This window comes from Neorhizobium alkalisoli (assembly GCF_007829835.1).
In the GTDB taxonomy this organism is placed as follows: domain Bacteria; phylum Pseudomonadota; class Alphaproteobacteria; order Rhizobiales; family Rhizobiaceae; genus Neorhizobium.
Genome location: NZ_VIWP01000002.1, coordinates 788,578 through 903,191 on the forward strand (window position 1 = coordinate 788,578; position 114,614 = coordinate 903,191).

Consider the following 114,614-nt stretch of genomic DNA (forward strand, 5'->3'; position numbering starts at 1 on the left):
CCCAGGTAATCTGCTGATCCGCCAAGGTTGAGATGGGCATACTTATGCCGCTCGTGCCTGAATATCCCTGCTCTCGGCTGTCATCTGTAAAATTGATACCCCACTGGTAGAGGCCGTGCTGAATGTCGAGTACCGTGACACCAATTTCACGCATCAAGGCAGTCAGCAGCAACAAATTGCCGTGCGCAACATGTGGCAGGCACCCGAATGTCAGAACGACATCCAATTGTGCAGCATTCAGGATGAAGAAAGAAATATCGGTAGTAAAGCGAGCTTCGAGACGATCAAATGCAGCTCGCGCTTTTCCATCTATGTTGGGCAGATAGATCAGGAAATCGAACTCCTTTACCATCTCTACAGTCGCGGCGAATATTTCAACTGCGTTGGTACCTGGAAGCATCACGCCGATCATAGGGCGGCGCTGTTCGCGCGGTGCCGAAACGTTTAAATACCCCTTCATTTCGCGGCCGCCTCCATACCAACCGTCGTTCCTCGGTCTGACAGTCGCTCCCCAAGGATTCGGGTCGCTTGCTCAAGTGTTTGTTTTAGCTGCGATAGGTGCGAATCCAACCTGTAATCCGACGATATAAGCTCTCGCGACGCCGTCAAAAGACTATTGCGCAAGTCCCGATCGTCTATGATGGCCGTGAGACTCTCAAAGAATGTCTCCGAGCTTGCCATAGCGATCGCGCCACGGTCCGCCGCCCGCCCATAAACGGCTTGCGAATTTGCAATCGTTGGAATGTCAGCCAACGTGTATTCAACCCACTTTGTGCAAGCCTTCGTCCTGTTGAATGGTGTGTCCGCAAGGGGCGCCAACCCGACCATCCAGCGAAGACGTTTAAGGCGCCGCATGAAATCTGCATATGAGTTGGCCTTGCCCCGCGTGACAACACGATTCCCAAACACACCCAGTGCCTCAGGCGGCCGGATCGTTCCAAAGAATTCCATCCGCAGCTCAGGGCGCGTGGCGAGGAGTTTCACAAGGGCGGGAACATAACTCTCAAGGTCCGCGGCATGGCTTTCCGACGCCATGTAGCCGATTACCGGCCGCGGCTCGGGAAGATCCCCCTGCCGAAATTCGGCTGGATCAGCACTTCTGTAGATGCCCCAATCAGCAACCTCTCCAGTACGGTAGACAGAAAGATCTTCGGAAAGAGCAGGCGTCGATGGCACGAAAAGGTCCACGTCCCTAATTGTCTGCTCCAAGACCTGCCGTCGCCGCTTATCTTGGAAAAAAGCGTAAACATTTGTGCCCGTTTCCGGTGGAACAGAAAGCAAATTGTCGTCGAGGAATGTCAGTGTCGCTGCGCTGACACTTTTCGCCAAATCAACGATAGCGGAAAAATTTCCTCCCCAGTAACGACAGAATACAACATGGGTCGGTGCCATTGCACCGAATAATGCCTCAAGCCCCCTCGACCCTAGAGAGCGCATACGCGCATCATCTATCACTGCGAGACAAATACCTTCGGGAGCCGATCTGGCGGGAGCCAGAAAACTGATTTCCACCGTTGCATCAACGTTGCTGCTAAATACCAGTACCCGCGTTTCAGCAGCGGTCCGGCCAGAAAGCTCGGGCACCATTGCTCTTAGCAGTATATCGTTCAGTTCGCCGGAACTGTTTGTCCGGATGGGATTTCCTCCAACAAAATCCGGCTTCCATGTATTCAAGACCGTGCTACTCCGCCACTCGTAGCCTTCTGTTGCAAGATCAGCGCCAACAGCCCACCTACATTGTCAAGCGCCTGGGTATCATGCCCTTCCAAGCTAACGCCGAAAGTCCGCTCGATCTCGATGATTAACATAGTGTGGCCGATCGAATCCCACCCATCAATATCGTTCGCTGTGCTTTCAGCCGTGATATCTTCAGCTTCCACGCCAAAAAAATCTGCGATAAGCCGGCGTAAATCATTAAATACTACCATATCCACACACCCCTTCGCCACGGTCGCTCAACGGCGCCACTGCGGATCAAATCTTCCCTGCAATATACAAGGGCACAAACTGCTCAAAAGTGAGAGGCACCGAGCGCGACATACGGAATGTATCGAACGCCCCTCTATATCCTAGCCTTAAATAATCAACCAGACGCGGATGGATCGGATGTTCGGTGGAGCTCGTTTCCGGATACTCCTCAGAAGAAAGCTGATCCAAGGCAATAGGCACCTGAAGTCGCTCAGCGACCTGAACCGCCTGAACGTTCATCACCCTCCTACTTGGATGGTTGGGAGTGTGAAACATGGGAAATCGTCGAAAATTCTCCTCAATATAACCCCTAATTTTTATATCGGAATTCGCTTCTTTGGCGAACTCCTTGCGGCTTTCCGCCTCGATTACGCGCTCAAGCTGCACTTCGCTCGGCAAATCGAGATCCTGATAAGCTTCAAGAATTGCCTCCGGCTTCCAACCGTCTCGAACTCGCGAGTCGATGAACCGATCCCCATAAGCGTATCGGTATATGGCTCGCCCACTTTCGTCTCGTTTTGACGGCGCCTGAACGTAATAAGGCCAGAGGCTAAGCATCGTTGCCGCCGGAAAGCGAATGACCTCTACGCCAGGCCGTAAGCTTTCCTCAAACTGCTTGCGCGTCGCATCATTCCATGATGTCTGCTGCAGTATCATTACGTCGGCGAGAGCAAGGATTTCCTTTGGAATAGCATTTATAGCGACGTTATAGTAGCCGATAAACAGGAAGCGCTCAGCGAATTGTGCCATGGGATGGAAGCTGGCATACAGCACCTTACCGTGACAATTGGACACGATCAGCACAACTTTACGGTCTATAGCCTTCTTAAACGCTTCAGGGCCTCCGGCGGCCGATACAGCACGCTGCATGGCCGCAGCCGATTGGTCGTGCTGGTATGCCCGAGTCAGAAGCTGCGAATACGCTAGGTATCCGTTCACATCGTTCGGCATCGCTGCGACATACGTCTTTACCGCGGCGATAGCCGCGCCCAATTCGCCCCGCTGCGCACTGTCGAGAATTGCCCTGATATCTGAGTCGGGCTCACCGGCGAAAACCGCGCTCACGCCCAAGAAACCGCAAAATTGCGTGTCGCAGGACAAGCCACAAGTAACACCGGAAGATCTAAGAAGCAGGAATTTTCGTTCCGTTTCATATGCTTTCCTATCATCTTTGGGTGCACAGTCGCCCTTTGGGGGCCCGGCAATCCGTGATCTTCGCCAGTAGAGCCCTTACTTAATCGTGCTCATCGCTGTTTTCGTCGGACTATACGAAGGCCTTGGCCAATTCAATAGGCGCCTACCTCACGATACCGGGAAAACATACCATTCAGGTATCCGCAGGACTGGCACCATCGGCGGGAAATTGATATACGCCGCGACATCGTCGATATTTCTGACTTGCCCTTCGCGCTTGCTCCGGCAAACGGCACACATTTACCGATAATACTTAAGAGAGCTTTTGTTGTGGAATCACCAGACAAAAACAAAGAAGATGAAATTGCATTTCTGAAAGCTCAAGTTACGAACTTTGGGTCGCAAGGGTTGGAACTGTTCGACGAAGAATACTACCTGGACGCGAATCCCGATGTTAAAGCTGCCGGGCTCGATGCTTTTTCACATTTCGTGGAAATCGGATGGCGAGAAGGCCGCGCTCCATCCAAGCATTTCGATGTTGCTTTCTATCTCAGTGAATACCCGGATGTGCTTGAAGCCAACATCAACCCGCTGTTTCACTACGCTGAATACGGAATAAATGAGGGGCGCAAACCCCTACCACGAACTGACCGGGCGGGGGCGCGTGATGCATACGAGGACAGCGCTTCACTGACCGAGCGTCAACTTTTCGACAGCACTTACTATCTCTTGAAAAATCCCGACGTGAAGGCATCGAACATGGATCCGTTCGAGCACTTCATGCAATTCGGATGGCGCGAGGGACGATCCCCGTCAGAGCAATTCAGTCTTGCGTTTTATCTGAACCAGTATCCGGATATTCGTGCCGCCGGCATCAACCCTCTGACGCATTATGTAGAATACGGCCATGCCGAAGGCAGATTACCGCTGCCCGAAAAAGATGCGCCGATTAGCGCAGTCCATTTCGACTTCCCGATCGCTGGCGCAGGCATGGCGCTGTCGCTGGTTCGGAACGGTTTCGTGACAGGCGCTGCCCTTGATCCATCTGCAAAAGTCACTGAAGTAGAAATCCTTGTCGGAAAAAAGCCAGTAGTTTCTGGCTTATGCGTCAAGCAGAAACCTGATCGTGAAAACAGTGATCGACTGCCAAGTGGAAGCGGTTTCGCTCTAAGCATCCCGCTATCGGTCCGGTATGACAGCATTAATGATTTCGCCATTCGATTCCGCGGCAAGCCTTCAACGCGCCGGCCACTCCACTGGACAGGAACGGCTCATCCCCGGGCGCTTTTCATCCCCAATGCAAGGTTGGCATCAGACGGATCTCGCATCTACCGCGCGGAACTGCCCGCTCAGCAGCTAAGAGCGAGCGGCGTCGAAGTGACTATCATGGAGGAGGAAGATGCCATCAGCCAAGTTGCAGAAAACAGCTTGGATCTAGGGCAGTATGATCTCATCCTCCTTCAGCGTGTCCCGTACAGTGATGCGATGGTCAATCTTGTCAAGCAGGCGCGTCGATACAACCGGCTGGTGTTGTACGACGTCGATGACTTGATGTTCAAGCCGTGGCTGCGAGCTGAAATGGGGGTAATTCGCTCAGGGACTTACAGCTTCAATGATGAAAACTATCGTGACAGCCTCCAACGCCGACTGGATATGCTGCTGCTCTGCCAGGGCGTGATCTGTTCGACACCATTCCTCCAGCGGGAGCTCGCCTCCCTGGGCATGCCCGCTATCCTTTCACGGAACGCCCTTGACGATCGATCGTTTATCGACGGCGCTCTGCGGCTCGCTCAGGATGGAGTGCAGGAAGGCTTCAAGATGCTTTTCATGTCGGGCACTCCGACACATGAGATGGATTTCAGGTTGATCAAAGATGTGGTGGCTGAGACCTTGCTCAGCAACCCCAATATCACCTTAACGATCCTCGGCGAGCTCCGGGACACCGGTCTTGACCATCTGCCCAACGTCAACAGATTGCCAGCTGTGACACGGGAGGAAATGTTAAAGATCGTGGCACAGCACGATGTCCTGCTCGTGCCATTGGAGCGCACTCGTTTCAACCTTGCAAAGTCGTCGCTTAAGTTTATGGAGGCTGGTGCAGCTGGCGTACCGGTCATTGCATCGAATCTTTTCGAGTTCGAGCGCGACATCCGAAAATCGGGTGCGGGCGTCATCGCCCGGACCGCGGCAGACTGGCGGCAAGCTATCCAGTTCTATATTGACCACCGGGGGCTTGCTCGCGAGCATGGAGCGAAAGCCTTCCGTTATTGCCTCGACAACCACAGCAATCAGTCTCGAAATGGCTATCTCTGGCGCGAAATCTGCCGATTTGACGAGCATCTTACCGCCGAAAGAGAGTTCGTCGATGGCGTGGATAACCGGCTATACGAGCGGATGATCACCGCCATTAGAGGGAGTGTTTAAATATGCGTGTTCTCGTTACCGGAGGCGCTGGCTTCATCGGCTCGCGCTTTGTGCGCCAACTTGAAGCACGTGGTGCAGATAAGATCCTCATATACGACAACTTGCACCCGCAAGTTCACGGGAAAGATGCGATTCCCCCGACGTTCGGCCCAAAAGTCGAGTTCGTGAATGCCGATATCCGTGACGCCACGCAATTAAAGGCGATAGTTGCCAATTTCGCGCCGACGGCTGTGGCCCATCTGGTTTCGGAAACCGGAACTGGCCAGTCTTATGATGAAATCTCGCGTTATGTAGAGGTCAATGTTTCGGGAACGGCATATTTGCTCGAGGCGATCCGGGCATTGCCGAGACAACTCGACTGGTTCTTGCTCACTTCGTCTCGGGCAGTTTATGGCGAAGGGGCATATGTCGACTCGACTGGGCAGCACGTTTCTCAAGCAAGGCGGTTCGGGACAGACATGTCAGCCGGGCGCTTCCAGGTTTATGGTCGAGACGGAAGCGCATTGACCGAAGTACCGTCGGCATCGGTCACCACTCAACCGGACCCTCTGTCGATTTATGCCAGTACCAAGCTGATGCAGGAGAATCTGGTTGATAATGCACTGTCGTTAACCTCAACGCGGTTGCTTGTTTATCGCTTCCAGAATGTCTATGGCGCCGGCCAATCGCTGATCAACCCCTATACAGGCGTGTTATCGATCTTCATTGCGCGACTATTAAATGGCTTGCCTATCGCGATTTTCGAAGACGGAGAAATCTCGCGTGACTTCGTCTATGTCGATGATGTGGTTGAGGCGATGATGCTCGGTGCAATGTCGGCGGTCGTGCCGAGGCGTCCGATGGATGTCGGTGCGGCAGTATCCACCAGGATTTACGATGCAGCAGTGACGCTTGCGAAATTGGCCGGAAAGCATGACTTTGCGCCGAGCATATCCGGAGAGTTCCGCCCTGGCGATATACGCCACGCGATGGCAGACATCAGCTACACACATTCGCTTCTGGACTGGTCACCCAAGATCTCCTTCGAAGAAGGCGCACGGCGACTGTTCACTTGGGCTGCAGAGAGCATAAAGAAATGAACTGCGAACGCATTCTGAGCGCGCTCGATACGCATGCGAGAGATCGAAGCAACGAACCGTTCCTGACACTGATCAAGGGTGAAAGTCGTGTAGATTACAGCTTCTCAGACTTTCGCGTTCAATCGCTCCGGTTTGCCAATTCCTATCACAAAGCGGGCATCAGGCCGGGCCGAGTGGTATTCATAGTCTTGCGGCACTGCGCAGAACTTTACTTCTCGTTCGTTGGTGCAATGTATCACGGTGCGATCCCATCCTTCTTGCCCTTCCCTACGCCAAAGCAGGACGCGGATCTCTACTGGGCGGCGCATGAAGAGCTATTCAAGCTCGTCCAACCCGACGCGATCATTACCTATTCGGAAAACATCGGCGCGATACGTGCGGCGTGCGGCGATCTCAATGTCAGTATCATAGACATAGCGGATCTCGATATATCAACGGCGGCTGAACCGTCTGGCCGTGAAGGTTATGACGATATTGCCTTCCTCCAGCATAGCTCCGGCACGACCGGGCTTAAAAAAGGGGTGATGCTAAGCTATGGCAAGATTGCCACCCAGATCCAAAGCTACTCGGCAGCCATAGGATTGGGACCACGAGACACGATCGTCAGTTGGCTGCCGCTCTATCACGACATGGGGCTAATCGCCTGCATGATAACTCCGATAACCGTTGGTGCACGTCTCGTGTCGATAGATGCATTCGAATGGGTCTCGCGGCCTGCAAGTCTTCTTGAGGCGATAGAGACATACGGCGGCAACTTCACCTGGATGCCGAACTTTGCCTTTAACCTCATTGCCCAGACTTGGCGGCCCAAGAACGAAAAGCTTCCCGATTTATCCTCGTTGAAAGGCCTCATCAGCTGCTCCGAGCCGTGCAAAGCCGAAACCTTCGAACGCTTTTACTCTACTTTCGCGAACTGCGGCCTTCGGAATGAGGCGCTCAGGACATGTTATGCCATGGCCGAGACGGTGTTCGCGGTGACCCAGTCCTCGACGGAAACGACTCCGCGGATTCTGCATATCGACCGGCACTTGCTGGAGACGGAGGAGAAAATTGCGCTCCTAGACTCCAACTCGGAGCATGCCGCAACCTTCCTATCCAATGGTCCAGCCATAAACGGATTGAAGCTGCGGCTGAAAACGCAGGCAGGATACGAGTACGATCAGGCTAACTCCCATAGAAGCGGCGAGATTCAAATCGCCGGAACCTTTTTGTTCGACGGCTACTATCTGAATGCAGCGGCGACAGACTCGGCCATGGACGGAGAGTTTTACAGTACCGGTGATATTGGCTTCTTCCATGAGGGCGAACTCTATATCTGCGGCCGTGCCAAGGAAATGCTGATCGTCAACGGCAGGAACTACTATGCGAATGACATCGAGGAAGCCGTCAACAGCGTAGAAAACCTAAAACGCGGCCGCAACGTCGCCTTTGCCGTATTCGAGCCCCGCACCCAAAGCGAAGTTGCGATCGTCGTCGCCGAAACAGAGATCACCGACAAACAGGCGCGCCTGAACTTGCAGTCTTCAATCAAGAGCACGGTGTTCAGCCGCCTCGAACTGACATTGCAAAAGGTTGTTCTTGTTGAACCGGGTTGGCTGGTGAAAACCACGAGTGGTAAGATCAGTCGTAAGGAAAATCTCAATCGATATCTGGCCACTCAGAACATCGCTTGATCCCGCGCAAGCCGGTTCACGAGGAACCGACATTGAGCCTTTCATGGTGTTTCAGCGCAATGCAAGGCGACTTCGCTCTCACTCATCCATTCTAGGCAGTTCCGGGCGCGGAACTGCCATGCATTTTTGCTTGAATTGCTTTGCTTCATCAGGATCGCATGCCGACCATCGGCTCGACCGCGGTCAGTGCACTTGCTCGAGGCCCGCAATGCAACAAGGCGCGCCGTAAAATCAGTGAACGCGACCTTATCGTTGACAGCGGCTTCGTCCAGAAACAAATTGACATCGATGTGGTCCTTCAAGACCTGCGAACCGGCAATCAATTCCAGAACAGACGTCTTGTTCTCTCGAAAAAAATAACGTTTGGCCAGCGGAACCCTTGTTTTTGCTCTCGCCACTGCGTTGGCAAAGGCGCGAACGCGTCATAGAGCTTTCGCAGCGCGTATTTGTTCCAGGGGCCATTAAACTTCTCCGAATAGTGCTGCCAAAGCATATGATACCGACATAATTAGCAATTTCGCAAGTGACAGAAATGCTGGGCAAACATCCCTGCGAAAGCCAATCGCAAGCAGTGTTTCAGCTTCTGCCGCTAGGTCTATCGTCAACGTAATCTCGCGGAGCGGTTCTTCAATTGCTTCAAGCAGATGTATAGTTCCGCCAAACAATATAATCGTCGCGCAGATAACCAACTCGCAGCTGTTAAGCTGGCCGATACGGGGATATGAATCGCATCAGCTAATGAGTCCGAAACCTAGCTTCTCGTCGGGATTCTTTGGCCATGATGTAGTGGATGTGGCCTAGCATTTTGCAACTCGACGTGCCATCAGTGCCGGGCATTTTTTAGGAGGCGAACCGACCTTGGCGCATATCTTGCTTTGCGGCATGAGCAATGCTGGCTCTGATATTCTATTCGACCTTTTAAAGGAATTCGCGACAAACGCGACCTTTGTGGATAAAGGTATGGCCGCCTCCGAACTTTACAAAAGTTCTAAGGCACATGTCGTGTCAGAACGACCTCTTGATATTCTTCCCCTTCGGCGCTTCCGCGAATCCGTGAAGGAGACAATATCCGTTCGTCCCATTGTCATGATGAAAGATATTCGCGCTGTCATGACCGAAACTTCTGATCGCTATCCGAATGTCTATCAGACGGGATACGATCATTCACTGATGGATTATGGCCAAGGTCGAGTTGCCTATTCCAATCCAGGAATCCTCTTCACAGAGAAAGTAATCAGCAACTTTCATAAAAATGACCAAGATGTTTTGGTGCTTCGTTTCGAAGACCTCCTGATCGAGCCGAGCGAAACTCGAAAAAAGATCGAAAAATTTACTGGTCTGAACATTGGGAGTGAGTTCATCCAAGCGGTGGATATCATCAGGGCGCAAACACTGAGCGCCGGATCCGCATGGTTTTCTGATAGACATGCGGACCGTGTGGTGCGCCAATTTAGGCTAGCTCCAGAACTATTCGAAATTCTTGACCGATGGGGATATGGCACCGACCGTCTATGGTTTGATGCCTTGGCATCGCGAGCTCCAAATGCATTGAATGATTTGCCGGGTACGATTGTCGGCTTCTATACCGCAGGTACGCGGTACGAACGGGAGGCCCAGCGACTTGCGGCCTCTGTTCAAAAGTTGGGCCTTCCTCTGGATCTCGAGGCGATTGAACCAGGGCAGGGTTGGCTTGATAACGTCCGCGCCAAGCCTCATGTACTGAAACGCATCCGTCAGCGTTTGCGGGGACCGCTCTTCTACGTCGATGTTGACGCTATCCTGCACTCCGATCCGTGGCCATATCTGAGAGGCTACGGTGGCGATGCTGTGATCGGAACTCATGTGGCAGGAGAAGTCTTGAGTGGGTCTCTCCTTCTCCATGACACTGCGGGAGCTCATGAGTTGCTTGATCAATGGATTGTTGAGCAGCAGCGGCAGCCGGAAGCCTGGGATCAGCATGCCTTAAAGGCGGTTGTGCATCGCAGCTATCGCGAAAAAAGCGTTAACAAGCTCGATATCCAATATTTACCCGCGAGCATGATTGCTATCTTCGACCAGACCTACAATCCACCAATCACACCTGTCGTAGAGCATCTTCAAGCAAGCAGAGAAGAGAAGCAAGAAGGGGAACAAGGTCGCCAGAACGCAGAGCGACGGAGAGCACGTGTGGAGGCGATTGAGAATGAGTTAGGCCTCGCCCCAATTTCGTCTCCTGTCGTGGCAGAAATGCCCTCTTATGCCCAGCAAGCGGCTTCAATACGAAATGCTGCCACGACAGCCCTGATGGAAAAGCGAGCGTCCGACCATACCCGTTGGGCGAATGAGCAAAACCTTCATAGCGACTGGTCAGAACGAGCAGCTGTGGCGGCTACCATGATCGGTGGCTCCTCACCAGTTATCGATTTGGGCTGTGGAAAGATGAATCTCGAGGCGTTTCTTCCAGAAGGAGCGCTCTATCTCCCTGCGGATCTAGTGCCGAGAGACGAACGCACTCTGAAATGCGATCTCAATGAGGGCATATTACCTGACCGGTTTGCGGCCGTCGTGGTCATGCTCGGCGTACTAGAATATGTACACGAACCGCCGATCCTATTTGAGCGTTTGGCGAAACGCTGGAGCCGGCTCGTCATGAGCTACAATCCGGCCGATCTCGATCACGCGCGCGATCGTCGTGCGCAAGGTTGGTTTAACGATCTGACTTCGGCGCAGTTGGTAACGATGGCTGCGGCCGCGGGTTTTGAACTTTATGTTGAATGCCCGGTTGGAGAGCGCCAGAGAATCTACGATTTCCGGTTAAATCAAGCATGAGTGAAGATTTGCAAAATCAGATCGAGCACCTGTTCAGGGCAGATAGCACCAACGTTGGCGACTGGTACTGTTATCCCTCGCGTTACTTTCCGTTCGAACGTAGTGATTTCATGGATATCTATGATTTCGACGAAACTCGGCTTGGCATAGATATTATCGTTGGCGGCGGTGGGTTAATTGCAAATACTTTCAATCCCTTTCTCGACAAACTGGCCAGCTTGAAGAAAGCCGGCGGTAGCCTGATCGCCTGGGGTATCGGCGAATCGTTGAACGTACGGGTCGATGGTGGTGTTGTTCTGCCTTACGCGAGCACTTTGCCGGACTATCTGAAGAGCTTTGATCTCGTCGGTATCCGTGATTATGGCACTGAATATCGCTGGGTTCCTTGCGCCAGTTGCATGCTTCCTCACTTCGATCACGACTATGCAATTACGCAAGATGTCGTCATTTATGAGCATAAACGTATCCCGCTGCCTATCGATGGGCTGCCACGCCGCTCGAATGGTGGAAATGATATAGACGAGACAATCAAATTTCTTGCTAGCGCAGAAACTGTTGTTACCAACTCATATCATGGCGCCTATTGGGCAACCTTGCTGCAGCGCAAAGTTGTTTGCATCCCCAATATGTCAAAGCTCTATCGATTTCGTCACTTGCCAGTTATCTGCAGAGCCTCCGAATGGCGGAATGCCATGCGTCTTACGGTGACCTATCCCGACGCATTAGAGCAGTGCCGAACAGCGAACAGAAAGTTTTACGATGACGTAATCGATCTGAGAGTAGCTAAGGTCAAAGAAAGGGCGTCTTCTTGAATTTTGACACCCAGTGTGACTACGTGTTCCATTGTTTGACTAGGCCGCATCCAAATACATCAGGTTCATCTTTGTAATCGCTTTTGATTCAATCTCTTGGAAAGAAGATTGTCACTCGCTGTCATGCAATAGAACAGTTTCCGGAATAGCGGGGTTTGAAATATCACGCGTCATCGGAGAGTTGATCGGTAGTTTTCAAGGCTATTTTCCAGATCAAGAGTCCGGTCGTCCCGTTCTGCCGGCATAACAGTCTTTGGCGAAGGCAATGGCTTCAGCTGCATCGTCCCACGACTTGTCTGTCTTTCCAAGAATCTCGATCGCGAGCCAACCGTTATAAGCTGTGCGATACAATTCCTCTGCAGCAACCGCGTGGCTTTCGGATGGAGATGTGAAATTGCCGAGGTTTGGTTCGGCGATGTGAAAATGCCTGAGATTCCCACGGGTCGCAGCAATTGCTTGTCCGATATCTCCCCCACCCAGCGCTACGCAGCCCGTGTCGAGATGAACGGCGAGATGATCGCTCGCGACAGCCTCGACCATTGCCTGCACATCCTGCCAGGTCGGCAGAAAGTCACCACCATAGACTGCAGGAACCGGCTCCAGTCCGATTGTAACGGCATGCTCGGAGCATGCCTTCGCCAGGGCCGTAAAACGCTCGACCCCGAGCTGAAAGGCCGCGTCCTCGGCAAGGTCGCCCCTTATCCTTTGTTTTGGCGCCCCAAACACAAGTACCTGCGCACCCAAAATCGAAGCAATGTCGGATACCCGATGAATATGGTCGACCATCGCCTGAAATTGCCCTTCTTCCTTCAAAAGGTGGGCATCCGCAACATTAAACAGAATGGCTTGCAGTGAGGGAATGCAAAGGCCTTGGTCAGCCAGCATGGAGCGGAAATCCCCAAGCCGAAATTCGGTCAGTGACGACCAGTCTCCGAGCCTGGTTGGCGCAACTTCGACACCACGGACCCCTGAATCAAACAGCGTCCTGCATTTGACCGCATCGAGCTCATCGGGAAAAGCGAGGTTGGATATGGCGAGCTTCACGAAGGCATCCCCGTAAACAGACCAAGTTCGCGAAACACCTCATGTCGATCGACATGGTAATCGCCTTTGCCGCCGAGCAATTCCGGGAACCGGGTTTTCATGTCGTAACCAACCGGAGCCGAATCTTTGGAGCCAATGGCGACATCCGGGAAAAATTTCGACGCGATATCGGCTGTGGCGACAGGCTCGACCGCCACATTGACAACATTTTGCCCAGACGCATCAAGCAAAGCCAGATCCGATGCGAAGCGACGCATCGGATACCACTGGAACACCCCGTTTGGATTGATATTCTCTGTCTGGTTGAGGTTCATCAGATCAAAAATGACATTTTTCTTCAGGCCAGCACCGAAAAGTGCTGGCAATCGGACGATCAGGACATTTTCAAACTTTTCCAGCACCCATTCTTCCAACTGCCGCCGATGCCGCCCGTAAGGTTGTGCCTTAGTTGTGTCGGGGACATCGCTCTCCGTCACATCATTGGGGTCAGGATAGACATCGACAGTAGAGATAAGAATGAATCGATCCGCCGTCACATCCTTGAGGGGATTGACGAGATTTTCGATAGCCGCCCGGTCTTGCTCCGGCTCCTTATTGGCCATCCACTTGACAGCCGATACACCTGCGCAAGTGACCGAGCTAAAATGTTGCCCGCGAATGCTTTCGATGTTGCGGGAGTTAAAGAGCATCTCGTAAGGATTGGCGGCTAGGAGGGTCGACCCCACGAAGCCAGTATACCCGATAAGGGCTCGATTTACTTGACCTGCCATTCCGCAACCCTCCCTGCCGTAACGATATCGCCACGAATGGTATTCTCAACCGGAATAGCGCCTTGCGAGTTTTGCGCCTCCAGCATGGAAAGAATGCGCTCCGTCGCAAAGAAAACCGTGTCGATCTTGCCTGACATTACGCTAATTATGCGGTTGTCCTGATAGACATAGCAGCTTCGGTCGTCAGAACGCCCGACCGGTTTTGTCTTCATGGAAAGCTGCACGCCGGCAAACGAAAAGACATCGCGAAATTGAGGCACATTCTTCGCAATCTGCTCTTCCATCAGCCGCCTTTTCTGGCCGATCAGGTCGTTTGTAACGCTGGTCAAAGCGCCTCGCGCCTCACGGGCGTCGCTGAAGGAGCCGAGCGGCGTATGCGGAACGCTTGAAAGGGTGAAGATCGAGGGATCCTCGGTTGGGTAGACGGAGCAAAGAGGCCCATCGACAAAGGTAATGGCTGGGAACTTTTCCTTCGCCTCGTAGTAGAGCAGCATCGTCGGCTCGTAGAATATGTCGAGCGGCATGGTGCGCACCTGCCCCCAGCTCGCATCGATCAGATAATCGAACTTGATGCCTTCTACCTCGACGTGATCCTGATGCTGGACGATCGAAGTGACCGGAGTGTCCAGAATAAGCGCGCTTCCAAGGCGCTCCATGAAATAATTGCGTGCACGGCTGATCAGCAGAACACGTTCAGATGTCGAAAGAGCCCCTTCGACATCGTGAATATGCGGCGAGCTCTTGAGCTCTACGAAATCGATTCCCGATGACGCCATGATCAACTTGTAGGTCTGAAAATCGATCAGGCTGTCGCCATGTGGGACGGCATAGATGTTTTCCTCGATGGGCGCCGAGAGCGTGGGATATCGCTCGATAAAGCGTAGAAAACCATCGCGAGACTGCTGACGTGTTCCCTGGTGCCTTGCGTAATGGAAACCAAGATGCAGGCGAAACTGATTGTTGCCCGACGCTTCGTGCAGAGGCCGTTGCGCACGATCAAATACCATAACCTTGAAGCCAAGGCTGGCCAGCGAAGAACTGATATGGCAGCCGTACCAACCTGCGCCGATGACTGCGATTTTAAACGGCATACTAAGGAACCCTATTCACTGCCATGCACATCTATCAGAAGCAAACGCATCTACCATAAGCGTTTTTGGTGCAACCCTTAGCGCCACCAAGTGCACCATATTTAGTGAACTCACCAGCTCACCTTCCATCGCCCTCAATGAGAAGGTGAACTATCCTTCCACCCCGCCATGCTATCCCAAAGCTTGCTCAGGAAATCCTCCAGCAATTCGGGGCGATCCCTGAAATTATAATACGACGCAGACGACTGATCTGCCACGCTTATCAGCAATTTCGCCTGAGCATCATCTTCGATCGTGCCGCGGGGCGGCATCAATACAGGAGATGGATCCTCCATGTATTTTTCATTGAAATAGATATTGAAATCCGGGCGGCCACCAAGGTTATGGGCACTGCTAACAATTGCACCGGGTATGTTCGATATCCAGCGGTACTTGGTTAGCCCCGCCCCCCAAATCCCGATAAAGCAGTCGGCGTTATTGCCCCAGGCGGCGCTTCGGTACATGCTGGCGCCAATCGTGCTGACCACGTCGACGCCGGTCCCCTTCAGGCCCGCGCCGACCGCATCGACGATTTCACGCTCGACATCCACGGGAGGGCGGAGAGACAGATGCTCTCCATGGCTGCGCACCTTACCTGTCGTGGCAAACTCCTCGTTACCGTTGTGGCCGTCGATGACGATCGTTCCCTTTCCGAAACGGCGTTCAAAAGACTTGGCGACGCGCACAAAGAAATCCACGGGATCGACATGCGTCCTGTTCTCAGTCCTGAGACCAAAAACGACTATCGGACCCCGACGGTTTTCGGAAACATAACGATTGACCTCCTGGCCGATCGCGGTCGCGTCCACGACGGACTTGATCCGAGCACGCAGCCCCGACGATACATATTCATCGGTAATTCGCAGCAATGCGAAATTATTCTTGTAGGCAAACCTTGTCGCCTCGTCCAAGCTGGAAAGCCCCCTTCTCACGCGGGTGGCAATCTCTGGATAAAGCCTCTCAAGCGGACCATAAATTTCCACCGACTCGTCAGCCTCAACGATCCACCATTCAGGTAAATCACCGGGCCGGCGATTGCGCAAAACCATATCCACACCCGACAACTCGTTCCACAGCTGGTGACCGAGATGGGTTTGCGGCGCCAAGCGCGGCAGACTGGCGATCTTTTTCTTCCCCGAAGCGAAATAGGTTTTCAGTTCGGAACTATATTTCTTCAAATGCCTGCCGAGCATATCCTCAAAATTGCTGTAGAGGGACCTGAACAGCCCGATTCTTTCCCCATTCAAGCAAAAAACAGACGAGCACGACGGTGAAAAAATCCCGATGACCTGAGAACAATGATGGGAAACCAGCAGGAAAAATTCTCTCCTGTCTTCGGCATCCGAAAACTTCAAAGCAAATCTGAAGTCGTCAAGAGGCATGCTCCCCCGGAACTCGAATTCCCCATCGTCATAGATGCTCTTCCACGACATCGCCCCGCCGAGCCATTTCAGGCTGGTCTCCCTGAAATCCATTTCAAGAGATGCCTTGACCCTGTCGCGATCAAAAACCTCGACTTCGCCATGATCCGTAGCAATGAGGATCACGCCATCCTCTTGCGTGATATCGCGTATTCCTATCGGGGGAATTGACTGGCGGAGGAAGCTGTCAATGATTTCCTGCCTTGTATTCGGGTTGAGGGAGTAAAATCCATTGACGCTATCCGGCACAGGCTCATGCGTCGCTGAAAATGAAGCGTCCACGATATGTCGCATAACGTGGGCACTGTTACGCAGGAGAAGCTCGCGAATCGGCTTGCCGAGATGCCTAACGCTATCGCCAACCCCATTCATGGTTCCATCAAGCCACCAGGTGGCCTGCCTGCCGTCCCGATGTTGCAGTTCGAGCGCCATAATTGGATAAAAGCCGACATAAACAAATCTCGGAAACCAGCCGGGATCAAAAGTCTGAACCAGATCACCGTGATTCCTCAACGGAACAGCAAGGCCATTGCCGAACTGTATACGGTAGCCTCCATCAATGAAGACAACCGGTAGCGTCGAGGTTACGGCTCTTGTCATTTCAAATTTCCATATCAACAGGCCGCAATCCAAGGTTCATCGACTGACAGATCCGGCCAAAATTATATCAACACAGGCGCAGAAGCATTAAACGTTAATGCCGCCCCGGCGCCCTGAGCGCATCCGCCATTTCGCGCGCGCCCATCATTCTGCCCCGGATCAGCGCAGCATGCTGAAGCGCACGTCGCATGACGAGCTGAGGAGTAGCGGCATCTAGCTGTTCTAACATCTTTTCATCGTTTCTCGCCGCGTTAAGCGCCATGTCCCAGGCAACCCTGTCGCGATCGCCCTCATCGACATCCGGAACGATATGCATGCCAAAATGCTTGAGGAACATCCGTCCTTCTTGCAGGCCAACCTCTGTCAACTTGCGCGGATCATAATCGTGCGAATGGTAGACGACAGCATCATCGACATAAACCTTCTCGAAGCCGAGTCGGATTATTTCCGACGCCCAGATCATGTCCTCGCCCCAGGGAACGTCCGGATAAGGTAGTTCACGCCAGACGGACTTTCGCATGCACGAATTGTTGTCCGAATAAAACTGCAAATGATATTGCCAGGTCGGGGAGCCGCGCTCGACAAAACCGGGCATTTCCCTTTCCCAAGAAAACACCGGACCGACACGCCTGAACCTGTCGAACATGTCGTTCAGCCCCTTGCCCTCGAACAGTTCGTGCAGCGGATAGGCCACGTGACGTCCGAACACACCGGCGACCCTGTCGCTCGCCTGGAACCCGCCAACAAGGCGATCGAGCCAAGCCGAAGACGCTGGGCAGGCATCCTGCGTAATGATCGCGACGACATCGCCGAGTGCCATGTCGATTCCCATATTACGCGTCTTGCCGTGTCCAAACTCGCTGCTTGAAATGGAATGCAGCTTGATTGGATGTTTGCGCGATTTTTCTTCCAAGATGCTCAGCGTCTCATCCGTCGAGCCCGAGTCGATCACGACGATTTCGAAACGCTCATCCATCTTCTGCGCCACAACCGCGTCCATTACCGTATCGAATTCGGGACCGGCATTGTAAGTCGGGATGAATATCGACACTTTGGGCCGCTCGTATAATGCCGGCGCTGCGAGACGCTGCTGAGCATCAGCGACGAGCGACGAGACGAGTGGCGCAACATCGAGCGCACCACTTCCCGTAACTTTCTCGCGAATGGCGTTAGCAACGATTTCGCCCGAACGTTCCCAGCTTGCGGTCTCAAGAAAGGACTTTGCGTTCTCGACAAGAGCCTTGCGCTCATCAGGATTGCTCAAAAGCAGCTCAAGCGAGTCCGCAACAGCATGCACGGACGGTGCAGAGAACCAAACCGATCCTTCCTGATATGCGGCCCGGGTACTCTCCGTATCGATCTCCAGGACCGGGAGATCGCATGCCATCATCTCAAGCGGCACGAGCGAATAATTGGTGCATGAGAAGACCATACCGAGATCGGTCTCTTGGTAAAGAACCGCCAGATCCTGCGGCTTTAGCACTCCATGCGCGGTATAGCTGAAGGGCTTTTCGGCGAAATCCAGCTCCTCACCGAAGAAATCGACATGGAACCTCCAGCCGCGCCGCGCCAGCAGGTCAAGCGCTTCAAGGCCAAGCCTTACGGCCCGCCGCGGTGTATAGGCGCGAGCATAGAACGCTATTCTAGGAAGAGGCGACGTCTCTGATACCTCGCCAGCGATTTCACGCGAAGGCACAAACTGCTCGAGGCTGTTGGCTGGCACCACGCGGCCAAGGAGATTGTACATCTCCGACTTGCCTCCTGAAGAGCGGTAAGAGACATATTCGCGCGGCTCAGTCGCGGGCTGGTAGACATCCAGATCCGCACCAAGGTACCAGCAGACTGTGTCCATGCCCGCTCCCTTGGCTTTGGACTCCAGCCATTTTCCGGCCGTAAGGGCCGTGAACCCGAAATCATAGGTAGCAGACGCCATAAACCGCAATTCACCGGCGGGATGGAATTCCGATTCCCAATCCTGGATAAAGTAGAACCGGTGAATGAAGCGCGTCATGCGCGCAACGGGATAAGCTGTCCAGCAATCCGTGGCGATCACGACATCGCCGGAGATGGCCTCAACGTCGTCGGGAAGGAAGCGCACCACAACACGCGGCGAAACCTGAGTGTACCAAGCACAGATGCGTGCCTTCGCAACCGCCGGATAGCCGTGGTTGAAGGCGTTTTGTATCCATATCGTCTGATTGAACCCCTGATCGTCCAGCATCTTCACGAAGCGGAAAATCGTGGTATGCCCGCCCGCGCCCGGGCCGAAGTCCGGAATGACCCAATGAACCTGCAGGCCCGAACTATTGAACGGGGGCAAATGCTCTTGAAGCGGGAGTGGTGCAGATGCGGAAATTGCCGGCGTATCCCTGATCCAACGCCGCCCAACTGCATCCTTGTCTTCTATCGCGCAGCGTGCAGGATTGATCAACGCTTCCGGCCGGGCGGCTGGTGCATAATAAGAAAGCACCTCATACCCTGTTTTTTGCGGAACGAGGCAAAGCGCACGCTCCAGAGAGTGTGCCAAGGTGCCGTCGATCTGGGCGGCCTCTTCACCGAATTCCTCGATGGTCAAGCCGGCTCTGACGATGGGCAACATCGCCTTTGTCCTGAACCAGCACATGGAGCCGGCGGCAAAATGTGAAAGCTGCTCCGGGAGGTGATCGTCCACCCCAAGTCGGGAAAAGAGTTCCGCTAGAGCGTCCCGGTTTATGCCGTGATCGACGTGTTTCTTTATCTCGAAATAATTGTCGGGATAGACAAGGCCAAGCTTATCGTCCTGCTCGAATTTCGCCAGGATACCATTGACCCGCTCATCAGAGCCAACCAGCTGATCCAGCAGATAAGCCCGCCATTTCGAGCCGAAATGCACATGCGGGCTGAATTTCGTATGAACATGGCACCATATGTCATGTTCTTCGAGCACATCCTCGAGGCCGACAAACAGAGGAGCAAGGTCACGCCCCTGGTTCGGCACCAGACGGACCTCGACTTGAACGTGAGCGGGAAGGACGTCACGCGCGAATTCTTCAGCGGCAGCAACATCGACCTTCCGGACAACCGTTATGTATAGCTTGTAGTGAAGTTTCAGATCAGAAAGATACGAAAACAGCTCAGGCAAAAGCGACAGATAGAAGGCGTGGCAATGAATTGCGACTGAACCAACGGAGGCCTTTTGTGTCGTTTCTACCAGAGAGAACGAATGCTGTGGCCGGGTTAAATTCCCAGCCGCCCTTCCGGTTTTCTCGAAGTGCAATAGCGGACTGACCGTTGCATCTTCGCCTCCAAGGTAGGTTTCCTTGTAAAAATAGGTATCGAAATCAACAGATGCGTTTCGGTTTTCTTTCCAGCCCCACGTGTTGAAATGTTCCAACGCCGAGGCGCCCCAATGGGCCAAGTCAGGATACATCCGTACATAATAATTCTCGTCGAAATGCATACCAGTACTCGCGTCTTCGTTTAATTTTGCAGCCATGCCGCACCAAATTCCCATCCGAATAATCGGATTATCTCTATGCGATTAGTCCGCTGCCAGCGCGCGCGCCTCATCTTCGAGAAGCCGTGCTTGCGGAGCGTCTCCGGCTTTTTCCAGGGCTGCAGAACGCGCAAGGAAATCGCGCTCGAATTTGCCGGCGAGCTGATGAGGCAGACTGCGGCTGACACGATCGCGCTTTACATCGATCGCAGTACGGGCCGAAGCCAATTCCGGACGCACATTCGCGGCGAACAAGGCTGCTCCAGCTTCGAATGCCAAGGCAAATTGGCTCACAGAAACCAGCTCACTTACCAGGCTGGCCTGCAGCTCGAATGGTGCGCCCTCTGATATATTGGTCTCCAGATCGTTACGAAGCGACTGGAGTGCCTTGTCGTGTGCCCCGGTTTCGATGTGAAGTGACCGCAAAGCTCTGGAAGCAGAGCCTCCGAAACCTTCGGCTACCAATTCTGTATATAGAACCAGTGCATCATCATATCGCTGGATGACTTGATAGACCTGCGCCTTGACAAACTTGAGCGGCAAAGATGCCGCTTCAGAGGCTTCAATTATGGTCAGCGCCTTTGTCAATCGGCCGTTTCGCAGGGCAGCTGCAAGATCGGCTTGAGCACGCTCGCCGATCTCGACCCCGCTGACATCGACCATAGGTCCGGCCGGCACATTGATCCCCAATGCAGACAGTTCCCTCCGCGCATCTTTGCCAATGGCCCCAAAGGAACCAAGGCGCGCGGCATGGCGGTATGCAGAGATGGCCTTCCCCTTGGCACCCTGCATTTTTAGCGCATGCCCCAGATGCAGATAGGCATCTGCATCCAGCGGATCATCGAGCGTAGCTTGGCCATATGCCCGTTCGGCTTGCGCCAGCAGACCCTGCTCCTTTAGGGAATGCCCGAACTGTATCCGGATAGCGATATCCGCAGGCCGCAACCGGAGTGCATTTTCGTAATGCGCAGATGCCTCTACCCATCGTCTTTCGGCATTGGCGGCATTTCCCAGACGCACCGAGGCTTCGAATTCTCCTTCGGTCTGACCGGGTTTCTTTTTGCGCTTAAAGAATATCATCTCTTACAGAGCCGCCGTACTGGTTCAAATGCAATATGTATTGCTGCAAGCGATATCGTCGAATTGCTTGCAGCAGATTTTCACGTATTTTCGCGTAGGATAGCCAGAAGGTACTTTCCGTATTCGCTCTTCCCGTGCTTCTTCCCCAGAGCTTCGAGCTGGGATCCGTCAATAAACCCCTGACGATATGCAACTTCCTCGGGGCTGTTGATCTTGATGCCCTGTCGTTTCTGCAATGTAGCAACGAAATCACCGGCTTCCAGCAGACTATCGGGCGTCCCCGTATCAAGCCACGCATAACCGCGCCCCATCTGCTCGACGCTCAGCTGACCACGTTCGAGATAAACCCGGTTGACATCAGTAATCTCAAGCTCTCCACGCGGAGACGGCTTGAGATTGGCGGCAATATCAACCACCTGGTTATCGTAGAAATAAAGGCCGGTAACCGCCCAGTTTGAACGCGGCTTTACCGGCTTTTCTTCAATCGACACAGCCTTCATCGCCTTGTCGAACTCCACGACGCCGTAACGTTCAGGATCATGGACGTGATAGGCGAACACGGTTGCACCATCTTCGCGAGCGGCCGCGTTCTTGAAAAGGTCGGTGATGCCGTGGCCGTAAAAGATATTGTCACCCAGAATGAGGCAGGACGGGTCGGAGCCCACGAAATCGGCGCCAATGATATAGGCCTGCGCCAGTCCGTCCGGCGACGGCTGCTCGGCGTAAGAGAGTGAGATACCCCAAGCGGAACCATCGCCAAGCAGGCGCTGGAAATTCGGCAGATCATGAGGAGTCGATATGATAAGAATATCGCGAATTCCCGCCAACATGAGTGTCGACAGCGGATAGTAGATCATCGGCTTGTCGTAAACCGGCATGAGCTGCTTCGAAGTGACAAGCGTCATCGGGTGCAGACGCGTCCCACTTCCGCCAGCCAGAATGATACCCTTCATGTGATCAAGTCCCAATTTTTTGTTGTAGCTTTACGCTGAAAGAAAACGACGGACGATGTCGGAGGTAGAGCTTTGCCAGGTCGGCATAATGACGCCATGTGCGACAGCAAGTTTACCGCAATCGAGGCGCGAATTCTTCGGCCGCCTGGCCGGCGTCGGATATTCTGCCGTCGTGATCGGATGGACCTGTGCAACCGGGCCGTCATTTTCCCGGGATGCCGAGAAAATCTCCGCAGCAAAGTCTGCCCAGGAAGCGTCTCCGGTTCCGGTCATGTGGAAGATACCGCGCATGCTTGCGGCATCCGAAGCAAGGAGATTATCCGCCACCTTGATGACAGCATCCGCGATGTCCAGAGCCGAGGTCGGATTACCGATCTGATCGGCGACAACATTGAGATCGTCACGGGTCTCGGCAAGACGAAGCATCGTTTTCAGGAAGTTTTTGCCGTAAGCGCTATAGACCCAGGCGGTTCTCAAGATGGCATGGTCTGCACCAGAAGACGCCAAAAGACGCTCACCTTCGAGCTTCGTGCGGCCATAAGCTCCCAAGGGGTTGACCGGATCATCCTCCAGATAGGCCGATGTTTTTTCCCCGTCGAACACATAGTCGGTGGACAAGTGTACCACCGGAATGCCAAGCGCCTTTGCGACACGGCCGACTTCACCGACAGCAGCGGCGTTGATCGCAAAGGCATTAGCCTCATCAGTCTCAGCCTGGTCAACGGCAGTATAGGCAGCACATGAGATAATGGCATCCGGATTGGCCGAAATCAGTGCCGCCTCGACGGTCTCGATCCTGCCAAGGTCCAAGGTCGGCCGCCCTACCGGAATTATCTGCAACTCGGGATGTTGGGCGCTACGCTCAATCAGCGAGCGCACCACCTGGCCCTCCAGGCCTGTCACCGCATAACGCTTGGCCATCACTTCACTCCGGGCGTAGCAAGCAGTCCAAGCCTGCTGCCGTCATAGCCCTTGCGCAACGGCGCCCACCACCATTCGTTTTCAAGGTACCATTTTACGGTCTTTTCGATGCCGGTATCAAAATTCTCCTGGGCTTTCCAACCGAGTTCATTCTCCAGCTTCGTGGCGTCAATGGCGTATCGAGCGTCGTGGCCGGGCCGATCTGTCACGTAGGAAATCAGACTTTCATGCTTGGTCGACTTGGCACGAAAGCCATCCATGAGAGCGCAGACTCGCGTCACGACATCGATGTTTCGGCGTTCGTTACGTCCGCCAACATTATAGGTCTCGCCTATACGACCGCGCTCGGCAATCAAGTCGAGAGCACGCGCGTGATCTTCGACATAAAGCCAGTCACGAATATTCGCACCATTGCCATAAACGGGAAGCGGCTTGCCCTCCAATGCGTTCAGGATGATGAGAGGGATAAGCTTTTCCGGGAAGTGATAAGGACCGTAATTGTTCGAGCAGTTCGAAACGACGACAGGCATTCCATATGTCCGTGCCCAGGCTTTGGCGAGATGGTCCGAAGCGGCCTTGGACGCAGAATAGGGTGAGGACGGATCGTAAGGCGTTTCCTCGGTGAAAAGACCTTCATCGCCGAGCGAACCATAGACCTCGTCCGTCGAGACATGCAGGAAGCGGAAAGCGTCCTTGCGATCCGCGGCCAAACCACTCCAGTAGTGCCGAGCCGCTTCGAGAAGCGTAAAGGAGCCGATCACATTCGTCTCGACGAAATCACGTGCACCGGTGATCGACCGATCGACGTGGCTTTCAGCTGCAAGATGCATCACCCTGTCTGGCTGGAAGCTGTCGAACGCCTCCTGCATAGCCGACCGATCGCAGATATCGGCCTTCAGGAACCGGTGCAGCGGATTATTGTCCACAGTCGACAGGGAGGCCATATTGCCGGCATAGGTCAGCTTGTCGACGGTCAGAACCTCATAGCCCTTAACGCTGACGAGATGCCTTACGACCGCGGACCCGATGAATCCGGCTCCGCCGGTAACGATTACACGCATGCTTGTTCTCCGGCCCAATCAGACGTCATAAACAAAGGCAGTGCCGAGATCGACAAGCCGCGGCTGGACCTTGTCCTTGGCCGAAAGGATCGCCGTCTGCGCATCGACGGGCCACTCGATGCCAAGCTCCGGATCATTCCACAAAAGGCCGCGATCGTGATCGGGGCTGTAGTAGTCGGTAACCTTGTAGGAAATGATGCTGTTGGGCTCGAGCGTGCAGAAGCCATGGGCAAAACCTGGCGGCACCCAGAGCTGGTGGCCATTATCAGCAGTCAATTCAGCCTTTACATGCTGCCCGTAGGTAGGGGAGCCTTCGCGAATATCGACAGCGACGTCGAGGATCGCACCAGCAATACACCGGACAAGCTTGCCTTGAGCGCGCGGGTTAAGCTGGAAATGAAGCCCTCGGACAGTACCTACCTCGGCAGAAAGCGACTGATTATCCTGGATAAGCTGCCACCCGCCCACGTTCTCGGCGAACATGTCCTGACGAAACGTTTCGGAAAAATACCCGCGGTTGTCGCCTATCCTTTTCGGAGCAATGAGGACTACTTCGGAAATCGCCGTTTTTTGAAACTGCATTCTGCGGGCCTTGAACTTTAATACGGACAGGGCTTTGCTCATACCAAGGTGGTGGGATGCACGCAATGTCTCCAAACAAGTCGAATCTGACTTATGGCATGGGATACCTGAATGAAAAATCCTCATGCTCAAGCGTCAGGTTCGGATTATAAAATCGGTCCTGCAGAATTTTTGAGCCCCACTCCTTGACCATGAAATCTGCCTCTTGTTCGAACCGAGCAGCCCTTTCGCCGGAGAGATCAAGTCCCCGTGACAAGCTTTCATGATGATACAGCGTAGCCCACGGAGTGAACACAGACCGCCAACCGCGGTCGCCGAGCTTCAGGCATAGATCCACATCGTTAAACGCGACGGTCAAATGCTCCTCGTTCAGCCCCCCGACGGCCTTGTACTTGCTTGCCTCTACCACAAGGCACGCTCCCGTCACGGCAACCACCGTCTGCTGAACGAGTAACCGGTTCATATAACCAGTCGATTCCGCCAACTCATACTTGTGCCCATGCCCGGCAACCGTACCCACGCCTCCCACGATACCTGCATGCTGCAAATGCCCGCTGCCATACAGGAGCTTGGCACCGACCGCGCCGATATTCGGATCAATGGCAATAGATACCATTTCCCTGAGCCAACTGCCGTCCATGACTTCCACGTCATTGTTCACAAGCGCAAGAACAGCTCCCTTCGCGATATCGGCCGCTCGGTTGTTGAGACGAGAGAAGTTGAAGGGCCCATCATCCCGGAGTACAGAAATGCGCTCATCCCGGCTGATTGTCTTGAAATAATCCAGGCTCTGCTGCTCGACGCTGCCGTTGTCGACCAAAATTATATCAAAAGATGGATATTCAGTGCGTGACAGTATGGAGTCGATTGCTGTCCTGACCAGTTCAAGACGATCCCTGGTCGGAATAATGATCGTGACATGCGGCGGATTGGCCGGCATTGGCCATCTAAGTTTCACCGTGCCGGGAACCATTCCGAGGTCAGCACTCATGGCAGGCTTCCGCCGAACCAATCGCTCGTTGACGAGAGCAACAATAGGCGTACTCTCGCCGGTCAGGCCACAATGCCAGACTGGCTTTGCGAAATGGCCTATTCTACCCGATCCAACATTCTCTGAAATACGAAGCAGGAGATCGAAGGTTTCCAATTCCGGAAAATCGTCTCTCCAACCACCCGCGGCATCGATAGCAGCTCGCGAAAAAAGAACCGATGGGCCGACATAGTCGTAACAAAGTATATAGTCCGCATTCCAGTCCGGCTTGAAGCGTGGTGAATGGCGCCGCCCACTTTCGTCAATTTCATCATGATCGCAGTAGATGACAACTGCAGCCGGATTAGCCTTGGAGTACTCAAGAAAATTTGCCACAGCGCCATTCGCGAGGATATCGCCGGGAGGCAATTGCCCGATCAGATCGGTATCGAGGAGCACCATACCCGAAGACATGCGGGTCGCTCTAGAGGTGGAAGGCTTTACAACGGCAACCTTAACCCGCTCGTCCCTGGATGCTTCCCGCTCGATGGCCGCACGAAGCGAAGATTCCAAGCTTTCATCCAATACAACTGCCAATCTCCACCGACTGGATGACTGTGTACGCAATGAAGCAAGTATCGCCGCGAATTGCTCCCCTTCTCCGCCACTGATCATGGTCACAAAACCAACCGTTCCCTCATCGACAGAAGGCATAGGGACGGCAAGAGCAGGGCCTTCATTGAAGGCAATCCAACGCCCATATTCATCAGCCATCTTGGTTGCAAAGTGCCTGTCCAGCGCCGACGCCAAACTGCCGCGCAAGCCCGCCTTTAAAACATTGGCGATAGACGGACCGCTTGCCTTCGCAAACACTCGCATAAGAACCGAAAACCAAGACAGACGCAAAACATTCAGGTCCGACACGATCAGTTTGCCAGGTGTATGCACCGGATCGAGTCGCAACGAGACAACTGAGGGCGGCATGCGAATAATCACGCCATATGTATTGCCCGATTGTTTCACCAAGCGAACGGCCCTAAAACGCCCCCAACCCGGCGTCTCTTCTATGTAAAGAATAGGATCGACGACACATTCAGTCTCGCTGATCTTCAATGTAATTTCTATCCATTGCCCACAAAGCTCTTGTATGCCCGTTCGGCTAATTGGCTGTAGGCGCATCCTCGATCTATTTGTCGTGGCACGATAAATGCCTCTTTCCACAACCAGATCGGCAGCCGGTTCAAGAGTTGACGGGATCCGTTTCGTTCTCCACGTGAACGCGGCCTTTGCAGACTTTGAAACACGTTCTGCATCTTTCAGCCGCGCGTCGTTTTGCGCCGCAAGCCAAGCATGCAGCACTTCGTCCCGATGCCGAACGCTCTCCGACATGGGCCGCAAATTATCTCCCGTCTCACTCCTGACTACATGGGACGCGTTCAGTCGAGCCACATTGAGACCAGAAATTTCCGGCTCGACATGAGGGCCATAAGGTATCCGCCGAGCAGCCTTGAATGTTTCGATCGCTTCGTCAGGTCGGCTCAGTCGTTTCAGCAAGTGGCCAAGATGAACATATCCGTCGGTCGCCGTACCATCCCAAAGCAGCGCGGCTCGGTAGGCTCCGACCGCTGCCTCAAGATAGCCCGCCTCCTTGAGCATATGGCCATATTGAACAATGAGAGCGGCCGAAGGATCAAACGTGATCGCTTGCGCAAAGAAGCCTGCAGCAACTTCCCAGTCTCGCTGATCAGCAGCATGTTTCGCGGCTTGCAGAATTTCGTGGTGCCCAAGCTGCCGAGTATCTGACATTTCCAACATTAAAATTTGAGAAGGGGATTGATTTTACAGACCAGCGGCCCTGCCACCTTCGCGGATCACTCTGATTCCGCACATTATTTATCGGGGTTCAGATATACGATCATAGAGTGAAAGGCCATGGTCAAAACCACAGCCCCCTCAGTGAACTAAAGCAGGAACATGTGTTCAGCAAGGGTAAGGTTGCCTTTGAAATGAACACCAAAGTCGGCCTTCTTGTCGCCGTTCAGGTCGGCATAGACATAGGTATCCCCACCCTTATTCCCAAACCGAAGCTCACCGGCTTCACCAGAAAACTTATTCGCGCCAATCCATTCGAAGGACTGATCGCCTTTCTCCTTGAGGTTGGCGTCGATAGCCGAGAGATCAACGGTCTCCGCACCTTTGAAGTCCACAATCAAATCAGGCTTCGACACCTTAGAGGTGTAGTGGCTCTCAAAAACGAACGTGTCGCGGCCGCTGCCACCACGCATAACGTCATAGCCCATGCCCCCACTGATGATATCGTCGTCCTCATCACCATAGAGATGGTCATCGCCATTGCCACCTTTGACGATGTCATTGCCATAGCCGCCGCGCACAAGATCGTTCCCGCTACCACCAAGCAAGTTGTCGGTGCCTAAATTGCCTCGGATCACATCGTTGCCGCCTTTGCCGTCAATAATGGAACCAAATATGTCAACGATAGCGGAGATTGTGTCCTTGCCATTGGTGCCATAGATCGTCTCGTTGATATTATTGATGACCGGTGCAAACGAGGCATAGGAGACTTCGCCATTGGCATCTGTCGCCTTGATCTGGAACGAGTAGGTCGTGATTTGGCCGGACTGCGGCTCTTCCTCGTAGTCGTAGCCTACATAGTAAAAGCTGCTCTCCTCATAGTCGATGTCTCCAACGACGACCACCTTGTTACCGTCGATGGCGAACTGGGTATGACCCGTCGTTCCTGCGTAAGCCTCTTCCCAGGTGTAGCCGGTGGCATTTTCCGTGTTGTAGCCGGCCTTGTTGGAATAGTAGTTCGTCGTAATCAGCTCGTAGGAAACTGCGGTCCCATCGGGATCGGTGGACGAGAGAGTGCCCAGGATCGTGCCGTTGGCGGAATGCTCGTTAATGGTCAGATTGGAAATTTTTGGAGTTGATGGTACGGTCATGTCTGCCTCAAATTACTATGTTGAATGACCTCACTCTACACAGCGAGCTATTTGTTGAAAATGAAGATTAGATAACAGCGCTGCTAATATTTCGGGTGCCGTCGTATGGTGAGAGATCAAACACTCGGCCTTGCAGTAGAGAGCTTCCATGCCGCCTAGGATCAGGGTGTCTTCATTCAAGCTCGCCAGTGCGGATCTTCTGCAGGCCATCCCTGCGGATTGCAGGCAGGACTTCACAGGCGATCCAGTTTTGTAATTTAACGGTCTCTGATTTTTCAACCCTGAGACGACCTTGTAAAGGCCACTCTCGGAGGTCAAGACGTTAGGCCTAGTGAGACGACAACGAGTTCATGAAACAGGCGCAGGAGGCCTATGAGTGCGGATGGGTATCGAGGCCTACCGTTCCGCTGATGCCCTTCATTAGGCGGCAGTCCCTACCCGTCCCAGAACGGGCCCTCTGGCTACAACATCATATTGGCTATCCGAAGGACGTAAACATCGTTTATCTCATCACATCAAGTTGCCGCACAGCGACGCCTACAGGCGCGAGGAGATAGTGCCCGCGAACCGCCGCAGGGTACATTTGTGCAAGATGGCCGCACAGTTGGCTTTGAGGGAAGAAGGCGTGGCGGGCGTGCTCGCTTACCCGATCAACCTGATCCGAAAGGTACTTTCCTGAATAACCGAGTCGGACTAGAAGTGCGCAATCCCTCATAACGATCTGATATATAAAATAGTGTGGCTGGGGCGCCAGGATTCGAACCTGGGAATGCCGGTACCAAAAACCGGTGCCTTACCGCTTGGCGACGCCCCACCATGGCGGGCGGCAAATCAGGAAATGCCGCCCTTGCGCGGGCTTTGCTCTAGCAAAGCTTTTCAGGCCTCTCAACGGATAACTTGCCGCCGCACACGAATTTTCCCGGTTTGCGGTGCACAAGGGTCCATGCAATGCTAGGGCTTTGCGCAAATCCGTTCATTCCGCCCCTCGCGGCAAAGGCAAACCGATCCCCGCCCATGGCAGACGACATTTCCTTCGATCTCGCATTTTCGCCGTCCTACGGGGAGCCCGTCACGATTGCGCAGGGTGTGCAGCGGCTCACCGTCAACAATCCCTCGCCTTTCACCTTTCACGGCACCAATAGCTATATCGTCGGCACCTCATCCGTTGCGGTGATCGATCCCGGTCCGGAAGACGAGGCGCATTTCAGGGCTCTGATGGCGGCACTCGAAGGTCGGGAGCTGACCCATATTTTCGTCAGCCATACGCATCGCGATCATTCTCCGCTGGCGGCACGGCTGAAAGCTGAGACCGGCGCAATCACGGTGGCGGAAGGGCCGCACCGGCCGTCCCGGCCGCTGCATCAAGGCGAGACCAATCCGTTTGCCGAAAGTGCGGATAGCGGTTTTGAACCGGATATCGCGCTTGCCGACGGCGAGACGATCGAAGGCGACGGCTGGGCGCTGACGGCTGTGCATACGCCCGGCCATACCGCCAATCATTCGGCCTTTGCGCTGGAAGGCGCGCTGAAGGACAGCGGCATCCTGTTTTCCGCCGATCACGTCATGGCCTGGGCAACGACCATCGTCGCGCCGCCGGACGGGTCGATGGCGGATTTCATGGCCTCGATCGAAAAGCTGCTCGCGCGCGAAGACCGCATCTTTTTTCCCGGCCATGGCGGGCCGGTCACTGAGCCGCGCTCGTTTTTGCGCGGGCTTCGCACCCATCGGCGGATGCGCGAGCGCGCCGTGCTGGAGCGCATTCGGGGCGGCGACCGGCTGATCACCGATATGGTGAAGGCGATCTATGCCAGAACCGATCCCCGGCTGCACGGCGCAGCAGGCCTTTCAGTCCTCGCCCATCTCGAGGACCTGATCGAGAAGGGCATTGTCACGACGGATGGCGCGCCATCGATCAGCGGCGAATACCGGATAGTATAGCCTATCAGCCGCCGGCTATGCCGAGCAGTTCGGTATCGAGCCGTCCGAGAAAATCGGCAGCGATCCGTTCCCCCATGCCGAGATCATGCGGCCCGTAGCGCGAGGCGACCCGGATATCGACGGATGTGGTCTCGGCATCTTCCCGCAGACGAATGACGATATCGAAGCGCAGGCCGAGGACGAGGCTGCGCGTTTCGCCCTGCAGAAGTACATCGCCGGGATTGCCGACCGTGGGCAGAAGCGAGGGTTCCGGGCGGCGCAGGGGAATGGGGGCCACGTCCGGCACCACGGCCTGTTCATCACGCGGCGCGGCTTTTGTCGAAATGTCGGGCTCGACCAGCTCCAGGCCTTCGGTGCGGTTGATGGTGATACGCGCAGAGACGGCCGCTTTGCGGACACCGTCATAAACGCGGTCGAGCGCGCCTTCATACCGACGGCCGGTCAGGTCCGGATAGGCGGCGAACTGGGCCCGGCGATCGGCCGGCGTCACGGTGCCTGGGCGCGGCAGCCATTGCTGGTCGGCCTTCGGTTCAGATACCCAGACAGGAGGATCGGCCATGTCCGTGGTGATGTCGAAAAGCGACGGCAGGGTGAAATAACCGAAAGCACCGACCGCCACGACACAGAGCGGAATGGCTGCGAGCAGAAGCCCCTGCGCGGCCGGATAACCGCCTTTGGCGCCGACCTGCCAGAGCCGCCACAGGCCGATCAGGCATAGCGGCACGGAGACCGCGGCGATCGCGGCCGCAAGAAACAGCAGCGCAATGAAACTCGGTTCGCTCAGCGGCCCGAACCGATGGGCAAGGCCGACGATCAACGACAGAAGCAGCGCGAAAAGACCAAGCCTGCGGCCGAGATAGGCCGAACGGGAAACGGGCCGGACGAAACGAACGGTCATCGGGGTGTTACTCAACTCCCTGCGGCTTGATTGGCGGAATCGCCCAACCCTGTTTAGAACAGGTTCGGCCGGAATGGAATCCGTCAACAGGCACAGTTCTGGGATCCGTTCCGGCAAAGACAGGAACCCCGCCATGCGCAGATATGCCCTTCTCATCCTTTCAGTAACCGCCCTCCTCCCGCTTGCCGCCTGCACAACGATAACGCCCGAAGAACGCCGCGCCGCCGACGAGCGAACCTGCGCCGGCTACGGCTTCAAGCCACGCACCGACGCCATGGCCCGCTGCCTGCTCGATCTCGACCTCGACCGAAAGGCAGACCTGCGCGCCTTCCGGGCGCAGCAGGATTACAGGTGGTCGCCGGTGATCGTCGAGCGGCCGGTCGTGGTGCGGCGGTATTGAAGCCTTCCTTATCAGAAACCTGAATCCGGTTCACATGCCCTGCGAGTTCTGGCATGATCCAGCTATGAAAACGGGCTCTGATCGCATCTCTGTTGACGACGCCATCCTTCCTTCGGATACTGATCCCAAGGAAGACGTCTTGTCTTGGCAGAAAAGCCAGATCGAAAAGCGAAAAAAACTGGCCGACGAAGGGCGCTTCGCGTCCTCCGACGCGGTCAAGACGGTTATCCGCAAATTCATCCCCAATGGATGAACTCATCTGGCTGGATGAAGCTCTTCGAGATGTCGAGGCAATCGGGGATTACATAGCTCGCGACAATCACCGTGCTGCCGAGAACGTGGTTCGCCGCATCATGGAAACGGTATCGCTCCTGGCTTGGCATCCCGAGATGGGGCCTCTCACCGCCGATGGAGATACGCGGCGGCTGACGATCTCCGGCACGCCATATATCGAATTCTACCGCCTGCGCGCACGGGTGGAGATCCTTGCAATCTTCCATTCTTCCAGAAAATGGCCCGATCATCTCAGCTGACCGAACTGCGAGGCGCGACCGCTGACTGGGCTGTGACAAGCCAGTTCAGACCTTCACCCGTTCGATCGCCGCCTGCGCCGCCGCCAGTCTTGCGATCGGCACGCGGAAAGGGGAACAGGAGACGTAGTCGAGATCCGCATTCTCGCAGAAGCGGATCGAGGCCGGGTCGCCGCCGTGTTCGCCGCAGATGCCGAGTTTCAGGTCCGGCCGTGTCTTGCGGCCGCGTTCGGCGGCGAGCTGGATGAGTTCGCCGACACCGTCGAAATCCAGCGAAACGAAGGGGTCGTGTTCGATAATGCCCTTGCGCTGATAGGTCGGGATGAAGGAGGCGGCGTCGTCGCGGGACATGCCGAACGTGGTCTGGGTCAGGTCGTTGGTACCGAAGGAGAAGAATTCGGCGGTCTCGGCAATCACATGGGCGCGGATGGCGGCGCGCGGCAGCTCGATCATCGTGCCGGAGAGATAGGCGATGGTCACACCGGTTTCCCCGAGCACTTCGGCGGCAACCTGATCGATGACGGTTTTGACGTAATCCAGCTCCGACCGGAGGCTGACGAGCGGCACCAGGATTTCGAGCTCGACGGGCTCGCCGGTCTTTTTCGCGGCAGCAACAGCTGCCTCGAAAATGGCGCGTGCCTGCATTTCGGCGATTTCGGGATAGGAGATTGCCAGCCGGCAGCCGCGGTGGCCGAGCATCGGGTTGAACTCGTGCAGCGCATCGATGCGGCGCGCGAGGAAGGCTGGCGGCATTGCCATGGCGCGCGCGACATCGTCGATCTCGGCTTCCGTCTTCGGCAGGAATTCATGCAGCGGCGGATCGAGCAGACGGATCGTCACCGGCAGGCCGTGCATGATCTCGAACAGTTCGGTGAAATCCGAGCGCTGCATCGGCAGAAGTTTTGCAAGGGCTGCGCGGCGGGCCTTTTCGTCCTCGGCGAGAATCATCTCGCGCATGATGTGGATACGGTCGCCTTCGAAGAACATGTGTTCGGTGCGGCAGAGGCCGATGCCTTCGGCGCCGAAGGAACGAGCGGCACGGGCATCCTGCGGCGTATCGGCATTGGTGCGCACCGTCATGCGGCGCGTCTTGTCGGCCCAGGCCATCAGCTTGCCGAAATCGCCTGACAGCGCCGGCTGGATCATCGGCACTGCGCCTTTCAGTACCTGGCCGGAGGAACCGTCGATGGTGATGATATCGCCGCGGCGGAAAACGGCGCCGCCGATGCCGAGCAGGGTTTCGTTGCGCATGTCGACCCGCATCGAGCCGGCGCCGACGACGCAGGGGATACCCATGCCGCGGGCAACCACGGCCGCATGGCTGGTCATGCCGCCACGGGTCGTCAGGATCGCTTCGGCGGCATGCATGCCGTGAATGTCTTCGGGGCTGGTCTCGATGCGGACGAGGATGACCTTGCGGCCTTCCTCCTCGGCAGCCACAGCCTCCTCGGCGGTGAAGACGATCTCGCCGGTCGCAGCCCCCGGCGAGGCCGGCAGGCCGGAGCCGACGATCTGGCGCTCGACACGCGGATCGATGGTCGGGTGCATCAGCTGGTCGAGCGAGGGCGGGTCGATGCGGCAGACGGCTTCCGGTTCGGTGATCACGCCTTCATCGACCATGTCGACGGCGATCTTCATCGCCGCCTTGGTGGTGCGCTTGCCCGAGCGAGTCTGCAGCATCCAGAGTTTTCCGCGCTCGATGGTGAATTCGACATCCTGCATGTCGCGGTAATGGGATTCGAGCCGCAGACAGGTTGCCCGGAATTCGGCAAAGGCGTCCGGCATCAGCTTTTCGAGAGAGGGTTTTTCCGAGCCGGAAGCGAGCCTCCCCTCCTCCGTGATCGATTGCGGCGTGCGGATGCCGGCAACGACGTCTTCGCCCTGTGCATTGACGAGGAACTCGCCGTAAAGCGCGTTCTCGCCGGTCGAGGGGTTGCGGGTGAAGGCGACGCCGGTCGCGGAAGACGTGCCGAGATTGCCGAACACCATGGCCTGGACATTGACCGCCGTGCCCCATTCCTCCGGAATGCGGTGCAGGGTGCGAAACGTTTTCGCACGCGGGTTCATCCAGCTTGCGAAAACGGCGGAGATCGCCCTCCAGAGCTGGAGATAGGGATCTTGCGGAAAATCCTCGCCGAGCTCGTCCTCGATCATCTGCTTGTAGAGCGAGACGACATGCTGCCAGTCGACGGCGGAAAGCTCGGTATCGTATTCGTGGCCGAGCCGTGCCTTTTCGTCTTCCAGAATTTCCTCGAAGATTTCGTGGTCGAGGCCCATGACGACGTCGGCATACATCTGGATGAAACGGCGATAACTGTCCCAGGCGAAACGGGCATCGCCGGCGTCGTGGCCGAGCGCCTGCACGGTCTCGTCATTGAGGCCGAGATTGAGGACCGTGTCCATCATGCCCGGCATGGAGGCGCGGGCGCCAGAGCGGACGGATAGAAGAAGGGGCGTTGCGCCGCCGCCGAACTTGCGGCCGGTAATCGCTTCCATGGCGGTGATGCCGTCCAGAACCTGTTGCTTCAGGTCTTCCGGCAAGGTGCGGCCATTGTTGAAATAATGGGTGCAGGCGTCGCAGATGATCGTCAGGCCCGGCGGCACCGGAAGCCCGAGGCTCGCCATCTCGGCAAGGTTAGCGCCCTTGCCGCCCAGTCGTGCGCTGTCTGCCGCACGCCCCTCCGCCTCGCCACCGCCGAAGCGATAGACCCATTTCAACATGCCTGCTCTCCACCCACGCAGCTGCACCGTCAAAGCCTTACAGCCTTTATGACGGTTTGAAAACTTATGGTGGCAGGATTATGTTGCAGCGCAACATCGAATGCCGCGATATCACGTTTTCTGATACACACGTGAGATGCAGGCCTCTTGGCCGCAGGTTATAAAGCCCCGGGTTTTTTCCGGGGAAGAAGATGACGATCACGAGACGACGGGCGCTGAAGCTGGCGGGTATCACATCCATGGCGGCAGCGCTGCAAGGCGCCTTGAGCGCGGAAGGAATGGCGGCGGTGCGAGCAGCAGAACCTGCATTGCCTTTTGCCGTGACGACGCCGATGCATGTCGGCCAGGCGGCACTTCGGGTGCGCGACCTGAATGCCATGGTCGGCTATTACAGCGACATGCTGGGGCTGGAGGAAATTTCCCGGTCCGGCGATAATGGCGGCACGGTCGTGCTGGGTGCCGGTGGTGCGGCACTGCTGCATCTCGTGCACATGCCGGATGCGCCATTCGAGACCCCGACTTCGGCCGGGCTTTTCCACATTGCCTATCTGATGCCGGACCGGCAGGATCTGGCCCGCTGGCTGGTTCATGTCGCGCGCCGGCGTTTCCCAGTCACCGGGTTTGCCGATCACAGCGTCAGCGAGGCGATCTACCTGACCGATCCGGAGGGAAACGGCGTCGAAGTCTATTGGGATCGGCCGCGCGACCTGTGGAAATGGGATGGCGATGTCGTCACCATGGGCACCAACCCGCTCGATGTGGACGATATCGTCGCAAAGACCGATATCAGCAAGGATGACTACAGCAAGGCTCCGGCCAATCTGCGCATCGGCCATATCCATCTGCGGGTCGGAGACGTTGCCAAGGCGACCGGCTTTTATGGCGACCTGATCGGGCTTTCATCGACCTGCGGCAAACGCGCGGATGCCGGGTTCTTTTCCTCCGGCCGGTACCACCACCATGTCGCCTTCAACATCTGGAACAGCGCCGGCGCCGGTCCGCGGGATGCGAAATCGACCGGGCTGGAATGGTTCTCGCTGGAACTGTCGAACGGGGCCGACCTTGCGCAGCTGAAGGAAAAGCTGAAACAGACCCCGTCCACTGCAATCGCGGACGGGGATATCGGCATCGTCGATCCGTGGGGAACGCAGGTCAGGCTTGTTGGGGTTTGACGAATAAAGCTTTGCGGGGCCGGATCACTGGCGGCCCCGCAAAGCCTTCCGCTCGGGACAGGAAACCCGTGCGGGGGGTTCGAAATTCGTCGTCGGCATCTGCCGATACAGCATGCGGCACCAAGGCACCACACTCCTATCGGAGCCGATTGTCTATATGTAACTTGTCATACACATCACCCAAATGGGTGATTTGACGTAGGTCATCGATCAATTTGCCGATATTTCTGGATCTCAGCTTGCTTCGCGGAGCAATTCGGCGGTCTGCAGGTCCACAGATACCAGTTGGGAGACCCCCTGCTCGGCCATGGTGACGCCAAACAGGCGGTTCATGCGGGCCATGGTAATCGGATTGTGGGTGATGATGACAAAACGGGTTTCCGTCGATGCCGCCATCTCGTCCATCAGGTTGCAGTAACGCTCGACATTATGGTCGTCGAGCGGCGCATCCACTTCGTCCAGCACGCAGATCGGCGCCGGATTGGTGAGGAAGACGGCGAAGATCAGCGCCATGGCCGTCAGCGCCTGTTCGCCGCCGGAAAGAAGTGTCATCGTCTGCGGCTTCTTGCCCGGCGGGCGGGCGAGAATTTCAAGGCCCGCTTCGAGCGGGTCATCGGATTCGATCAGCTGCAATTCCGCTGTGCCACCGCCGAACAGGTGGGTGAAGAGACGCTGGAATTCGGTATTGACCACATCGAAGGCGGCCAGCAGCCGTTCGCGGCCTTCACGGTTGAGGCTCTGGATCGCGCCGCGCAGTTTGCGGATGGCGTCGATAATGTCGTCACGCTCGCGCACCAGCGCGGTCAAACGGTCGGAAAGCTCCTTCTGCTCCTCGTCGGCGCGCAGGTTGACGGCGCCGAGCCGCTCGCGCTCCATTTTCAGCCGGTCAACCTCGCGCTCGATCTCACGCATGTCGGGAATGGTGGCGCCGGGGGCGAGGCCGGTCAGGCGGAAAACCTCGTGCGGCGCCATGCCGAGCGTTTCACGGATGCGGATCTCGCTTTCGTGGCGCTTTTCGGCGGCGGAAACGAGGCGTTCCTCGGCACGGCCACGCTTTTCACGCACATCAGCGAGTTCGGAAAGCGCCGTTGCGGCAATCCGGTCGGCATCGCGCTGACGGGTTTCGGCTTCGGCAAGGCGATCGCCGGCGGCACGGCGGGCTTCCTCGGCCTTTTGCAGCTCGTTCATCAGGGCGCGGCGCTTGTCGTCGAATTCTTCCGGGGCGGCTTCGAGATCGGCGATCTCTTCGCGCGCCTCTTCCTCGCGTTCGCGCAGGCTGCCGATATGATCGGCGGCGCTGGCGGCACGGGCGCTCCAGGAGGCGCGCTCCTGAGCAATGGCAGAGAGCCGGCGCTGGCGGGCGTCGATCTCGCGGCTCTGGCCTTCGTAATTCGCGCGTGCTTCGGCAAGCCGGCTGCGATCGGTCGCGACGGCAAGCTGCTGCTGGGCCAGACGCTCGTCGATGCGGGCGAGATCCGGCGCATCCTCAAGCTCGGCGCGGGCCGTTTCGGACTGGATGCCGAGATCATCTATCTGGCCATTCAGCTGGCTGATCGCCTCGGAGACGACATCGCGGCGACGCATCAGCTCGCCGGCAGCGCGTTCGGCGACAGCGAGCGCTTCGCGGGCTTCGGACAGACCACGGGCGGCAAGACGGCTGCGGTCACGGGCGTCGGAAAGCTGGCGTTCCTGAACCGAAACTGCGCCGCTGGCGTCAGACAAGGCCGATTCGGCTTCGGACAGCGCGATGCGGGCATCGTCGAGTTCGGCTTCGAGTTCCGACAGGCGGTTCTTTTGCGACAGGCGCATGGCGGCAGCACCGGGCGCTTCCGAGCCGGTAATATGGCCATCCCAGCGATAGACGGCGCCTTCCTTCGTCACCAGTCGCTGGCCGGGGCGCAGGAGCGGCATCAGGCGATGCGCGTCACTCGCAGAAATAACACCGATCTGGCCGAGACGACGGGACAGTTCCGGCGGGGCCGTGACATGCGACGAAAGCGGCTGCGCGCCCTGCGGCAGGCCGGGATCGCCCGAGCCGTCGCCATTGACGGACCAATGGGCGGGTGCAGCCGGATCGACCGGGGTTTCGAGATCATCGCCGAGTGCTGCACCGAAGGCCGCCTCGAAACCGCGATCGACACGCACCAGCTCGGCTACGGGCACGAAACCACCCGAAGCCGCGGCACCAGCGGCCAGCATTTTCGTGATCGTGCGGGCTTCGGTTTCGAGCGCGTTCAGATCGGAGCGAGCCGCTTCGACGGGACCACGGGCGGCGAGTTCTGCGGCGCGCGCTTCGGCAAGCTGCGCCTCGGCATCCTCGGCTGCGATCGCGGCATCCTCGACGGCGATCTCGGCGGCTTCCACCGCCTCGCGCCGCTCCATCGGATCATCGAGATCGGCCAGGCGTTCGGACAGGGTTTCGAGTTCGCCTTTGGCATCGGACAGCTGACGATCGAGACGCTGGCGACGTTCTTCGAGATCGCGGATCAGGCGCTCCAGCTGATTGCGGCCGGCCGCTGCCTCGGCGCGCTCGGCGGTCAAGGCGGAAAAGGTCTTTTCGCTTTCAGCAAGCGCTGATGCGGCAGCCTCGAATGCCTCGCGAAGTTCTTCCGCTTCGGCGCCGGAATCGGCGAGCATGTCGTTCAGCTCGGCCTCTTCCTGATCGAGCTTTTCGAGGAAGGAGGCGTTGTCAGCGGCAAGCTGTTCTTCGCGGCGGATATCCTCGTCCAGCTGGGCGAGACGACGGGTGAGTTCGTCACGGCGCTTGAGGAGACGGCCCGCCTCCTCTTCCAGCTGGCCGCGGGCGATCTGGATGCGCTGCAGGGCGGCACCGGCCTTGGCTTCCTCCTCGCGCAGTTCCGGCAGTTTCAGGCTGGCAATACCCTGGTTCTTTGCCGCCTCCATCTGGCTCTGCGCCTTTTCGGCGACGATGACGGTGGCCTGATTGAGGGCGCTGTCCGCCTCCGCTTCGGCCTCCTTGGCCTGCGACCAGCGGATATGCAGGAGCATGGCCTCGCGGGCGCGGATATCGGCCGAGAGCATCTTGAAGCGGTTGGCCTGACGGGCCTGACGTTTCAGGCTTTCGATCTGGCTTTCCAACTGGGCAACGACATCGCCCAATCTTTCCAGATTGGTTTCGGCGGCGCGTAGGCGAAGCTCGGCCTCGTGGCGGCGGGAATGAAGACCGGAAATGCCGGCCGCCTCTTCGAGCAGCTGGCGGCGAGCCTGCGGCTTGGCGTTGATCAGTTCACCGATACGCCCCTGCCCCACCATGGAGGGCGAACGGGCGCCGGTCGAGGCATCGGCGAACAGGAGCTGCACGTCTTTCGCGCGCGCTTCCTTGCCGTTGATGCGGTAGACGGAGCCGTTTTCGCGCTCGATGCGGCGGGTGACCTGGATCTCGTCGCTATCGTTGAAGGCGGCGGGCGCGGTGCGGTCGAAATTGTCGAGATAGAGGCCGACTTCGGCCGTGTTGCGGGCCGGGCGATTGCCGGAGCCGGAAAAGATCACGTCGTCCATGCCGGACGCGCGCATGTTCTTGTAGGAGTTTTCGCCCATCACCCAGCGCAGGGCTTCGACAAGGTTGGACTTGCCACAGCCATTCGGGCCGACCACACCGGTCAGGCCGCGCTCGATGATGAATTCCGTCGGTTCGACGAAGGATTTGAAACCGACGAGGCGAAGGCGGTTGAACTTCATGGGGCGCACGCGAGGGCGGCATGCCCCCCTCGCTCAAGCCAGGCCGCACCCGTCCCGCAACGCGCGACGGGTGGTCGTGCGAGCTTACGAAAGGCTGTCGATAAGCTTCGACATGGATTCAACCGACATGTCCCCGGAATATTTCTTGCCGTTGATGAGGAAGGTGGGCGTGGAATTGACGCCGAACTCGTCCGCCGCCCTCTTCACGACTGCATTTACATCATCGAGAAGCTTCTGGTTCGTCAAGCATTTCTCGAAAGTCTCCTGTGAGTAACCTGCGAGCTTGACGGTTTGCATGAGAGCGCCGCGGACATTGCCATCCTGCGGGGCCGCCCAGGCGCGCTGCTGCTTGAAGAGCATCGAGACCATCGGGAAATACTGATCAGCGGTCGAGAGCTTCGACGGATCCTGCGGATTGGTGCGGGCCAGCATGAAGGCAGCGGTCGCGACCGGATCGAAGGGGAATTCGCGGATGATGAAGCGGACCTTGCCCGTATCGACGTATTTCGTCTTGATCTCGTCGAAGGTCGTGTTGTGGAAATGGGCGCAATGCGGGCAGGTCATCGACATGTATTCGACGATCGTGACCTTGGCCTTTTCATCGCCAAGTGCCATTTCCGGCAGCGAACCGGGCTTCAGCACGGCGGCCATATCGACATCGCCCTGCGAGGTCGGGATTTCCTGCGCAAAAGCTTCCGTGATACCGAGCGGCATGGTCAGGCAGAGCGCTGCGACGGCAGCTCCGCCAAGAAGCGCGCGTCTGGTCGTGGTGATATCGGTAAACTGCATAAAACACCCGTGTGCGAGAGATCTTTTCCGTTGCCATTCCGTATCGCGGCACCCAAGGCCCGACAAGCGGCGGATAAGCAAATTCCTTCAAACAATTGTGACAAATCGGAGGTGAAACAGAGTGTTTCTCGCCCGGCAATGATCTGTCGCTTCTATCTGGCCCGCTTCTTCTGCAGGACGGCCGTGCCTAACCTTTCGACCGCCCGGCGCAAGGCATCGCTTTCGATGCCCTCCATCATGCCCTCCAGCCGCCGCGCCGCTTCGCCCCTCAGAGGCGGCGGCTTGCGCGGATGCTTGAAGGTTGCCGAGACCGGTTTCTGGACGATGCGGATCTGGCGCACCGCCGGAAAACCGAAAAAGCCGTTGATGCGGCCGATCAGCTCGCCCTGCGCATGGGTCAGGAACAACGCCCGCGCCCCTTCACAGGCGATCGTCAGCACGCCCGGCTGATGGCCGCCTTCGCTGTAACCGTCATTACGCGCCCAAGCGATCTTTTCTGGCCGCGTGCAATCGGCAAATTCTTCGCCCGCGATCTCGTCCCAGGAGCCGAGCAGGGCCGTGGAAATGCCGGCGCGGCGCGCGAGCACCGGATCGACAATGCCGTTGGCCAGCTCGGCGATCTGCAGGGCGCCCTTGCGACGAAACGGAGTTTTAGTGTCCTTGGCGTTCATGGTCGATTTCTAATCATCATGGATCAGGCGATTTCAAGGTCAGCGGATGCCGTACCAGTGTTTGGTGCCGGTGATCGCAAAATTCCGGCTGAACATGACACATAATAACATGGAAAGCAGAGCAATCCCATAAAGGACGAGCGGGCGAGCCGCGCCCGGTGGCGAAAAGATCATGGCCAATGCCAACCATAGAAAGCACCCGAAGAACACGATGGCCAATGTAAACAGACCGGATGCCCGCAAGGCATTACCGAGGCTCACCGGCCGTAATGACCGCCGCGACAGTTCCGGCCAATCCAGCGCGGCATGCAGCGCCAGCATGATATCGTCGTGCAGATTGTCCCTGTAGAGTGTCCAGAGGATGACAGCCATGCGAAAGATCTGCCTGGCGGCTATCGAGATCAGCGCAAGCCCCGTGACCAGCGCGGCCAGAAACATCAGCGGCAAGGCGAGATATTGCGGGAATTCCGGTTTTTCCAAAAGGACGGCGATGATCTTATCCAAGGCATGACCTCCAGCCTTAGCAGCACAAGTGCTTCGTTTGTCCGCCCATCCCCAGGTTCCGCAGGATACAGGAGTTGGCGGCGATTAACGATGCTACTATTTTGTCACCGATGACCCTTTCCCTCGCCCTCACCTCCGATCCTGGCGCCACGCACGCCGAAAAACTGCTCGCCTGGTACGACCGGCATCACCGGGAACTGCCCTGGCGGACAAGCCCTGCTGCGGCCAAGGCCGGAAAGCGGGCCGATCCGTACCATGTCTGGCTGTCGGAAGTGATGTTGCAACAGACGACGGTGCAGGCGGTCAAACCCTATTTCGAAAAGTTTCTGGCCCGCTGGCCGAAGGTGACGGATCTGGCCGCCGCGCCGAGCGAGGATGTGATGGCCGCCTGGGCGGGGCTCGGTTATTATGCCCGTGCCCGAAACCTGAAGAAATGCGCCGAAGCCGTGGCTTCAGAGCATGGCGGCATTTTCCCGGATACGGAAGAAGGCCTGCGCGCCCTGCCCGGTATCGGCGATTATACGTCTGCTGCGGTCGCTGCGATCGCCTTCAACAGGCCATCCGCCGTGATGGACGGCAATGTCGAGCGGGTCATTTCCCGTCTGTTTGCAATCGACGCTCCCCTGCCCGGCTCGAAACCAGTGATGAAGGCCAAGGTGGCCGCGCTGACGCCGACCGATCGGCCGGGCGATTTTGCCCAGGCTATGATGGATCTCGGGGCGACGATCTGCACGCCAAAACGGCCCGCCTGCGCGCTCTGTCCCTTCCGCGACGACTGTCTGGCGCTTTCCGAACACGATCCGGAACGGTTTCCGGTGAAGGCGGCGAAGAAGGCGAAACCGGTGCGTTATGGTGCTGCCTTTGTGGCGGTGACGGATGACGGCGAGATCCTGCTACGCCGGCGCATCGAAAGCGGGCTGCTCGGCGGCATGACGGAAGTGCCGACGACCGACTGGACCGCACGGATGGATGGCGGCACGACGCCGGATCACGCACCCTTTGCCGGCGACTGGCAGCCGAGCGGCACGATCGTGCATGTCTTCACCCATTTCGAACTGCGGCTTTCGGTTTTCCGCATTCGCACGGTCGCCCAGGCGATAAACGGTGGATGGTGGGAGCCGGTCACCAATCTCGAGGCACAGGCCTTGCCGACTGTCATGAAAAAAGCGATCACGGCAGCTATACCCCTCGCCTTTACGAAATCCTTGAACTGACAGCAGGACATATTCATGGCGGCCAAGATCGACCACATCGTCTTCGACATCGGCAAAGTGCTGATCCATTACGATCCCAACCTTCCCTTCAGCCGCATCATTCCCGATGAAGAAGAACGCAAATGGTTCTTCCAGAATGTCTGCACCCATGAATGGAATCTGGAACAGGATCGCGGCCGGACCTGGGAAGAAGCCGAGGCGCTGGCGATCGCCGAACACCCCGAGCAGGCCGAGAACATTCGCGCCTTCCGTAAATACTGGCACGAGATGGTACCGCATGCCTATGACGAGTCCGTCGCCATCATGGAACAGCTGATCGACAGCGGCCGCGACGTGACGATGCTGACCAATTTCGCCGCCGACACATTCGTCGATGCGCGCAAGATTTTTCCGTTCCTGAACAGGCCGCGCGGCGTCACCGTTTCGGGCGAGATCGGCCTGATCAAGCCGGATGTGGCAATCTATGAAAAGCACGCGCGCGATTTCGGCCTCAACCCGGAAGCGTCGATCTTCATCGACGACACGCTCGTCAATGTCGAAGGCGCAAAGGCGGCAGGCTGGCAGGCGGTGCATTTCACCGATCCCGCCAAGCTGCGCGCGGATCTGATCGCGCATGGAGTCGAACTCTGATGAAGGTCGATCCGGTCGAGCTTGCCTGGCAGTTCCACGAGGCGATCAACGCGATCGATTTTGCGGCGATCGAGGAATTCTTCGCCGAGGACGCCACCTATGTCTCGAACGGGGTCGGCGATCTGAAGGGCCGCGCGGAAATCATGGCGGCGATCCGGGGCTATTTTGCCGACTATCCGGATCAGGAAGCGGATGACGAGCTGATCGAGCTCGTTTCGCCGATGGCGGCACGCGCCGTCTGGTCGCTGACCGCGACCCATAGCGGAACCGGCAAGCCGCTGGAGCGCCGCGGCGAAGAAACGATCACCTTCAACGAAGAAGGCCGTGTCGTCAGGGTCGAGGTGACGGATTATCAGGCGTTCTGAAACGGAACGCAAAAAACTATGACGCCCGGGGTCAGCCTCCCCGGGCGTCAATTATCCTCTTCCGGGACTAGAGGTACAAAACCGGAAGAGGAATGCTGGATCTGGCGGCGGCTGGTGGCTCAGCCGATTTTCGCCAGATCGTTTCGAATGATGGCGCGCAGGTCGTCGATCGGCTTCAGCGACGTGCCGTCGTTGAAATGCCAGAACGTCCAGCCATTGCATGCGTCGAGGCCCTGCACTTTCGCGCCGAGACGGTGGATCGAGCCCGCCTCGCCGTTTGCCGTCAGCGTGCCGTCGGCACGGATGATGGCGCTGTAACGGCCCCTTGCGTCGGTCAGGACCTGGCCGGGACGGACAAGACCGCTTTCGACCAGCGTGTTGAAGGCAACCCTCGGTTCGGCTTTCTTGCCGGTCATGACGACCAGTTCGGCCTTGCCGAGCGGTTCGACGGTGGCAATGCGCTCGGCAGCCGCATCGATATAATCCTGCTCACGTTCGATGCCGACAAAGTTGCGGCCGAGGCGTTTTGCGACGGCGCCGGTCGTGCCGGTGCCGAAGAACGGGTCGAGAATGACGTCGCCCGGCTTGGTGGAGGCCATGATGACGCGGGCCAGCAGCGATTCCGGCTTCTGGGTCGGATGCACCTTCTTGCCGTCGTCGCCCTTCAGGCGCTCACCACCCGAGCAGATCGGAAACAGCCAGTCGGAGCGCATCTGCACGTCGTCGTTGGAGGCCTTCAGCGCTTCGTAATTGAACGTGTAGCTCTTGGCCTTGGCATCCTTGCTGGCCCAGATCATCGTTTCATGGGCGTTCTGGAACCGGCGACCCTTGAAATTCGGCATCGGGTTGGTCTTGCGCCAGACGATGTCATTCAGGAGCCAGAAATTCAGATCCTGCATCATCGCGCCGACGCGGAAGATATTGTGGTAGGAGCCGATGACCCAGATCGTGCCATTCGGCTTCAGCACGCGGCGGCAGGCGAGCAGCCAGGCACGGGTGAAGGCGTCATAGGCTTCGAAAGAGGCGAACTGATCCCATTCATTGTCGACGGCATCGACAAGGCTCTGATCAGGACGGTGAAGCGTGCCGCCGAGCTGGAGATTGTAGGGTGGGTCGGCGAAGATCGCATCGACCGATTTGTCCGGAAGCGCCTCGAGTGCCGCGACGCAATCACCCTTGATGATCGAATTGAGCCAGGTGGTAGGGCGGACCTGTTGCTTCAGGTCGGCCAACGCAAGAACTGCGGCCATTTGGGACACTCGCTACGCTGTACTAGAACGAATTTACTGACTGTTATGGTTACCCATTTTGGTTACCAAAACCTGAAGCGGCGGCAGGTTTTTCAAAAAAGTTCCAAGAGGCAGCGTGAACGTGGAAAAGCGGCCGGGAATGCTGTAAAATTGGGCTCATGAAGAGAAGCGAGGCGATCGAGAAACTGTTGCAGCAGGCCGATGCGATCCGCGCACTCGGCGCAACCTCGCTTTACCTTTTTGGTTCCGTCGCTCGCGATGAAGCTGGGCCACAAAGCGATCTCGATCTGTTTATCGAATATGATCCGGACAAGAAGTTTTCGCTTATCGATCTGGTCGGCATCAAGCTGTTCCTCGAAGACGAGCTCGGCGGAGAAGTCGATGTCACGACACGGAAAAGCCTGCATCCGCGGCTGAAAGACAGGATCGAAAACTCGGCGATCCGTGTATTCTGATCATCTAAAATTATAGCGCAATTTCTATTGCAGCCAGGCCCTCCCCATGAGAGTTTATCCCAAAGTCTTGGGGAGGACGTGCATGCGGTTTATTGCAGCCATCACTTTGCTTGCCTCGTTCTTCTTCAGCTTTACTGCGCAGGCCGCAGATCAGTCGATCATCGTGCTCGACGCATCGGGATCGATGTGGGGGCAGATCGGTGGCAAGGCGAAGATCGATATTGCCCGCGAGACGCTTGGCACCGTGCTCAAATCCGTGCCTTTGGACAGCGCCGTCGGCCTGATGGTCTATGGCCATCGCGACAAGGGGTCCTGCGCCGATATCGAGCTGGCCATCTCGCCCGCGACCGGCACCGCCGACAAGATCCGCGCCTTCGTCAAAGGCATCGTGCCGAAGGGCAAAACGCCGCTGTCCGAAGCGGTGAAGGAAGCCGCCGAAGCGTTGAAATATACCGAGGAGAAGGCGACCGTCATTCTGGTGACGGACGGGCTCGAAACCTGCGAGGCCGATCCTTGTGCGCTCGGCACGGAGCTTAAGAAGAACGGCGTGGATTTCACCGCGCATGTCGTCGGTTTCGGGCTGACCAAGGAGGAAGGCAGACAGGTCGCCTGCCTTGCCGAAAATACCGGCGGCAAGTATTTCCAGGCATCGGACGCAAAGCAGTTGACGGAGGCGCTGAAGCAGGCGGTCGTCGTCAAGCCGCAGCCCGCTCCTCCTCCACCTGCCCCGGCGCCGCCGCCGAAACCGGCACCGCCCGAGCCCAAGGTGGCGATGAATGTCGAGCCGGACGCGGTCCTGTCGGAAGGCGGCAAATCGCTCGGTGAAAACAGCGACGTGCAGTGGAAAATGTTTGCCGTCGATGCCAACGACAATCCGGCGACAGACGCGCTCGATACGACCTATAAGGCGCATTATGCCATCCATCTCGATCCCGGAAAGTATATCGGCGAAGCGACGCTGCACGGCGTCATCGTCCGGCGCATACCTTTCGAGGTAACGGACAAGGCGGTGGCAAAGCCGCTCGTCAATTTCGATGCGGCGCAGCTGACGCTGGTGCCGCGGCGTATGCCGGGCGGCGATCCGGACAGCAATGCGGTGCTGGAACTGCAGTTCGGCGATTATCAGGTGACCGAATACGGGCAGAAGACCACCTATATCACCGCGGGCGAGGCGAAGATCAAGGCGACGCTCGGGGCAAGCAGCGTCGAGGAAGTGCTGACCGTCAAGGCGGGCGATATCCTCACCAAGGACATCATCATCGCGTCGGGCATTGTCACCACCAAAGCGGTCTATGCCGAGGGTGGGCCGGATGTGGATTCGCGCGACATCTATTTCGAGATCGTGCCGAAGACGAAAGCCATAGACGGCAGCCGCAAGACGATCGCCTATAATTACGGGACCGACGTAAAACTCGACACGCCGGCCGGCGAGTTCGTGCTGGTTGCCACCCTCGGCAAGGCGATCGGCGAGACACCGTTTGCGATCGGCGCCGGAGAGGCGAAACCCGTTATCGTCAACATCAATGGTGGCGTGGTCGCGATCACCGCGGCCGGCGCTGACCGGATCGTCGTCCTTTCCGCCAAGAAGGATATTCAGGGCAAACAGAAGGAAATCACCTCCACCTATGGCCCCGAATGGCAGGACACGATACCGCCCGGCGACTATATCGTGCGGGCGACCTTTGCCGGTGACGTGGCGCCGAAAGAGAAGCCGGTCAGCGTGAAGGCGGGAGAGCGCAGCGAAATCAGCCTGGATTGATCGAACAGAGCTGCCGGATCAATCGAGCCGGTAGCGCTTGAAAAAGCTCCAGACCTCGGTCGCCGTCTCGATATCGTTGCTGCAGCCGCCGAAACGCGGGCCGTCGACCGGATCGCCATTGCCGGCGACAGCCAGATGCGGCCAGCAATGGCCGCCGTTTTCGATGCGATAAAGTTCAACGCCGGTATTGGCGCGACATCCGGACCACTGGACCAGGCTGGCGCGGGTCAGGTCATGAGGGTTGAGATGCGGCAGCGGTTTTGAATTTTCGCCGGTGCATCCATCGATCCGGCGCCAGTATTCGGTTGTTTCCGGCACCGAAAGCAGCCGTCCGAAGGAGCGGATATAACCGTCGTAAAGCTGCACCTCGTCGCCCGTGCCGTTGATCATCATGACCGGCATGGGGTGGCCCGTCTTACAATCGCTGACCTGCGCTTCGTTGATTGCGCTCGCGACCGGCGCAATGGCGGCGATCCTATCGGGCAGCGCGCAAGCGAGCGTGTAGCTCATCAGCGCTCCGAACGAGAAACCCGTGGCATAGATCCTTTCCCGATCCACAATTCCGCGTGTCACCAGATCGTCAATCATGGTGCGAAAGAAACCGATGTCATCGACCGGCTCGCCATTGATGGCAGGTCGTTTGGATTTGATGTTCCAGGCGCCATCGATCGCCTCGGGATAGAGGGTGATGAAATTTTCGCGGTCGGCGACGGCGTCGAAGCCGCTGTTTTTCTGAAAGTTCACGGCTTTGTCATCGGAGCCGTACATGACGATGGCAAGCGGAGCGGCATGCCCGGCCGCGCCTTCGGGGATGTGTAAAATCGCCGTACGATCGATCCCCTGCCATCTGTAGGTCAGCGTTTCGTCGGCACGAGACGCCGTAAACCCAAGGGAAACAAGGAGGAAAGCAAGGGACAGGCGTAGAAAGGCGCAGTACATCGGGTGACCACCGCTATCCAGTGAAATTCAGGGATACAAGATAGGAGGATCCGCACCTTCGGCAATGCTCGAAAGCCATCGCGACACCTGCGCCCCTTGCCTCATTGCTACCCCTTTCCTATTCAGAACCTTGAGACGACATAAAAAGGAGACGTGCAGGCATGGAAAGCATCACCATCGGACTGGTCCTGCTGCTTGCCGTCGTCCTCAGTGGAACAGTCGCCCGTTTCTCTCCGCTTCCCATTCCACTGCCGCTGATCCAGATCGCGCTCGGCGCGGCGATTGCGGGTGTTACCGGCGGCGGCGTCAAGCTCGAGCCGGATATCTTCTTCCTGCTTTTCCTGCCGCCGCTGCTGTTTCTCGATGGCTGGCGTATTCCCAAGGAAGGCCTGCTGCGCGACAAGGGCGTGATCCTCGAACTGGCGCTTGGGCTGGTGGTCTTCACGGTTCTCGGCGTCGGGCTTCTCATCCACTGGCTGATCCCGGCCATGCCGCTTGCGGTCGCCTTCGCGCTTGCCGCGATCGTTTCGCCGACCGATCCGATCGCCGTTTCGGCAATCTCGGCCCGCGTGCCGATCCCCAAGCGGCTGATGCATATTCTCGAAGGCGAATCGCTGCTGAATGATGCGTCCGGCCTCGTCTGCATGCGCTTTGCCGTTGCGGCAGCGCTCACCGGCACATTCTCGGTGTTCAATGCGGTCGGCACGTTTCTGTGGCTGGCACTGGGCGGGATCGCGATCGGCGTCGGCGTCATCTTCGTCGTCATGAAGGCCAAGGAACTCGTCTCGCGAAAGATCGGCGAGGAGCCGGGCGGCCAGATCCTGCTCAGCCTGCTTCTGCCCTTCGGCGCCTATCTTCTGGCCGAGCATCTGCATTGCTCGGGCATTCTCGCCGCCGTCTCGGCCGGCATCACGATGAGCTATATCGAACTGCGCGGCAAGGCGCTGGCGACGACGCGCGTCGGCCGCGGTGCGGTCTGGGATACGGTGCAGTTTGCGCTGAACGGCGCGATCTTCGTGTTGTTCGGCGAACAATTGCCAAGCATTGTTTCCGGTGCAGCAAGGATCGTCACCGAGACCGGGCATCTGCATCCGATCTGGCTGCTCGTCTATGTGATCGCCATCAATGTGGCGCTGATGGCGCTGCGTTTTTCCTGGGTCTGGATTTCGCTGCGTTTTACCCTTTTCCGCGCCGCCCGGCGCGGCGAAGAGGTTCGCCGACCGCCCTTGCGGCTTCTGGCCGCTGCCTCTCTGGCGGGCGTGCGCGGTGCCATCACGCTTGCCGGTATCTTGACCCTGCCCTTCGTGATGAATGACGGCACGACGCCGTTTCCGGCCCGCGACCTTGCCATCTTCCTTGCCGCCGGCGTGATCGTCGTCTCGCTGATCGTTGCCAGCATCGGCCTGCCTTTCTTGCTTGCCAATCTCGAACTGCCGCCGGAACTCGACCATCACCAGGAGGAAGATGCGGCACGGGTCGCAGCGGCAAAGGCCGCGATCCGCATGATCGACGGCATGTCGGATGCGATGGGCGAAGGCCGCACCGATGCCGACCGGTATTCCGAGATCGGCGCCCGGCTGATGGCCTATTATCGCCAGCGCATCGAGGGCCATTCGAAAACCGGCGAGGATGCCGAGACCGTGCGCAAGCTGGAAGAGGCGGAGCGCCGCCTACGACTGGCAGCACTGCGGGCCGAACGCGACGAATATTACCGGCTCGGCCGCAAGAACAAGATTGCGGATGATGTCGCCCGCAAGCTCGTGCGCGAGATCGATCTGCTCGAAACCCGCTTCACCATCTGACCGCCGGCGCCGGCGCCGGTGCCGATCAGGCGACATGAACCTCCCGGCTGTCCTTCGGTGCCTCGTCGCGTTCGAACATGCCGTAATCGCGCAGGACATGGCTGATGCGCAGCCGGTAATCGGCGAAAATGCCGTTGCGGCCGGCGAGCTGGGCAGCGCGATGCGCCTCGACATTGCGCCAGGCCTTGACCGCCTCCTCGTCACGCCAGAAGGAGAGCGACAGGAGTTTTCCGCGCAGGGTGAGGCTTTCGAACCGTTCGATCGAGATGAAGCCGTCGATCTTTTCCAGTTCTCCGCGCAGGTCGCCGGCGAGATCGAGATACCGGTGGCGCTCGCCCAGATAGGGCACGACTTCGAAGATGACGGCAATCATGGCAGCACCAGCGCGGCGTGGGGCAGAGACATGTTTTTCAAAAAGATGCGGTCTTCCTTCAGGATGAATTTTTCGCGCTTCGCGAACTCGTAATTTTCGCGGCCGAGCGGATCGAGGCTCAGCCTTTCACGATAGGCCTCATAGGCTGCGAGGTTTTCGATATTGTAGACCCCGTAGGCCGTCGTCGCAGAGCCCTCGTGCGGGCCAAAATAACCGATCAGGTCGGCGCCGTTGCGGGGAATGGCCTGGCCCCAGGTGTGGGCGTATTCGGCAAATATCTCCTTTTTGAACGGGTCGATCTCGTAACGGATGAAACAGGTGATCATGGCGTTTCCTTTAGCTTTCCTGACTTCGGTGAAAGCGTTTTGCCATGTTGTGCGACGGATATGCTTCGGTTACGATCGAACTATGGATGGCACAGTTTGAAGGAGTGCGGCATATGAAGGAAGGTCCGGACATTGCCCGTATCGGCACGCTGATCGGTGATCCCGCCCGCGCCAACATGCTGACCGCGCTGATGGCCGGCAAGGCGCTGACGGCGACCGAGCTGTCGCAGGCGGCGGGCGTGACGCTGCAAACGGCGAGCGCCCATCTTTCAAAACTCGAAGATGGCGGGCTGATTGCCCAGCGCAAGCAGGGGCGGCACCGCTATTTTGCGCTGGCCGACGCCTCGGCCGGCACGCTGCTCGAAAGCATTATGGGGTTTGCCGCAAGCCGCGGCCATCTGCGCCACAAGCCCGGCCCGAAGGATCCGGCCTTGCGCAAGGCGCGCGTCTGTTACGACCATCTGGCCGGCGATTACGGCGTGCGGATGCTGGACAGTTTTGTCTGCCGCGGCGCGATCGAGACGGATGGCGAGAATTTGACGATGACGCCGGCGGGCCATGAGCATGTGGCGGCGCTCGGGATCGATGTCTCGGGCCTTTCTTCCGGCCGCCGGCCCTTCTGCAAATCCTGTCTCGACTGGAGCGAGCGCCGTTCGCATCTGGCCGGCACGCTGGGCAAGGCGCTTCTGTCGCATGTCTTCGAAAAAGGCTGGGCAAGGCGCAGCGAGGACAGCCGCGTTGTCGCCTTCACGCCGGAGGGCGAACGCCGTTTTCTGGCCCTTTTTCCAGTAGACTAAGGCCACCTTGCATTGTTTCGGTCATCTCGCTCGTGTAGATGGCCCTCACCCGCAGTTATCAAGAGTGCTTTCCCATGAGCGGTTTCGACCTCATCATCTTCGATTGCGACGGCGTGCTCGTCGATTCCGAAATCATCGCGGCCCAGGTCGAATCTCGACTTCTGACGGAAGCCGGTTACCCGATCAGCGTCGAGGAAATGGGCGAACGTTTCGCCGGCCTCACCTGGAAGGACATTCTGCTTCGTGTGGAAAAGGAAGCGGATATTCCGCTCTCCGCTTCCCTGCTCGACAAGTCGGAAAAGCTGCTCGACCAGCGGCTGGAACGGGATGTGAAGATCATCGAAGGCGTCAAGTTTGCGCTGGCGCGGCTGACGACCCAACGCTGCATCTGCTCCAATTCCTCGTCCAAGCGGCTGGACATGATGCTGACCAAGGTCGGCCTGAAGCCCTTCTTCGCGCCGCATGTCTATTCGGCCAAGGATCTCGGCCCCGACCGGGTGAAGCCGAAGCCGGACATCTTTCTGCATGCCGCCGAACAGTTCGGCGTGGCGCCGGAACGCTGCCTCGTGATCGAGGATTCGACCCATGGCATCCATGGCGCCCGCGCGGCCGGCATGCGCGTCGTCGGCTTTACCGGCGCCTCGCATACCTATCCGAGCCATGCCGACAAGCTGACCGATGCCGGCGCCGAAACGGTGATCTCCCGCATGGTGGACCTGCCGGGCGTGGTGGCGGCGCTCAGCGACTGGGCCGGGGCGATCTGAGCTTTTCGAAGTCACTAGACGATTGCTAAGGGACCGCCTTGTGGGCAGTCCCCATTTGCAAAACCCCAAGAGGGATAAAGACTTCCGATGGCGGCCGTATCGAAGCCGCCAGCTTAAGAAGCCAAATCAGCTGAACAAGAAGTCGTGTTTGTCGAGTTGCGCTAACTTGACGTTCTCAAGAAGAAGCGTCCCTTCATCATAGGTGATCAGCAGGCCGCCGGCCGTATCAGCTGCATGGTCGAGCACGTCGGCAAATGACTTCAGATCAACGTCATGGAAAAGGATGACATCCTTACCGGCCTTGCCTGGCTTGAAGTCGGCAATGATGTCATTCCCGGCATCCTTTTCGAACACGAACGTGTCCGGGCTGGAGCCACCATAAAGCGTGTCGTTACCCGTGCCGCCATACAGCCGATCCTCGTAGCGGCCTCCGTAAATTGTATCGTCGCCGCTATCGCCGTAGAGCTTGTCGAGGTTGCCACCGCCATCGATGATGTCGTTTCCGGCACCGCCCCTGACGATGTCCTGGCCGCCTTTGGATGAGATGACATCGTCACCATTGCCGCCATAAATCACATCCGCACCGCGGCCACCGATGATCTTGTCATTGCCATCGCCGCCAACCAGACGATCGCCCACGCCAAAATTGCCGCGACCATAGATTCGATCATCACCGGCACCACCGTGAATGATGTCGTGGCCATCGCCGCCCACAAGACTGTCTTTGCTGGAACTTCCGAAGACGACAAAATCGTCAGGCCGCATTGCCTGATAGAGATTGTAGAAGGATCCACCCGAGGCTTCGTCGAATATCTTCTGGAGATCGGTTGATGAAACATCCAAGCCAGACATGGTCATTTCCGCCGTCTGGATGAATGTGCCATCAAGCGCGGTCGAAGTCTGCTGACCAAACGATATGCTGTCGAGCGTTCCGATGACGTCGCCGGTTGTGGAATCGACGGTCCAGCCTGTCGAGGAATGAAAAACGATCCCGCCACCATCAGCACCGATAAAGGCATATTCGGTCACACCAGCGTCGGTGGAAAATGTTCCGGCGACGTTATCGAACGAATCAAATTTGTGCGTGAGATACTGGTCAAAGTAGATGCTGATACCGTTGCTATCCGGATCGTAAGCGTTGATGTGAATTGCCAAAGCGTTTCCTCCCACTTTTACTCAAAACTATGTATAGCAGAAACGATACACATCAAGAGCAACAAGAAGACGTTGCTGGCGAAATCCGGCCTTGGGCGAGCTTAGCCAGCCGCCCCTCAGAAATCCACGATCAGGCTCGCTCTTGCCGCATGCGTCGTCAGCGAATGGGCGAACTCGCCGCTGTAACCGAGCTTCAGCCGTGTCGTCTTGGTCACTTGCGCGGTGACGGAGGCTTCGACGACGAGGGCGTCGCGTGGGGTGGCGACGCCTTCGAGAACGAAGGGGCTGCCGGAGGAGAAGGAGAGACGGGTCGAAGGCGTCAGGTCGCCGATGGCGCGGCGCCAACCGAGCATGCCGGCAAGGGTGATGGGCGTGTCGTCGGCCAGAAGGTCTGCGGACCAGCGCATCCCCAATGTGGCGAGCGTGATGTCGTCATTGCCGCTTGAGCCGGACAATGCGGCGGCCCCGCCCTTCTCGCGAAAACCGTCGGTATCGAGATTGACGTAAGCGAGGTTCACGAAGGGCTGGACGGTGACCGGGCCGAGCCTGTTGCGCCAGGAGAGATCGGCAAAGACTTGGCGGGTGGCGCTGTCGTAATCCGCTTCAAGATCATCGGTGAAGGTGCCGAAGGCGATATGGCGGCGGGTGGAAATCTCGTTCTTCGAATAGGCAGCACCGCCCACCAGAGAAAATCCGCCCCATTCGCCGGCAGCATAAATCGCGGCCTGATAACTGTCCCAGTCTGCATCGCGGCCGGTGGAACCATGGTCGTAGCCGAAAACACCGCCGAGCCGCCAGTGATCGGAGAGCTCGCCGTCGATACCGGCCAGAAGGCCGGCGGCGCTTGTATCGATGCCCGCGGCATTGCCGTCGCTGCCGATCCGGCTTCTGGCGGCGATGCCGGTCATCCAGACGCCGGCGGCACCATCTTCGGTCGGCCTCACGGGGATTTCGCCATTGACCCGGTCGAGAATGGCATCGCGGACAAAGCGGCTGTCGGAAAGGAGTGCGGTCTTCAAGGATGCATGGATCTCGCCGCCAAGCTGCGAAAAGGCATCACGGGCATCGGCGGCATCGAGCGGCAGCACGCCGAGATAGACTGTGTTTTTCGCGCCGAGCGATTCGACCGCATTGGCCGTGGCGCGGCCGTTCGCCGTCGTCGCGACATCGGCGAAGGCGACATCATTGCGGTAGAGGCCGAGCGTCACGGCATCGGTCGCATAGCTCAAGGTCGGCGTCAGGAAAGCGAGATCGGTGGTGACCTCGTCGAACGTGCCGGTAACACTGTCTGCCGTCAGGATCGTATACTGGCTTGCCAGCGAATAGGTACCGCTGCCGGCCAGGACCTGCACGGTGCCGCCTTCGATCGTGACCGAGCCGGTCGCGACGAGGCGATCGGATTTTCCGGTTGCATTCGTCTCGACCTCGAAACGCGAGCCCTTTTCGAAGGTGACATCGCCATTGACGGTGGTCGTCGCAATACCGGGACCGGGAGAAAGCGTGCCGCCCGAGGCAACCGTCAGGCCGCCGACCGCGCCGCTGCCGGACAAGGTTCCGTCCTTGCCGATATCGATCGCACCCGATACCGCGCCGTCATTGACCAGCGTACCGCCGACAACAGTAGCGGCCCCGGTGATCGTGCCGGTATTGGCAAAGGTGCCACCCGTGTTGGTCAGCGATGCGATAACGCCATCGTTGGACGAGGTGCCGGCATTGGTGACATTGCCGGCGACACCCGTCGCATTGTTGACGAAACTGGCAGCCGCCGCGACATCGACATCGGTGACGACGAAATTGTTGGTCACGGTACCGCCGGTCACGGTCGTCTTGCCGGTAATCGTGCCGCCGGAATTGTTGGTGAAAGTGCCGCCCGTATTGGTGAGGGAGGCGATCGTGCCGGCATTCGAGCTGATACCGGCATTGGTGACATTGCCGGCTGTCGCATCGCTATTGTTGACGAAACTCGCGGCGGCCGCGACATCCACGTCGGTCACGACAAAATTGTTCGTCACCGTGCCGCCGGAAATCACCGTCGAACCGGTGATCGTGCCATCATTCGCAAACGTGCCGCCCGTATTGGTCAGGGACGCCACAGTGCCGGCATTGGAAGAGGTTCCGGCATTGGTAATGTCGCCGGCCGTCGCGCCGCTATTGTTGACGAATTCGGCAGTCGCGGCAACGTCGACGTCGGTCACCACGAAATTGTTGATCACCTTGCCGTCCGAAACACGCGTATAGCCGCTGATCGTGCCGGTATTGGAAAAGGTGCCGCCGGTATTGGTGAGCGAGGCGACCGTGCCGGCATTCGAGGCGGTGCCGGCATTGGTGACGTTGCCGGCCGTCGCATCGCTGTTGTTGATGAATTCCGCCGCTGCCGCGACATCCACATCCGTCACCACGAAATTGTTGGTGACCGTGCCTCCGGAAATAACCGTCCTGCCGGTAATCGTGCCACCGGAATTGTTGGAAAACGTTCCGCCCGTATTGGTGAGCGAGGCGATCGTGCCGGCATTGGATGTCGTACCGGCATTGGTGACATTGCCTGCCGTGGCACCCGAATTGTTGACGAAGTTGGCGGCGGCCGCCACGTCCACATCCGTCACGACAAAATTGTTGGTGACGGTGCCGCCGGAAATCACCGTGTTGCCGGTGATCTTTCCGCCGGAATTGTTGGAGAAAGAACCGGCCGTATTGGTCAGCGACGAAATCGTGCCGGCATTCGAGGTAGTGCCGGCATTGCTGACGGCCCCGGCGCGACCTGTGGAATTGTTGGTCAAAAGGCCGGACGTGCCGACATCCACGGAGCCGAGATTGCCGTTATTGCTCAGCGTGCCGTCGGTGATCGTCGTTGCGCCCGAGACGGATCCGCTGCCATTGTTGGTGACGGCGCTGCCGGTGGCGATGATCAGGTCACGCAGGGAGCCGTTATTGGTCAGCGCCGCGCCATTGACCAATGTCTCGCCGCTGATCAGCCCGTCATTGACGACCGTGCCGCCGGATGCAGTGAGATCGCCGTCGAGCGTGCCGGAATTGCCGAGCGAGCCGCCGGACATCGTGACATCGGAGGAAAGCCGGCCGGTGGTCGAAATATCGATTCGTCCCGGATCGGAAAGCGTCGTGCCACCCGAAACGCCGAGATCGGCATCGACATGCAGGACACCGCCGGAAACGCCGAGCGTCTGGACGGCGGCATTGCTGCCGACCGTCGGCGCACCTGACGCGATCGTTGCATCGTCGCCAACACCGGGAGCTGTCGGGGCGGTGCTCCAGTTGGCGCCGTTGGAAAAATCATTGTCGGAAGCGCCGGTCCAGGCGGATTGCGCCGCGGCAATGCCGGGGACCAGGGCTGCAAGCGTGACGAGAGCGGAGCAGAGGCGCAGGCGGCGCATAACGGCACTGCCGCGCGGACGTTTTCCTCCCGCAACGGATATGCCTGCTTCATCTGCCCGGATTGCCGCAGCAACCATTCCCAACCCCATGCCAGAAGCGGCGCAGGCGGGAAGCCCTTAACCACTTGCTAATATAAAGTAAGGAACTATGGTTAACCAAGCCTTAAATCAGGCAGGAAAACAACCTTTCCACTGCGAACGAAGCCGTTTTCAGGCCCCGTCCGCCGGGCATTCCCGCAAGCAATATTCTGCCTGGCTGTCTTAGCCGCGCTTGGCCGGCTTCTTGACCGGGCCCTGGTCGAAACCGACGCGAACACGGGTGAAGCGCGAGGCGCCGCCCTGGCCGTTCGGGATCTGAACATCCGGCTTCTGGAAGATGAACTGGGTGCCGCCGGCCGGAAGATCGACCGGATAGGCGACCTTCTGCGAATATATCACATTATCGCCATCGACGACTTCGACCAGCATCGGCAGTGTCACCTTGCCGGGTGCGCCACCGGGGCCATCGACGAGGCGGCCCTGGACGACGACATTGATCGTCATCGTCGTTTCATTGGCCGAGCACTGGCGCGTCGCATCGGCGAGCGAGGCCTGGTAGAGCAGCTTGTCGGGATTGTCCTGGCCGCCCTTGGCGTAAACGCGATGGATGGCCGTCTGCTCAAGCATCACCACCTGCGGGCAATAGGCCTGCACGACCGGCGTTGCCTGCGCTGCGGGCGCCATTCCGGTCGCGGATGCCGCAGGGGTCGTCATGCCCTCGGTGGGAGACGATGTGCTGCAGCCGGCAACAGAGCCGGCAACCAAACCGGCAAGGGCCACGAGGCGCGATGCCGTCAGCAAACGACGCGAATTCTTACCAAACACCGTACTCAACCTTTTTCATCCCTTTCGGCATGCCAGTCTGGCGGCGAACGATAGCGCCGTATTCCAGCCTTTCACCATCGATTTCGATGGTCTATATCAGCGGCGCGAACAAAAATCGATTGGGGATTATCGATCGTGGAATACATTTCTACGCGGGGCGACGCCCCCGCTCTCGGCTTTCGTGACGCCTTGCTTGCGGGCCTTGCCCGTGACGGCGGTCTTTATGTTCCGCGCGAATGGCCGAGCCTGACGAAACGCGACATCAAGGCCCTGCGCGGCAAGAGCTATGCGGAAGTCGCTTTCGAGATCCTCAAGCACTTCGTCGACGGCGAAATTCCGGACGACAAACTCAAGGCGATGATCAACGAAGCCTATGGCACGTTCCGCCACCCGGCCGTGGTGCCGCTGGTGCAGACCGGGCCGAACGACTTCGTGCTCGAACTCTTCCATGGCACGACGCTCGCCTTCAAGGATGTGGCGATGCAGCTGCTTGCTCGGCTGATGGATTACGTTCTGGCCGAGCGCGGCGAACGGGCGACCATCGTCGGCGCGACCTCGGGCGACACGGGCGGTGCTGCGATCGACGCCTTTGCCGGCCGCGAGCGCACCGACATCTTCATCTTCTTCCCGCATGGCAAGGTTTCTCCGGTGCAGCAGCGCCAGATGACAACCTCGACGGCGTCCAATGTCCACGCGATTGCTCTCAACGGCAATTTCGACGATTGCCAGGATCTCGTGAAGGAGATGTTCAACGACGTTGCCTTCCGCGACCGGGTCAAGCTTTCGGGCGTCAATTCGATCAACTGGGCGCGCATCATGGCCCAGGTCGTCTATTACTTCACCGCTTCGCTCTCTCTCGGCGGTCCGGATCGCAAAATCTCGTTCACGGTGCCGACCGGCAATTTCGGCGATATCTTTGCCGGTTATGTCGCCAAGAAGATGGGCCTGCCGATCGACCGGCTGGTGATCGCCACCAATGACAACGACATTCTCGCCCGCACGCTGAAGACCGGCCGCTACGAGATGAAGGGCGTCAAGGCCACCACCTCGCCTTCGATGGACATCCAGATCTCGTCGAATTTCGAGCGGCTGCTGTTCGAGGCCTATGGCCGCGATTCGGGCGCGATCCGCTCTGCCATGTCCGGCCTGAAGCAGTCCGGCGCCTTCGAAATCCAGCCGGAAGTGCTGAAGGCCATCAAGCGCGAATTCCGTGCCGGCCGCGCCACCGAAAAGCAGGTTGCCACAACGATCCGCGAGACGCTGGCCGAGACCGGCTATCTGCTCGACCCGCATACGGCGACCGGCGTCTTCGTTGCGAAGAAAAATGCCCGTCCCCTGAGCCCGATGGTGACGCTTGCGACCGCGCATCCGGCCAAATTCCCGGCCGCCGTAAAATCCGCTTGCGGAATTGATCCGGCACTCCCATCATGGCTAGCCGATCTTATGCATAGGGAGGAGCGCTTCGATATCCTTGATCCGGACCTGAAGGCCGTCGAGAAATTCATCGGCGAGCATACAAGGACCAAGTGACAGGCCAAGTGACGGGGCGCCGGAAAGACATGAGTATGAATGTAGAAATTACCCGGCTGTCTTCCGGCCTGACAGTCGTCACCGAAAACATGCCTCATCTCGAAAGCGTTGCGCTCGGCGTCTGGATCAAGTCCGGCGCCCGCAACGAGACCGAAGAAGAGCATGGGATCGCCCATCTTCTCGAGCATATGGCCTTCAAGGGCACCGAGCGCCGCAGCGCTCGCGACATCGCCGAGGAGATCGAGGATGTGGGTGGCGAACTCAACGCCGCCACGTCCACGGAAACCACCTCCTATTACGCCCGCGTCCTCAAGGACCACGTGCCGCTGGCGGTCGATATCCTTGCCGATATCCTGACCGAATCCGCCTTCGACGAAGAAGAGCTGCGGCGCGAAAAACACGTCATCCTGCAGGAAATCGGCGCCGCCAACGACACGCCGGACGATGTCGTGTTCGACCGTTTTTCCGAAGCCGCCTATCGCGGCCAGACGATCGGCCGGGCGATCCTCGGTACGCCTGATACCGTCAAGGGTTTCACGCCGCCGCAGATCCGCGCCTATCTCTCGCGCAATTACACGACCGACCGGATGTTCGTCGTTGCCGCCGGCGCCGTCGATCACCAGACCTTCTGCAAGCAGGTGAAAGAGCGTTTCGCCAGCCTGCCGCAGTTTTCGACCATCCAGCCGGTGCTGGAGCCGGCCCGTTACATCGGCGGCGATACCCGCGAAGACCGTGACCTGATGGATGCCCAGCTGTTGATCGGCTTCGAGGGCAAGGCCTATCACATGCGCGACTTCTACTGTTCGCAGATTCTCGCCAACATTCTTGGCGGCGGCATGTCCTCGCGCCTGTTCCAGGAAGTGCGCGAGCGTCGTGGCCTCTGCTATTCGGTCTATGCCTTCCATTGGGGTTTTTCCGATACCGGCATTTTCGGCATTCACGCCGCGACCAATGGCGACGAATTGCCGAACCTCGTTCCGGTCGTTCTCGACGAGCTGCGCAAGGCTTCGGAAAACATCGAGCAGGTGGAAATCGACCGTGCCCGCGCCCAGATCCGCGCCCAGCTGCTGATGGGCCAGGAAAGCCCGGCCGCCCGTGCCGGCCAGATCGCCCGCCAGATGATGCTTTACGGTCGCCCCATCCCCAATGAGGAGATGATGGAACGGTTGGAGGGCATAACGACGCAGCGCCTGACCGATCTTGCCGGACGGCTGTTTTTCGATACAGTTCCGACATTGTCCGCCGTCGGCCCGATCGAAAAGCTCGCACCGGTGGCCGATATCGCCGCGGCGCTCGCCTCGCCCGGTTTCGCAACCAAGAAGGCGGCCGGCTAGGTTTTTCAAACCCGATCCGGCTGCACCGTCCGGAGCAGTAGCAGAATGGGAAAGTCCGTGTTTCGGTTTCTGTCCCGACAGCCGGACACGCCGGAGCTTGTGAGCGAAACCCATGTTCTGCGGCTGCCGCAGAATTCCGATTACAAGAAATGGCTGAGGCTGCGCTCCGACAGCCGCGCCTTTCTGCAGCCATGGGAGCCGATCTGGCGATCGGACGAGCTGACGGAATCTGCATTTCGCGCCCGCGTGTTCCGTGCGGCGCAGGAATATGCATCGGGACTTGCCGTGCCGCTCCTGCTTTTCCGGCGCGACGACATGGCGCTTCTGGGCGGGCTGACCATCGGTTATATCCGTCGCGGGGCCGCCCAGAGCTGCATGATCGGATACTGGATGGGCGAACAACATTCCGGCCAAGGCCATATGTTGGCCGCATTGCAGATGGCAATCCCTTACATCTATGGTGGACTTCAGTTGCACCGGATCGAGGCAGCTTGTATTCCGGACAATTGGAAAAGTATCCGGCTCCTCGAAAAAGCCGGCTTCGAGCGGGAAGGTCTGTTGCGTAAATATCTGAAGATCAACGGCGAGTGGCGCGACCACCTGATGTTCTCCCGGCTTCCGGAAGATGGTGAATTCGCGAAGATGCTGCAGCGATGAACATCCGCGGCATGCGCTTATCGCAGGTTCCGGCCCTGCTCTCCGTGCTTTTCGCCCTGGTTTCGATGGCCCTTGTGTTCGGCGCTTCCGCCGCGCGGGCTGCCGAGCCGGTCAAGATTTCCCGTGACGATACGGCACTCGATCTCACCCGCACGACCGACATCTATACCAATCAGGGCGAAGCCTTTCAGGTTTCGACCGCGGCCGGTGCCGACGGCATCCGCCGACGCATCGAAGTGCGCGCCAGCTCGCCCGAGCACCAGGGCGACTGGGCGGTATTTGCGCTCGCCAACGTTTCGGAAGAGCAGCTGGAGCGCGTCATCGTCGCGCCGCATTTCCGCCTCGTCAATTCCAAGGTGTTCTGGCCGGATCTCGGCTCGCAGCGCATCATCTCGATCACGCCGTCCGAAGGTTTTGCGCTCGACCGCGTGGCGAGCCCCGATGCGGACGTTTTCCGCATCACGCTCAATCCAGGTGCGACGATCACCTTCGTCGCCGAGCTTGCGACCCCTTCCCTGCCGCAGATCTATCTCTGGCAGCCGGATGCCTACAAGGACACGGTCAACTCGTTCACCCTCTATCGCGGCATCGTGCTCGGCATTGCCGGCCTGCTCGCGGTGTTCCTGACCATCCTCTTCGTCGTCAAGGGAACCTCGATGCTGCCGGCGGCAGCGGCGCTGGCCTGGGCGGTTCTCGCCTATATCTGCGTCGATTTCGGTTTCCTCGACAAACTGATTACCATCACCTCGTCTGACCAACGCATCTGGCGCGCGGCGGCGGAAGTGGCCCTTGCCTCGTCGCTCGTCATCTTCCTGTTCACCTATCTTAATCTCAATCGCTGGCATGTGCATCTCGGTTACGCGACGCTGGCCTGGGTGGTGGGCCTGGTGCTTCTCGGCGGCGTTGCCGTCTACGACCCTTCCGTCGCCTCCGGTATCGCACGGCTTTCCTTCGCGCTGACGGGCACGGTCGGCATTCTGCTTATCATCTATCTCGGCCTCAACCGCTATGACCGTGCCATCCTGCTGGTGCCGACATGGGCGCTTCTGCTCGTCTGGCAATTCGGCGGCTGGCTGACGGTGACGGGACGGCTCGACAACGACATCGTCCAGCCAGCGCTTGGCGGCGGTCTGGTTCTGATCGTTCTCCTGATCGGCTTCACGGTCATGCAGCATGCCTTTGCCGGCGGTGCCTATCAGCAGGGCCTGTTCTCCGATCTCGAGCGCCAGTCGCTGGCGCTGACGGGCAGCGGCGATACGGTCTGGGACTGGGATGTCGCACGCGACCGCGTCGTCACCACGCCGGATATTTCCGCACGCCTCGGCCTCGATCCCGGCGCCATGCATGGGCCGGTGCGCAACTGGCTGCCGCGCCTGCATCCCGACGATCGCGACCGGTTCCGCGCCACGCTCGACGTGCTTCTGGAACATCGCCGCGGAAGGCTGAACCACGAATTCCGCATCCGCGCTGAAGACGGGCATTTCCACTGGCTGCAGATCCGCGCCCGGCCGGTTCTCGGCTCGAACGGCGAAATCATCCGTTGCGTCGGCACGGTCATCGACGTGACCGATCAGAAGAACTCCATCGAACGGCTGCTGCAGGATGCGCTGCACGACAACCTGACCGGCCTGCCGAACCGCCAGATCTTCCTCGACCGTCTTCAGGCGGTGCTGACGCTGGCGCCGGGCGGCGACAGCGTGCGCCCGACGGTGATGGCGATCGATATCGACCGCTACAAGCAGGTGAATGACAGTCTCGGCATTTCGGCCGGCGACAATATCCTGATCGCCCTGACGCGACGCCTGCGCCGACTCCTGAAGCCGCAGGATACGCTTGCCCGGCTTTCCGGCGACGAGTTCGGCCTGATCCTGGTTTCGGAACGCGATCCGGCCAAGGTCGCGGATTTCGCCGATGCGGTGTCCAAGGCGATCATGGTGCCGATCAATTTTGCCAATCGCGAGATCGTGCTGACTGCTTCGATCGGCCTTGCCTCCTGGGTGGACCAGCAGGAAAGTGCGGCCGGCCTGCTGGCCGATGCCGAGCTTGCCATGTACCGGGCCAAGCGCACCGGTGGCAACAAGGTCGAGCCCTTCCGCCCGGTCTTCCGCTCCTCCGGCACCGACCGGCTGCAGATCGAAACGGACCTGCGACGCGCCATCGAACGCAAGGAACTCTCCCTCGCTTACCAGCCGATCATCCGCCTCAAGGATGGCGAGCTTGCCGGTTTCGAGGCACTGATGCGCTGGGAACATCCCAAGCGCGGCACGATTCCGCCTTCCGAATTCATCCCGATTGCCGAAATGTCCGACCTGATCGGCCCGCTCGGCATGTTCGCGATGGAACGGGCGGTTTCCGACCTGACGGGCTGGCAGACACAGCTTGGCGACCTGCCGATCTTCACCTCGGTCAACCTGTCCAGTGCGCAGCTGCTGAATGCCGATCTCTACAATGACGTGCGCGGCCTGTTGCAGCGGACGCAGGTCAATCCGCAGCAGCTGAAGCTGGAGCTGACCGAGTCGCTGATGATGGAAAATCCGGAGCAGGCGCGGCTGGTGCTCGCCAAGCTCAAGGAAACGGGCTTAAGCCTGGCGCTCGACGATTTCGGCACCGGGTATTCGTCGCTCGGTTACCTGACGCAATTCCCGTTCGATACGATCAAGCTCGACAAGTCGCTGGTTCGCGACGCAACGGAAAAACGCGCCGTCCTGCTGCGCTCCGTCATCGCCATGGCGCGGGCGCTGGAAATGGACGTCGTCGCAGAGGGCGTGCAGACCGACGAGGACGCCGCAGAGCTTGCCAAGATGGGCTGCCATTACGCCCAGAGCTATCTCTTCGGCCCACCGGCTGCGGCCGACGCAGTGATGCGGCTGTTGAAGGAACGGTTTCCGCTGACCAAGCGGGCATAAAGCCCGCTTAGGCGACCTGCGCGACCATATTGTCCGTCGGCAATGCTCTTGCCGAAGCCAGCAATATGCGTTCGTGGTCATGGATCAGGTCGTGGACGAATTGCAGCTTGCCGGTGATCACGGGCGTGACGATGAACGGATAGAGATCCGGCACGCCCATGGAGCGGTGGATGCTGTTCAGCGCCACACTGAACGGGATCCAGGCCGAGACGAGCTGTTCGGCATTGTCCGCATCATAGGGCCTGAAATCGATCTCGGCGGCCAGCTCTTCATGGCGGCGCGGCTCGATCGACATGCCGTAGGAGCGTGCCGTTTCCAGCGTATCGACGATGTGCAGATAGTGGGCAAAGCTCTCGGCAAAATCCTCCCAGGGATGGGAGCTGGCATAGGTCGAGATGTAGAATTGCTGCCAATCCGGCGGCGGACCCTGTTCGTAATTGCGCTTCAGCGCCTCGCCGTAATCCACCGTCTCGTCACCGAAGACGGCGCGGAAGGCATCGAGCTTGCCGCCATCGCGGACCAGCTTGTCCCAGATGTAATGGCCGGTCTCGTGGCGGAAATGACCGAGCATGGTACGATAGGGTTCGTTCATCGAGACGCGCACCTGTTCGCGGGTCGCGTCATCAGCCTCTGCGGCGCGGATGGCGATCAGGCCGTTTTCATGGCCGGTCATGGCCGGCTTGATGCTGCCATCCGGCTGGATCTCATCGACGAGGAAATCGAAAACGAGGCCGCCCTGCGGGTCCTCGTCGCGGTTGGTGCGCGGCAGCTTCCAGCGCAGCATGGAATAGAAGAGATGGCGCTGCGCCTGGCTGATGCGGCGCCACTGGTTGAGCCCCTCTTCCGTCGAGGCATCCGGCACCAACCGGTTATGCCGGCAGGCCGGGCAGAAGGGATTTGGATCGTCTGCCATGACGGTCCAGTTGCAGATGTCCATGGTGCTGTTCTGGCAGAGGCGCACGGAATGTCCGTGTCCGCCGAACAGGTGCCAGGTGCTGTCACCCGGATTTTCCTCCAGCGCATGCATGGACAGATCGTCCGGCACAAAGGCGAGACGATAACCGCAATTGACGCAGTTCCGGTTGTCGAAATGGATGGTCTGGCCGCAGTGATCGCAGTCGTAGAGGCGCATGGACGGGTCCGTGAAGCGTTGAGGAAAGGACAATAAGAAAACCTGCTCCGGCCGGAGCCGAAACAGGTTTAAAAGGTGTGGCCTCAAGAAGATCTTTCGTCTTCGAGGCCCATGCCGACCGTCTTACATGCGGTCGACAAAGTCCTTGGCGGCGTCCTTGACCTTGCCCTTGGCCTGCTGGACATTGCCCTTGGCTTCCTGGGCGCTGCCCTTGGCCTTCAGCTTCGGGTTGTCGGTCATGTCGCCCGCTGCCTGCTTGATCTTGCCGGATACTTCGTTGGCCTTGCCGGCAATCTTGTCGCTGGTGCTACCCATCGTATTTCTCCTTGATGTCGAGGCGTTTTTGTTTGTCGCCTTTGCAGGAGAAGAACGATCATCGTCAGAGTTCGTTCCGAAAATTATTCGGGACAAAATTCTTCCGACGAGAAAATCAGGCGTGCCCGGCTTCGCTGGAGAGCATTTCCGGCGAGACGCCGAGCGAGGCCAGAGCCCGTTCATATTTGTTGTCGAGCGAGCGATCGAAAATCAGGTCGTCGCTTGCCGGGCAATTGAGCCAGCCATTGTTCGACATTTCCTCTTCCAGCTGGCCCGGGCCCCAGCCGGCATAACCGAGAAGCATAGTGGCCTTGGCCGGGCCTCGGCCGTCGCAGATGGCGCGGATGATATCGAGCGTTGCCGTCAGCGAAATCTCGTCGCTGACGGGGATTGAGGATTCGCTGGAGAAATCGTCGGAATGCAGAACGAAGCCGCGGCCGGTCTCGACCGGGCCGCCGGCGAGGATCGGGAATTCACGCCGGTCGCGCGGCAGCGTGCCGATCTCGGTGGCATCCAGCAGCTTCAGGTGACCCAGCACGTCGCAAAAGGAGATATCCTGCGAGCGGTTGATGATGAAGCCCATGGCGCCGGCCTTGGAGTGGGCGCAGATATAAACGACGGTGCGGGCAAAATTGCTGTCCTGCATGCTCGGCATGGCGATCAACAGCTGACCATCCAGAAAGCCGCGCTCACCTTCGGTTTTGAGGGTCGAAAAACTCATCGTGCCTCCATCCTTGGGTTCGTCCATGGCACCCGGTGGGATCGCATGGGCGGAACCGGTGAGATTGCGTCCTTCGATCAAGATGGGGCAGGATCGCGCCGCAATCAACGGAAAATGATCCCGCGTGTGCCGCAATCCGGCTGGTCGCGCCAGAAGTGATCGGTTAAACCGCTGACCATGATGAAGACACCCATGCGCAGCCAGGCCGGAATGCGATCGCCGATTGCCAATTCGTTTATCCTTTTCGGCTGCGCGCTGATGGCCACCCTTTTAGCGGCCATGAGCGGCGCCCGGGCAGAGATGACCCCTTGGGCGACGAATGAGGGCGGGCGCATGCGCATCATCGCCATGCCGCCCGAGCCGGATGGCAAGGTGCGCGGGGCATTGCAGATCGAGCCAAAACCCGGCTGGATCACCTACTGGAAAGAACCGGGCGATACCGGCATTCCGCCGCAGCTGATCTTTTCGAAGAATGGCGACACGCAGCTCGACAGCGTTTCCTTTCCGGTGCCGAAGCGCATCGATTCCGGCAATCTGCGCGATATCGGTTATGACGAGCCGGTCACCTTTCCGTTCGAGCTGACGCTGAAGGATTTCGGCAAGGTGCCGAATGCGCCGACCAGCCTCAGCGCCAGCGCCTTTATCGGGCTTTGCCGCAATATCTGCATTCCGTTCCAGGCGGACTTCCCGCTGACCATGCAGGCGGTCAAGGGCACGCCGGTGGAAGAGGCGATGATACTCAATGCCGCCGCCGCCAAGCTGCCGCAGAAACCGGCCGATGATTTCCGCATCCTGCGTTATGCCATGGTCAAGGATGGCAAGGTTCTGCGCCTCACCCTGCGCCTGCCGGATGACGCCACAAGCCAGCCGCAGGTGATCGTCACCGGGCCGGAGGGCCATGTTCTGTTCGACGAGGCCAAGGGCAAGCGCGACGCCGAGGGCTATACGCTCGACATGCCGGTCGGCAAGCTGCCGAAGGGATATGACATCAAGGGCAAGCATTGGGGCATTCTCGCCATCGCCGGCAACCGGGCGATCGAGACTTCCCTCTCCTTCGAGTGATCTTTTCCACGAGCGAACCTTTGAAGGGGCCTCGAAGCTTGTCTTGCCCCGGTCCGGCACTATAGTTGCCGCCGACTGCAGACAGACTGCATCTTCAAAGAGAGGACCTGCCCCATGACCATTGCCATCGGTGACACGCTGCCGAGCGCCAGCTTCAAGGAAAAGACTGTCGACGGTCCTGTCGAAACCAGCACCGACGCGCTGTTCAAGGGCAAGAAGGTCGTGCTTTTTGCCGTGCCTGGCGCGTTTACGCCGACCTGCACGCTGAACCACCTGCCCGGTTATCTCGACAATCGCGAAGCGCTGCTTGCCAAGGGCGTCGACGACATCGCGGTCATCGCCGTCAACGACTGGCATGTGATGGGCGCCTGGGCGACCCAGACGGGTGGGCTCGGGAAGATCCACTTCTTAGCAGACTGGGACGGTTCCTACACGAAATCGCTCGGCCTCGACGCCGACCTATCGGCCGGCGGCCTCGGCGTTCGCTCCAAGCGTTATTCGATGCTGGTCGAAGACGGCGTGGTCAAATCCCTCGACATCGAGGAAAGCCCCGGTCAGGCCACCGTTTCGGCCGCCGATGCGATGCTGGCAAAGCTTTGAGATGAAATCGGGCGCCGCGGAATTTTTCTGCGGCCCCATCCCATGCGAAATGCCTTATGCGGCCATATCGAAAACGATCAGGCCGGAAAGACCGCCATCGGCGGCCGCCACGAGCTTTTCAGCCACGGCGATATGTTCAGGATGGACGAGATAGGCATCCCGCGCCTCCGGGCTTTCGAAGGTCACGACAAAGCCATCGAGAAAACCGCCATTCAGGCCTTCCGACGAGACATTCGGGCCGTATTTGACATCGACAATGCCGGGCGTGACGTTTTTCAGCGCGGCGACACCTTCGTAAAGGGCCTGCTTCTCGTCCTGCTGGAGGGCGTTCTTGAAGCGGATGAAAACGATGTGGAGGATCATTGGGGCCACCCTTCTGGTTTTCTGTTTTCGCCGACAATAGTGGTTCGGCGCCGAAGAGCAACCGACGGGCGGCGGATGCTTTGAACTCGTTATGAAGAAAGTCCCTCTCTGGCCTGCCGGCCATCTCCCCCACAAGGGGGGAGAAGACTCGCGGCAACCGCTCGCTCCCTAATCGAGCACTGACGGTGCAGCTGGGTTAAGCCCTCCCCCTTGTGGGGAGGGTGGGGAGGGGCCTTTTTTCTTATGATGTGCCCTCGTGGGAGAGATGGCCGGCAAGCCAGAGAGGGCCTGGCCTTTGGCACTTATCCTGAGCGCGCAGCCTACCGCTTCTTGAACGGCGCCATGCCGAGCCGGGCAAGTTCGTCGGCGCGTTCGTTTTCCGGATGGCCGGCATGGCCCTTGACCCAGTGCCACTTGACCTTGTGGCGCTGGTTGGCGGCGTCGAGCTGCTGCCAGAGCTCGACATTCTTGACCGGCTTGTTATCGGCGGTCTTCCAGCCCTTCTTCTTCCAGCCAAAAATCCACTTGGAAATACCGTCCATCACATATTTGCTGTCGGTATAAAGATCGACCTCGCAGGCGCTTTTCAAAGCGTTGAGGCCGGTGATTGCCGCCATCAGCTCCATGCGGTTATTGGTCGTTTCCGCCTCGCCGCCGTTCAGCTCCTTGGTCGTTTCGCCGTAACGCAGGATGGTGCCCCAGCCGCCGGGGCCGGGATTGCCGGAGCAGGCGCCATCGGTGAAGATCTCGACCTGTTTCATGCCGACAGCCCGTATTCGGCGACAGACGCGATGCCGCGATGGAAGCGCAGCTTTTTGAGATATTCGAGCGGGTCCTTCTTGACCACCAGCGCGCCGGCCGGCGTCGTCAGCCAGTCGTAGAGACGGGTGAGGAAAAAGCGCAGGGCGGAACCGCGGGAGAGGACCGGAAGGGCGGCGAGCTCCGCATCCGAGAGCGGGCGAACACTGCGATAGCCTTCGAGCAGCGCCATGCCCTTGGTGACGTTATAGGCGCCGTCCTGCTCGAAGCACCAGGCATTGAGGCAGATCGAGACGTCATACGCGAGCAGGTCGTTGCAGGCGAAATAGAAGTCGATCAGGCCGGATAGTTCATCGCCGAGGAAGAAGACATTGTCCTGAAACAGGTCGGCATGGATGACGCCATCCGGCAGGTCTTTTGGCCAATGGGCGGCAAGATAGGCAAGTTCGGAAGAAATCTCATCCTGCAGTCCCTTTTCCACCTCGTCGGCGCGGTCGGCCGACTTTTCCCAAAGCACTTTCCAGCCTTCGAGCGAGAGGGCATTCGGACGCTTGATCTCAAAACCTTCGCCGGCAAGGTGCATGGCGGCAAGCGCCTTGCCGACTTCTCGGCAATGTTTGGCCTCGGGCTTGCGCAGCCACATGCCTTCGAGGAAAGAAATGAGGGCGGCCGGGCGGGTTGAGAGTTCGCCGAGCAGCGCACCGTCACGGCGCGGCAAAGGCAGCGGGCAGTTGAGGCCGCGATCGGCGAGATGCTGCATCAGGCCGAGGAAGAACGGTAGGTCCGACTTTTCCACCCGCTTTTCGTAGAGCGTCAGGATCAGCGGATCCTTGGTCGTGTGCAACAAGAAATTGGAATTCTCGACGCCCTCGGCAATGCCCTTGTAGGAGGTCAGTTCGCCGACATCGTATTCGGCCAGAAAGTTCTTGAGGTCGATTTCGGTAATGTCGGTGTAAACGGCCACGGGCTTCTCACGGATTGTCGGGACAGAATCATCTGTCGGTGATTTTGTTGTCTTTTGCCACAGGGGGCATGGCAGGGGGAGTTGCCGGTCGCCATTCTGATGGGGATTTGCGTCTGTGTCTGCCCCTCATCCGCCTGCCGGCACCTTCTCCTCGCCTGCGGGGAGAAGGGAGCGAACCGCAAACTCTCTACCCAATCGAAGCACGTCCCCCCTCCCCGGAAGCGGGGTTAAGGTGAAGGGCAAATCCAATCGCTCAAACGCGCGAGCCGTTCACCCAGGCCATATCCTCATGGGTCAACGGCACTTCGCGCAGCTCGCGATTGACGAGGAAGTTTTCGGTTTCCTCGGTGGTGATGGCAAGGTCGATCGTGGCATTGAAGCGCGCCTTGAAGGCGGCGATGATCTCGTCGACGATGACTTCCGGCGCCGATGCACCCGCAGACAGGCCAAGCGTGCGGATATCGCCGATCTCGGCCCAATCCAGTTCGGCGGCACGCTGCACGAGGAGGGACTTTTTCGCCCCTGCCCTGAGCGCCACTTCGACCAGACGCTTGGAATTGGACGAATTCGGCGCGCCGACGACGATGAAAAGATCGCAGCCGGGGGCAGCCTGTTTCACGGCTTCCTGGCGGTTGGTCGTGGCGTAGCAGATCGAATCGGCCGCCGGGGCCGTGAGGTTCGGGAAACGTTCGGTCAGACGCGCGATCACGCCGGCCGTATCGTCAACCGACAGCGTCGTCTGGGTGACGAAGCCGAGATTGTCGGGATCGGCGGGCACGTAGACATCGGCATCCTCGATCGTCTCGATCAGGGAGACGGTGCCTTCCGGCAGCTGGCCCATCGTGCCGATCACTTCCGGATGCCCGGCATGGCCGATCAGGACCACATGGCGACCGAGGCGCTGGTGGCGCATGGCCTGCTTGTGCACCTTCGAAACAAGCGGACAGGTGGCATCGAGATAAAAGAGATTGCGGGACTGCGCGTCCTCGGGCACCGATTTCGGCACGCCATGGGCGGAAAACACGACCGGCTGCTTCTGATGCTCTGCCGGGATCTCGTTCAGTTCCTCGACGAAGACGGCGCCCTTGGCTTCCAGGCCTTCGACCACGTAACGGTTATGGACGATCTCGTGGCGGACATAGACCGGGGCGCCATAGGCCTTCAGCGCCAGAACGACGATCTGGATCGCCCGGTCGACACCGGCGCAAAAACCGCGCGGGCCGCACAGACGGATCGACAGGTCCGGCTTCAATTCGGCCGGAATGGCATTCGCCTGTTCGGTGACCTGGATATTCATATACGTTCCGCTGGCCTGTTCCGCAAAAGAATGCCTGTTCGCAAGGCCTCATATAGGCGAGCCGGGCATGGCCTGCCAATCAAAAATTCGATTTGGCGCTGCGACGAACCGCTCAGCGCGCGCGGGAAGCTCTCTCGGAGCGGCCGCGCAGGCGCATGCCGATCACGACCGCGATAAGCGCCGCCGCCAGCCCGTACCAAGTGACGGCATATTGCAGATGGCTGTTCGGCAGATCGAACTGGGTGACGCCGCCGAGCGGATAACCGCCCGGATTTTTTGTCGATGCATCGGCATCGACGAAGAAAGGCACGAGTTTCGACGGATCGAGGCCGGCGCTCGAGGCCATGACGCCAAAATCCTTCCAGTAGAAGATGTTCTTGGCCGGATCATTGTCGGGAACGGCGAAGGACGGTTTTGCGGCGAGCCGGCTGCGGGCATAACCGGTTATGTATTGTTCGCCTATGACCTCGCCGGCCTTGCGCGTCGCAGGCTCCTTCATCTCGTAGGGAACGAAGCCGCGATTGACGAGCAGGATGCGGCCGTCTGCAAGCGTCATTGGCGTGTAGACGTAAAAGCCGGTGCGGCCTTCGAAAGTGGCGAAGAAATGCCGTTCGCGGCTGTGATCGAATGTGCCGGAGACTGTGACGCGGCGGTATTCGATATCGCCGCCGGATTTTTCGATGGCCTCGATCTCGGCGAGCGGAACGGGTGGTGCTGCGCGGCGCGCAGCGATATCGGCGAGAAGGCCTTCCTTCCAGTGAAGGCGCTCGACCTGCCATGTGCCGAGGGCGAGAAGGGTGGCGAGTGAGGCGAGGACGAGGATGGTGGTGGCGATCGTGCGAACCCTGCCGGGTTTGCGCTCTGCATCTCCCGTCTGCCGGGGCAAGGATTGTTCTGCCATGATCTCGTTTACCTGTTAAAGCAGAAGGGCGGCTTTCGCCGCCCCGCATTCGCTACCGATCCCGCCCCTTGCTCAGCAGAAGGTGTGGTCCGACAGCCTGTCAAATCCGGTCTACCCTCTCCCGGCCCTTCGCTTTGGCTCAGGGCGTTCGGCGCTGCAATCGATCCACTGGATCGATTGCTCGGGCTTTGCCCGACCGCTTCTCACCCATGCAAAGGCGCGCCCCAGCCGCCCCAGATGTAGATCGAGAAGAACAGGAAGAGCCAGACGACGTCGACGAAGTGCCAGTACCAGGCGGCGGCCTCGAAGCCGAAATGGCGGGTCGGGGTGAAGCCGCCATTGGCCGCGCGCAGCAGGCAGACGATCAGGAAGATCGTGCCGATCAGGACGTGGAAACCGTGGAAGCCGGTCGCCATGAAGAAGGTGGCGCCATAAATGGAATTGGCGAATTCGAACGGCGCATGGGCGTATTCGTAGGCCTGTACAGCCGAAAACAGGATGCCGAGTGCCACCGTCAGCGACAGGCCGGTGATCAGGCCCTTGCGGTCATTGTGCAGAAGCGCGTGATGCGCCCAGGTGACACAGGTGCCCGACAGGAGAAGGATGATCGTGTTGTAGATCGGCAGGTGCCAGGGGTCGAGGACTTCGACGCCCTTCGGCGGCCACTGACCGCCGAGAAACTGAACGCGCGACGCCTGGATCGCCTCATTGGGATAGAGGCTCGCGTCGAAAAAGGCCCAGAACCAGGCAACGAAGAACATCACTTCGGAGGCGATGAACATGATCATGCCGTAGCGCAGGTGCAGCGACACGACGCGGGTATGGGCGCCGGCGTCGCCTTCCTTGATCGTGTCCGACCACCAGCCGATCATCGTGTAAAGGATGATGGCAAGGCCGATGAAGAAGATCCACGGGGTAGCAAGGTTGAGCCCAAAAATGTGGAACTCGCCGCCCTTCAGGTAACGCATGTAACCGACGCCGCCGAAAGTGATGACGAAGGCGCCAAGCGAAGCCAGGATCGGCCAGGGGCTCGGGTCGATGATATGGTAGTCGTGGTTCTTCTGGTGCGCTTCTGCCATGTCAGGACCTCCCCCGCGATGAAACTATATGCGAAACCTCTTCGCCGAAACCGGCGAACCTCTTAAAGCTTGCCGTCCTTCGCCTCACCCTTGGCAGGCAAAGCCGCAACCGGCTTCGGCGTCTGGCCCGGGTAGAACGTATAGGACAGCGTAATCGTCTTTATGTTCTTCGTCTCGTTGGTTTTGGCGATATCGGGATCGACATAGAAGATGACAGGCATCTGCACCGTCTCGCCCGGCTTCAAGGTCTGTTCGGTGAAACAGAAACACTGGACCTTGTTGAAATAGACGGCGGCTTCCATCGGCGTGACGTTGAACACGGCCTGACCCGTCGTCTGATAAGGCGAACGGTTGGTCGCCGTGAACTCCACCTGGCCGGTCTCGCCGATCTTCAATTCGACCGGCTTTGCCGGCTTGAAATCCCAGTTGAGACCATTGGAAATATTGGCGTCGAAGGTGATCTGAACCTTCTTGTCGAGGATCTTGTCGGAATACTGCTCGACACGCTGGGTCGTGCCGTTATAGCCGGTGACCTGACAGAAGAGACGGTAAAGCGGCACGGAAGCATAGGCGGCGCCGACCATGCAGGCGACGAAGACCGCGCAGCCGCCGAAGATCGCGGCGTTGCTGACCCGCTTCACCTGACCGTTCTGAACCTCTCCTCCCATGCGGCCCTCCCAGACCTTCACTCGTTCCGGCTAGTTCCAGAACCCGCCGATCTTGATCAGCGTTATCAGATAAAAAAGCACGCAGAGGCCGCCCAGCACCAGGCCGAGCGCCACATTGCGGTTGCGGCGGGACTTTTTCTGCGCTTCGTTAAGCTTGACCGTTTCGATCACGCAGCCCCTCCAAACAGGTGCATCAGGTTTGCCGCCAGATGGTCGGCCATCAGCGCGGAAAAGATCGCGAACAGGTAGAAGATCGAATAGAAGAACATCTTCTTTGCCGGCAGCATTTTTTCGTCGCCATCGGGCATGCGCAGCACCAGAACGGAATACCAGGTGAAGATGAGGCTGAGGATGCCGGCGAAGATGCCATAGCCGATGCTAGCAAGGCCGGTGAAGGCGGGTGCGACGGCGACCGCCATGGTCAGCAGCGTGTAGACGAACATCTGCCGCTTGGTGGAGCGCTCGCCGACGACATTCGGCATCATCGGCACACCGACCGAACCGTAGTCGCGCATCTTGAAGAGCGCCAGCGCCCAGAAATGCGGCGGGGTCCAGAGGAAGGTGATCATGAACAGGATGACGCTGTCGAGCGAGACGCCGCCCGTCACGCAGGCCCAGCCGAGCATGGGCGGGAAGGCGCCGGCGGCACCGCCGATGACGATGTTCTGCGGCGTCGAGCGTTTTAGCCACATCGTATAGACGACGGCGTAAAAGAAGATCGTGAAAGCGAGCAGGCCGGCGGCGAACCAGTTGACGGCAAGACCGAGAATGGCAACCGAGAAGGCCGAGAGCGTCAGGCCGAAGGCCAGCGCTTCCTGCGGCTTGATGCGGCCGTCCGGAATGGGGCGCTTGGCGGTGCGGGTCATGACGGCGTCGATATCGGCGTCATACCACATGTTGAGCGCGCCCGAGGCTCCGGCGCCGACGGCGATACAGAGAATGGAGATAATCGCCAGAACCGGGTTGATATGGCCCGGCGCCAGGACAAGACCGGCAAGGGCGGTAAAGACGACCAGCGACATGACCCGCGGCTTCAGAAGTTCGAAGAAGTCACGCGCTCCCGCTTCAGACAGGATGAGGCTCGTGTCCTTGCCGAGAGCGTCGTGATTGTCGATGACCGTCATTTTGAACCTAGTAACCTGTTGGATGAGGCACCGCCGCGAATGCGATGCCTCATGGAGACCCCTTGGGAAGGCCGCGCGTCAGCGGATGCGCGGCAACTGTTCCCATTGATGGTAAGGCGGGGGCGAAGACAGCTGCCATTCGAGCGTCGTTGCGCCCTCACCCCATGGATTATCGCCGGCCACCCGCTTTTTCGCAAAAGCCTCCCAGACGCCGAAGAGGAAGATCAGCACGCCTACGAAGGAAATGTAGGAGCCGACCGAAGAGACATAGTTCCAGCCCGCAAAGGCATCGGGATAATCGATGTAGCGGCGCGGCATGCCGGCAAGGCCGAGGAAATGCTGCGGGAAGAAGACCAGGTTGACGCCGATGAACATCACCCAGAAATGCAGGTTGCCGATCTTCTCGTTGTACATGTACCCGAACATTTTCGGGAACCAGTAGTACCAGGCGGCGAAGATGGCGAAGACTGCGCCGAGCGACAGAACGTAGTGGAAGTGAGCCACAACGTAATAGGTGTCGTGCAGCGAACGGTCGAGGCCGGCATTGGCGAGCTGGACGCCCGTGACACCACCGACCGTGAACAGGAAGATGAAGCCGATCGCCCAGATCATCGGCGTACGGAAGGTGAGAGAGCCACCCCACATGGTCGCGATCCACGAGAAGATCTTGATACCGGTCGGCACCGCGATGACCATGGTCGCGAAGACGAAGTAACGCTGTGCATCGAGCGACAGGCCGACCGTATACATATGGTGGGCCCAGACGATGAAGCCGACCGCGCCGATCGCCACCATCGCGTAAGCCATGCCGAGATAACCGAAGACCGGCTTTTTCGAGAAGGTCGAGATGATGTGGCTAATGATGCCGAAGCCGGGCAGGATCAGAATGTAGACTTCCGGGTGGCCGAAGAACCAGAACAGGTGCTGGTAGAGGATCGGGTCACCGCCGCCTTCCGGCGCAAAGAAGGTCGTGCCGAAATTGCGGTCGGTCAGCACCATGGTGATGGCACCGGCGAGAACCGGAAGCGACAGGAGCAGAAGGAAGGCCGTCACCAGCACGGCCCAGGCAAAGAGCGGCATCTTGTGCAGCGTCATGCCCGGAGCGCGCATGTTGAGGATCGTGGTGATGAAGTTGATCGCGCCGAGAATGGACGAGGCACCGGCAACGTGCAGCGAGAAGATCGCCAGATCCACCGCCGGTCCCGGATGACCGCCGATCGACAGCGGCGGATACATGGTCCATCCGCCGCCCGCGCCATAAGCGCCTGCCGGGCCTTCGACGAACATCGAGAGCAGCAGCAGGATGAAGGCCGGGACGATCAGCCAGAAGGAAATGTTATTCAGGCGCGGGAAAGCCATGTCCGGCGCGCCGATCATGATCGGCACCATCCAGTTGGCGAAACCGCCGATCATGGCCGGCATGACCATGAAGAAAATCATCACCAGGGCGTGGGCCGTGGTGAAGACGTTGAACATGTGCTTGCCGCCATCGATCGCGGCATCGCCCTCATAACCGTAGACCATGGAAGCCAGACCGTGAAAAATCTGGATGCCCGGTTCCTGCAGCTCCATGCGCATGGCGACCGACAGAAGGCCGCCGATGATGCCGGCAATGATCGCGAAGATCAGATAGAGCGTGCCGATGTCCTTGTGATTGGTCGAGAACAGCCAACGGGCGGCAAAACCCGGCTTGTGGCCGTGATGATCATCATGTGCATGATCATGAGAGTGGTCGTGGCCCGCATGATCGTGAGAATGATCATGGGAATGTGTGTCGTGCGTGGAATTTCCAGCCATTGTCTTTTACCTTCCCGTGATCAGTTCGAAACGTTCGCCGCAACGACAGTGCCGGTTTCCGGCTTGTCGGCGGATGCGATCAGCGCCTTATAGGCGCCGGGAAGATCACTGGCTGCCTGGGCGAGCCAGGTCTTGTACTTGTCCTCGGAGACGATCCGGATGGCGATCGGCATAAAGGCATGGTCCTTGCCACAGAGCTCGGAACACTGGCCGTAATAGAGGCCTTCCTTCTCTGCCTTGAACCAGGTCTCGTTGAGACGGCCCGGAACGGCATCGATCTTGACGCCGAAGGCCGGCATGGCGAAGGCGTGGATCACGTCGGTCGGCGCGGCCGTCACCAGAACGCGCACCACCTTGTTGACCGGCAAGACCATTTCGTTGTCGACGGCCAGAAGATGCGGGTAAACCGCCTTGTCTTCCTTGCCGGCGGCAGCGCGATCGACATCCTTCAGAAGGTAGCTGTCGAAGGCGACCGGCGACTGGCCGCCCTCATATTCGTAGTTCCACTGCCACTGGGTGGCCGTCGCCTTGACCGTCAGGTCGGCGTCCGGAAGCTCCAGCTGGTTGTTCAGAAGATTGAACGAGGGAATGGCGAGAAAGAACAGGATCAGGACCGGTGCAACCGTCCAGATGATTTCGATCGCCGTATTATGGCTCGTGCGCGACGGCACCGGATTGACGCTGGCGCGGAATTTGACCGCAACCACGACCAGAAGCACGAGGACCAGCAAGGTCACGGGCACAATAAACCAGAGCGTATAGTGCTCGAACCACTTGATCTGGTGCATGATCGGCGAAGCCGGCTGCTGAAGATCCATCTGCCACGGCCTCGGCTGGTCTGCAAAACCGGCCGGGGCCAAGAACAGACAGATAAGCGCCGCCATAGCTGCGAAAGCTCTGTTCATCTCGATACCTCTCTCCCCTGCACCTGGAGGCCGCGCAAACGGAGCACGGAATCCAGGCTCTCTCCTCCTTGCTTCAATCACAATTTGCCTACTGCCGCAACAGATTCGCGGAAAAGGCCATGCGGCATTTTGTGCCGGATGGCGCCTTTTTCACGCCTGCCCGGCGGCTCCTTTCAGCCTGTTTAAAGAAGGCCAAAGCCGCACTCCTTGACGAAAATCAACACTTAAACCAGCGCAGGCCACCAGGACGACCTTTGCGGGAAAACCCGCACCTCTCCCGGCCAGGGCGCACCGCAGCGCGAATGAAAATGCTTATATGGTGGAAAACACCGGGTCCCACTTTCGCCGCACTCGGCTGGGATGAGGGCGGGGCTTTTCAATTGGCGCGGTGAGCGCCATGAATACCGCACTTGATTCGTCCATCCAGAGGTTTCCATGGGTCGTCCCTCCCGTCTTCGCGCTTGCCTTGCCTTGATGCTTGCGGGGGCCGTTGCCTTTCCCGCTTTCGCTCAGCAGCCGGGACCACGGCCGACCCCCAATACTTCACAATCCGGCAATAGCGCCCTTCCCGGCCTTGCGCCGCCGAGCGGCGGTGCGGCCCCGAAAACCTCGCAGCCGACCCAGCAGGCGCCGCAGCCTTCGGCGCAGACGCCCGGCAACGTGAAGGAAAATCACGGCGCCTGGTCGATCATCTGCGACAAGCCGGCCGGCGCCTCGGCCGAACAGTGCGCGATGATGCAGAACGTGATTGCCGAAGACCGGCCGGAAGTCGGCCTCTCGGTCGTCGTTCTGAAGACCGCCGACCGCAAGGCGCGCATCCTGCGCATCCTGGCGCCGCTCGGCGTCCTTCTGAAGGACGGCATGGAACTCTATGTCGACAACAACAATATCGGCCGCGCCTATTTCACCCGCTGCTTCTCGGAAGGCTGCTATGTGGAAGTGGAGATCGACGACGAACTGATGCGCATCCTGCGCGCCGGCAAGGCCGCCGTCTTCGCTCTGCGCGAATCCGCCGACCAGGATCGCGTCGGCATTCCGATCGAGCTCACCGGGTTCGGTGAAGGTTATGACGCGCTGCCGTGATCTCGAAATCCCGATGAGCCAGCCGGACGCCCAGAAATTCACCCTTCGTTACGACGATGACATCGTGCGCGACGCGGCCAATGCCTATGTCTGGCAGAGAGCCGTGCTCGAGCAGAAAACGATGTGGACCGTCTCCGTGCTGATGGTGATCTTTGCCGTTTATCTGATCGCGACCGGCGGGACCGTGCTGTTTACGGTCGTCATGCTGGCTCTGGCCGTCGCACCCTTCGCCATCGTCGGTTTCAGCCGCCACAAGCATCACGCCGAAGCGTTTGGCCGCTACCGCAACATGCGCGAGCCGAAACTTGAGATCACGGTCGATGCGGCCGGTATCGACATCCGCTCCGATCTCGGCAATGGACGCATGAACTGGCGCGACATCAAGGAGATCTGGGAACGTCCGCGGTCGTTCATGATCTTCAGCGACGAGGAAACCTATGTCGCCCTGCCGCGGGATGGCATGCCGCAAGAGGTTCAGGCTGAACTCAAAGGCCGGTCGGCCGCACTGCGCAGCGTCGCCTGAGGCTTGCGCAGGTCCGTTGCGGGTCCTACATCGGGTTCCAGACATTTTTGGTTCGGGCGCGCTGTAATTGCCCCTCACCCTAACCCTCTCCCCGTTTAAACGGGGAGAGGGGACGTGCCACATCGAAACTTCGCTCTTGGAGTGAGACGGTGCGGCATATCCCTTCGCCCCGCTTGCGGGGAGAAGGTGCCGGCAGGCGGATGAGGGGCAATGCGCGCAAGAATCAAGCCGGAAAACCTCTGGCCAGCGGAGCATATATAGCGATGAATACCGACCTCCTCTCCCTGTTCGACGCCGACGAGACCAAGCTGCGCTCGATCCTGTCCGAAGCGCTGACCGGCGCCGATGACGGCGAGCTTTACATCGAACATGCGCAGGCGGAATCGCTGACATTCGACAATGGCCGCCTGAAGGGTGGTTCGTTCAACACCGACCAGGGTTTTGGCCTGCGATCGGTTGCGGGCGAGGCTGTCGGTTATGCCCATGCGGGCGAGCTTTCGGCCGCCGCCCTGTCGCGCGCCTCGGATGCCGTGCGTGCCGTCACGGCCGGTTATTCCGGCAATTACGCCGCCGCTCCGCAGCGCACCAACAAGAAATATTATGGCGATGAAAACCCGATCGGTTCGCCGAGCTTCGAGGAAAAGGCGAAGCTCCTGGCCGAGATCGACGCCTATCTGCGCGACAAGGATCCATCGGTGCGGCAGGTGACGGCATCGATCGCCGCCAGCTGGCAGGTGGTCGACATCCTTCGCGCCGACGGCCATCGTGTGCAGGATATCCGCCCGATGACGCGGCTCAACATTTCCGTCGTGGTCGGTGACGGCGACCGGCAGGAATCGGGTTCGTTCGGCACGGGTGGCCGTATTGGCTTTGGCGATTTCGTCACCGAAGGCAACTGGCATACCGGCGCCGACGAGGCGCTGCGGCAGGCACTGGTCAACCTCACGGCAATCGACGCCCCGGCCGGCACGATGGATGTCGTGCTGTCTTCCGGCTGGCCGGGCGTGATGCTGCACGAAGCCGTCGGCCACGGACTGGAAGGCGATTTCAACCGCAAGAAGACCTCCGCCTTTGCCGGCCTGATGGGCGAGATGGTCGCCGCTCCCGGCGTCACCGTCGTCGACGACGGCACGATCGACAACCGCCGTGGTTCGCTGACGATCGACGACGAAGGCACGCCGTCGGCCTATAACGTACTGATCGAGAACGGCCGCCTCGTCGGCTATATGCAGGATCGTCAGAACGCACGCCTGATGGGCGTCGCCCCGACCGGCAATGGCCGTCGTCAGGGTTATGCCTACCAGCCGATGCCACGCATGACCAACACCTACATGCTCGGCGGCGACAAGAGCCCCGAAGAGATCATCGCGTCCGTCAAGAAGGGCATCTATGCCGTCTCCTTCGGTGGCGGCCAGGTGGACATCACGTCAGGCAAGTTCGTGTTCGGCTGCACCGAGGCCTATATGATCGAGAACGGCAAGGTCGGCCCTGCCATCAAGGGCGCCATGCTGATCGGCAACGGCCCGGATGCGATGAAGCGCGTCTCGATGGTCGGCAACGACATGAAGCTCGACACCGGTATCGGCAATTGCGGCAAGGGCGGCCAGTGGGTGCCGGTCGGCGTCGGCCAGCCGCATCTGCGCATGGATCAGGTGACGGTCGGCGGCACCAAGACGTGACGTCGCAAAGCTCGAACGCGCTCGTCCCGGAACTCGCCGTCAGCGACTGGCGTAAAAGCCGCGAGTTCTATTGCGAGCTGATCGGCTTCTCCGTGGTTTACGAACGATCCGAAGAGGGTTTCGTCTATCTGTCGCTTGGTGAGGCGGAGCTGATGCTCGACCAGATCGGCGTCGGGCGTGACTTCGATCTTTCCGACTCGCCACTCACCTATCCGTTCGGTCGCGGCTTGAACCTGCAGATCAGGGTTTTGGCAATCGATGTCATTCTCGAAAGGCTGCATGCGGCAGGAATTGCGCTTTATTTGCCGCCGGAAGAGAAATGGTATCGGATAGGCGATCTGGAAAGCGGAAACAGACAGTTCGTGGTCGCGGATCCGGACGGTTATCTGTTGCGGCTGTTTGAGGATCTTGGAGAGAGGCCGCACACCGTGACCACATGACGGCCGCGGCGTCGATACCTGCAGGGCAAAAGTTCGTTCGCGGCTGACCGACAAGATCATCCGCTTGACTTGCGGGCGGAAATCTCGCCACTGTCCGGCCTTTCCCGTCACACGCAGTCTTTCCCATGGATACCCCCTCCCCGCTCGCAGCCTTTTTTGCCGACTGGCTTCCCGGCCATTCGCCGGAGCAGCTTGCCTTCGTGTTTGCGGCGGCGCTGATTGCAGGTCTAGCGCGTGGTTTTTCCGGCTTTGGCGGGGCGCTGATCTTCGTGCCGCTGGCGAGCGCTGCGGTCGGCCCAAAAATAGCTTCGGCCCTGCTTCTCGTCATCGATGGCGTCATGACGCTCGGCATGGTGCCGGATGGCTGGCGAAAGGCCAATCGGCGCGAGGTCTTCACCATGCTGTCGGGGGCGCTGGTCGGCGTTCCGACGGGAACGGCGGTGCTTGCGCTTCTGCCCTCGATCACGCTGCGCTGGATCATCTCGATCGTCGCAATCTGCCTCCTCGTCTTCCTCATCTCCGGCTGGCGTTATCATGGCCGGCCGAAGACGCCGATGACGGTCGGGGTCGGGCTGCTTGCCGGCATATTCGGGGGAGCCGCGCAGATGTCGGGGCCGCCGGTCGTCGCCTACTGGCTCGGCGGCACGATCGCCGCATCAGTCGTGCGGGCCAATCTCATCTTCTATTTCGCACTCTCGACGGTGATCTCGGCCGCCTCCTATATCATCGGCGGATTGCTGACGCCGGAGGTGCTGATTATCGCCGTCATCATCGCGCCGGCCTACGGGCTCGGGCTTTATGGCGGATCGCGGCTTTTCGGTGTGGCGAGCGATATTACCTTCCGGCGGATCTGCTTCTTCCTGATCGCCGCTGCCGTGCTGGTCGGCCTGCCGCTGTTCGACAGCCTGCGGCCCTGACCACCTGTTGCAACCGCCTGTCAGCTTTCTTCAGCAACGCTTAACGTATAACGCGATACAGTTTCGGCTTGGCGGACAACACGGGCGTAATCGTAGTGGGGAATACGAAAGCGAAGCTGCGGACCTTATGGCGCCGCTACTGGAGACGGCGGATGATGGCTGGCGGCCTCGATCTTGCGGCCATCCTGTCACGCGCCGGGCTGATGCAACACGCCCGCGGCCGTGGCGCGATCTTTACCCTGCATCACGTGCGCCCGAAACAGTCCCAGCCGCTCGAGCCGAGCGCCCATCTCGAAGTGACGCCGGAATTCCTGGCCGAAGCGATCGAATGTCTTGCGGCAGAAGGCTACGATTTCATTCCGCTGGCGGATGTGCCCGCACGGCTGGCTTCCCCGACCTCAAAACCGTTTGCCGCCTTTACGCTGGATGACGGTTATCGCAACAATGCCGAATATGCGCTGCCGGTGTTCGAGCGCTATCACGTGCCCTTCACCGTGTTCGTAACGCGCGGCTTTGCCGAACGCAGCCATTCGCTCTGGTGGGAAACACTGGCCGTGCTTCTCGGCCGGGAAAACAAGGTGACTTTCGATTTCGGTTACGGGGCCGAAACTCTCGACCTCTCCACCGTGTCGCGCAAATTCGATGCCTTCGAGCGCTTCGCGGACTTTGTCTCGGACAATGACGAGGCGACGGCCATCGCGAAGGTCGATGCGTTGGCGCTGAGCCATGGCGTCGATCCGCTGAAGATCACCGCCGAACTCACCATGACACCGGAAGAGCTTAAAACCCTGTCGGCCCACCCGCTCGCTTCGCTCGGCGCCCACACGACGAGCCATCGGGCGATTTCCCGGCTCTCGCCGGCAGAGGCGCAGGCGGAGATGCGGGAATCGGCCGACTATGTCGAGCAGCTGACCGGCAAGCGTCCCGTCACGATCGCCTATCCCTATGGCACGCGCCAGGCCGTGTCGGAACGCGAATACCAGATCGCCCGCGACCTCGATTTCTCGGTCGCGGTCACCACCCAGCCGGGCACGATCTGCGAGAAAAGCATGAGCCGGCTGACCGGCCTGCCGCGCATTTCGCTGAACGGGTTTTACCAGCACGCGCGTTATGTCTCGGCGCTGGCCTCGGGCATTCCGTTCACCGTCGCGAAATAGGCGCTTCCCCAAAGACCCCTCCCCACCCTCCCCACAAGGGGGAGGGCTTAACCCGGCCGATCCGCCTCAACCTTATTTGAAGCAGGAGAGCGCTCCAGGTCTTCTCCCCCCTTGTGGGGGAGATGGCCGGCAGGCCAGAGAGGGCCTTCAGCCAAAACAGATATTCCTCACGGATACATCCGCACCTTTTCCCAATTGCCTTCCGGCGTCTCGCGGCGGAATTCGATACGGTCGTGCAGTCGGAACTGGCGGTCATGCCAGAATTCGATCGAGACCGGACGGATACGGAAACCGGACCAATAGGGCGGCCGGGGGATCTCGCCGATCGCGTATTTTGCCGTGTATTCGGCGACCGACTTCTCCAGCGCGAATCGCCCTTCGAGCGGCCGGGACTGTTTTGAGGCCCAGGCACCGATTCGGCTGCCCCTTGCCCGCGAGGCATAATAGGCATCGGCTTCGGCATCCGTGACGATTTCCACGGGGCCGCGAAGACGGACCTGACGTCTTTGTGATTTCCAGTGAAAGACCATCGCGGCCTTCTTCTGGCCGAGGATCTCCTGACCCTTCTGGCTCTCGAAATTGGTATAGAAAACAAAGCCGTTTTCGTCATAACCCTTGAGCAGGACCATGCGCACATTGGGCAGTCCATGCTCGTCCACCGTTGCCAGCGCAACGGCATTGGGATCGTTGATTTCGGTGGCTTCCGCGTCCTTCAACCACTTGCCGAACAAGGCGAAGGGCTCGCTTTCCTCGGTGAAGTCACCGCTTGTTAACCCGATTGCAGCCATATTGACTAAAATACTCCCAGTCTGTTGAACATGCCCGAGACCTCCGGACAGGACCCAAGGTGGTAGTGATAGCAAAGTCGAAGTGCCGTAAACAGTGGTCGAACCTGACGAGCCCGTTCGGGGTCGCAGCCGTGGCCTGCCTGCTCCTCAGCGGCTGCACCAGCAGCATGGATCTGTTCAGCAGTGCCGACAAGGTCGATCGCAGCATTTCGACGGGCACCGTGCCGAAGGTCAAATCCGGCGACGCACAGTCCGACGAAACGACGGTCCGCAATGCCGTGACCTCGGCCGACCTTGCCAAGGTCGGCGGCAATCCCCTCCCCTGGGCCAATTCCGCGACCGGCAGTGCCGGTGTCGTCTCGACGATCCGTGAAGATCGCGGCCAGGGTCATGTCTGCCGCGCCTTCACGACGACCCGCCATTCCTATGAAGGCGTCGCGATGTTTTCCGGTCAGGCCTGCATGACCGACAAGGGCGACTGGCTGTTAACCGCCTTCGACCGCCAGTAGACCGATTATTTACCCTAACCGGTATCGGTTGCAGCGCGTAACCACTGATTCAGGACTTCCCTCCTAGTTTAATCGAAATTGACCGGACAGGTGATGGCGCATGAGGAGCCGTCGCCGGTCCAGAGTGTTTTTCGAGTATCGGGGGATCCAGGACATGAGCACGGATCCATCGCCCACAGCGTTACGGGTGGTTTCAAAATGCGTGATCCCTACTCACTGCTCGGCGTGAAGCGAAACGCCAATTCCGATGAGATCAAGGCAGCCTGGCGCACCAAGGCCAAGAGCATCCATCCCGATCACAATCAGGACGATCCGGAGGCCGGCTCGCGTTTCGCGGAGGTCGGACAGGCCTATGAACTCCTGAAGGACCCACAGCGCCGGCAGCGTTATGACAAGGCGGCAGAGATGCAGCAGACCTATATGCAACAGCGCCAGTCGGCCCGCGAGGCGGAAGCCCGTGCGAGGGCAGCAAGAGCCAATGCGGAAAAGGTGATGGAAGAGCTGGCGCGCGCCAATGCGCAGCGCGCCCAGGCCGCCGCTTCCGCCGCGCAGCAGGATCAGGCTGCAAAGGACAAACAGCAAAAGGCCCAGCAGACGTCCGACCAGGCCAATAAAGCCCAGAACACGGCTGGACAGGCCCAGGCCGGCAACGCGAACAGCCAGCAGGACAAGACCCAGCAGAACAAGGCGGAACAGGGCAAGGCCGAGCAGAGCAAGGCTCAGGGCCCGGAAAGCGCCGAGGACATGATCGAGCGCATCTTCGGCGTCGGCCCTGACGGTGGCCGCTCGGAGACCGCGTCCGGAACGGCTGGTGCAACGAATCAGGACGCCAAGGTTGGCGACTCGGAGAAGACCGACGGCGCGCCAGAGGGCCGGCAACCGCTGCCGGTGATGGCGATCGATCTCATTTCCGCATTGGTACGGCGGATCCGCGGCACCGCGCCGCCGCCGGAAAAGGCGCCGGATCTTGCCATCGAGGCGACGGTCACGATCGACGACCTGTTGAAGCATAATGCGGTGACGCTGCATCTTCCCGAAGAGCGGGACGTGCGCGTTCCCCTCGAAAACGGCATGACGGACGGCCATGTGCTGCGGCTCAAGGGCCAGGGCACAAAGCTGCCGGGCATGAAACAGGGCGATGTCGTCGTGACGCTCAAGGTCGCCAGAGACGCCCGGTTTACCGTGGATGGCTTCGACCTGCACACGGTGCTGCAGATTTCGCTGGAAGATGCGGTACTTGGTGCGGAAGTGACGCTGCCGACGCCGGATGGCGAGAAGCCGCTCACCGTCGAGCCCTGGTCGGGTTCCGATCGCAGCATCCGCGTCAATGGGCTCGGCCTTCGCAATGAGACAGGAAGCCGCGGCGATCTCGTCGTCGAACTTCGTATTGTCCTGTGGGAAAAGCCGGATCAGAAGGTTACCGACCTGATGCGGCACATGCGCCACGGTCTCTTCATCTGACCAAATCGGACAATATTACAGTGCCGTGACAATAGCGGTCGGTTTTCAACCGTTTCGCACCCTTTGTTACGGCCACTAACATGAGATGATACTGGCAAGCTTGAACCCTTGAGCCGCCTATGTCATAGGCAACGAAATTTCCAGACTCTCGAGGGATGCAGAATGGTTCAGGCTTCCGGCCTCATGGCAGGCAAACGCGGCGTCATCTTGGGCGTCGCCAATAACCGCTCGATCGCATGGGGCATTGCAAAGGCCATTCATGCGCAGGGTGGCGAGATTGCGCTGACATGGCAGGGCGATGCACTGAAGAAGCGTGTCGAGCCGCTCGCAGCGGAAATCGGCGCTCATATGGCAGGACACTGTGATGTCATGGACGAAGCGTCGATCGACGCCGTCTTTGCCAATCTTGAAGCAAAATGGGGCAAGCTCGACTTCCTCGTTCATGCAATCGGTTTCTCCGACAAGGACGAACTGACCGGCCGTTACGTCGATACGACGCCGGACAACTTTGCCAAGACGATGCAGATCTCGGTCTATTCCTTTACCTCCGTCGCACGCCGCGCGGAAAAGCTGATGACCGATGGCGGCTCGATGCTGACGCTGACCTATTACGGTGCAGAGAAGGTCATGCCGAACTATAACGTCATGGGCGTTGCCAAGGCTGCACTCGAAGCGAGCGTCAAGTACCTCGCCGTCGACCTCGGCCCGAAGAACATCCGCGTCAACGCCATCTCGGCCGGCCCGATCAAGACGCTGGCTGCCTCCGGCATCGGCGACTTCCGCTATATTCTCAAGTGGAACGAATATAACGCGCCGCTGCGCCGTACCGTGACGATCGAGGAAGTTGGTGATGTTGGCCTTTACATGCTGTCCGATCTGTCGCGTTCGGTAACGGGCGAGACCCATCACGCCGACAGCGGTTATCACGTCATCGGCATGAAGGCGGTCGATGCGCCTGACATCTCGGTCATCAAGGACTGATAAGCCGGGAGGCTGACGGCGTGCTTCATTACGTGATCCGTCACGGCCAGACCGACTGGAATGCGGAAGGCCGGCTGCAAGGCCAGAAGGATATTCCGCTCAACGATTTCGGTCGCCAGCAGGCGACCGGCAACGGCCTCAAGCTGCGCGAACTCGCCGGTGACGGCACCGGCTTTTCCTTCATCGCCAGCCCGCTTTCGCGCACCCGCGAAACGATGGAGCGGATCAGGACCGCGATGGGCCTCGATCCGAAGGATTACCTGACCGACGATCGGCTGCGGGAACTTTCCTTCGGCGATTGGGAAGGCCACACGACCAAAGAAGTCAAACAATTCGCACCTGAAAAGCTGCGCGAGCGCAATCTCGGTAAATGGGGCTTCATTCCCCCCGGCCCGGCTGCGGAAAGCTACGAGATTCTTTCCTGGCGTGTCGGGGCGTGGTTCAATTCCCTGAGCGGACCGACGATCAGCGTCAGCCATGGCGGCGTCATCCGCTCGCTTTTCCGCCTCATCGGCAACATGCCGGAAGACGAAGCGGCGTCAATCTCGATCCCGCAGGATCACATTCTCAGGATCGACAGCGAAACCCGCGAAATCGGCTGGCTCTGACCGATAGGCGGAAGCCTGCCCGCGAACGGGCGGCAGTGAGACGGATTACTGGACGATCTGGAGATCGTCGACGACACGGTTACCGTCGACGACTGTGAAGAAGACGAGAACCTTCACGCCTGCCTTCAGCCCTTCGAAATTGAACTCTTCGGACACTTTGTAGATCTTGCCGTCGTCCAGCGTCAGGCTGAACGACTTCATGTCCACCTTCTTGATGGTCGCCTCGACATCGGCACTTTGTGCCCATGAGCTGAGAGGCGAAAAGATGCTGGCGGTTGCTAGCAGCGCAGCGATCAGAATACGCATGGTCGGAGCCTTCGAAGCGGTGGATGTTGTCCTGTTTCGACGCAAGAATAGCCTTGCGATTGTGGCGAAAATCGCCCCCGACCATGACATTTTCTGTGCAAGTAATCGGCTGATTATTAACCATTTTCAATCGAATGAGCGGTTCCGGCGTGTTCCGCTGCGATTACAGTTAATCGACTCCAAGTATTCGCCGACAAGATTTCGTCCTTCACTTTGTGGGACACCGGGAAATGGGAAATTAACTGAGCCCCAATAGGGTTTTGCCAGCATCACAAGAGTTAACAAGAAAGTATCCCCTCTTGGCGTTCTGGCGTTCGTCTTCCCCAAAATTGCACGGCTTCGTGCACAGCATAAAGGCTCCGACGGCATTTGCCTTCGTGATTGCCTGGATCGTGCTGATCGCCGCAGCAGTGCTCGACCACCAGCATACGCAGAGCTATCGCGACGAGTTGCGTGCATCGGCCGAAAGAGCCGTCGGATCCGTTTCCCGCCGCATCGTCAGCCGCACCGACATGGTCTCCGTCACGGCAGAAAGCATGAAGCATGCGATCGTCAATCACGGCGGTTATACACAGCAGGCCTTTGCCCCGCTGGTGCAGCAGATCATGGCAGATCTGCCCTATCTTTCGATGATCGTCGTCGCACCCGACTTCAAGCCGACCGAATTTCTCGGCCGCGGCGCGCTGCATGGCGCGCTCAACCGCAGCCCCGAAGTGGGCCTCGATCTCGGCGAACTGACATCCGACCTTGCCTCGCTCAAGGGCAAGGCCCGTCCCAGGATATTTTCCGGATCGCAGAAAAACCTGCTGACCTTCGTCGTCCCGATCTTTTCCGGCAGCGAAGTCTCCGCCGAGCCCTGGGGTGCGATCGCGCTGATGATCGACAAGCGTGGCCTGATCGATTCCGGCACACCGGTTTCCACGGTGAGTGACGGCAGCCGGGCAGCGCCTGTTTCGCTCGACTGGCTGAACCTTGCCCTTTTCGATGTCGCCGATTCGAACCGTTTTGCGCTTTTCGGTGACGAGACTGCCGATCCCGAAGCGCCCGTGACCTATTCCGTCCGGGTCAAGGACGCCAACTGGCTGATCGCGGCAACTCCGCGCGCCGGCTGGTCTGTGGCAGCGCCTGACCAGTGGCAGTACCGTTTCGCCCTCATGCTCGGCGTTCTCGCCATTCTCGTGCCGGTCTTCATCGCAACGTCGCTGATTTCCGAACGCAATCGCATCATCGCCACGCTCGAGCGGCGCGAAGCCAATCTTCTCGAACTCTCCCGCCGGCTTGGCCTGGCGATGGAAGCGTCCAATATGGGCATCTGGGAGATGACCGAAGAGGGGCAGAGCCTGATCTGGGACGAGCGTTCCGCAGCGCTGCACGGCAAGGCGCCCGGCGGTCGTCGCGACCGGCTCGGCGAATGGCTGGACTCGATCCATGCCGAAGACAAGGGCCTGGCAGAGGCACATTTCCTTAACTGCATTGCAACGCAGAAGGCCTGCACCGAGACCTATCGCGTCACATTGCCCGATGGCAGCGTGCGTTACCTGCGTTCGGCCGGGACGAGTTTCCGCGGCGAGAATGGTACAAGGCATACGACCGGTATTGTCTGGGAGGTGACGGCCGACATCCTTGTGGCGCAGACGCTGCGCAATGCCAAGGACAATAGCGACATCAAGAATGCCGAGCTGGAACTGGCGCTGGACGAGCTTTCCGACCGCGAACAGAAGCTTGAGGAACTGTCGCAGAAGCTCGATCTGGCGCTCGCCTCCTATGGATGCGGCATCTGGGAATTCAATCCGCAGACCGGAGAGGAAACCTGGGACGCACGGATGTGCCAGCTCTATGGCGTTGCCTATACCGGCAGGCCCCTGCCCCAGAACCTGTGGTTCTCGCTGATGCTGGAGGAAGACCGGGAAGTGGCTGCAGTCGCTTCCGGGCGTTACCTCCAGGGCCATACGGACGAGGCACTTCTCGTGAGGGTGCCGCAGGCAGACGGTACCCTTCGTTATGTTCGTTCCGTCGGCCAGCTGCAGACCGGCCGGGACGGATCGCGCAAGCTGATCGGACTTGCCTTCGACGTCACCAAGGACGAGCTGATGAATGCCGAGCTGAAATCGGCCAAGCAGGAATCCGACGCCAAGAATGTCGAGCTGGAACTCGCCAAGAGCCGCATCGAGCATAATTCGCTGCACGATCCGCTGACGCTGCTCAGCAACCGCCGCAAGCTGGACATGGAGCTCGACCGCCTGTCGCGCGCCAGCCAGGAAACGCGCCAGAAATTCTCGATCCTGCATCTCGATCTCGACCGGTTCAAGCAGATCAACGATACGCTCGGCCATGCCGCCGGCGATGCGATGCTCGTCCATGCCTCGCGCATCCTGTCACGCAATGTGCGCGGTGAAGACATTGTCGCTCGCATCGGCGGCGACGAATTTGTCATCCTCGTGCCGGGCAATTCGACGGCCGAGGAACTGGCACTGCTGTCGCAGCGGATCATCGCCGAATTCCGCCAGCCGCTGGATTTCGAGGGCCTGTCCTGCCGCTGTGGCGTCTCGATCGGCATCGCCCAGGCATCGGGCATGAAAATCGATGCCCGCCGTATTCTCGTCAATGCCGATATCGCGCTTTACCGGGCCAAGGGACAGGGCCGTAACGGCTATGAATTCTTCACGCAGAACCTGCAAGCGGAGATCATCAGCCAGAAGCGCACGGCCGATGAGGTGCTGTCGGCTATCGACAATCATGAATTCGTCACCTGGTACCAGCCGCAGTTTTCGGCACGGACCGGCAAGCTGACCGGCGTCGAGGCGCTGATCCGCTGGAACCATCCGCATCACGGCATTCTGGCACCGGACAGGTTCCTGAAAATTGCCGAGGATCTCAATGTCGCGGCCGTGCTCGACCAGCTGGTTCTCGAAACCGTGCTGAAGGACAAGATGCGATGGGCAGCGATGGGGCTCGAAATCCCCAAGGTCTCCGTCAACGTCTCGTCGAAGCGTCTGCATGACCAGGCATTGATCGATACGCTGAAGACGCTGCCGATCAGGCCGGGCGAAATCTCCTTCGAGCTCGTCGAATCCATCTTCCTCGATGACGGCGACGACCTGATCTCCAGCAATCTCGAACGGATCAAGGCGCTCGGCATCGATATCGAACTCGACGACTTCGGCACCGGCCATACCTCGATCGTCTCGCTGCTGAAACTGAAGCCGAAGCGGCTGAAGATCGACCGGCAGCTGGTCATGCCGATCCTGAGCTCGCCGCAGGAGCGCACGCTGGTCCGCTCGATCATCGACATCGCCCGCTCTCTCGGCGTCGATACGGTGGCGGAAGGCGTCGAAACCATGCAGCATGCCTCCATCCTGCGCGATCTCGGCTGCGACCTTCTGCAAGGCTACGCCTTCTCGCGCCCCCTGCCCTTCGATCGTTTCGTCGCGGCCGCTGCAAAGGACTGGAAGCAGGAAGCCGCCTAAAGCGTGTCGCGATCCTTCAGATTGCTTAGTAAGCGTTAGCCTTTTGTCTTGGCATATCGTTTTCGCAAAACCGCGGCACACTTTTGCGCGACATGCTCTAAGCAACACAGCGTTCACCGCCGCAGGCCACTGCGGCGGCTCTAAGGGCTTGTCGCCCGGCTCCCTTTTCCATATGACAGGCGCTCGAAATGGACGGCATTTGCCGTCGTCATAGCCGGTCAGTCTTCATGTCGCATAATTCATTCGGTCATCTCTTCCGGGTCACCACATGGGGTGAAAGCCACGGGCCGGCGCTTGGCTGCGTCGTCGACGGCTGCCCTCCGGGCATCCGCTTCACGCTTGCCGAGATCCAGGCCTGGATGGACAAGCGCAAGCCGGGCCAGTCGCGTTTCGTGACACAGCGCCGCGAGGACGATATCGTCAAGGTTCTGTCCGGCGTGATGATCGACGAGGACGGTGAGACGATGATCTCCACCGGCACGCCGATCTCCATGCTGATCGAAAATACCGACCAGCGCTCCAAGGATTATGGCGAGATCGCCCGCCGCTACCGGCCGGGCCATGCCGATTATGCCTATGATGTGAAATACGGGATCCGCGACTATCGCGGCGGCGGCCGGTCTTCGGCGCGCGAGACGGCTGCACGCGTTGCTGCCGGCGCTCTGGCGCGTCGCGTGGTGCCGGGTCTTTCCGTGCGTGGCGCGCTGGTTCAGATCGGCAAACACAAGATCAACCGCGCCAACTGGGACTGGGCGCAGGTCGATCAGAACCCGTTTTTCTGCCCGGATCCCGCAATGGTCCCCGTCTGGGAAGACTATCTCGACGGTATCCGCAAGGCCGGCTCCTCAATCGGCGCTGTGGTCGAGGTAGTGGCTGAAGGCGTTCCGGCCGGTATCGGCGCACCGATCTATGCCAAGCTCGATCAGGATATCACCTCCCTGCTGATGTCGATCAATGCCGTCAAGGGTGTCGAGATCGGCGACGGTTTTGCCGCGGCCGAGCTTTCCGGCGAGGACAATGCCGACGAGATGCGGATGGGCAATGACGGCAAGCCGCTGTTCCTGTCCAACCATGCCGGCGGTATTCTGGGTGGCATTGCGACCGGCCAGCCGATCGTCGCGCGTTTTGCGATCAAGCCGACCTCGTCGATCCTGACTGAGCGTCAGTCGATCGATGCCGACGGCAACAATGTCGAAGTTCGCACCAAGGGCCGCCACGACCCCTGTGTCGGCATCCGCGCCGTGCCGATCGGCGAGGCGATAGTCGCCTGCGCCGTTGCCGACCACTATCTCCGCGATCGCGGGCAAACCGGAAAAATCCGCTAGGAAGTTTTGACATGGCCTATGATCAGAAGCGCGTCGTCGATGCAATCCGGGCCTTCGAGGCCGGCGAAATCGTGGTCGTCATGGACGATGACGATCGCGAGAACGAGGGCGACCTGATCGTCGCGGCGGTGCATTGCACGCCGGAAAAGATGGCCTTCATCGTGCGCCACACATCCGGCATCGTTTGCGCGCCGATGCCGCGCTCGGAAGCCAAGCGGCTGAACCTCAACGCCATGGTGGCGGAAAACGACAGCGCCCACACGACAGCCTTCACCGTCTCCGTCGACTTCAAGCACGGCACGACGACCGGCATTTCCGCCGACGACCGGACGTTGACGGTGCGCAACCTTGCCAATCCGAATGCCGGGCCGAGCGATTTCGTGCGGCCGGGCCATATCTTTCCGCTGATCGCCCGCGAAGGCGGCGTGCTGATGCGGTCGGGCCATACCGAGGCTGCGATCGACCTCTGCAATCTCGCCGGCCTGCCGCCGATCGGCGTCATTTCCGAACTCGTCAATGACAACGGCACCGTCATGCGCGGTCCGCAGGTGGCCGATTTCGCCGTTACTCACGGTTTGAAGCAGGTTTCCGTTGCCGAGCTGATCGCCTATCGCCAGCGCAAGGAAACGCTGATCGAGATGCAGTCGAGCTTCGAGGTGCAGACGGAGCATGGCAAGGCTAAGGCGCATGCCTATTCCCTGCCCTGGGATCCGATGCAGCACGTGGCGGTCATTTTCGGCGACATTCGCGACGGCATCGACATTCCGGTGCGCCTGCATCTGGAAGACGTCGTGCGCGACGTTTTCGGGTCCAGCCGCTCGATCGAACGCTATATGGCCAAGATCGAGGAAGAAGGCCGCGGCGTCATCATCTATCTGCGTGAAGGTTCGGTCGGCGTCGGCCAGACGGATACGGTGCGGACGGTTCGCCAGGGCCAGGAAGGCCATGAACAGGCCAAGGCACGGGAAAGCGAATGGCTGGAAATCGGCCTCGGCGCACAGATCCTGAAGGATCTCGGCGTCACCTCGATCAAGCTGCTCACCCGCAGCGAGCGGCACTATGTCGGCCTTGAAGGGTTCGGCATCAAGATTACCGAGACCATCATCTGCTGATCGTGGCCCTCGGCTGAGACTACCCGCAGCAGCGGCCTGCTGCGGGAGAGACGGTCATTCTCCCCGCCATCCCGGTTGGTAGACGACTCTCTCCACCCCAGCAAACTTCCCCACCCGCTGCAATTCCGCGTCGAGCTTTTCCAGCCGGCCGGCGGAGGCCCGAACACCCTTTTCGAGCCAGAGCTTCTTGACATCGAGGACACCTGTCTTGCGGTCGGCCTTCATGTCGATGCGGCCGATCATGCGGTCGCCTTCGAGGATCGGGAAGACGTAATAGCCGTATTGCCGTTTCGGCTCGGGCACGAAAACCTCGATACGGTAAAAGAAATCGAACAGTCGTTCCGCCCGGTCGCGATTGCGCAGGAGCGGGTCGAAGGGGCTGAGGATGCGCACGCGGGCCGGCGGTTCGGTGATGTCGCCGAGATGATCCGGGAAGCCCAGGAAGGCGAAGGATGCGCGCGGCTTGCTGCCGTCGGCGGTCTCGATCAGCACCTCGACCAGTTCGTCGCGATGCGCCTTTACCCAGTCTTTCGCCTCTTCCGGCGTGACGATATCCCAGAAGGCTGCGAGTTCGCCTGACGTGGCAAAACCGAGTTTTGTCATGGCGCTGCGGCAGGCCCAGTCTACGAATTCGTCGTGGCTCACCGCCGGCTCGTGATGGTGCGAGGCGATCACCCTTTCGGTCAGATCGTAGATCTTTTGGAAATTGACGCGGCCGGCGATCGAGAGCTTTCCGGTGTGCCAGTAATATTCGAGCGCCGTCTTGTTCGGATGCCAGTTCCACCAGCCGCCCGACTTGTGATCCTCGACCTTCATGTCCCGCGACATGATCGCGCCGTTTTCGGCAATGTGGCGGAAGGTATCGTCGAAGGCGCTGTCAAAACCTTCGCCATGCCATTTGCGCCAGCGTTCGGCCAGAACCGGTTCGCGGCGGCGAAAGCGGTGTTTCCAGTAGCGGAACAGACGCGCGGGAATGATCGAGGCGTCGTGGGTCCAGTGCTCGAAAAGCTCGCCGTCCTTTTCCAGAAGCGCGGTCAGATGCTCGCGGCGATAGGTCTGGTTGCGCGAAAACAGGATCATGTGATGGGCGCGCTCGACGGTGGCGATACTGTCCACCTGCACGAAGCCGAGATCATCGACCAGCTGCAGCAGGCCGGCCTTGGAAAGCGCACGCCCCGGCGGTTGGGACAGAAGCTGCCGCTCCAGAAAAATTCGTCTCGCCTGATCGTTCGGAATGAGAATCGCCATGGCATGGAGAGTAGGTTGCATCCGGCCGAATTTCAATGTTCACTTTTAGTTCTGATTTCCTCTCCTCCCCGATCTGGATTATAGAGCCCCGGAACAGAGGGACCGGCTTGGATATCCGTTTCGAACAGGCAGAGGCGCGCTTCGAAGGCCGCACCATTCTGCAGCCACTGACACTTTCGCTTGTAGAAAAGCGGATCGGCATTATCGGCCTCAACGGTTCGGGCAAGACGACCTTCGCCCGGATGATCAACGGGCTCGTTGCCCCGACCGCCGGACACGTGACAGTCGACGGTTTCGATACCGTCAAGCAGGCCGATGCGGTGCGCGGCCGGGTCGGCTTCATTTTCCAGAACCCGCAGAACCAGATCATTCTGCCGATCCTCAAAGAGGACCTGGCGCTCGGTCTGAAGCGCAAGAAACTTTCGGCAGCGGAGGTCAAGGCCGCTTCGGATGCGGTTCTTTCCCGTTTCGGCATTGCCCATCTGGCAGAAAGGCGCGCACACGAGCTTTCCGGCGGCGAGCTACAGCTGGCGGCGATGGCTTCCGTTCTCGTGACCCAGCCGGAACTCCTGATCATGGACGAACCGACCAACCAGCTGGACCTGAAGAATCGCAACCTCGTGTCGCGGACCATCGAAGGGCTGCATGAAAGCGTCGTCGTCATCACCCACGATCTCGACCTGATCGGCGATTTCGAGCGGGTTCTGCTGTTTCACCAAGGGCAGTTGGTGGGCGATGGGCCCGCTGACGAAACCATTGAATTCTACCGCGGTCTTGCGGAATGAGAACGCTCTATGTCGAGGGCGGCAGCGTTTTGCACCGGCTTTCGGCGCGGGTAAAACTGATCGGTCTGTTTCTCCTCAGCCTCCTCGTTTTTGCCACCCACTCGCCGGTCCTTTTGGGGATTGTGGCTGTCACCTGTGCGGCTGTCTATCTCTCGCTGAACATCGGCTGGCGCCAGTCTTGGCTACGGATACGGGTCTTTTCGCTGACGATCGTGGTCGTGGCACTTTTTACGCTGGTTCTGGAAAGCCCGGCCGCCGCGCTTGAAACTTTTTTTAGGCTCTCAGCGATGATGCTGGCCGCGGCTGCGGTTACGGCGACGACCACGACCGGCGATTTCATCGACCAGATCACCGCCGCCGCATGGCCGCTGGAACGGATCGGGCTTGTGAAGGCCGCAGATATTGGACTTGGCGTCGGCCTCGTCATTCGATTTGTGCCCGAAGTCGTGATGCGCTATCAGGCCATCCGGGATGCGCATTACGCGCGCGGGTTGAAAATGAACGTCATTTCGACAGCCGTGCCACTGATCATCCTGACGCTCCGCAACGCCGACGAGATCGCCGCCGCAATTGACGCGCGCTCGATCCGCGGGCAGAAATGATACAGAATCAGCGAGAAGGATCGCCAAACATGTCCACCCGCGACCTCGTGCTCGCAGCATTGTTCGCAGCCATCATCGTGGCGCTCGGCATGCTTCCGCCGATCATGCTCGGCTTTATTCCCGTCCCGATCACGGCCCAGTCGCTCGGCGTCATGCTGGCCGGCGTCGTGCTCGGCGCCAGGCGCGGCGTCACCGCCGTTCTTCTCGTTCTCGTTCTCGCAGCGATCGGTCTGCCGGTACTTTCCGGCGGCCGCGGCGGACTTGCCGTGTTCATGGCGCCGACCACGGGCTATCTGATCGGCTGGGTGCTCGGCGCGCTCGTGACCGGTTACGTGTCGCAGACCATGGTTAGCCGCGATCAGTCCGGCCTTGCCCAGGGCGCCAGCTTCTTCATTGCAGCACTGCTTGGCGGCGTCGTTGCCGTCTATGGCCTCGGCGTCACCTATCTCGCCTTCGTCACCGGCATGGGTTTCCTGAAAGCTTTTGTCGGCTCGCTCGCCTTCATTCCCGGCGACGTCCTGAAGGCATTGATCGCAGCGCTTGCCGGCCGTGCCGTCATGGTCGGTTATCCGCTTCTGCCGCAAAGGGCGTAAAAAGCGCGCCTGAGGAAGGCCTCAGTCGAGGAACTGGTAGAACCAGTCACGAAGATCTTCGGGAAGCTGCACCGGTTCGCGGCTTTCCGGATCACTTGCCATCCACACCACTTCGGCTTCCGCCACAGCATCGCTGCCGCGGGTAAACCGCACGAGAAAACCAGCCGACTTGCCGCCGATCTTGCTCACACCAACATGCAGATGCACGAGATCGCCCAGTTTCAGGGGCGCGTGAAATGTGCAGGTAATCTTGCCGACGGTGAAAAAGGGATCGTCCTTCTGCGCCTTGCGGCGTTTCCAGAAGTCGGTGACGGCCTGTTCCGCATGGCCGACATAGGCGGCCCGAAACATTTCGCCGTTCATATCCACATCCCGGAACGGAACGCGGAAATCCTGCAGTTTCACCGTATCCTTGACCACCTTACCCCCTTAAATCCCTCGCCTTACCCGTCAGCGCTTTCTTTTCAGGCCAAACAGGGCGAAGTGCAAGGATAAAGGCCCTGTGCGGTTAACCGGATGCCTGATGATGGACGCGAACCCGGCGCTTGAAAAAGACGGCCATATGCGCCATGTCGGAGGCAACCAACCGAAAAGAGGCCGCTACCCATGACCACGCGCCTTTACGAAAACAAGATCTTTCTCGAACACGCAACACCGCCCGGCCACCCCGAACGCGCCGACCGGCTGCGCTCGCTGGCGATCGCGCTGGAACATCCCAATTTCGAGAAGCTCGATCGCCAGGAAGCCCCGCAGGGCAATGAAGACCTGATCCTCCTCGCACATCCGGAAGAGCATTTGCGCAGTGTCATGCGCGAAATCCCCGAGGAAGACACGATCCACCAGATCGAGGCCGATACCTATGTCGGACCGAAAAGCTTGCAGGCCGCGCTGACCGGGATCGGCGGCGCAGTTGCCGCGGTCGACGATGTGATGACCGGCAAGGTGGACAATGTTTTTGTCGCTGCCCGTCCGCCAGGACACCATGCCGAAAAGAACAAGGCGATGGGTTTCTGCCTGTTCAACAACGTGGCGATCGCCGCGCGACATGCGCAGCAGAGATATGGCGTCGAGCGGATCGCGATCGTCGACTGGGACGTGCATCACGGCAACGGCACCCAGGACATTTTCTGGGACGATCCGTCGGTTCTGTTCTGCTCGACGCACCAGATGCCGCTTTATCCTGGCACCGGCGCCAAGGACGAAACGGGCACGAAAAACACGATCGTCAACGCGCCGCTTTCGCCCGATACCGGCAGCGAGCATTTTCGCGAAGCGTTCAAGAGCCGCGTCCTGCCGGCGCTCGAAAACTTCCGGCCGGATTTCCTTTTGATCTCGGCGGGCTTCGATGCACATCACCGCGATCCTTTGGCGCAGATCAACCTTGTCGGCGACGATTTCGACTGGGCGACGGGACGGCTGATGGAAATTGCCGGGAAATATGCCAATAACCGGGTCGTCAGCCTGCTCGAGGGTGGTTATGATCTCGAAGGACTGGCAGAATCGGCCGGAATGCACATTTGCAGATTGATGAGGGGATAGAATGACCGACGGCACCGACACCATTGATGTCAGCGGCTATTCCTTCGAAAAGGCCGTGGCCGAACTCGAAAGCATCGTGGCACGGCTGGAACGCGGCGATGTGGCGCTCGATGAATCCATCGCGATCTACGAGCGCGGCGAGGCCCTGAAGAAGCATTGCGAAAAGCTGCTCAACGCCGCCGAAAGCCGGATCGAGAAGATCCGCCTCGACCGCTCCGGCAAGCCGCAGGGTGTGGAGCCGCTCGACGGGGAGTGAGCCGCGCCGTCAGACGAATAGCCTGACCTTAAAGCGCGATCACCGTACGGATTTCATCATATCCGGCGCGTAGCCCCTGTTCGTCCTGCTCGACGAGTCCGGCCCGCGCCAGGATTTCCACGTCCTCATGTACCCGCCGGTAATCCCTGCCAAGCGCGCGTGCCAGAGCAGCGATGCTTGCCTGCGGGTTCTTGTGAAGATAGCGCAAAAGCTCCAGGCGTTTTCCCGTCATCGAGCTCGAAAAAACATCCCAATCAACAAATGTAAGGTGGTCTTCCGAGACGGGAAGCCCCTGCTCGGCTCGATGCCAGCTGTCCGCAACACGTGCTGCAATGTCGTTGAAGGAGCCGCCGACATGCAATTCGATTTCCTTGCTCATATACCTTCTCCTCTCAGCTTTTCGACATCCGCCCTGAAATCCGACAGCAGGCGTTCTATGGAGATGAGCCGGTATGGCTCTTCATTCTCGCCGTAATGCCGATGATCGCCCTTGCCGCGTTCGTTGTAATAGGCCACCAGTCTTTGCCCTGGCCTGCCGTAGAAGAGCGAATATTTCAGGAAATGCCGCGATGGCGGCACGCTTTCGGCAACGCGCCATACTGTGATCTCCAGAATAGCACCGTCACCGAACACCATGCGTTCACGAATGATCCGCTCAGCTTTCATGGATCGATTATGACATCGTACGCCATATGGCGTCAATTGTCATAGGGGGCCCGGGTTGTTGTCATTCGGCTTCAGGGATACGGTGGAGTGTCAGATGGAGCCAGATACATGTCCTTCTTCCCCGGCACCGACCCCGCCCCCGGCGATGCTTTCGCCTGTGATGCGATCGAAAACCTGATCATTCCGCGCTCTTCCGATATCGGCGGTTTTTCCGTGCGCCGCGCGCTGCCATCCCGCAAAAGGAGGCTGGTCGGACCGTTCATCTTCTTCGACCGGATGGGGCCGGCCGTGCTGCGCGCCGACGAGGCGCTCGACGTCAAGCCGCATCCGCATATCGGGCTTTCCACCGTCACCTATCTGTTCGACGGCGAGATAAAACATCGCGACAGTCTCGGCACCGAACTGGTCATCCGCCCCGGCGACATCAACCTGATGACTGCCGGCCGCGGCATCGTGCATTCGGAACGCACGCCGGAAAACCTACGTGGCCATCCGCTTGCCATGTCCGGCCTGCAGACCTGGCTTGCCATGCCTGATGACAAGGAAGAGACCGATCCGGTCTTTGCCCATACAGCCAAGGAGCTTATGCCGCTGATCGAGGCCGATGGCGCGCATGGCCGCGTCGTTATCGGCGCCTTTGAAGGACTTGCCTCGCCGGTCTCGACACTCACCGATACGCTTTATGTCGATCTGAGGCTGGAGGCGGGCAAGCGCTTTCCCTTTTCCGCCGTACATGAGGAAAGAGCCCTCTATATCCTCTCGGGCGAACTTATCGTCGCGGGCGATCGTTTTGCTGCTGATCAACTGCTCGTGTTCAGGCCGGGCGACCCGATCACGCTCGAAGCGGGCGTCATGGGCTGTCACATCATGCTGTTTGGCGGGGCAGCACTGAATTCCAAGCGTTATATCTGGTGGAACTTCGTTTCGTCATCGAAAGAGCGTATCGAACAGGCAAAAGAGGAGTGGCGCACCGGCCGTTTCGACATCGTGCCTGGGGATGAAGAGGAATTCGTACCCTTGCCCCCCGGCTAAAATCGATTAGAAACCCCTGATTGGACAACTTGAAAAAGCCTGTTTCATTCTCATCTTTTGAAGAAACGCGCCCGCGACAGACTATTCTGCGACAGAGTATAGAGAAGGCCAGCTTCCGTGACACCGTTTCCCGAAACGCCGCTGCTCGACACGGTCAAGATCCCCGCCGACCTGAAAAAGGTCGATGATCGGGAACTGCCGCAGCTGGCCCGTGAAGTGCGTGACGAGATGATCGATGCCGTGTCGCGCACCGGCGGTCATCTGGGTGCAGGCCTTGGCGTCGTCGAGCTGACGATCGCCATCCACAAGGTTTTCAACACACCGGACGACCGTCTGATCTTCGATGTCGGCCATCAATGTTATCCGCACAAGATTTTGACCGGCCGGCGCGACCGCATCCGCACCCTGCGCCAGGAAGGCGGTCTTTCCGGCTTCACCCGCCGCGCGGAAAGCGAATACGATCCCTTCGGCGCTGCCCATTCCTCGACCTCGATCTCGGCTGGCCTCGGCATGGCCGTCGGTTCGCAGCTTGATGGCTCCAAGCGCAATGTCATCGCCGTCATCGGCGACGGCGCGATGTCGGCGGGCATGGCCTATGAGGCCCTCAACAATGCCGGCGCGCTCGATGCCCGGCTGATCGTCATCCTCAACGACAACGACATGTCGATTGCCCCGCCGACCGGCGCGATGAGCGCCTATCTGGCGCGCCTCGCCTCCGGCCGCACCTATATGGGCGTGCGCGAACTGGGCAAGAAGCTGACCACCTATCTCGGCCGCCGCGTCGACCGCGCGATCACCCGCGCCGTCGAACATGCCCGTGGTTATGTCACGGGCGGCACAATGTTCGAGGAAATGGGCTTTTATCATATCGGCCCGATCGACGGTCATTCGTTCGAACACCTTCTGCCGGTCCTGCGCAATGTGCGCGACAATGCCCGCGGCCCGGTGCTGATCCATGTCGTCACCCAGAAGGGCAAGGGTTATCCGCCGGCAGAAGCCGCCGCCGACAAATATCACGGCGTCAACAAGTTCGACGTCATTACCGGCGCCCAGGCGAAGGCAAAACCGAATGCGCCTTCCTATACGAGCGTGTTCGGTGATGCGCTGGTGCAGGAAGCCGGTTTTGACGACAAGATCGTCGGCATTACCGCGGCCATGCCGAATGGCACCGGCCTCGACAAGCTGGCCGAAGCCTATCCGATGCGCACCTTCGATGTCGGCATTGCCGAACAACATGCGGTGACCTTTGCAGCCGGCCTCGCGACCGAAGGTTTCAAGCCCTTCTGCGCGCTCTATTCCACCTTCCTGCAGCGTGGTTACGATCAGGTCGTGCATGATGTAGCGATCCAGAAGCTGCCGGTGCGTTTCCCGATCGACCGTGCCGGTTTCGTCGGCGCCGACGGGCCGACCCATGCGGGTTCCTTCGACACGACCTTCCTCGCCGCCCTGCCGGGCATGGTGGTGATGGCCGCCGCCGACGAGGCGGAACTGAAGCATATGGTCCGCACCGCCGCAGCCTATGACGATGGTCCGATCTCCTTCCGTTATCCGCGCGGCGAAGGTGTTGGCGTCGAACTGCCGGAACGCGGCCAGATTCTTGAAATCGGCAAGGGTCGGATCGTCCGGCAGGGTTCCAAAGTCGCAATCCTCTCCTTCGGAACGCGTCTAAAAGACTGTCTGCTGGCTGCGGAAGATCTCGACGCTGCCGGGCTTTCGACCACGGTGGCCGACGCGCGCTTCGCAAAGCCGCTCGACCATGACCTGATCCGCCAGCTTGCCCGCCACCACGAGGTGCTGATCACCATCGAGGAAGGCTCCGTTGGCGGTTTCGGAAGCCATGTGCTGCAGTTCCTCTCCACCGAAGGCCTGCTCGATCACGGGCTGAAGGTGCGCTCCATGGTTCTGCCGGATATCTGGATGGAACAGGCAAGCCCGGACACGATGTATGCCAAGGCCGGACTGGACCGCGCGGGGATTGTCTCGACGGTGTTCGGGGCGCTCGGCAAGACGGTCGTCGGGGTTGGCGCCGCGGGGTAAGATTTATCCCGGCCTTTGGCTTCGCCTCCGCCGTCATGCCACCTGATCGCGTCAGTCCGGTGAGATGAGTTTCACGGTCGGAAAATAAGACCGGTAACGGCGCGTGTCACGCGTCAGCAAGGGCAGATCCTGAACGGCTGCCTGTGCACCGATCAGGAAATCCGGGAGAACGCCTGTGCGTTCACCGCCTGCGCGTCGATATTGCGTGAACACCTTCGCCGCAAGGAACAGCGCTGGCCGCGGGACGGGCACGAGTACCAGCCCTGCCTCCTCGACAAAGGCATCCAGTGCCTCGATCCGCTCGTAACGGACGGAAAGCTCGGCATAAACGATATCGTTGATCAGCAATGAGCCGGCAAGGCTGGCTGCCTCAAGCTGGCGGATCGACCAGTCTGCCCAGAGGGGATCATCCGTGACGAGATCGAAGGACATTCGTGTCGACGAATGTCACGGTTCACCGCGGGTCAGCGCCATGATCTCGTCCGTGCCAAGCCCCTGCCCCGCATGTCCGCGAAGACGCTGGAAACGGCTTGCCGGTCTTTCGTCATCAGCCTTGGTCAGCATGACGCTGCCATCGGCCGCGGGATGAAACTCGACCTCGCTTCCGGGTACGATGCCGAGCAGTTCGCGAACCGCTTTCGGGATCGTAACCTGACCTTTTGATGTGACAGTCGTGCCCATGATCCACTCCGGTATTACCCACGCCCATGAAGGTATTACTTTCCCGGCGGATATCAAGCGGACCGACGCAAGCGGCTATTCCGCCGCCGCCGTCAGAAACAGCACGTGCATGTCCTTCTCCGGCGTGAAATCCGTGGCGGACATTTCGAATGTCGTCGGGCCGACCTTCTTGACGCCCTTGCCGCAGAAGCTGACGAAATCCTGTGGCTTGCCCTTGTCGATGGTGAGCTTGAATTTGCCGATCGGGCCGCTCCAGTTGGCGCCGGTGGTCAGGATGTAGGAGAGCCACTGTTCGTAATAATTCGGCCCGCCCGCCTTCTGCTTGGCTTCGAGTTTTGCCGCCGTCTTCATGAAATCGGCGTCGATGCAGTAGCGGGAGACATAGTCCTTGTAGTCATAGGCCGGCTTGCCGTTTTCGATAAAGGCCATCGCCACCGTGCCGCCGACACTCGGCTTGTAGCGGTGGCTGACTTTTACCGGTTTGCCGGCCGGAAAAGTCGTTTTCCACCAATAGGCGGAGCGCAGGGTCCAGGCGGGTGTCAGGTCCTTCTGCCAGCCCTGGCCGGCATCGTATTCGTCGACGCGCGCGAGGCCTTCCGCGACAAAGCGGTCTTTTACGTCCTGCGGCAGCTTTTTCAGCGCGGCAGAGGTCTTGTCGCTATAGGGCAGGAGCGGGATCTTGGCAGCCAGAAGTTCGTCCGTGCGGTCGATATCGCCTGCAAACACCCGCTGCTGAAGCTCGGGCTTGATCGGCTTGCCATCCTGCACCACGGAAAAGCCAAGGAAATTGTCGGCTTCAGGATCGCCGTAATCGAGATCGCTCTCGGAGCCGCCGGTCACATCCGGCATCGGAAAGGCGATCGTGCTTTCGACATCCTTGCCGCTGTTGTTGATGAAAACGTAATCGACCTTCACTTGGCTGCGGGAGAGAAAGAGGTTTTCCTCGGCCATGGTGATATCGCCAGTCTGCACGAAGGTGAGGCCGCCGGTCGTCAGTTCCGCCGTCGTGTCATTGGCCAAGGCTGGAGCAGCCGCCAGCAGCATTCCGCCGATCAGAAATGGTGTGCGCATGGTTTTGCCCCTTCCCCCGTTCGAAAGCGCCGGACCATAGACCGGATCCACGCCTGCGCAAAGCCGCCCTGATCTCCCGGCAGGGCTGGTATTCAAGGAAAAGCTTGCATCCGGCAACGTCCGCAGGCATTGGATGCAGCCATGTCAAAACCCCAAGAACAGCAGCGCCTCGACCAGATTCTCGTCTCGCTTGACCTCGTCGCCTCCAGGGCGCGGGCCCGCGATGCGATCTCGCGCGGCACCGTCACCGTCAATGGCCGCGTCGTCACCAAGCCAAGCCTGACATTTGCGATGGATGCGGTCATCACCATCGACGATCCGGCCCAGGAATACGTTTCGCGCGCCGCGCTAAAGCTCGTTGCCGCGCTCGATCATTTCAAACTCGATCCGACCGGCCATGACTGTCTCGATATCGGCGCCTCGACCGGCGGCTTTACCGAAGTGCTGATCATGCGCGGCGCCGAGCACGTCACCTCGATCGATGTCGGCCACGACCAGATGCACCCGCGGCTGATCGCCAATGACAAGGTCACCAATATCGAGGGCCTCAATGCCCGCTATCTCGAGCCCGAGGATTACGACGAACGGGAAATCACCTTCATCGTTTCGGACGTCTCGTTCATCTCTCTGAAACTGGCGTTGGCGCCGGCGCTGGAGCAGGCGGAACCGGGCGCGCTCTGCGTGCTTCTGGTCAAGCCGCAATTCGAGGCCGGGCGCGAGGCGATCAGCAAGGCGGGCCTGCTGAAGGAGCCGGAAACGGCACCGGCCGTTGCCGCGGAGCTGGAACGCTGGCTGGTCGAGGACATGGGCTGGACGAGCCTTGGCCTCATCCCCTCCCCGATTGCCGGCGGTGACGGAAACCAGGAATATCTGCTGGCCGGCACGAAGCCGGAAAGCGATGATGCGGATGAAGACGCCGATTTCGACGATGAGGATGGTGACGAGGCATGAGCACCGTCACGGTCACCATCAACCGGCTCGGCGCACAGGGTCATGGCATCGCCAATGGCGAGCATGGCCCCGTTTACGTTCCCTTTGCGCTGCCGGGCGAGACGTTTGCGATTGCCCGCAACGGCGATCACGGCACGGTCATCTCGACTTCCAACCTGTCTCCCGACCGGATCGAACCGGTCTGTCGGCATTTCGGCCCGGACAGCGATGCCTGTGGCGGCTGTTCGCTGCAGCATCTGGCGGCAAAGCCCTATAACGATTTCAAGCGCGAGCTTGTGGTCGATGCGCTGAAATCGAAAGGGCTGACGCCGGAGGTTCTGGAGACAGTCACCTGCGAACCGGGCCAGCGGCGGCGCGTCGTGTTTTCGGCAAAGCAGACCGAGAAGGAATTTTTGCTCGGCTTCAATCGCGCCGAGACGAACCACATCATATCGATCACCGAATGTCCCATCGCCTCGCCCGGCATCGTGGCGAGGCTGGATGCGGTGAGGGCCATAGGTCGGGCGCTGGCGATCGGTTCGGAAACGTTCCGCATTGCTGTCATGGAGACGCTTTCGGGCCTCGATATCGCTGCCGAAGGGCTGAAGCCGCTTGCCGACAAGCAGCGCCGGCAGGTGACCGAAACGGTTCTGGCGCTGAAGGGCATTGCCCGTGTTTCCGTCAATGGCGAGACTATCATCGAGCCCCAAAAGCCGCTGATCGATTTCGGCGGCGTGAAAGTGTCGCCGCCGCCGGGCGGTTTCGTGCAGGCGACGGTCGAGGCGGAACAGGCCATGGCTGATCTGGTGCTCAAACATGTCGGCAAGTCGAAACGGGTGCTCGACCTGTTTGCAGGTTCCGGGACGTTTTCGCTGCGGTTGGCGCGGGTCGCCAAGGTGCATGCGGCGGAAGGCGACGACAAGTCGGTGAAGGCGCTCGATTTCGCCGCCCGCAATACGCAGGGGCTGAAGCCGGTTACGGTCGAAAAGCGCGACCTCTTCCGCCGGCCGATGATCCCGGCAGAACTTAAGGTGTTTGACGCCGTCGTCTTCGACCCCCCGCGCGCCGGCGCCGAGGTTCAGGTGAAGGAGCTTGCCCGCTCCACCGTCAAGAAGATCTGCGCCGTCAGCTGCAATCCGCTCACTCTTGCACGCGACCTCAGAATCCTTGTTGATGCCGGATGGCGGATCAAGTCGGTGACGCCGATCGACCAGTTTTTGTGGTCGACGCATGTGGAAGCGGTGGCACTGCTGGAAAAGTGAAGCTCAGGCAGGTGATGGAATGCCGACCTACAACTTCAACCTGCTGGAACACACGGCCGCGGAATTGATCAGCGCGGGCAAAGTGGTCGACGCCATCAAGATCTACATCTTCATGGCGGATGGCGATCCGTCGCTCGATGCCGGATATCTCGGCACGAAACTTGGCGAGTGCTACGAATTGCTTGGCGATATCCATGCCGCCAAATATTGGCATGGGCGGGCGGTCGAAGAAAATCCGCAAGCCCGGATCAGTTCGGCAGGCGCGGTGAAGCGCCTTGCACCGCTCGCCGGTATCGACCACCTGTTGCCGCCTGCGAAACAGGCAAAATAATCAGTCGTCCAGATCGAGCCTGCCGGAGCCGACGACGTTCGAGCAGCGGCAGGTCTCGCCGACCCGGCCCGGATTGGCGCGGCAGACATAGGGGCGGTTGCGATTGTCGCTCTGGGCCGGGGGCACGACGCAGACATAACGCTGCGGCCGCTGTGGACGGTCGTTCGTGATGGTGTTGCTGTTACCGCTGTACTGGATGAGCGACATAGGGGCTGTGGTTCGGGATGCCGAGATTTCCGGTGCCGAAAAGCTGCCGGCATTGGCAGCGGCGCAGGACATGGTCAGAAACATCAGGGCGGGCAGCAGCTTGCGCATGGAAGATTCTCCTCTATGCGGCCTATCTAATCCTTGAGATGCGGCGGAAAAAGGTAGGCGGCGGTTCTGCGGGCCATTTCCCTCTCCGCACCGTTAACGGCGCATGAAAGCCTCGAAAGCCGCCCGCGCTTCGGCGCTTTTGAGCTGCGCAGTGAAATGCACGAGTTCCTCGTCCATGCGCGCCAGCACTGTTTCGCGCGGGCCGCGGACGAGATCGCGGGCAATTTTTAGCGCACCCGGCGGCTTTTTCGCGAGCCCGGCTGCGATTTTCAGCGCTTCCGCTTCGACGTCCGCGGGCTCGACGAGCTTCCAAATCAGACCGGCCTCAAGCGCCGCCTGAGCGGAAAAACCTTCGCTGGCGACGAGCATGGCGAAAGCGCGCTGGTGACCCATGATCTGTGGTGCAAGCAGGCTGGAGGCCGCTTCCGGTACCAGCGCCAGATCAACGAAGGGCGTCTTGAACAGGCTGCGGGGCGATGCGACCGTCAGGTCGCAATGCAGATTGAGCGTCGTGCCGATGCCGATCGCCAAGCCATCGACTCCCGAAACCATCGGCTTTTCGGCAAGCGCCAGCGCCTTGATGAACAGGGCTGCGGCCGGCGGCTCGCTGGAACCGGATACGGCATAGGCCAGAAAATCCACCATATCGTTGCCGGCGGAAAAGCAGCCTTCGGTGCCGAGGAAAACGATGGCGCGGACGGTATCGTCCGTGTTCGCCGCCTCGAGCGCCGCGGTCATCTGGCCGTACATGGCGGCGGTGATGGCGTTCTTCTTTTCCGGTCGGTTGAAGCGGATCAGCAAAAGATCCGGGTGGTCGGCGGGGCGTTCGATCAGGACCTGGTTTTCATTCATCGGATCTCTCCTCAAGCCAGCACGGCGCGCGCGGCTTCGAGACTGGCTGCGCCTGCTGTGACGCGGTCCTTCAGGGCAGTGGTTTCGGCAAGCAGGTTCTCGGCCGCGAAACGGCAGAGGAGCACGCGCTTGTCCCCTTCCCCGTCTTCGGCGGACACCAGCCCGCCTTTGGCGAGGTAAGCGCCGGTCAGGACGAGACCGAACAGGCGCTGATAAGGCGTGGCACCGGCCAGCGCTTCGGCGGCCTTTCCGGCGGCCTGGGTCTCGAGCAGCCAGTCGGTCGCCTGTTCGAGATCGGCGATCGCCGTCCTGAGGCGCGGCGCAGTCTCGCCGAAGCCAGCGAGGTTGGAGGCCTCGACCTTTTCGGCAATCTCCTTCAGCTCGGCAATGAAACCCCTTACCTGGCCACCTTCCGAAAGCGGCAGTTTGCGGGTGACGAGGTCGATTGCCTGGATGCCGTTGGTGCCTTCATAGATCGGGGCAATGCGGGCATCGCGGAAATAACGGGCAGCGCCCGTCTCCTCGATAAAGCCCATGCCGCCATGAACCTGGATGCCGAGCGAGGCGACATCGACACCGGCATCGGTGGCGAAGGATTTTGCGATCGGCGTCAAAAGGGCTGCGCGCTCGGACCAATGGCGCGCCTCATCGCCCTCCAGATGATGGGCCATATCGATCGCATGGGCGCAGGCGTAACAGATGGCGCGTGAGCCCTGGGTCAGCGCCTTCATCGTCAGAAGCATACGGGCGACATCGGGATGGCCGATGATTGGACTCATGGCGGGGCGGCCATTCGGTTGCTGCATGCCGCGACGGTCAGCACCCGACCAGCCGAGCGCCGTGCCCTGGGTTCGGTCATTGGCGTATGCAATCGCCTTCTGGGTGGCTGCTTCGGCGATGGCCACGCCCTGCATGCCGACGGCAAGCCTTGCATTGTTCATCATCGTGAACATGCAGGCGAGACCCTTGTTTTCCTCGCCGACCAGAAAGCCGACGGCACCCGCCTCGGCTCCGAATTTTCCGTCGCCATAGATCATCGTGCAGGTCGGCGAACCATGAATGCCGAGCTTGTGTTCGATCGAATGGCAGAAGAGGTCATTGCGCTCCCCGAGCGATCCGTCTTCCCCGACCAGAAATTTCGGCACGAGGAAAAGCGAAATTCCACGATTGCCAGCCGGCGCGTCGGAGAGGCGGGCAAGTACGAGATGGATGATATTGTCGGCGGCATCGTGCTCGCCCCAGGTGATAAAGATCTTCTGGCCGAAAATGCGATAGCTGCCATCGGCGGCCCGCTCGGCGCGGGTCTTCAGGGCGCCGACATCGGAACCGGCCTGTGGCTCGGTGAGGTTCATCGTGCCGGTCCATTCGCCGGACACCATTTTTTCCAGATAGGTCGCTTTCAGGGCCTCGCTGCCATGGGCGGCGAGCGCCTCGATCGCCCCCATGGTGAGCGTCGGCGCAAGGGCGAAGGCCATGGAAGCGGAATTCCACATTTCCAGCGCCGCGACGCCCAGCATGTGCGGCAGGTTCTGGCCACCAAAAGCTTCCGGCGCGGTCAGCCCGTTCCAGCCGCCTTCGCGCCAATGCCGGTAAAGTTCTGGCCAGCCATCGGGTGTTTTGACCGCACCATCGATCAGGCGCGCGCCCTGCTTGTCGCCGGTCTCGCCAAGCGGCGCCATTTCCTCACTGGCGAAACGGCCCGCCTCTTCCAGAATCGCATCAACGAGATCGCCGCTCAGATCGCCGAAACGGCCGATCTCCAGCGCGTCGCCAAGACCCGCGACATGATTGAGAGTGAAGGCGATTTCCGCGACGGGTGCCTTGTACATGCTTTTCCTCCTCCCGATCGCGCTCTAGCACGCAACCGACTACCATCGGACGATAGTCACCGATGGCCGTTTCCCATCTGCTTTTTACGTAAACGTAAACACGCTTGTCAATCCAATCCCGATATTCTTCGGGTCGTGAAGGAGGCAGTCGACGGGATAGACGGCGTCCGAAGATCGCCGCCGGGAAAATGCAATATTTCATTCGCATTCTGCCGGACATAATGTTGCAACGGCTGTCACAGTGCCGGCCTATTGGAGTGGTCCATGCTTTCAGATTCCCCGACGATGTCTGCGTTCAACTCCACCATTCCCGGCCTTGTCTGGGCCTATCATTTCAAGCCCGGCCACGGTGCCTGCACCGCGCTGCCCATAGAGGCGACCCGAAACGACCTGCCGGAGGACGAAGGTTTCCTGTGGCTGCACCTGAGCCTTGCCGACATGCGCGTTGCGGGTTTCCTGGAAAACTATCCGGGCCTCAACTCGCAGGCCGTCGCGGCCCTCACGACCCATGACACCCATGCGGCGATCACGCTCGACGACCAGCACGTCTACGGCACGCTGGTCGATTTCCAGCGCGATTTCGACCACGATACGAAAGATATCGGCTGGCTGCATTTTCTCGTGTCGGAGCGGGTGATCATCACCACGCGGCTGCAGCCGTTGCGTTCCGTCGACCGGGTTCGCTCGGCGATCGAGAAGAACGCGGCCCGTTACAAGCAGCCGATCGATCTTTTCGAAACGCTGGTGGCGGAATTTCAGCGCGGCCTGATCGGTCTGGTGATGGAATTCACCGAAGAACTGAACCTGATCGAGGACTATGTTTACGAAAACGCGCCGCGCGACGAACGGCGGCGACTGGCGCCGGTACGGCGCACCGTCGTCAGGCTGCACCGGCACCTGCGCACCATTCTGACCCTGATGCGCCGAGCAGCGGCAGCGGATGACGAAGACATGCCGATGGGGTTTGACGATGTCGCATCGCGCCTGATCGGGCGGCTGGAGGCGGTCGACCATGATGTCTATGCGCTGCAGGAACGGGCACGGCTGCTGCACGAAGAAATCGACTCAAAGCTTTCCTCGGAGACCAACCGGCATCTCTATATTCTGTCGATCATGACGGCCTTCCTGCTGCCGCCCTCGCTGGTCACCGGTTTTTTCGGCATGAACACTTCGTCCCTGCCGTTTTCTCAAGGTGTGCACGGGACCATGTTCGCGCTCGGTTTCATGGTGCTTTCGGTTGCCATCGCATGGTGGCTGCTGCGGCGGACGGGGATTTTCTGAGCATCCCGAAACGAAAAAACCGCCCTCCGGAAGGAAGGCGGGTTTCTCAAGTCAGGTTGTCAGCTCTCAATAATAGGGCGACAGGCAGGTTCTGCGCGGGCCGTTATTGGGCTGGAACGTGTTGCTATAGCTATCATACGAGCGATAACGCTCCGAGCACCACTGGTAGTGACGCGGATTGATACCGCCGCCGCTATAGACCGGAGCCGGCTCGACATAACGCGGCTGCGAGGCGATCGCCCCGCCGATCAGCGCACCGGCGCCGAAGGCTGCGAGCGGGAACCAGTAGCCGTTGTGATAACGGTAGCCGTCACGGTAACCGCGATAGCCACGATAACCGCCATGCCAGCCGGGGCGGCCCCAGCCGCCACGATCGCCGTGCCAGCCGGGACGGCCACCATAATGGCGGTAATACTGGACGTTGGTGACGTCGGAGCTTGCGGCAGGAACAGTCGGGCCCACCGGCAGCGGCATGGCACTCGCTTCACCAAGAGAGCCGGCCAACAACAATGCGGAAACGGCTGCGACTGAAAACTTTCTGAACAGCGTCATGATGACTTCTCCAATCCCTATTCCAAGGAATTCTTATTGTCGGTGGAGGCGGACCGCACGTCTTGGACGATCACTCCATCATGGAAGATATACTAGAAAATCCGATCTGAACGGCGGATTAACATTCATCAAGTTCAGACCGCCGAACCGGCCGCAGGCAAATGCCTCCGGCCGGTCGTTGCTGAAGCTAAGCGGGTCGCTCAATAGGGCGAAACGCAGGACCTGCGGACACCACCGCTCGCGACATAGGTATTGTCGGAGGCGCGATAGGTCCGGTAACGGTTTTCGCACCATGCGACATGGCTACCGCCACGCGGCGGAGCGGCCATCGCGCCGCCAATGATCGCACCGGCACCGAAGGCTGCGAGCGGGAACCAGAAACCATTGTGATAACGATAACCCGGACGGCGTTCGCGGTAACCGCGGTGGCCGCGGTAATAACCGTGGCGATCACCACGCCAATGGCGGTGATACTGAACGTTGGTCACATCCGATTGCGACGAGATGACGGGCGGCGCCGGCATGGGGCCTGCCTGAGCGGGAATGATGCCGCTTATCGCGAGAGTAACGGCGGCAGCCGCCGTTGCAAGGCGCAGACGAAGAGTGGTCATGGGTGTTTCCCTTTTTTGAATTGTCATTGAAATGACAACGGGAAACACCTTTTTTTGTTCCCTCCGGCGGGAGAAATCAGGCGACGACGGAAAGCTTTGCCTGTTCGCCCTGCAAACGGTTGGCCATGAAGTTCGCATACCATTCGACGAACTGCATGACGCCGCCTTCATGAGCTTCCGAATAAGGGCCCGGCTCATAGGCCGGCGAACGGATGCCGAAGGCGTTTTCCTCGACGATCTGACGGTCCTGGTCGTTGGTCATGTCCCAGACATGGGTCAGTTCGTGCAGATCGTAATCGACCCCTTCGACCGCATCCTTGTGGACCAGCCAGGTCGTGGTGACGGCGGTTTCTTCCGGGCCGATCGGGATGACGCGGAAGGAGATCGCGTGGTCGCCCAGCATGTGGTTCCAGGTGGTCGGATAATGGAACATCAGCATCGTGCCGATATGGCTGATCGTGACGTCATCCGACAAAGCGCGCTTGACGGCGCGCTGACCGTTCATCGTGTAGCTTTCGGCATCCTCGATCAGCGGCATACGGGCGACGCGATACTGGCCGTCGGTCGACATGTTGAACGTGCTCGGCAGGTTGGCCGCCTCGCAGCGCTGCCAGTGTTCGGCGATGAACGGATCGTCGCCGGCACCCTGGACACCGGTCGCGGTCGGCGCTTCCGGATAGGTGCGGCAGAGTTCCGGGTGATTGCCGGCGCAGTGGTAGCACTCGCGGTTGTTTTCCCAGACGAGCTTCCAGTTGCCCTTTTCGATGATCGTGTTCTTGTGGGCGACCTTGGCTTCCCAGAGACGGTGCGGCGCCATGTAGGGCTCGATCGAGGCACGGACCGGCTCGAAATCGGGAGCTTCATTTGCGACGCAGATGAAGATATAGCCGCCGACGCTCTGACAGTGGACAGGCTTCATGCCGTACTGGCTCTTGTCGAAATTCTCGCCCATATGGCGGGCCGACATGAGGGAGCCGTCCTGCTGATAGGTCCACTGGTGATAGGGACAGACCAGACGCGTCGCGGAACCGGTCTCCTTGGTGCAGACGCGGTGGCCACGGTGGCGGCAGGTATTGTGGAAGGCGCGGATGGCGCCGTCACGGCCGCGGATGACCAGGATCGGGTAATCGCCGATCTGCAGGGTGAAATACTGGCCGCCCTTCTCGATCTCGCAATCATGGCCGACGAACAGCCAGTCGCGATACCAGATCATTTCCATGTCCAGCTTGAAATAGTCCTGGTCGATATAGAAGGGCTGCTCGAGGCTGAAACCCTCGCGGCGGTTTTTCAATTGCCGCAGAACCTGATTGCGCAAATCCATCGTCACTTCCTCGTCAATTCTGCTTGCGGGAGGACATGGAAGCGCATGCGGCCACGGGGACCACCGAACATCCTGCCC

The 114,614-nt window shown here is 59.2% G+C and carries 106 protein-coding genes, 1 tRNA gene and 3 pseudogenes (1 of these 110 running past the window's edge); 49 read left to right on the forward strand and 61 right to left on the reverse strand.

From position 1 onward, the window contains the following. The 4 genes in view from FHW37_RS09650 to FHW37_RS09665 are tightly spaced (at most 46 nt apart) and all read right to left on the reverse strand, a layout consistent with a single transcriptional unit that may run on beyond the window. Nucleotides 1–460 carry the 5' portion of a hypothetical protein gene (locus FHW37_RS09650; RefSeq protein WP_145635428.1) on the reverse strand. 668 nt of this gene lie to the left of the window's left edge, so only the first 460 of its 1,128 coding nucleotides appear in the window; it begins with the start codon at nt 458–460; the stop codon falls past the left edge of the window. Beyond that, on the reverse strand, nt 457–1,674 hold the full coding sequence (locus tag FHW37_RS09655; protein WP_145635430.1) for a glycosyltransferase family 4 protein: 1,218 nt from the start codon (nt 1,672–1,674) through the stop codon (nt 457–459). The genes FHW37_RS09650 and FHW37_RS09655 overlap by 4 nt, the downstream gene beginning before the upstream one ends. Beyond that, nucleotides 1,671–1,928 carry an acyl carrier protein gene (locus FHW37_RS09660; protein WP_145635433.1) on the reverse strand — a complete coding sequence of 86 codons (258 nt, stop codon included), beginning with the start codon at nt 1,926–1,928 and terminating at the stop codon, nt 1,671–1,673. The genes FHW37_RS09655 and FHW37_RS09660 overlap by 4 nt, the downstream gene beginning before the upstream one ends. A gap of 46 nt (nt 1,929–1,974) precedes the next feature. Continuing rightward, a complete protein-coding gene (locus FHW37_RS09665; RefSeq protein WP_145635435.1) occupies nt 1,975–3,033 on the reverse strand; it encodes a WcbI family polysaccharide biosynthesis putative acetyltransferase in 1,059 nt (352 codons plus the stop codon). Nucleotides 3,034–3,432: 399 nt separating this feature from the next. Here FHW37_RS09665 and FHW37_RS09670 point away from each other — a divergent pair, with 399 nt between their 5' ends. Genes FHW37_RS09670 through FHW37_RS09680 form a run of 3 tightly spaced genes read left to right on the forward strand, consistent with a single transcriptional unit; the run spans nt 3,433 to nt 8,278 of the window. Continuing rightward, complete coding sequence (locus tag FHW37_RS09670; protein ID WP_145635437.1) at nt 3,433–5,526, forward strand: glycosyltransferase family protein; 2,094 nt, start codon at nt 3,433–3,435, stop codon at nt 5,524–5,526. A gap of 2 nt (nt 5,527–5,528) precedes the next feature. Beyond that, complete coding sequence (locus FHW37_RS09675; RefSeq protein WP_145635439.1) at nt 5,529–6,605, forward strand: SDR family NAD(P)-dependent oxidoreductase; 1,077 nt, start codon at nt 5,529–5,531, stop codon at nt 6,603–6,605. After that, nucleotides 6,602–8,278, forward strand: coding sequence for an AMP-binding protein (locus tag FHW37_RS09680; protein WP_145635441.1), 1,677 nt, complete (start codon nt 6,602–6,604; stop codon nt 8,276–8,278). Before FHW37_RS09675 ends, FHW37_RS09680 begins: the two co-directional genes overlap by 4 nt. 41 nt (nt 8,279–8,319) lie before the next feature. Here FHW37_RS09680 and FHW37_RS09685 read toward each other — a convergent pair whose 3' ends face one another. After that, nucleotides 8,320–8,676 (reverse strand): hypothetical protein, encoded by a 357-nt coding sequence (locus tag FHW37_RS09685; protein ID WP_145635443.1) that lies wholly within the window; start codon nt 8,674–8,676, stop codon nt 8,320–8,322. Between the two features lie 129 nt (nt 8,677–8,805). On the opposite strand from FHW37_RS09685, the pseudogene FHW37_RS09690 reads away from it, so the two are divergent. The 3 genes and pseudogenes from FHW37_RS09690 to FHW37_RS09700 all read left to right on the forward strand — a co-directional run. Further along, nucleotides 8,806–9,003 (forward strand): annotated as a pseudogene (locus FHW37_RS09690) (IS5/IS1182 family transposase); the annotation flags it as partial. Between the two features lie 133 nt (nt 9,004–9,136). Further along, a complete protein-coding gene (locus FHW37_RS09695) occupies nt 9,137–11,086 on the forward strand; it encodes a putative nucleotide-diphospho-sugar transferase (protein ID WP_145635445.1) in 1,950 nt (649 codons plus the stop codon). Next, nucleotides 11,083–11,898: a polysaccharide pyruvyl transferase family protein gene (locus FHW37_RS09700; protein WP_145635448.1), complete on the forward strand. Its 816-nt coding sequence runs from the start codon at nt 11,083–11,085 to the stop codon at nt 11,896–11,898. The genes FHW37_RS09695 and FHW37_RS09700 overlap by 4 nt, the downstream gene beginning before the upstream one ends. A gap of 213 nt (nt 11,899–12,111) precedes the next feature. Here FHW37_RS09700 and FHW37_RS09705 read toward each other — a convergent pair whose 3' ends face one another. From FHW37_RS09705 to FHW37_RS09770, 13 genes are all read right to left on the reverse strand, one after another. Then, a complete protein-coding gene (locus FHW37_RS09705) occupies nt 12,112–12,942 on the reverse strand; it encodes a sugar phosphate isomerase/epimerase family protein (protein WP_145635450.1) in 831 nt (276 codons plus the stop codon). After that, complete coding sequence (locus tag FHW37_RS09710; protein ID WP_145635451.1) at nt 12,939–13,712, reverse strand: NAD-dependent epimerase/dehydratase family protein; 774 nt, start codon at nt 13,710–13,712, stop codon at nt 12,939–12,941. The genes FHW37_RS09705 and FHW37_RS09710 overlap by 4 nt, the downstream gene beginning before the upstream one ends. Then, nucleotides 13,697–14,803, reverse strand: a complete 1,107-nt coding sequence (locus tag FHW37_RS09715) for an FAD-dependent oxidoreductase (RefSeq protein ID WP_145635453.1) — start codon at nt 14,801–14,803, stop codon at nt 13,697–13,699. The genes FHW37_RS09710 and FHW37_RS09715 overlap by 16 nt, the downstream gene beginning before the upstream one ends. Nucleotides 14,804–14,937: 134 nt before the next feature. Continuing rightward, on the reverse strand, nt 14,938–16,863 hold the full coding sequence (locus FHW37_RS09720; RefSeq protein ID WP_145635455.1) for a hypothetical protein: 1,926 nt from the start codon (nt 16,861–16,863) through the stop codon (nt 14,938–14,940). 94 nt (nt 16,864–16,957) lie between these two features. Beyond that, entirely contained in the window at nt 16,958–20,338 is a 3,381-nt protein-coding gene (locus FHW37_RS09725; RefSeq protein ID WP_186458201.1) for a rhamnan synthesis F family protein, read from the reverse strand. A gap of 45 nt (nt 20,339–20,383) precedes the next feature. Next, a complete protein-coding gene (locus FHW37_RS09730) occupies nt 20,384–21,418 on the reverse strand; it encodes a tetratricopeptide repeat protein (RefSeq protein ID WP_145635459.1) in 1,035 nt (344 codons plus the stop codon). 80 nt (nt 21,419–21,498) lie between these two features. Next, on the reverse strand, nt 21,499–22,371 hold the full coding sequence (gene rfbA, locus FHW37_RS09735; RefSeq protein WP_145635461.1) for a glucose-1-phosphate thymidylyltransferase RfbA: 873 nt from the start codon (nt 22,369–22,371) through the stop codon (nt 21,499–21,501). Nucleotides 22,372–22,401: 30 nt separating this feature from the next. Continuing rightward, nucleotides 22,402–23,292: a dTDP-4-dehydrorhamnose reductase gene (rfbD, locus tag FHW37_RS09740; RefSeq protein ID WP_145635464.1), complete on the reverse strand. Its 891-nt coding sequence runs from the start codon at nt 23,290–23,292 to the stop codon at nt 22,402–22,404. After that, nucleotides 23,292–24,353 (reverse strand): dTDP-glucose 4,6-dehydratase, encoded by a 1,062-nt coding sequence (gene rfbB, locus FHW37_RS09745; RefSeq protein WP_145635466.1) that lies wholly within the window; start codon nt 24,351–24,353, stop codon nt 23,292–23,294. Before rfbB ends, rfbD begins: the two co-directional genes overlap by 1 nt. An 18-nt stretch (nt 24,354–24,371) precedes the next feature. Then, nucleotides 24,372–24,935, reverse strand: coding sequence for a dTDP-4-dehydrorhamnose 3,5-epimerase (gene rfbC, locus FHW37_RS09750; protein WP_145635468.1), 564 nt, complete (start codon nt 24,933–24,935; stop codon nt 24,372–24,374). A gap of 91 nt (nt 24,936–25,026) precedes the next feature. After that, nucleotides 25,027–27,711, reverse strand: a complete 2,685-nt coding sequence (locus tag FHW37_RS09755) for a glycosyltransferase family 2 protein (RefSeq protein WP_186458202.1) — start codon at nt 27,709–27,711, stop codon at nt 25,027–25,029. Nucleotides 27,712–27,866: 155 nt separating this feature from the next. Then, on the reverse strand, nt 27,867–28,868 hold the full coding sequence (locus FHW37_RS09765; protein WP_145635472.1) for a calcium-binding protein: 1,002 nt from the start codon (nt 28,866–28,868) through the stop codon (nt 27,867–27,869). Between the two features lie 739 nt (nt 28,869–29,607). Further along, nucleotides 29,608–29,682: transfer RNA gene (locus FHW37_RS09770), tRNA-Gln, on the reverse strand. A 200-nt stretch (nt 29,683–29,882) separates the two neighbouring features. Here FHW37_RS09770 and FHW37_RS09775 point away from each other — a divergent pair. Further along, nucleotides 29,883–30,806, forward strand: a complete 924-nt coding sequence (locus tag FHW37_RS09775) for an MBL fold metallo-hydrolase (RefSeq protein WP_145635474.1) — start codon at nt 29,883–29,885, stop codon at nt 30,804–30,806. A gap of 4 nt (nt 30,807–30,810) precedes the next feature. Here the strand turns inward: FHW37_RS09775 and FHW37_RS09780 are convergent, their stop codons facing one another. Then, complete coding sequence (locus FHW37_RS09780) at nt 30,811–31,704, reverse strand: DUF1499 domain-containing protein (RefSeq protein ID WP_145635476.1); 894 nt, start codon at nt 31,702–31,704, stop codon at nt 30,811–30,813. Nucleotides 31,705–31,837: 133 nt separating this feature from the next. On the opposite strand from FHW37_RS09780, the gene FHW37_RS09785 reads away from it, so the two are divergent. The 3 genes from FHW37_RS09785 to FHW37_RS09795 all read left to right on the forward strand — a co-directional run bounded on the left by FHW37_RS09785 (nt 31,838) and on the right by FHW37_RS09795 (nt 32,637). Further along, nucleotides 31,838–32,104: a hypothetical protein gene (locus FHW37_RS09785; protein ID WP_145635478.1), complete on the forward strand. Its 267-nt coding sequence runs from the start codon at nt 31,838–31,840 to the stop codon at nt 32,102–32,104. Between the two features lie 64 nt (nt 32,105–32,168). Continuing rightward, nucleotides 32,169–32,357: a hypothetical protein gene (locus FHW37_RS09790; protein WP_145635480.1), complete on the forward strand. Its 189-nt coding sequence runs from the start codon at nt 32,169–32,171 to the stop codon at nt 32,355–32,357. Beyond that, nucleotides 32,350–32,637, forward strand: a complete 288-nt coding sequence (locus FHW37_RS09795; protein WP_145635482.1) for a type II toxin-antitoxin system RelE/ParE family toxin — start codon at nt 32,350–32,352, stop codon at nt 32,635–32,637. Before FHW37_RS09790 ends, FHW37_RS09795 begins: the two co-directional genes overlap by 8 nt. Before the next feature lie 45 nt (nt 32,638–32,682). On the opposite strand, the gene ppdK is transcribed toward FHW37_RS09795, so the two are convergent. After that, nucleotides 32,683–35,355 (reverse strand): pyruvate, phosphate dikinase, encoded by a 2,673-nt coding sequence (gene ppdK, locus FHW37_RS09800; protein ID WP_145635483.1) that lies wholly within the window; start codon nt 35,353–35,355, stop codon nt 32,683–32,685. 191 nt (nt 35,356–35,546) lie between these two features. On the opposite strand from ppdK, the gene FHW37_RS09805 reads away from it, so the two are divergent. Then, complete coding sequence (locus FHW37_RS09805; RefSeq protein ID WP_145635485.1) at nt 35,547–36,527, forward strand: VOC family protein; 981 nt, start codon at nt 35,547–35,549, stop codon at nt 36,525–36,527. A gap of 234 nt (nt 36,528–36,761) precedes the next feature. On the opposite strand, the gene FHW37_RS09810 is transcribed toward FHW37_RS09805, so the two are convergent. The 4 genes from FHW37_RS09810 to FHW37_RS09825 form a co-directional block, all read right to left on the reverse strand. After that, a complete protein-coding gene (locus FHW37_RS09810; protein WP_145635487.1) occupies nt 36,762–40,226 on the reverse strand; it encodes a chromosome segregation SMC family protein in 3,465 nt (1,154 codons plus the stop codon). Between the two features lie 84 nt (nt 40,227–40,310). After that, complete coding sequence (locus tag FHW37_RS09815; RefSeq protein ID WP_145635489.1) at nt 40,311–41,015, reverse strand: DsbA family protein; 705 nt, start codon at nt 41,013–41,015, stop codon at nt 40,311–40,313. A gap of 152 nt (nt 41,016–41,167) precedes the next feature. Next, entirely contained in the window at nt 41,168–41,686 is a 519-nt protein-coding gene (locus FHW37_RS09820) for a DUF721 domain-containing protein (RefSeq protein WP_145635491.1), read from the reverse strand. Between the two features lie 39 nt (nt 41,687–41,725). Then, nucleotides 41,726–42,190, reverse strand: coding sequence for a hypothetical protein (locus tag FHW37_RS09825; protein WP_145635493.1), 465 nt, complete (start codon nt 42,188–42,190; stop codon nt 41,726–41,728). 110 nt (nt 42,191–42,300) lie between these two features. Between FHW37_RS09825 and mutY the strand changes: the two genes are divergently transcribed. Genes mutY through FHW37_RS09840 form a run of 3 tightly spaced genes read left to right on the forward strand, consistent with a single transcriptional unit; the run spans nt 42,301 to nt 44,399 of the window. Further along, complete coding sequence (mutY, locus tag FHW37_RS09830) at nt 42,301–43,404, forward strand: A/G-specific adenine glycosylase (protein WP_145636057.1); 1,104 nt, start codon at nt 42,301–42,303, stop codon at nt 43,402–43,404. Nucleotides 43,405–43,419: 15 nt separating this feature from the next. Further along, entirely contained in the window at nt 43,420–44,034 is a 615-nt protein-coding gene (locus FHW37_RS09835; RefSeq protein ID WP_145635496.1) for an HAD family hydrolase, read from the forward strand. Further along, complete coding sequence (locus FHW37_RS09840; RefSeq protein ID WP_145635497.1) at nt 44,034–44,399, forward strand: nuclear transport factor 2 family protein; 366 nt, start codon at nt 44,034–44,036, stop codon at nt 44,397–44,399. Before FHW37_RS09835 ends, FHW37_RS09840 begins: the two co-directional genes overlap by 1 nt. Before the next feature lie 119 nt (nt 44,400–44,518). Here the strand turns inward: FHW37_RS09840 and FHW37_RS09845 are convergent, their stop codons facing one another. Next, on the reverse strand, nt 44,519–45,649 hold the full coding sequence (locus tag FHW37_RS09845) for a site-specific DNA-methyltransferase (protein ID WP_145635499.1): 1,131 nt from the start codon (nt 45,647–45,649) through the stop codon (nt 44,519–44,521). Nucleotides 45,650–45,807: 158 nt separating this feature from the next. Between FHW37_RS09845 and FHW37_RS09850 the strand changes: the two genes are divergently transcribed. Together FHW37_RS09850 and FHW37_RS09855 are read left to right on the forward strand one after the other, a co-directional pair. Next, nucleotides 45,808–46,104, forward strand: a complete 297-nt coding sequence (locus FHW37_RS09850; protein ID WP_145635501.1) for a nucleotidyltransferase family protein — start codon at nt 45,808–45,810, stop codon at nt 46,102–46,104. 82 nt (nt 46,105–46,186) lie between these two features. After that, nucleotides 46,187–47,863 carry a vWA domain-containing protein gene (locus FHW37_RS09855; protein WP_186458203.1) on the forward strand — a complete coding sequence of 559 codons (1,677 nt, stop codon included), beginning with the start codon at nt 46,187–46,189 and terminating at the stop codon, nt 47,861–47,863. Nucleotides 47,864–47,881: 18 nt separating this feature from the next. On the opposite strand, the gene FHW37_RS09860 is transcribed toward FHW37_RS09855, so the two are convergent. After that, complete coding sequence (locus FHW37_RS09860) at nt 47,882–48,802, reverse strand: alpha/beta hydrolase family esterase (protein ID WP_145635505.1); 921 nt, start codon at nt 48,800–48,802, stop codon at nt 47,882–47,884. Between the two features lie 161 nt (nt 48,803–48,963). Here FHW37_RS09860 and FHW37_RS09865 point away from each other — a divergent pair, with 161 nt between their 5' ends. Further along, the gene (locus FHW37_RS09865; protein WP_145635508.1) at nt 48,964–50,604 is read left to right on the forward strand and encodes a Na+/H+ antiporter; all 1,641 of its coding nucleotides are present in this window, start codon (nt 48,964–48,966) and stop codon (nt 50,602–50,604) included. Nucleotides 50,605–50,629: 25 nt separating this feature from the next. Here FHW37_RS09865 and FHW37_RS09870 read toward each other — a convergent pair whose 3' ends face one another. After that, nucleotides 50,630–50,977 carry an antibiotic biosynthesis monooxygenase family protein gene (locus FHW37_RS09870; RefSeq protein WP_145635510.1) on the reverse strand — a complete coding sequence of 116 codons (348 nt, stop codon included), beginning with the start codon at nt 50,975–50,977 and terminating at the stop codon, nt 50,630–50,632. Then, the gene (locus tag FHW37_RS09875) at nt 50,974–51,303 is read right to left on the reverse strand and encodes an NIPSNAP family protein (RefSeq protein WP_145635512.1); all 330 of its coding nucleotides are present in this window, start codon (nt 51,301–51,303) and stop codon (nt 50,974–50,976) included. Before FHW37_RS09875 ends, FHW37_RS09870 begins: the two co-directional genes overlap by 4 nt. Before the next feature lie 113 nt (nt 51,304–51,416). On the opposite strand from FHW37_RS09875, the gene FHW37_RS09880 reads away from it, so the two are divergent. Further along, nucleotides 51,417–52,100 carry an ArsR/SmtB family transcription factor gene (locus FHW37_RS09880; protein ID WP_145635514.1) on the forward strand — a complete coding sequence of 228 codons (684 nt, stop codon included), beginning with the start codon at nt 51,417–51,419 and terminating at the stop codon, nt 52,098–52,100. Between the two features lie 74 nt (nt 52,101–52,174). Continuing rightward, entirely contained in the window at nt 52,175–52,864 is a 690-nt protein-coding gene (locus FHW37_RS09885; protein WP_145635516.1) for an HAD family hydrolase, read from the forward strand. Between the two features lie 126 nt (nt 52,865–52,990). Here FHW37_RS09885 and FHW37_RS09890 read toward each other — a convergent pair whose 3' ends face one another. The 3 genes from FHW37_RS09890 to FHW37_RS09900 form a co-directional block, all read right to left on the reverse strand. Continuing rightward, nucleotides 52,991–54,019 carry a calcium-binding protein gene (locus tag FHW37_RS09890; RefSeq protein WP_145635518.1) on the reverse strand — a complete coding sequence of 343 codons (1,029 nt, stop codon included), beginning with the start codon at nt 54,017–54,019 and terminating at the stop codon, nt 52,991–52,993. Between the two features lie 116 nt (nt 54,020–54,135). Next, entirely contained in the window at nt 54,136–57,486 is a 3,351-nt protein-coding gene (locus FHW37_RS09895; protein ID WP_145635520.1) for an autotransporter domain-containing protein, read from the reverse strand. A gap of 183 nt (nt 57,487–57,669) precedes the next feature. Then, the gene (locus FHW37_RS09900; protein ID WP_186458204.1) at nt 57,670–58,272 is read right to left on the reverse strand and encodes a PilZ domain-containing protein; all 603 of its coding nucleotides are present in this window, start codon (nt 58,270–58,272) and stop codon (nt 57,670–57,672) included. A 135-nt stretch (nt 58,273–58,407) separates the two neighbouring features. On the opposite strand from FHW37_RS09900, the gene thrC reads away from it, so the two are divergent. The 4 genes and pseudogenes from thrC to FHW37_RS09920 form a co-directional block, all read left to right on the forward strand. Next, nucleotides 58,408–59,802: a threonine synthase gene (gene thrC / locus FHW37_RS09905; protein ID WP_145635522.1), complete on the forward strand. Its 1,395-nt coding sequence runs from the start codon at nt 58,408–58,410 to the stop codon at nt 59,800–59,802. A gap of 35 nt (nt 59,803–59,837) precedes the next feature. Continuing rightward, complete coding sequence (locus FHW37_RS09910) at nt 59,838–61,136, forward strand: M16 family metallopeptidase (RefSeq protein ID WP_145636061.1); 1,299 nt, start codon at nt 59,838–59,840, stop codon at nt 61,134–61,136. Nucleotides 61,137–61,181: 45 nt separating this feature from the next. Beyond that, the gene (locus FHW37_RS09915; protein WP_145635525.1) at nt 61,182–61,793 is read left to right on the forward strand and encodes a GNAT family N-acetyltransferase; all 612 of its coding nucleotides are present in this window, start codon (nt 61,182–61,184) and stop codon (nt 61,791–61,793) included. Between the two features lie 92 nt (nt 61,794–61,885). Beyond that, nucleotides 61,886–64,699, forward strand: a pseudogene (locus FHW37_RS09920) (EAL domain-containing protein); the annotation flags it as partial. A 7-nt stretch (nt 64,700–64,706) separates the two neighbouring features. On the opposite strand, the gene FHW37_RS09925 reads toward FHW37_RS09920, so the two are convergent. From FHW37_RS09925 to FHW37_RS33520, 4 genes are all read right to left on the reverse strand, one after another. Beyond that, a complete protein-coding gene (locus tag FHW37_RS09925) occupies nt 64,707–65,831 on the reverse strand; it encodes a zinc-binding metallopeptidase family protein (RefSeq protein ID WP_145635529.1) in 1,125 nt (374 codons plus the stop codon). Between the two features lie 123 nt (nt 65,832–65,954). Next, a complete protein-coding gene (locus FHW37_RS09930; protein WP_145635530.1) occupies nt 65,955–66,146 on the reverse strand; it encodes a CsbD family protein in 192 nt (63 codons plus the stop codon). 115 nt (nt 66,147–66,261) lie between these two features. After that, complete coding sequence (locus FHW37_RS09935) at nt 66,262–66,867, reverse strand: YqgE/AlgH family protein (protein ID WP_145635532.1); 606 nt, start codon at nt 66,865–66,867, stop codon at nt 66,262–66,264. 104 nt (nt 66,868–66,971) lie between these two features. Continuing rightward, entirely contained in the window at nt 66,972–67,217 is a 246-nt protein-coding gene (locus tag FHW37_RS33520; RefSeq protein WP_186458222.1) for a hypothetical protein, read from the reverse strand. Between FHW37_RS33520 and FHW37_RS09940 the strand changes: the two genes are divergently transcribed. Next, on the forward strand, nt 67,201–67,929 hold the full coding sequence (locus FHW37_RS09940) for a protein-disulfide reductase DsbD domain-containing protein (protein WP_246690719.1): 729 nt from the start codon (nt 67,201–67,203) through the stop codon (nt 67,927–67,929). The genes FHW37_RS33520 and FHW37_RS09940 overlap by 17 nt on opposite strands. A 114-nt stretch (nt 67,930–68,043) precedes the next feature. Further along, complete coding sequence (locus FHW37_RS09945; RefSeq protein ID WP_145635536.1) at nt 68,044–68,529, forward strand: peroxiredoxin; 486 nt, start codon at nt 68,044–68,046, stop codon at nt 68,527–68,529. 54 nt (nt 68,530–68,583) lie between these two features. Here FHW37_RS09945 and FHW37_RS09950 read toward each other — a convergent pair whose 3' ends face one another. From FHW37_RS09950 to coxB, 11 genes are all read right to left on the reverse strand, one after another. Next, nucleotides 68,584–68,892 (reverse strand): Dabb family protein, encoded by a 309-nt coding sequence (locus FHW37_RS09950; RefSeq protein WP_145635539.1) that lies wholly within the window; start codon nt 68,890–68,892, stop codon nt 68,584–68,586. Between the two features lie 320 nt (nt 68,893–69,212). Beyond that, nucleotides 69,213–69,653, reverse strand: coding sequence for a ribonuclease HI (gene rnhA / locus FHW37_RS09955; RefSeq protein WP_145635540.1), 441 nt, complete (start codon nt 69,651–69,653; stop codon nt 69,213–69,215). Beyond that, nucleotides 69,650–70,615, reverse strand: coding sequence for a homoserine kinase (locus FHW37_RS09960; RefSeq protein WP_145635542.1), 966 nt, complete (start codon nt 70,613–70,615; stop codon nt 69,650–69,652). Before FHW37_RS09960 ends, rnhA begins: the two co-directional genes overlap by 4 nt. Before the next feature lie 253 nt (nt 70,616–70,868). Then, a complete protein-coding gene (gene ispH, locus FHW37_RS09965) occupies nt 70,869–71,912 on the reverse strand; it encodes a 4-hydroxy-3-methylbut-2-enyl diphosphate reductase (protein ID WP_145635544.1) in 1,044 nt (347 codons plus the stop codon). Between the two features lie 112 nt (nt 71,913–72,024). Beyond that, nucleotides 72,025–72,813 carry an SURF1 family protein gene (locus tag FHW37_RS09970; protein ID WP_145635546.1) on the reverse strand — a complete coding sequence of 263 codons (789 nt, stop codon included), beginning with the start codon at nt 72,811–72,813 and terminating at the stop codon, nt 72,025–72,027. A gap of 203 nt (nt 72,814–73,016) precedes the next feature. Continuing rightward, nucleotides 73,017–73,892 (reverse strand): cytochrome c oxidase subunit 3, encoded by an 876-nt coding sequence (locus tag FHW37_RS09975; protein ID WP_145635548.1) that lies wholly within the window; start codon nt 73,890–73,892, stop codon nt 73,017–73,019. 62 nt (nt 73,893–73,954) lie between these two features. Continuing rightward, on the reverse strand, nt 73,955–74,560 hold the full coding sequence (locus tag FHW37_RS09980; RefSeq protein WP_145635550.1) for a cytochrome c oxidase assembly protein: 606 nt from the start codon (nt 74,558–74,560) through the stop codon (nt 73,955–73,957). Between the two features lie 30 nt (nt 74,561–74,590). Then, nucleotides 74,591–74,731 (reverse strand): hypothetical protein, encoded by a 141-nt coding sequence (locus tag FHW37_RS33525; RefSeq protein WP_186458223.1) that lies wholly within the window; start codon nt 74,729–74,731, stop codon nt 74,591–74,593. Then, nucleotides 74,728–75,684: a heme o synthase gene (cyoE, locus tag FHW37_RS09985; protein WP_145635552.1), complete on the reverse strand. Its 957-nt coding sequence runs from the start codon at nt 75,682–75,684 to the stop codon at nt 74,728–74,730. Before cyoE ends, FHW37_RS33525 begins: the two co-directional genes overlap by 4 nt. A gap of 78 nt (nt 75,685–75,762) precedes the next feature. Next, nucleotides 75,763–77,481, reverse strand: a complete 1,719-nt coding sequence (ctaD, locus tag FHW37_RS09990) for a cytochrome c oxidase subunit I (protein WP_145635555.1) — start codon at nt 77,479–77,481, stop codon at nt 75,763–75,765. Nucleotides 77,482–77,501: 20 nt separating this feature from the next. Beyond that, nucleotides 77,502–78,386, reverse strand: a complete 885-nt coding sequence (gene coxB, locus FHW37_RS09995; RefSeq protein WP_145635557.1) for a cytochrome c oxidase subunit II — start codon at nt 78,384–78,386, stop codon at nt 77,502–77,504. Nucleotides 78,387–78,821: 435 nt separating this feature from the next. Here coxB and FHW37_RS10000 point away from each other — a divergent pair, with 435 nt between their 5' ends. From FHW37_RS10000 to FHW37_RS10025, 6 genes are all read left to right on the forward strand, one after another. Next, a complete protein-coding gene (locus tag FHW37_RS10000) occupies nt 78,822–79,469 on the forward strand; it encodes an invasion associated locus B family protein (protein WP_145635559.1) in 648 nt (215 codons plus the stop codon). Further along, entirely contained in the window at nt 79,453–79,992 is a 540-nt protein-coding gene (locus FHW37_RS10005; protein ID WP_145635560.1) for a YcxB family protein, read from the forward strand. Before FHW37_RS10000 ends, FHW37_RS10005 begins: the two co-directional genes overlap by 17 nt. 263 nt (nt 79,993–80,255) lie before the next feature. Beyond that, complete coding sequence (gene tldD / locus FHW37_RS10010) at nt 80,256–81,671, forward strand: metalloprotease TldD (protein ID WP_145635562.1); 1,416 nt, start codon at nt 80,256–80,258, stop codon at nt 81,669–81,671. Beyond that, on the forward strand, nt 81,668–82,111 hold the full coding sequence (locus FHW37_RS10015; RefSeq protein ID WP_145635564.1) for a bleomycin resistance protein: 444 nt from the start codon (nt 81,668–81,670) through the stop codon (nt 82,109–82,111). Before tldD ends, FHW37_RS10015 begins: the two co-directional genes overlap by 4 nt. Before the next feature lie 125 nt (nt 82,112–82,236). Next, nucleotides 82,237–83,028, forward strand: coding sequence for a sulfite exporter TauE/SafE family protein (locus tag FHW37_RS10020; protein WP_145635566.1), 792 nt, complete (start codon nt 82,237–82,239; stop codon nt 83,026–83,028). A 152-nt stretch (nt 83,029–83,180) separates the two neighbouring features. Further along, entirely contained in the window at nt 83,181–84,185 is a 1,005-nt protein-coding gene (locus tag FHW37_RS10025; protein WP_145635568.1) for a polysaccharide deacetylase family protein, read from the forward strand. Nucleotides 84,186–84,352: 167 nt separating this feature from the next. Here the strand turns inward: FHW37_RS10025 and pdxH are convergent, their stop codons facing one another. Next, nucleotides 84,353–84,973, reverse strand: a complete 621-nt coding sequence (gene pdxH / locus FHW37_RS10030; protein ID WP_145635570.1) for a pyridoxamine 5'-phosphate oxidase — start codon at nt 84,971–84,973, stop codon at nt 84,353–84,355. 59 nt (nt 84,974–85,032) lie between these two features. On the opposite strand from pdxH, the gene FHW37_RS10035 reads away from it, so the two are divergent. From FHW37_RS10035 to FHW37_RS10050, 4 genes are all read left to right on the forward strand, one after another. Continuing rightward, nucleotides 85,033–85,482, forward strand: coding sequence for an RT0821/Lpp0805 family surface protein (locus FHW37_RS10035; RefSeq protein WP_246690720.1), 450 nt, complete (start codon nt 85,033–85,035; stop codon nt 85,480–85,482). A 198-nt stretch (nt 85,483–85,680) separates the two neighbouring features. Further along, entirely contained in the window at nt 85,681–86,943 is a 1,263-nt protein-coding gene (locus FHW37_RS10040) for a DnaJ C-terminal domain-containing protein (protein ID WP_145635573.1), read from the forward strand. 162 nt (nt 86,944–87,105) lie between these two features. Then, nucleotides 87,106–87,924: an enoyl-ACP reductase FabI gene (fabI, locus tag FHW37_RS10045; RefSeq protein ID WP_145635576.1), complete on the forward strand. Its 819-nt coding sequence runs from the start codon at nt 87,106–87,108 to the stop codon at nt 87,922–87,924. A gap of 20 nt (nt 87,925–87,944) precedes the next feature. Continuing rightward, nucleotides 87,945–88,532, forward strand: coding sequence for a histidine phosphatase family protein (locus FHW37_RS10050; protein WP_145635578.1), 588 nt, complete (start codon nt 87,945–87,947; stop codon nt 88,530–88,532). 45 nt (nt 88,533–88,577) lie between these two features. Here the strand turns inward: FHW37_RS10050 and FHW37_RS10055 are convergent, their stop codons facing one another. Further along, nucleotides 88,578–88,838 (reverse strand): DUF1344 domain-containing protein, encoded by a 261-nt coding sequence (locus FHW37_RS10055; RefSeq protein ID WP_145635580.1) that lies wholly within the window; start codon nt 88,836–88,838, stop codon nt 88,578–88,580. A gap of 341 nt (nt 88,839–89,179) precedes the next feature. Between FHW37_RS10055 and FHW37_RS10060 the strand changes: the two genes are divergently transcribed. From FHW37_RS10060 to ribB, 3 genes are all read left to right on the forward strand, one after another. Beyond that, complete coding sequence (locus FHW37_RS10060; protein ID WP_246690721.1) at nt 89,180–92,305, forward strand: bifunctional diguanylate cyclase/phosphodiesterase; 3,126 nt, start codon at nt 89,180–89,182, stop codon at nt 92,303–92,305. 227 nt (nt 92,306–92,532) lie between these two features. Further along, on the forward strand, nt 92,533–93,630 hold the full coding sequence (gene aroC / locus FHW37_RS10065; RefSeq protein WP_145635582.1) for a chorismate synthase: 1,098 nt from the start codon (nt 92,533–92,535) through the stop codon (nt 93,628–93,630). 11 nt (nt 93,631–93,641) lie between these two features. After that, nucleotides 93,642–94,742, forward strand: a complete 1,101-nt coding sequence (gene ribB / locus FHW37_RS10070; RefSeq protein ID WP_145635584.1) for a 3,4-dihydroxy-2-butanone-4-phosphate synthase — start codon at nt 93,642–93,644, stop codon at nt 94,740–94,742. 54 nt (nt 94,743–94,796) lie between these two features. Here the strand turns inward: ribB and FHW37_RS10075 are convergent, their stop codons facing one another. Continuing rightward, nucleotides 94,797–95,990, reverse strand: a complete 1,194-nt coding sequence (locus FHW37_RS10075; protein ID WP_145636067.1) for a winged helix-turn-helix domain-containing protein — start codon at nt 95,988–95,990, stop codon at nt 94,797–94,799. A 107-nt stretch (nt 95,991–96,097) separates the two neighbouring features. On the opposite strand from FHW37_RS10075, the gene FHW37_RS10080 reads away from it, so the two are divergent. From FHW37_RS10080 to FHW37_RS10090, 3 genes are read left to right on the forward strand one after another with little or no spacing between them, the layout of a single operon-like run. Then, entirely contained in the window at nt 96,098–96,775 is a 678-nt protein-coding gene (locus FHW37_RS10080) for an energy-coupling factor ABC transporter ATP-binding protein (RefSeq protein ID WP_186458205.1), read from the forward strand. After that, nucleotides 96,772–97,377 carry a CbiQ family ECF transporter T component gene (locus tag FHW37_RS10085; protein ID WP_145635589.1) on the forward strand — a complete coding sequence of 202 codons (606 nt, stop codon included), beginning with the start codon at nt 96,772–96,774 and terminating at the stop codon, nt 97,375–97,377. The genes FHW37_RS10080 and FHW37_RS10085 overlap by 4 nt, the downstream gene beginning before the upstream one ends. Before the next feature lie 29 nt (nt 97,378–97,406). Further along, the gene (locus FHW37_RS10090; RefSeq protein WP_145635591.1) at nt 97,407–97,970 is read left to right on the forward strand and encodes a biotin transporter BioY; all 564 of its coding nucleotides are present in this window, start codon (nt 97,407–97,409) and stop codon (nt 97,968–97,970) included. A 21-nt stretch (nt 97,971–97,991) separates the two neighbouring features. On the opposite strand, the gene FHW37_RS10095 is transcribed toward FHW37_RS10090, so the two are convergent. After that, nucleotides 97,992–98,390, reverse strand: a complete 399-nt coding sequence (locus tag FHW37_RS10095; RefSeq protein ID WP_145635593.1) for an acyl-CoA thioesterase — start codon at nt 98,388–98,390, stop codon at nt 97,992–97,994. Between the two features lie 186 nt (nt 98,391–98,576). Here FHW37_RS10095 and FHW37_RS10100 point away from each other — a divergent pair, with 186 nt between their 5' ends. Both FHW37_RS10100 and FHW37_RS10105 read left to right on the forward strand, forming a co-directional pair. Then, nucleotides 98,577–99,509, forward strand: a complete 933-nt coding sequence (locus FHW37_RS10100; RefSeq protein ID WP_145635595.1) for a histone deacetylase family protein — start codon at nt 98,577–98,579, stop codon at nt 99,507–99,509. Nucleotide 99,510: 1 nt separating this feature from the next. After that, nucleotides 99,511–99,765, forward strand: a complete 255-nt coding sequence (locus FHW37_RS10105) for an exodeoxyribonuclease VII small subunit (protein WP_145635597.1) — start codon at nt 99,511–99,513, stop codon at nt 99,763–99,765. A 28-nt stretch (nt 99,766–99,793) separates the two neighbouring features. On the opposite strand, the gene FHW37_RS10110 is transcribed toward FHW37_RS10105, so the two are convergent. After that, nucleotides 99,794–100,144 carry a hypothetical protein gene (locus tag FHW37_RS10110; RefSeq protein ID WP_145635599.1) on the reverse strand — a complete coding sequence of 117 codons (351 nt, stop codon included), beginning with the start codon at nt 100,142–100,144 and terminating at the stop codon, nt 99,794–99,796. Continuing rightward, on the reverse strand, nt 100,141–100,431 hold the full coding sequence (locus tag FHW37_RS10115; protein ID WP_145635601.1) for a toxin-antitoxin system TumE family protein: 291 nt from the start codon (nt 100,429–100,431) through the stop codon (nt 100,141–100,143). Before FHW37_RS10115 ends, FHW37_RS10110 begins: the two co-directional genes overlap by 4 nt. Nucleotides 100,432–100,539: 108 nt before the next feature. On the opposite strand from FHW37_RS10115, the gene FHW37_RS10120 reads away from it, so the two are divergent. Then, nucleotides 100,540–101,463, forward strand: coding sequence for a pirin family protein (locus FHW37_RS10120; protein ID WP_145635603.1), 924 nt, complete (start codon nt 100,540–100,542; stop codon nt 101,461–101,463). A gap of 117 nt (nt 101,464–101,580) precedes the next feature. Then, nucleotides 101,581–103,500, forward strand: a complete 1,920-nt coding sequence (dxs, locus tag FHW37_RS10125) for a 1-deoxy-D-xylulose-5-phosphate synthase (protein WP_145635606.1) — start codon at nt 101,581–101,583, stop codon at nt 103,498–103,500. A gap of 51 nt (nt 103,501–103,551) precedes the next feature. Here dxs and FHW37_RS10130 read toward each other — a convergent pair. The 3 genes and pseudogenes from FHW37_RS10130 to FHW37_RS10140 all read right to left on the reverse strand — a co-directional run bounded on the left by FHW37_RS10130 (nt 103,552) and on the right by FHW37_RS10140 (nt 105,252). After that, a pseudogene (locus tag FHW37_RS10130) lies at nt 103,552–103,951 on the reverse strand (type II toxin-antitoxin system VapC family toxin). Further along, a complete protein-coding gene (locus tag FHW37_RS10135) occupies nt 103,948–104,181 on the reverse strand; it encodes an AbrB/MazE/SpoVT family DNA-binding domain-containing protein (protein WP_145635608.1) in 234 nt (77 codons plus the stop codon). The pseudogene FHW37_RS10130 and the gene FHW37_RS10135 overlap by 4 nt, the downstream one beginning before the upstream one ends. Nucleotides 104,182–104,256: 75 nt before the next feature. Beyond that, complete coding sequence (locus FHW37_RS10140) at nt 104,257–105,252, reverse strand: DUF4424 domain-containing protein (protein ID WP_145635610.1); 996 nt, start codon at nt 105,250–105,252, stop codon at nt 104,257–104,259. Nucleotides 105,253–105,393: 141 nt separating this feature from the next. On the opposite strand from FHW37_RS10140, the gene FHW37_RS10145 reads away from it, so the two are divergent. From FHW37_RS10145 to FHW37_RS10155, 3 genes are read left to right on the forward strand one after another with little or no spacing between them, the layout of a single operon-like run. Then, the gene (locus FHW37_RS10145) at nt 105,394–106,203 is read left to right on the forward strand and encodes a TlyA family RNA methyltransferase (protein ID WP_145635612.1); all 810 of its coding nucleotides are present in this window, start codon (nt 105,394–105,396) and stop codon (nt 106,201–106,203) included. Beyond that, nucleotides 106,200–107,444, forward strand: a complete 1,245-nt coding sequence (locus FHW37_RS10150) for a class I SAM-dependent RNA methyltransferase (protein ID WP_145635614.1) — start codon at nt 106,200–106,202, stop codon at nt 107,442–107,444. Before FHW37_RS10145 ends, FHW37_RS10150 begins: the two co-directional genes overlap by 4 nt. Before the next feature lie 19 nt (nt 107,445–107,463). Continuing rightward, nucleotides 107,464–107,775 (forward strand): hypothetical protein, encoded by a 312-nt coding sequence (locus FHW37_RS10155; RefSeq protein ID WP_145635616.1) that lies wholly within the window; start codon nt 107,464–107,466, stop codon nt 107,773–107,775. On the opposite strand, the gene FHW37_RS10160 is transcribed toward FHW37_RS10155, so the two are convergent. From FHW37_RS10160 to FHW37_RS10170, 3 genes are all read right to left on the reverse strand, one after another. Then, entirely contained in the window at nt 107,776–108,090 is a 315-nt protein-coding gene (locus FHW37_RS10160; RefSeq protein WP_145635618.1) for a hypothetical protein, read from the reverse strand. It abuts the gene before it with no gap. A gap of 93 nt (nt 108,091–108,183) precedes the next feature. Next, nucleotides 108,184–108,942: a crotonase/enoyl-CoA hydratase family protein gene (locus FHW37_RS10165; protein WP_145635620.1), complete on the reverse strand. Its 759-nt coding sequence runs from the start codon at nt 108,940–108,942 to the stop codon at nt 108,184–108,186. An 11-nt stretch (nt 108,943–108,953) separates the two neighbouring features. After that, nucleotides 108,954–110,771, reverse strand: a complete 1,818-nt coding sequence (locus FHW37_RS10170) for an acyl-CoA dehydrogenase (RefSeq protein ID WP_145635622.1) — start codon at nt 110,769–110,771, stop codon at nt 108,954–108,956. Nucleotides 110,772–111,056: 285 nt separating this feature from the next. On the opposite strand from FHW37_RS10170, the gene FHW37_RS10175 reads away from it, so the two are divergent. After that, on the forward strand, nt 111,057–112,052 hold the full coding sequence (locus FHW37_RS10175; RefSeq protein WP_186458220.1) for a transporter: 996 nt from the start codon (nt 111,057–111,059) through the stop codon (nt 112,050–112,052). A 66-nt stretch (nt 112,053–112,118) separates the two neighbouring features. On the opposite strand, the gene FHW37_RS10180 is transcribed toward FHW37_RS10175, so the two are convergent. The 3 genes from FHW37_RS10180 to FHW37_RS10190 all read right to left on the reverse strand — a co-directional run bounded on the left by FHW37_RS10180 (nt 112,119) and on the right by FHW37_RS10190 (nt 114,536). Then, nucleotides 112,119–112,607 (reverse strand): BA14K family protein, encoded by a 489-nt coding sequence (locus FHW37_RS10180; protein ID WP_432442844.1) that lies wholly within the window; start codon nt 112,605–112,607, stop codon nt 112,119–112,121. A gap of 197 nt (nt 112,608–112,804) precedes the next feature. Next, a complete protein-coding gene (locus tag FHW37_RS10185) occupies nt 112,805–113,215 on the reverse strand; it encodes a BA14K family protein (protein ID WP_145635628.1) in 411 nt (136 codons plus the stop codon). A 76-nt stretch (nt 113,216–113,291) separates the two neighbouring features. Further along, nucleotides 113,292–114,536, reverse strand: a complete 1,245-nt coding sequence (locus FHW37_RS10190; RefSeq protein WP_145635630.1) for an aromatic ring-hydroxylating oxygenase subunit alpha — start codon at nt 114,534–114,536, stop codon at nt 113,292–113,294. Between the last annotated feature and the right edge of the window lie 78 nt (nt 114,537–114,614).

Excerpts from the sequence above, each read along its gene's own strand:
- rnhA (WP_145635540.1), bottom strand. The coding sequence starts at position 69,653 with ATGAAACAGGTCGAGATCTTCACCGATGGCGCCTGCTCCGGCAATCCC.
- FHW37_RS09720 (WP_145635455.1), bottom strand. The coding sequence starts at position 16,863 with ATGACAAGAGCCGTAACCTCGACGCTACCGGTTGTCTTCATTGATGGA.
- FHW37_RS09845 (WP_145635499.1), bottom strand. The coding sequence starts at position 45,649 with ATGGCCGCAGTTCTTGCGTTGGCCGACCTGAAGCAACAGGTCCGCCCT.
- FHW37_RS09835 (WP_145635496.1), top strand. The coding sequence starts at position 43,420 with ATGGCGGCCAAGATCGACCACATCGTCTTCGACATCGGCAAAGTGCTG.
- FHW37_RS09680 (WP_145635441.1), top strand. The coding sequence starts at position 6,602 with ATGAACTGCGAACGCATTCTGAGCGCGCTCGATACGCATGCGAGAGAT.
- FHW37_RS09875 (WP_145635512.1), bottom strand. The coding sequence starts at position 51,303 with ATGATCACCTGTTTCATCCGTTACGAGATCGACCCGTTCAAAAAGGAG.
- FHW37_RS10105 (WP_145635597.1), top strand. The coding sequence starts at position 99,511 with ATGACCGACGGCACCGACACCATTGATGTCAGCGGCTATTCCTTCGAA.
- FHW37_RS09930 (WP_145635530.1), bottom strand. The coding sequence starts at position 66,146 with ATGGGTAGCACCAGCGACAAGATTGCCGGCAAGGCCAACGAAGTATCC.
- mutY (WP_145636057.1), top strand. The coding sequence starts at position 42,301 with ATGACCCTTTCCCTCGCCCTCACCTCCGATCCTGGCGCCACGCACGCC.
- rfbB (WP_145635466.1), bottom strand. The coding sequence starts at position 24,353 with ATGCGTGTAATCGTTACCGGCGGAGCCGGATTCATCGGGTCCGCGGTC.
- FHW37_RS10040 (WP_145635573.1), top strand. The coding sequence starts at position 85,681 with ATGCGTGATCCCTACTCACTGCTCGGCGTGAAGCGAAACGCCAATTCC.
- FHW37_RS09850 (WP_145635501.1), top strand. The coding sequence starts at position 45,808 with ATGAAGAGAAGCGAGGCGATCGAGAAACTGTTGCAGCAGGCCGATGCG.
- fabI (WP_145635576.1), top strand. The coding sequence starts at position 87,106 with ATGGTTCAGGCTTCCGGCCTCATGGCAGGCAAACGCGGCGTCATCTTG.
- FHW37_RS10135 (WP_145635608.1), bottom strand. The coding sequence starts at position 104,181 with ATGGGCACGACTGTCACATCAAAAGGTCAGGTTACGATCCCGAAAGCG.
- FHW37_RS09790 (WP_145635480.1), top strand. The coding sequence starts at position 32,169 with ATGAAAACGGGCTCTGATCGCATCTCTGTTGACGACGCCATCCTTCCT.
- FHW37_RS09910 (WP_145636061.1), top strand. The coding sequence starts at position 59,838 with ATGAATGTAGAAATTACCCGGCTGTCTTCCGGCCTGACAGTCGTCACC.
- FHW37_RS09940 (WP_246690719.1), top strand. The coding sequence starts at position 67,201 with ATGCGCATCATCGCCATGCCGCCCGAGCCGGATGGCAAGGTGCGCGGG.
- FHW37_RS10115 (WP_145635601.1), bottom strand. The coding sequence starts at position 100,431 with ATGAAAGCTGAGCGGATCATTCGTGAACGCATGGTGTTCGGTGACGGT.
- FHW37_RS10020 (WP_145635566.1), top strand. The coding sequence starts at position 82,237 with ATGGATACCCCCTCCCCGCTCGCAGCCTTTTTTGCCGACTGGCTTCCC.
- FHW37_RS09870 (WP_145635510.1), bottom strand. The coding sequence starts at position 50,977 with ATGATTGCCGTCATCTTCGAAGTCGTGCCCTATCTGGGCGAGCGCCAC.
- aroC (WP_145635582.1), top strand. The coding sequence starts at position 92,533 with ATGTCGCATAATTCATTCGGTCATCTCTTCCGGGTCACCACATGGGGT.
- FHW37_RS09780 (WP_145635476.1), bottom strand. The coding sequence starts at position 31,704 with ATGACCGTTCGTTTCGTCCGGCCCGTTTCCCGTTCGGCCTATCTCGGC.
- FHW37_RS10150 (WP_145635614.1), top strand. The coding sequence starts at position 106,200 with ATGAGCACCGTCACGGTCACCATCAACCGGCTCGGCGCACAGGGTCAT.
- ppdK (WP_145635483.1), bottom strand. The coding sequence starts at position 35,355 with ATGTTGAAATGGGTCTATCGCTTCGGCGGTGGCGAGGCGGAGGGGCGT.
- FHW37_RS09755 (WP_186458202.1), bottom strand. The coding sequence starts at position 27,711 with ATGTCAGATACTCGGCAGCTTGGGCACCACGAAATTCTGCAAGCCGCG.
- FHW37_RS10175 (WP_186458220.1), top strand. The coding sequence starts at position 111,057 with ATGTCTGCGTTCAACTCCACCATTCCCGGCCTTGTCTGGGCCTATCAT.
- FHW37_RS09860 (WP_145635505.1), bottom strand. The coding sequence starts at position 48,802 with ATGTACTGCGCCTTTCTACGCCTGTCCCTTGCTTTCCTCCTTGTTTCC.
- FHW37_RS09820 (WP_145635491.1), bottom strand. The coding sequence starts at position 41,686 with ATGAACGCCAAGGACACTAAAACTCCGTTTCGTCGCAAGGGCGCCCTG.
- FHW37_RS10160 (WP_145635618.1), bottom strand. The coding sequence starts at position 108,090 with ATGCGCAAGCTGCTGCCCGCCCTGATGTTTCTGACCATGTCCTGCGCC.
- FHW37_RS09945 (WP_145635536.1), top strand. The coding sequence starts at position 68,044 with ATGACCATTGCCATCGGTGACACGCTGCCGAGCGCCAGCTTCAAGGAA.
- FHW37_RS09855 (WP_186458203.1), top strand. The coding sequence starts at position 46,187 with ATGCGGTTTATTGCAGCCATCACTTTGCTTGCCTCGTTCTTCTTCAGC.
- FHW37_RS09895 (WP_145635520.1), bottom strand. The coding sequence starts at position 57,486 with ATGGTTGCTGCGGCAATCCGGGCAGATGAAGCAGGCATATCCGTTGCG.
- FHW37_RS09710 (WP_145635451.1), bottom strand. The coding sequence starts at position 13,712 with ATGGCAGGTCAAGTAAATCGAGCCCTTATCGGGTATACTGGCTTCGTG.
- FHW37_RS10120 (WP_145635603.1), top strand. The coding sequence starts at position 100,540 with ATGTCCTTCTTCCCCGGCACCGACCCCGCCCCCGGCGATGCTTTCGCC.
- FHW37_RS10075 (WP_145636067.1), bottom strand. The coding sequence starts at position 95,990 with ATGGCGATTCTCATTCCGAACGATCAGGCGAGACGAATTTTTCTGGAG.
- tldD (WP_145635562.1), top strand. The coding sequence starts at position 80,256 with ATGAATACCGACCTCCTCTCCCTGTTCGACGCCGACGAGACCAAGCTG.
- FHW37_RS09725 (WP_186458201.1), bottom strand. The coding sequence starts at position 20,338 with ATGGCTGCAAAATTAAACGAAGACGCGAGTACTGGTATGCATTTCGAC.
- FHW37_RS33520 (WP_186458222.1), bottom strand. The coding sequence starts at position 67,217 with ATGGCGATGATGCGCATGCGCCCGCCCTCATTCGTCGCCCAAGGGGTC.
- FHW37_RS10000 (WP_145635559.1), top strand. The coding sequence starts at position 78,822 with ATGGGTCGTCCCTCCCGTCTTCGCGCTTGCCTTGCCTTGATGCTTGCG.
- FHW37_RS09865 (WP_145635508.1), top strand. The coding sequence starts at position 48,964 with ATGGAAAGCATCACCATCGGACTGGTCCTGCTGCTTGCCGTCGTCCTC.
- FHW37_RS10085 (WP_145635589.1), top strand. The coding sequence starts at position 96,772 with ATGAGAACGCTCTATGTCGAGGGCGGCAGCGTTTTGCACCGGCTTTCG.
- FHW37_RS09675 (WP_145635439.1), top strand. The coding sequence starts at position 5,529 with ATGCGTGTTCTCGTTACCGGAGGCGCTGGCTTCATCGGCTCGCGCTTT.
- FHW37_RS09810 (WP_145635487.1), bottom strand. The coding sequence starts at position 40,226 with ATGAAGTTCAACCGCCTTCGCCTCGTCGGTTTCAAATCCTTCGTCGAA.
- FHW37_RS09975 (WP_145635548.1), bottom strand. The coding sequence starts at position 73,892 with ATGGCAGAAGCGCACCAGAAGAACCACGACTACCATATCATCGACCCG.
- FHW37_RS09840 (WP_145635497.1), top strand. The coding sequence starts at position 44,034 with ATGAAGGTCGATCCGGTCGAGCTTGCCTGGCAGTTCCACGAGGCGATC.
- FHW37_RS10100 (WP_145635595.1), top strand. The coding sequence starts at position 98,577 with ATGACCACGCGCCTTTACGAAAACAAGATCTTTCTCGAACACGCAACA.
- FHW37_RS09885 (WP_145635516.1), top strand. The coding sequence starts at position 52,175 with ATGAGCGGTTTCGACCTCATCATCTTCGATTGCGACGGCGTGCTCGTC.
- FHW37_RS09775 (WP_145635474.1), top strand. The coding sequence starts at position 29,883 with ATGGCAGACGACATTTCCTTCGATCTCGCATTTTCGCCGTCCTACGGG.
- FHW37_RS09765 (WP_145635472.1), bottom strand. The coding sequence starts at position 28,868 with ATGACCGTACCATCAACTCCAAAAATTTCCAATCTGACCATTAACGAG.
- ribB (WP_145635584.1), top strand. The coding sequence starts at position 93,642 with ATGGCCTATGATCAGAAGCGCGTCGTCGATGCAATCCGGGCCTTCGAG.
- rfbD (WP_145635464.1), bottom strand. The coding sequence starts at position 23,292 with ATGGCCAAGCGTTATGCGGTGACAGGCCTGGAGGGCCAGGTGGTGCGC.
- FHW37_RS10145 (WP_145635612.1), top strand. The coding sequence starts at position 105,394 with ATGTCAAAACCCCAAGAACAGCAGCGCCTCGACCAGATTCTCGTCTCG.
- pdxH (WP_145635570.1), bottom strand. The coding sequence starts at position 84,973 with ATGGCTGCAATCGGGTTAACAAGCGGTGACTTCACCGAGGAAAGCGAG.
- FHW37_RS09815 (WP_145635489.1), bottom strand. The coding sequence starts at position 41,015 with ATGCAGTTTACCGATATCACCACGACCAGACGCGCGCTTCTTGGCGGA.
- ctaD (WP_145635555.1), bottom strand. The coding sequence starts at position 77,481 with ATGGCTGGAAATTCCACGCACGACACACATTCCCATGATCATTCTCAC.
- FHW37_RS09950 (WP_145635539.1), bottom strand. The coding sequence starts at position 68,892 with ATGATCCTCCACATCGTTTTCATCCGCTTCAAGAACGCCCTCCAGCAG.
- FHW37_RS10140 (WP_145635610.1), bottom strand. The coding sequence starts at position 105,252 with ATGCGCACACCATTTCTGATCGGCGGAATGCTGCTGGCGGCTGCTCCA.
- FHW37_RS10155 (WP_145635616.1), top strand. The coding sequence starts at position 107,464 with ATGCCGACCTACAACTTCAACCTGCTGGAACACACGGCCGCGGAATTG.
- FHW37_RS09730 (WP_145635459.1), bottom strand. The coding sequence starts at position 21,418 with ATGATATTCTTTAAGCGCAAAAAGAAACCCGGTCAGACCGAAGGAGAA.
- FHW37_RS10090 (WP_145635591.1), top strand. The coding sequence starts at position 97,407 with ATGTCCACCCGCGACCTCGTGCTCGCAGCATTGTTCGCAGCCATCATC.
- FHW37_RS09935 (WP_145635532.1), bottom strand. The coding sequence starts at position 66,867 with ATGAGTTTTTCGACCCTCAAAACCGAAGGTGAGCGCGGCTTTCTGGAT.
- FHW37_RS09700 (WP_145635448.1), top strand. The coding sequence starts at position 11,083 with ATGAGTGAAGATTTGCAAAATCAGATCGAGCACCTGTTCAGGGCAGAT.
- FHW37_RS10170 (WP_145635622.1), bottom strand. The coding sequence starts at position 110,771 with ATGTACAAGGCACCCGTCGCGGAAATCGCCTTCACTCTCAATCATGTC.
- FHW37_RS09660 (WP_145635433.1), bottom strand. The coding sequence starts at position 1,928 with ATGGTAGTATTTAATGATTTACGCCGGCTTATCGCAGATTTTTTTGGC.
- FHW37_RS09880 (WP_145635514.1), top strand. The coding sequence starts at position 51,417 with ATGAAGGAAGGTCCGGACATTGCCCGTATCGGCACGCTGATCGGTGAT.
- FHW37_RS09805 (WP_145635485.1), top strand. The coding sequence starts at position 35,547 with ATGACGATCACGAGACGACGGGCGCTGAAGCTGGCGGGTATCACATCC.
- FHW37_RS09925 (WP_145635529.1), bottom strand. The coding sequence starts at position 65,831 with ATGCGCCTCTACGACTGCGATCACTGCGGCCAGACCATCCATTTCGAC.
- FHW37_RS10005 (WP_145635560.1), top strand. The coding sequence starts at position 79,453 with ATGACGCGCTGCCGTGATCTCGAAATCCCGATGAGCCAGCCGGACGCC.
- FHW37_RS10165 (WP_145635620.1), bottom strand. The coding sequence starts at position 108,942 with ATGAATGAAAACCAGGTCCTGATCGAACGCCCCGCCGACCACCCGGAT.
- FHW37_RS09715 (WP_145635453.1), bottom strand. The coding sequence starts at position 14,803 with ATGCCGTTTAAAATCGCAGTCATCGGCGCAGGTTGGTACGGCTGCCAT.
- FHW37_RS10190 (WP_145635630.1), bottom strand. The coding sequence starts at position 114,536 with ATGGATTTGCGCAATCAGGTTCTGCGGCAATTGAAAAACCGCCGCGAG.
- FHW37_RS09980 (WP_145635550.1), bottom strand. The coding sequence starts at position 74,560 with ATGGGAGGAGAGGTTCAGAACGGTCAGGTGAAGCGGGTCAGCAACGCC.
- rfbA (WP_145635461.1), bottom strand. The coding sequence starts at position 22,371 with ATGAAGGGTATCATTCTGGCTGGCGGAAGTGGGACGCGTCTGCACCCG.
- FHW37_RS09970 (WP_145635546.1), bottom strand. The coding sequence starts at position 72,813 with ATGGCAGAACAATCCTTGCCCCGGCAGACGGGAGATGCAGAGCGCAAA.
- FHW37_RS10110 (WP_145635599.1), bottom strand. The coding sequence starts at position 100,144 with ATGAGCAAGGAAATCGAATTGCATGTCGGCGGCTCCTTCAACGACATT.
- cyoE (WP_145635552.1), bottom strand. The coding sequence starts at position 75,684 with ATGACGGTCATCGACAATCACGACGCTCTCGGCAAGGACACGAGCCTC.
- FHW37_RS09915 (WP_145635525.1), top strand. The coding sequence starts at position 61,182 with ATGGGAAAGTCCGTGTTTCGGTTTCTGTCCCGACAGCCGGACACGCCG.
- FHW37_RS09785 (WP_145635478.1), top strand. The coding sequence starts at position 31,838 with ATGCGCAGATATGCCCTTCTCATCCTTTCAGTAACCGCCCTCCTCCCG.
- FHW37_RS10055 (WP_145635580.1), bottom strand. The coding sequence starts at position 88,838 with ATGCGTATTCTGATCGCTGCGCTGCTAGCAACCGCCAGCATCTTTTCG.
- coxB (WP_145635557.1), bottom strand. The coding sequence starts at position 78,386 with ATGAACAGAGCTTTCGCAGCTATGGCGGCGCTTATCTGTCTGTTCTTG.
- rfbC (WP_145635468.1), bottom strand. The coding sequence starts at position 24,935 with ATGCAGTTTCAAAAAACGGCGATTTCCGAAGTAGTCCTCATTGCTCCG.
- ispH (WP_145635544.1), bottom strand. The coding sequence starts at position 71,912 with ATGAATATCCAGGTCACCGAACAGGCGAATGCCATTCCGGCCGAATTG.
- FHW37_RS10025 (WP_145635568.1), top strand. The coding sequence starts at position 83,181 with ATGATGGCTGGCGGCCTCGATCTTGCGGCCATCCTGTCACGCGCCGGG.
- FHW37_RS10185 (WP_145635628.1), bottom strand. The coding sequence starts at position 113,215 with ATGACCACTCTTCGTCTGCGCCTTGCAACGGCGGCTGCCGCCGTTACT.
- FHW37_RS09795 (WP_145635482.1), top strand. The coding sequence starts at position 32,350 with ATGGATGAACTCATCTGGCTGGATGAAGCTCTTCGAGATGTCGAGGCA.